This window comes from Kerstersia similis (assembly GCF_965139615.1).
Lineage (GTDB): Bacteria > Pseudomonadota > Gammaproteobacteria > Burkholderiales > Burkholderiaceae_B > Kerstersia > Kerstersia similis.
On record NZ_CBCSIQ010000004.1, the window covers coordinates 114833 to 221522 of the forward strand.

Consider the following 106690-nt stretch of genomic DNA (forward strand, 5'->3'; position numbering starts at 1 on the left):
TCCCCGGGCAGCATCAGGCCATCGTGACGCAGGCGCAGTGGGATGCCGTGCACGCACTGATCGCCACCGATGGCATCGAACGGCGGCGCGAAACCAACGACCGCCAGCGTGAGCCAGTGTTGTTACGTGGCCTGCTGTTCACGCCTGATGGTGAACGGCTGGTGCCGAGCTACACGGTCAAGAAGGGCAAGACCTACCGCTACTACAGCCCGATCAAACACCGGCGCTTTGGTGCGTGGGCCAGCAGCCACGGGCCGTTACCGGCGGCCCCCATCGAGGAATTGGTGACCCAGCAGATCGTGGCGTCGCTATCGGCCCCGCAAATTGTTCAGTCGGTGTGGGATCGGATTCGGACAACCCGTCCAGACCTGTCGGAGCCTGAGGTCGTGCTTCCGATGCGAAATCTGGCGGGCCTGTGGCAACAGCTGTTCCCCGTTGAACAGTGTCGACTGGCGCAGCTACTGATCGACCGTGTAGTGATTGCCGACAGCGGGCTGGAAATCATCTGGCGCGATCAGGGCTGGCAGGAACTGGCCGGGGAACTGCTGCCCGGCACCATTGGCGCGGAATTGCAGGAATGGGAACAGCAGGAGGTGGAGGCATGAAGCCCAAAGTGCAGCCCTTGGGCGCAGCCATCGCCCGCGAACGCCGGGATGGCGGCGAGGTCAAGCTGTCCACCTTCATCCCGCTGAAGATCAGGAAGCGCGGCGCCAGCAAGGTGGTGGTGCGGCCGGATGGGGCGGTCGAGTCGCCGGGCAAGGTCGCCACTCAGATCGACCAGCCCTTGCTCGTGGCACTGACGCGGGCCTTTTACTGGCAGAAACTGCTCGACGACGGTGTGGTCGGCAGTGGCAGCGAGATCGCCCAGCGCGAAGGCCTGCACCACTCGACGGTCAACGAGCTGCTGCGTCTGACGCTGCTGGAGCCGGCCATCATCCAGAGCATCCTGGCCGGGCAGCAGCCCAAGTGCATGAGCCTGCTGTGGTTCCAGCGCAATCCGCTGCCGACCGACTGGGTGGCGCAGCGGGAGGTGGTGGCGGGGTTCGACGCCTGACCGAGTTACGAGCCCTCGAGGACCCGTGCCACATCACTGCGGCATTCGGCGCATTGGCCCACCAGCAGCAAGTCGCCACCCTTAATGGTGCCGCTGAAATGGGTGATCGTGGTTTCGTGACGGCACTGGCCGCACCAGACGTTGGACAGCAGCCGCTAGCGAATGTCGGCAGGGATGGACTCCCAGCGCTGGCGGGCCGGCTTGGTAAAAGTGGGCAGTGATTCGATGGTCATGGTTCAGCGGACCCAGCGACGGGCGTCCTTCAAGAGCAGTAGCAATTGCTGATCGCGCAGCGGTGACGCGATGAACCCGAACCGGGTGTAGAACCTCGCCGCTTCGTCATCGAGGGGATGGGTCAGCATGGCGCGGATGCCGGCCTGCTCGGCAATCAGCATCGTGCGGCGAATCGCATCCTGCAGCAAACCGAAGCCGATGCCTCGCCCCTGATCCGCTACCGAGACAGCGAGCCGCGCCAGAATCACCACTGGCAACGGATACTGCCCCATCCCCTTGCGGATGCGCTCTGGCGCTTCCAGCGTGTCGACTTGTCCCACGGTCAGACTGAAGTAGCCCGCCACGCGGCCATCGTCCTCGGCAACGACAAAGGTCTTGGCCGAGCCGCTGCCCTGCGCCTGGAGGGCGTGGCGCAACAGCCAGTCATTCAACGCGGGCTTGCCGCAATCAAAACCTTCCAGCCGATGCTGCGCGGCCAGCGGCTCCGGTGCGCGCAACGTCACTTCGTGTCCCAGGGCGCCTTACGGGCAAACAGGTCGCGCAAACCCTCGTTGGCCTGTTCGGGGCGATCCAGCAGATCCATCAGGGCCTGGTACTGGCTACCCGAGACCATGAACAATCGTTGGTCCAGCAGGGTCTGCTCGGCGGCCAGGCACGCGCTGTCGAGGATGAAGTCGGTCAGCGACTTGTGGGCCACCTCGGCGGCACGGCGCAGCACCACCTCCTGTTCGGGGGTGGCGCGCAGCCCAAGTCGGGAAGAACGGGCGGAAGGCGACGATGCAACGGCAGTCATGGCAGCACCTCTTTTGTTAGATCAACTGCCGCAATGTTAGTACAAGTGACGCACGCTGTCTAGTTGCGGTGGTGACCGGCGGCCTTGGTTGACGATGAACCGACGCGCGTAAGTTGTTGATTTTGCTAGGCCACCATCTGCGCCTACCCGCAGGCCAAACGGAGAACAGAGACAGCTCCGGCCGAGAAAGTGGCCGATTTCGGGCGTTTCGGCAGCAGGCCACCCGCAGCACAGACGGCCGGAACCCCGCGTGGTGCGGGGATTTCGGGCAAGAAAAAGGGCCCGGAGACTATCCGAGCCCTTGTGTATGGTGGAGCCGGCGGGAATTGAACCCGCAGACAGCAATTGCTGGATTCCCGCGTCCCCGTGCAAAATCAACCACCTGCGGACGCAGAGATGTTCGCATCATGGCCTCCGTGTGAATTCGGTGTGAAACCGTTCTGGCGCTTGAAATTTGCGTCGATCCACTTACCGTAAACCCGGAAAACCATCTCGCCGTCCTCGTGCCCAAGTTGTCCGGCAATCCAGAACGGGTTCGCGCCTGCCGTCAGCAAAGTGCTGGCGAACGTGTGGCGCATCTGGTAGGCGTTTCGGTAGCGCACGCCAGCTCGTTTGCACAGCGGCGCCCACAGCGTTTTGCGGATCTGCGATTCGGTAGTCCAGGGTTCGCCCGTTCTCGGATTAATCCAGACGCGGCCATCCGCCAAAAAGCTTACGGCTTTCTGCTGGCGCAACGCCTGCATTGCTTCATCTGTCAGCACCACGTCGCGGATGCCGGCTGCGGTTTTTGGCGGCTTCTCGATCTGAGCTTGCTTGCCGTCAACAATGCCGGTGACGATATTGGTGTCGATGCGAACAGCGCCATTGATCCAGTCCACGTTGCGCCAGGGCAGAGCAAGGATTTCGCCTGTTCTCAGCCCGGTAGCCAGCCAGAACTGGATGAATGGTCGTTCGTCAGCGCGTGCGTGGCGCAGCAGCGCTGCAGTCTCGTTTGCGTCGAATGGGTCAACTTCGTACTCTGACTTCTTCGATGTCTGGCGCAAGATCTTCGAGAGCGCGATGCGGTCAAGGGGGTTAAACATGATGATCTCGTCATTGACCGCATCGTCAAATACCGAGCGAAGCGGCGACAGGATGTTTCGTGCTGTCTTGGCGGTGACGCCGAGGCCAGCAATCCATTGCCTCAAATCTGACGGCGTAATGTCGGTCACAACGAAACCACCCCAGTGCGGCATAAGCCTGCCCTCGATCAGCTTCTTGTAGCCGAGCAGGGTTGAGGGCGAGATTGTTCCGTTCTCAGCCTGTTGGGCATAGTGGCGCAGTTGGCTATCGAGCAAAGTGGACATGGTCAGCCGTGCTGCTGCCGGCTCGAACTGAGCTACGCGTGGCGACTCAGGGAAATAGTCAGCATAAACGAACGTGCCATCGGCAATCTTCCGCCTGATCTCAAGCCGCAGTCCGTTCGCATAGTCGATGAAAGTCTTGTTGATCTTGCGCTCTGGCAGCAGCTCGCGGCACTGCTGGCCGCGATAGCTGAATGCAATCTGCAGGCGGTCCCCTGACTTCAACGAGCGTATGCTGATGCCTGGCGGGAGTTTTGGGGTTGCGACAGGTGCACCCATTTTTCTACCTCTTCAGTGTTGACCCAGATTCGATTCTGCGGGTCGAGTTTGCTGTGTATGCCTTCCTTCCATATGCCAGTTTTTCGTCGGAAATAGACAGCGTGTTTGGTGTCGCCGGACAGCTCACAGTACTTATCCAAGCGGACCCAATTCATTTTCTCTTGCATGGCTTCTCCCTGCCAAGAAAACCCCGGCTCAGGGCCGGGGCAGTTTCCATTGCTGGCGCGTTGTTTCGATAACGTGCGGCTGCCGTGCGGCAGGGCAGTGTGGGTTATCCGGCGCGCGTTTCTGCCGCTGCTGCGCAGCGAAGCGCAGCAGCTTGTATTGCATTGCTCTCAATCGTGTTTCTCGTTTTGGGGGCGCGTGACGCCGAAAATTGCCCCGGCGACGAACCCGAATAGCCCGGCCGTCACGGCGCCAAGGGAGAAGAAAATCCAGTCCATCATTGCTCCTTTGCTGCAGCGCGGGCGGCGTCGATGTTGTCCTTATCCAGCCCACTGGCCCGTAGCTGAGATTCGGGTATCTGGCGTTTATCTGAATTGCAGATACCGGCGCTGGCCTGCTGCGCGAGTGCGGCGAGTGTTTGCACCTTCTCGTACACCTCGTCCCATGCTGCGCGAACGTCTGACAGGTCAGGTTCCGTGCGGCCCTTGGCCTCGGCGTACTTCCAGCTGCCATAGTTCCGGATCGCCGCCAGCAACCCGCCAAGTTGATCGTCGGTCTTGCCCCCCTCCGGCATTCCCGGATGCTTGGACGCGATCCAGAGCCTTGCTGGCCGTGGCGGCGTGTGCATTCGGGCAACCCGGCGCGTGCTGCGCAACAGCGCCATTAAATTTGCAGTTTCCCACCGCGCATCGCAGCGCGTCATGCCCTATATCGGTATTGCCGGATGGTTGGGGCTGGGCCTTCCCCACGACCTTCCCTGTACCATCGCAATCAGGGCACACGGTGACGGCTTCGTCGCCTACATCGCCAGGGCGCGGGTGTTTGTACCACTCCCAGTCAGTGACGATTTCGCCGTTCCCCTGGCATTCCTGGCATGTTTCCTCTTCGGGCAACCCATCAGCGCCGCTTACAGGTTTCTGCCGCTGAACGGCCATCAGGTCCATGACAGCGGCGCGAACCTCGCACCACGTCACGTCATCAGGCCCGAACCCTCGCTTGCTCCATTCCTTGAATTTTCGGTATAGACCGCTAACGATTTCATCTGCCGCCCGCGAATCGGGCTGCGCCTGCGCTGCAACAGTGTCCGCACGAGCAACAACAAAGCCAGCCGCATGAAGGTTGGTCAAGATCAGTTTGTCGTCGTCCAGTCGCCCAATCTTGATAGCCTGAATGGCTTCCCAAAGGGCGAGGCGCTGCTCGTCTCGGGTTAGGTCATTGTTCTGCGTCATGCTTCTTCCCTTGGTGTTGGGCCAGGGCGGCAACAGGGGCGTACCGGTTCAGCAGCGACCGCGCAAACGCGATGATGTCGGACCGCTCATCCGTATCCATGTATTTCCACCCACGGGACACCATATCCGCGACCAGCTCGTCGTCGGTTGGGTGCGCTGCAACAGGGGCCGCAGCACATATTGCACGCCACACGGTGGCAATTTCCACGGCGCTCAGTTGCGGGGCGGCTGCCTGGCCCGCACGGATCATTTCTGTTGTCAGTGTCATTATTCATGCTCCTGAAGGGCACGCAATGCGGCCAGCAGAGCAGTCACACGCGTGTCAGCAATTCGGTAATAAAGCGTCTGCGCCTGGCGTCGGTAGGTCACCAGGCCGTGTTTGCGCAATAGGGCAAGATGTTGCGACAGCGCCGATTGGCTCAAATTGAGGTGCTGCAGTAACTGGCCCACCGACAGCTCGTCGTTATCTGAAAGGATGGCGAGGGCCATCAAGCGGTTGGTGTTGCCGACAGCGCGCAAGAAGGCGGACGCGCCGATTACGTTGAGTAGCGGCGCAGCGTGAGCTGCGGCTTGTTCGCCACGGTCTTCGTTTTTCTGTGTCATTGGAAAAGCTCCATTTGCCCGGCATCGTCATGGGGGACCAGGCGGTAATATGTTTCGACCAGCTGGCGCGATGGCTGGCACCAGCGTGAGCCTTCGTCACCACGACGATGGCCCAGCCAGGCCGGCGCTTCTCCGGTATGCACGGCCGGTCGCCAGACGCCCGCAACCATGGCCGGCAGCAGGTCGATAAAGCTGCCGCGTCGAACATTTCCGTCATCAAACGGCTGGCCACCGCGAATGCCCCAGCGTTCGTATTCGATCGCAGGGAAATCCAGGTTTTTGTCCTCTGCGGGATCGAACAGCTGCATCACTCATTCGTATCGGAGAAGGCCTACCGGTCGCAGGAATGCACCCAGCGGTGGCAGGAGCTCATTCATAGGAGTCTCGCTTCCAATCCTTGACATTTTGCTTATGTTGGATCGCATACGCTTAGTTCCTCACCTTGGGGAAAACATGAAAAATGACACCTTTCACCTATCATCTGGCAGTCTTTCTGCTACCGTCAGCATCGTCGGCGACATCCTCGATAGTTCCGTATGGCACGGATCATTTATTGAAATAAAGACGGAGTCCGGGAAAGAGATCGCCCTTGACGATGGTTTTAATAATGTCGTCGCGAATGGCACGAAAGAAGATGCTCGCCGTGCTTTGCACAAAATCTTGGATGACCTTGCCGCTAAGCGCGATAGTTAAACCTCCACATCTGCGTGCCTGGTGCTCTTCATAAACGTCATCCAGTGCGTCTTGTTCTACCTGCCCATGCGCTGCCCAAAAAGAGGCCTCTCGGGTGTGCATGCCAGGATTTCCGCCAGCGGCACCTGCGTTTCGTTCCATTTGAAAATCAGGACGCCGTGGGGCTTGAGGACTCGAAAGCACTCCAAGAAGGCTTGGCGCATATCCTCGCGCCAGTCATTGCCCAGCTTGCCGTACTTTGCTGCCATCCAGCTTCTTGGCCCGGCGCGTACAAGGTGCGGCGGATCGAACGCCACCAGGTAGAACGATTCATCTGCAAATGGCATGGCACGGAAATCGAAGCGCACGTCAGGATGGATATGGACACTGCGGGTTCCGTCCTGCCGGTGCGTGCGGTCGGTTACTGTCAGCGACTCGTCGCGCAGGTCACCGAACAGGCAGCGCTGATCTGCCGGGTCGAACCACATCATTCGGCTTCCGCAGCAGGGATCTAGGACGGCTGGCCTACTCATGGCTGGCGTCCTGGGTGCGCACTACGTCCCCGCAAAACAGTCGTTGCATGTGATCCATTGCGGCCCGAGCCGCACGCTCTGACGCAAGGCCGCTGACAATAAGAGCAGCCCTCCATGTGCCGTCTTCGGACTGCTCGTAGCTGAGCGAGCAGATGGGTGCCGTGGCCTTATCCATGCTCCTCTCCTTGGTGTTGGGCCAGGGCGGCACGGGCCTGAATCATGGCCGGTTCATTCTCTGCATAGCAGCCGTCGAAGTCATCGACCATTGCCTGAAGAGCGTCGCGCAGCGCATCACGCTCCTTGCGCAGATCGTCTCGCTGCTGGGCGTATCTGCGCAACGTAGCGCTGTCCCGTTCATGTTGAGCAAGGAGCCCCGCCTCTCGCTCTGAAAGCAGGTCATTGGCCCGAGCTTGATCATTGGCCGTGTCAACCAGGGCGTCCCGCTCTGCCAGCAGTGCGCTGATGGTTTCGGGGTCGCAGGCGGCGATGTGGGCGGCGTTGGCTTTTCGAGACTCCGCGGGCCTCCATTCCGCCTCGTACATCAACCTACCTTCGGCATCTTCGATGCGCATTCCTGTTTGGGAGGCTTTCCACGGCCCCGGTGTCGGCCCTGCTGCCAGCGCCGCCCGCAGTGCTTCGTACTTGTCAGCCATTGGATTCTCCCGATAGGGCGGCAGGCGGCGCTGGCAGCGGCATCCAGTGTGTCGGCTCACATATGCGCCAGCAGTTCGGCGGGTCATCGGCTTCAACGGAAGTTTCAAACCAGCCGGGCTCTACGCCATCCGGATCGTCCCAGTATTCGGCGATGTACTCCTCGCTCATCCACTGTCCGCGCAGCGTGCGCCAATTTCCTAGAGAGTTGAAATATCCGATCAGGATCGTTTTGCCGTCCTTCGGTGCTGTTTCAATCCGCTTCCACGGCTGGCGCAGCGCCGCTATCTCAGCCGCCTGGACGTCGATGTGATCTGCCGCAGCGGCAATCTCCCGCCCATATTCCGGCTTGAGAAAGGCCCGGACGGACGCGGCCGCCTGGCGCAGATTCTTGGTGTCGATGCTCATATCCGTACTTCTCCGTTCAGGGTTCTGTCGTGCACAACCGCAGCGCGTGCGCGGCACATAAGGGACCGCCGTCTGTCCACGGTTCGTCTTGATGTTCGTAGGTTTTCTCCGGTAGCATTCCATCCTTCGGAGACGTAGAGCGCAGCAAGCACCCTGAACTGAATTGGCCAATCTTTCAGCCTTGAAATATCAATCACGGTAGCCTCTCCCAATTTCAGCGGCGGCACGGGTGATTGCGCGACGAGTAGCGGCCCCGGCATCTTCCCCTGCAGCCATGGCGACGCACTGGCAGCTCCCAAGGTCGGCATCGTGGGAATGGTGCACTTCGACGATTTCCACGTCCTGCCTATCGAATCGCTGTGTTTCGTAGTGGATTGACATACGCAGCTTCACAGCCAGCCGCAGAGCGTCACCGTCGTCGCTGAGCGGGTCCCAGGGATCTTCGCCGCCCGTTCCTGCAACAAACGGCCCACTCCAAGCGGTGACCTCGAATTTCTTCAGACTCGATCCCTTGTTCTTGGTGGCCGCAGGAAGGAACTCAATTTCCACGCCAGCCGCCTTTGCGGCCAGCTCCAACAATTCACGGTCAGTCATGATTTCTCCCACGGAGCCGGGTAGTCCCGGCCCGGCTTCTGGCGTTTTTCCTTGCTGCGCTTACTCATAATTTCCTCGCTTGCCGGCGCATCTTTAGTTCCTGCGCGGCGATGATCCTGCCGGTTTCGTTCGCGGCGCGCATTGCGTGCGAATTGTTGGCCAGCCTCAAAATATCGGTTGTCAGATAGAGCGCCTGGCGCAGCGCGGCCAATTCATCGGCGCGGGCGACAAAGTTGCCGGTATCTGTCCAGCGCTGGCCGATGGCAGTGAGTGCTTCGGATGCGATATGCATGTCCGCCTCTGCTGCTGCGATCTGGCCGGCTGCGTCGAAGCGGCTCAACTGGTTGATCAGGCAGGCGCCATAAATTGGCAGGCGGATCAGATTGAGGTAGTCCTGTTCTTCCATCTGGCCGAACTGCAGGGCATTTATGCCGCGCTCGATAAATGTGTTGAAGTCGTTCACCTGCTCGATCGTTACGGGATCGTGCTGGTTTGCCGACATGGTGTAGCGAAGCTTGCCCCATGCCCTGGCAGCGTTAATCCGTTGTGGCGGGGCGCTTCGTGGGCTGCGGGCTGCGGCTCGTCGCTGCTGTCGATTCATCGCGGTCCTCAAATTCCGCAAGCCGGTGCTTAATAGCGTCGGCGATCTGTTCGGGCGTGGCGGCTTTGTCGGCTACCACATCGACGGTGTAGAAGCGGCCGGCTGGATGCCGGCGTGCGATTTCCCAGGGAGGCACCTTCAGCCACAGGGAAACGCCAACTTGAATGTCAGGCATTGGTTTTCTCCCCGCCCAGCGCCGCGATCAGGTCAGCGATCAGCCGGGACATTTCGCCGCCGAAGAGAGCAAAGTCACTGTCTGCGCGCTCGTCGTCGCTGAAAACGTCGTTGTTTGCTGTCGTGTTCTCGGCCAGCACATCCAGCGGCTTGATTCGGCGGATGCCGAAATCGTCGGTGAGCACGAACGACACGTGGTCCTGCCACGTCAGAGTCAGGCGCGAGCACTGCCTGCCCTGCGCGATGTGCCGGCGCAGTTCCTCGGGCTCGGGCGCCAACTGCTGGTAGCTGACCTTCGCGCGGCCATCGCCCGCTGACTCCAGGCGCGTGTCCTGGTCAATCGTGAATCCGGACGGCGCTTCGTCTTCGGCCAGCCAGGACGTCATCGCGGCGCCGGGCGATTGCTCGACATACAGCGGCTCAACCGGGAGCGGGCTCAAGGACTTGGCCAGCAGGCCCAGCACTTCATCCGCCCGGGCGCTGCTCGACGCGTCGATGCCCAGCCAGCGGCCAGCACGGTCGATCCATACGAACGTGTCGCGCTGCACGGCGAAAGCGCGTGGCAGCAGCTCGTCGTAAATCCGCTCCTTCAATTCCTTCATCTGCTTGCGGCCTGGCTTGTAGCCTTGCTGGGCTTCGAAGTCGGCGGCGCGTTCTTTCGCCACCTGAGCGACAACCTTGCTCGGCAACAGCTTGGATTCGGAGCGTAGGCGCAGCAGGATGTGATCGCCCACGGCATGGGCATACGCGCCGTTCTCGCGCACCGGGTGCCAGCCCAGCGTCTGCGCGCCGGTCGTGCCGGGATGGAATGCATGCTGAGCCAGCGCGTCACTCAGCGCCGCTGCCGTCAGGTCGAAGTTGCGATTCAGGCGATACAGTTTCAGGTTCTTGAGCCACATGGCGGTTTCCTTTTCGGTAAGCCTTGGATGCGTCCCAGGCAATGGAATGGCCTCGCATCCTGGCGGCGCGGGCAATGGTTGATCTGTCGTGATAGCCGTCTGCGTGCCGGAGCAAGCCCAGATAGCTGTTGATGGTCAGGGGGTATGCGACCAGTAGCGGCGACTGACGATGTTCCAGATTGTTTTGGCCGTCACTCCGAAGTCACGCGCAAGGCCCGTTGTGCCGTTGCGTGGGCAGCCCTTTACGTAGCGCGACCTTATGGCCAATACGTCGTCTTCGGTTAGCCTGCTCATCGGGTGGCGCTCACCCTTGAGGGCGGTGCCGTGCCGGTTCTTGTCCGACTCGTTTTCCGCATAAGTCCCGACGACCAGGTTTTCTGCGCGGTTGTCGGTATTAATTCCATTGCAGTGACGAACAACCATTCCATCGGGAATCTGCCCATTGAAGGCGGCGTGAACCAGACGGTGTACCTTGAGATTCTTCGGCCTCCCGTGACTCCAGAGCTTTACCCGGAGATAGCCTTTTCGATCGCTGTCAGCGGACTTGATGCGCCCACTCCCTGAGCGAACGCGACCCATATTGCTGACGAGATAGCCGGGAAATAAATCAATGGGGCGCCATTCTTCAATCAACCTTGATGCTCCTGAAGGGGCGGACGCGGAACTCGTTGTTACGGCTGCCGTTGCCCACGTCGCCGTTCTCGAAAACGACCGCCCAGGGCCAGTCGTGATGCTCAGAGCGCGACCAGTAGATGCTTTCCCAGCCCTTGCGCACGAACAGATCCGGTGCGATCACATAGGCCAGCATCAGGTCTTCTTGCTCCGGCGCGCGCCAGTCACTGTGGCCGTTGATTTCGCCGGCATCAGCGACGGCCTGGTTGACGTTGGCGAATGCCACGCCCTTGATATCGTTCTCGATGCTGGGCGACACGATGATGTGATGCGGTACGCCGCCGATCAGGCGCTGCCCCAAATAGACGCCGCCCTGCTCGGGCCAGGCTTGGCCGATGGCCGGAATGGTGTTGGTGGTCATTGCGTGGCTCCTATGCCGTTGTGATGCTGCAGAATGGGTGAATGGTTAAATGGGCAATCTGCGGAAGGGGCGGACGCGGAACTCGTAGAAACGGTTGGTGGCGTCCACGCCGCCGCTCTCGAAACCGACCGCCCAGGCGTAGTCTTCGCTGTGTGGGGTGCTGGTCCAGTACCAGCTGTCTTTGCCGAACAGGTGCGGCACGTTCGCCAGCGCGACCATCATTTCGCGGCGCGACGGCAGGTAGAAATCGGCATGGCCATCAGCCTCGTAGTCGCTGGCCAGCTTCGCCGCGGGGCATTCGTTGCGCAGGCGGCTGGTGTTCGTCAGGCCGTCCCACTCGCTCAGATCGCGTTCGCCGTCCGGCGCCCAGCGGGCTTTGCCAACATCCTGCGGCTCAGCGATTACCAGGCCATAGGTCGTGCCGTCGTCGCCAAGGATCTCGCCGGCGTAGATGCCGCCCTGGCCTTCAAGGTATTCGCCAAGGCGCGGGCGCTTGGCTGCGGGCTGCGGCGCCGTGCCGGCGCGGATGTTTTCAATCAGGCGCTGGGCCACGATATCGGCAGGCAGGGCAATAGAAGCCCCGCCGCCTAGGTCAAACTGGATGGTGCTCATGGTTTTCCTTGTCGGGAGATTTGCCCGGAATCGGGCTAGAGGCGCTTAGGTCCTGCTAGGCAGGGAGTTGAAGAATTGCGCCAGTTCTTCGGCGCCGACTTCATAGTCATGCCACTTCGTGCCGCCTCGAACGGACACGGAAATGCTCTGGTAGTGCCGGATTATTTCGCCGGGGATCAGCAAGCACTTGTTCAGCGTGCGGTCTTTGTTCATGCACAGGCAGGCCACGAAGTCGGCAGTCATTTCTTGCTTCTTCATGGAGAACGCCCAACGCTCAACCGACTGCCCTTTATGCCCAATCCGTGGCGTCGAGGTTTTCACATCGACGCCATAGCCGCGGACAAGAAAGTCGATCTTGCTTTGGAATTTCTTGGCATTCTGGTTTTCAGAAAACGGCACCATGAGAGCGAAAAGACTTTCTCCGGCGGCCGCCAGTTTGTCCTTGTCCGACCCATACACTGCCTTGTTCCCGGTAACTGGCTCACCGGCGCTGCGAAGGTGCGCATAGACGGTCTGCCAAGGGATTCCGACATGCTGGGCGGCCACCTTGAGGTTTTGGTGCTGTCGATACGCTTCGACGCACCGTTGCTGTATCTGCTGCATGAATCCTCCTTGTCAGAATGGGATCGAGTCGTCATCCATATCTGCCAGACTCGCCGCCGGCGCGCGTGTGGTGCCGCCGCTCTGCTTCGCGTAATCACTGTCCTGAGCCGCGGGGCGCTGCTGACGCGCCTGTGTAGCGGGTCGATCTGCCTGGTCGCCGCCTTCATTGCGCCCGCCTAGCATCTGCATCTGGTCGGCCACGATTTCCGTGGTGAATCGCTCGATGTTTTCTTTGTCGGTCCACTTGCGCGTTTTCAAGCGGCCTTCCAGGTAGATCGAGCGGCCCTTTTTCAGATACTCACCGGCGATTTCAGCCAGGCGGCCGTAGAAAACCACGCGGTGCCATTCGGTTTCTTCCTTGCTTTCGCCGCTGGTCTTGTCCTTCCATTGTGAGGTCGTGGCCACGGATACATTGCAAATGGCCACGCCGTCGGCGCTATAGCGGACTTCGGGATCGCGGCTGAGATTGCCGACGATGATGACTTTGTTGACTGATGCCATGCGGTATGTGGTCCTGCGTCAAAGAGTTTTGCGTGCCATATCCCGCGCAACTGGTGCGGGGTAGGTGCGTCGATAGAGGCGGTAGTTGCTGATGAACCGGCGAAGTCTGGCGATCATCTGGCGCTGACCCGTATTTTGCTATCGCCACCGAACTGATCGAACGCTGCAATGGCTGCACTGACCGTGCTGCTGTGTAGGGCGGTGTAGCGATAGTGTTTCCCATCGGCTGTCTTGACTGACACGCGGCAGGAAAGAGGGGGGCGGGGGCTGTGTTGTGCTTGCATGAGTATTGCTCCAGTAATAGATGCCCCCAGGGCGCAGCACTCCGGCCCGGAATATCCGGGCATGGCATGCGAGGGGGATATAGGGGAGTGCTGCGGCCTGGCGGCCCGGAAAGTGAAGGCCTGTGACGTGGGCAAGTCGGCTAGGTCACGCTCCGAGGAAATGAAATCGGAACCTAGGTAGGACAAACGAGGCGCCCTAGCTGCCGGTGATGGGTAGTCGCTGCGCTCTACCGGCCTACGCATCCTGGTTCTCTCCACGGGGAGCCGCCCAGGCAACGGGTCTTTATTTGGTGCCGGGTTACTCTCGTCCCGGCAGCTGCGCTACGGCAGCAGGTGTCTGCAGTTAGGCAGCGAGGGGGTATTGCGCGGCATCAGCAGCATTGGGTGATATCCAGAGCACTTCTGTTCGCAGCCGCTTGCTTCCTGCGGCATGGTGGGGGCGCTCGACGCGTTGCCAGCCCCGTAGGGTGCTGTCGTACAGTTCGGAGGGGTAGCCAGCGATAACCACCATGCCCTGGACGTTCAACAACTGTTCCAGCAATGCCCGATGATCGGCTTCTGACATTTCGTGCCGATATCCAACTGCCGTCCGTGTGGATGGCAGGTAAGGCGGGTCCACGAAAAACAGGGTGTCGGGTTCATCCTGAGCGCTGATGACCTTTGCCGCTGGCTGGCATTCGATGATGACGCCGTGCAGGCGCCGAGAAATCGAAACCAGGCTACGTGGGTAGTTGGCCCAGCTGCTGGCAGGAGACGATGGTTTGCCGCGATGCTTGGCATTGGCAAAGGTCCGTTTCTTCGGATCAAACATTGAGCCATGATGGAAGCCTTGGTAGGCTCGCACAATCGCCCGCTGGGCGCGGACAATCGGATCATTGCTGTGCGTGAAAGCCAGTTCAAATTCTCGACGCGAGTACGGGGTTCGGTTCAAGACGCGCATGAGTTGCTGGCAAAGCTGCGGGTTCTGTACCACGCGGAACATGCTGACGATTTCTTCATCCAGGTCGTTGTAAACCTCGATGCGGCTGCGTTGCTTGCGCAGTAGTACGCCGGCACCGCCGCCAAAGGGTTCGACATAGACGCGATGTGGAGGCAGGTGGGCGATCACCCAGGGCGCTATGGCCCATTTTCCGCCGAGGTATTTCAAGAAGGCGCGCTTAGGCGGCGCATCCTCGTTCAGATTGCGCATTCAGGTTCCTGGTGACTGTTGAGGGAAGCCCGTTTCGTGGGCCAGCCGTCTATCGCGTTCTGGTCGTTGCTACCCAGCCTCCGCGATAAAACCTCGGCACTGCCAGCGGGATTGCTGGGTTTCGGCCTCTCTCTCACGGTGTATAGGTGCTGGTTACGGTTCCAGCTCCGGCGCTCGGCCCGGACGATTTGCCACGACATGACGTCTGATTTCCCTATGCCTGAACTCCGGCGCGGGCAATCGGTTCTCCGTGGCTGATGGCACCGGATGCGACCCCGGCATGGACTGGACTCAAACCAGCCTAAGTTTTACGACCGCCCGTAAACGGGTTGGGGGTGTCGATTCACCAGCATCAAACGGGTCTGACCGTTCCGCCGTCACCAGCAGATTCGGCTTTCGCCTACGATCCCTGAAATCGCATCAGGGGCTTTTCCCGCACTTGAGCGCCTCGCCTGCGCTTACTGCTGCCATCAAGAGTGGCGGATAGCCTAGATGGCAAGCCATCTTCAGATCACCCCAGGACGTGTTGGCCTGGACTATCCGCCACTCTTGATGCCCCTCGTCTGGCCGAAGGGTGTAGCAGCCCCGACTGCTGGCCGCCCGATCAATATCGTTTTCCGTCTCGTTCTGTTCCCAGGTTCGGCCAGCCGACAGCCGGAAATCCACCACCTGTATTCCCCCAGGCGGCCCGGCCTGGGCCGGGTGTGTCGGGGTCTATTCTTTGGGGATCAGGGAACGAACGGCGCCAGCGCAAAGCCGAGCCTCTTCGTCGCAATCTTCGACATCCTCTGGCGTCATGCCTGGAGCATGAGTGCCGATGCGTGCCTCGCATGCCTGGGCCGCCTCTTCCAGCGCCTCGCGCACCTTGGCGGTGGCGTATGCTTCGGCTTGATCGGTGGTAATCAGCAGACTGCCAACCCTCACGCCATTTCGCTCTATCAGCGGTGCAACAGGCCCAGTTACAGCCCAGAAGATGGCAAAATCAGACACGACAACCGCTACTGGCTCTGGCATCGTTACCTTGCTCATTCCTTCTCCCCCATTGCCGCCTTAATTGCGGCATCCAAGCTGTCAGCATCAACATGCCATCCGTTCTCGGCGTCGATCTCGACCTTGAGCACAAGCCCGGAGTTTTCGAGGTAAATATCCGATATCCGGCCCCAGTTCGAGCGCACCCAGCGATACATTGCTGCTTCTTCCCGCATCCGCTGAACTTCAGGGGATTGCAGTACGGCGCGCTCGATGGCGCGGCCCACTGGATAAAGTTCGTCGGCATCAAAATTGATCACCATTTCCGCGCACTCTCGGTCGAAGCAATCGAATATTTGAGCGTCGGTCAGCACTGTCTCAGTGGTCATTGCGCAGCTCCTGTTGCTGCCTGCTCAGCCATTCCTGCATGTCATCCAATGAGTAGAACCGCAAGCATGCGTCGCTCTTGGATACCTGTAGCGCTCGCATGACCACAAAGAATAGAAACATGCAGCCCGTCACCAGCGTCCACCAGGCGCTACCTTGACTGACCCATATACACAGCAGAATCAGGCCGAAGGTAGCGAGGTCTGAAATGAGGCTTTGAGCCAGGGACTCCTTGTAGATGATGATCTGTGGCTTCTTTTCAGTCATTGATGTTTTCCTGTTGCCTTAGCGATAGCGGTGCGTGACAGCTCATCCGGCCGGCACGGAAACCAGTAAGCGCCGGGGTGGACGGGGCCAACGAAGTGAATAAATCGGCCATGGAATGAATCATCATCAGCAAACCCGATGATCTTCATCCCTTCAAACGAAAGCCCAGCCTCGTTGGTGAACGTGACCGTGTCGCCAACAGAGAGGCTGCAAGGCACTGGCGGCGTCTGGCGCAGCCTTTTTGCGTACTCCTTAACATCACGCATGCTTGATCTCCTTTATCCAGCGCCGCACTCGATTGAATGCGGCGCTGGATAAATGCCGGTCTATTCCCGGCTGTCACCTTCCGTGCTAAGTTGGAAATTCCGTTTACAACTTGGCAAGGAAAGAAAATGGCACTAGGAAAAGATGCGGCTGAACACGTCGCGCAGAGCCTTTTGTATAAGCTGGCCGACAGTGGATCTTTGAAAACTGTAGGTCCGCTAATCACGACTGGATCGTCAGAGGAGACGAATTCAAGACGTGGGCAGATGGATGCAGCATATGTCGCTACGTTCTATCGGCACCTGGTGTCTGAGTTGCAGAAGTAAGTTCAGAGCCACTTCTGATGCAGCGGTCAGCGCGGATCAGTGCGTTGACCGTTGCTTCGATGATTGACTTCGGATCAGCCGCTATTCCTTGAGCTTGTATGGCGGCAACGATTACAGAACGGTAGGTTTCGTCAGTCAGAAACATGTTTCCTCGCATGAAAATCCCAGCGCTCAACATGAGCGGAGATTTAGATACGGCCTGCGCCAGCCGGTGTAACGATGGCTTGGCGCAGGCTTTGCCAGGATTCCAACTGGCATAACCGTTTCTTGTCTTGGCCGTCTTCGCCTCACCCTGTTTGCCGTGTACCGCGCTTTGGCGGACTGGATACGGACGGGACATCCGCGCAGAGCTGCGGCCATGCCCGCAGGTGCGATTGAGCCGGACGAACACCCCACAGGCGGGGCGAGCAACATCGGCAAATCGGATTTTTAAAGAGCAGGTCGGCAAAGGCCTGGCGCTTCAGCGTTGCTGCCCGTTGGGCTAGGCGGGGTGTGATGCGTTGGGTTAAGTATAGAAATTCTGTACCTTTAATGTCAAGAAAAACTGTACTTGTATTTTGGGGAGGGCTTTTCAGGTATGCGGGCATGCCAAAACTGCTTATGAAGGACTGGGCCGGAAGGAGAGGGCCAGACAGATGCAGACTGAACCGTTCAGTGCTTTAGCGGTTGCGAAACAGCCTAGACTGACTTATCTGTCTCTATGGAAACGAAACGATATGCCCGGTAATATTCAGACAATCAAGGCGTCAGTAGAATCTGAGATGAAGAAGGCAACGCTTGCTTCTGTTGTGTCTTGCGGTGGCTTTGTTAGGGGGCGGGGAAAACTGCCCGAAAAATTGTAATTAGTAGCATGCACAACATGCAGGTTTGTATGAATATTGAGCAAAAACAGCGGCTCAGGCCGATCGCAAGAGAGAAAGCAGAGTGGTTTTCAAACCAAGTACGGCTTGCTGCCAGGGCGGGAGGGAATACACACCGGGCTGGAATTGATGCCCAGGATGTGGTTGACGAATTTATTTCGACTTTGCCGGAAGCAGACCGAGAATCGTTTTCTGTGTTGTACACAGAGGAGATCCAGGCTCTGGCGTCAGCGACCATGGAGGAAACTGAACGTGCGTTGGCCGCTGTTGCGGAGCAAGAGCGAGAGAATGCGGCCTGGGGACAAATTGGTGCGGTTGTTGCTGTCGTGGTGTTATTCGTGGCGGTTTGGGTGGCTGTTAGGTAGGAGGAAGGGGATTGGGGCACCCTTGGTGGCCGCCTGTACGCTAGTGTGACAACAAAAAAGCCCCGTGAGGGGCTGTTTTTTTACTGCTTGGGAATGGGCATCCAAAAGCAAATCAAGCTTCCTCTGCTGTTGTTTTGCGGAAAATCATTATTGGAGTGATCGCAGACGACACCTCATCCCGACCGACAAGCCGCCTTACCAGCTTTAGAACTTCTTTCATCGTTTCGCCCAGCTCACCTGTGTTTATGGATTGCATACTGTCTGTGTCATGCAGGCTTGGTCGTGCATCCAGCACAGCTAGTGCGTACCAAGTGCCGGCCAAAAATGGCCCGTGAGCAAGCGCGAGGGTTGTTGCGTTTACGATCATGTGCTCGGGGCGAAGGGATGCCCAGTAGGCATTTCCATCGGCATCCCTGAGATGCACTTGTGGCTCTGGCGGCATGGCTCGGATTGCGTCACCAAAACCGGCGAATTGACTTTTCAGCGCAGCCAAAGACGCTTTATTTTGGTGCGTTACCTTTTGTTCCTGCAGCATGATTTTTATGGAAGGATCCCATATCCGCTGTAGCATCCCAACGTCTGTTAGTTGCATGTCGCCGCTAACCAGTACCAACGAACCGACTGAAGCCCGTTGGGCATCTCTATGTATGAAGCCTCTCTCATCAAGCGCGTCCAGCAGCGTCAGCGGAAGGCTCCACTCGGTGTTGTAGGAATGCTCCTGCTGCTCTGTCAGAGCGCCATTAATGGACGCGCCGGCCTTGGCGACCGCTGGAATCCCCCCTTCAACGCGAGCCACTGTACTTTCGGTGGTGCTTGTTGAGTTTTTCAGGCTTGTGAGCACGCCATCATTGAACAGCTGAGCAAACCACGACGAGACCCTAATCTTGTCAACGTACAGAAAGTCAAATAGAAAATCTGTGGTTTGTGAGCCTGGCTCCGCGTTTTGCATCTTTTTTGGCCTTTTTGATTTTTTCGTCGATAGCCTGATGCCTGGACTCTATGTTTTCAACCGCTTTTTTAATGGCGTCACGCGACTGCTCAACGGAGGATGACTCCTTGAGAATGGCATTAAAAAGCGCGCGATAGATAGTGCTCATGCAGTCATTCTACCAATATCGTCTTGAATAACAATGGGTTGTTACAAACAGCTCCTCCTTACGAGGCACCTCTTACTCGGAGGGACTGCACCCTCTGATGGCGTCGGGAACCAAGCCGTTTTCAGCAGCTGCTAGTCGAACGTCCGAGGCCTTGTGCCACGCAGCGCATACGCTCGCCTGTTCTGCACCTGGAACCAAGGATGCCGCACCGACAGCAGCGACAACTCCGAACATGAGGTAGGCGACATAAAGCGGACGAATCATACGTCTTCCTTATCAGATTTTGTTTGAAACCATACTCACCATACGGCCCACGATGAACGTATTTTCATCTGCCATGACTGGTGTGAACTCGGGGTTGTCAGAGTCAAGGTACCAGCGTTTCAAACGATATGCCAACCGTTTTACTACGAACTCCCCTGAATGATTGAACCCATAGACCTCGCCCTTTATCTGGCGAGTGTCGGCAGTATTCATCAATAGCACGTCAGTCTCTTTGATGCGAGGCTCCATGCTGCGCCCTCCAACGCTAGTCGCCACAAGTGCAGCCACTGAGTAGCGGTTCTTTTCGATCACAGCCCGAGGCAGGTAGATCGACCCGTTGAACTCGCTGCCGACAATATCAGTAGTGAACCCACGAACGCCAGCAGACACACGCACGGCTGTACGTCGGATTTCGACGAAGCCAGGGTCATTTGCCGCGTATTCATCGCCAGCTTGAATGGAAGCCAGTACTGCGCGCGCAGCATCTATTCTCGACGTCCTGGCTGGTGCCTCATGCTCAAGGTTCGGTAGGCCTGGCGGGGGAAGCTGCCAGTCCACAAGCGCTGCAATGGCAAGAACATGAGCGTAGCTCGGCTCGTGGGCGTCGTTCTCCCAAGCCGAGATGTTTGCTTTGGTGCGCCCAAGCCTGTCACCCAACTCAGTTTGAGTGATGCCAGCTGCGGCGCGGACCTTTTTTATCCAGTTTCCTATGCTCATAGCTTTGAGTGTAAAGAATATCTAAACCCGAGAGGTCTAGAAAACCTTGACTTTAAGGTACAGAAAATCTAGACTTTTGGGCATGGAACATCCTATTGATACTGCTTCCCGCTTGATTGGCTCAGCGGCAAAACTGGCTCAGCGGCTTGAGGTCACCAAGGCTGCGGTCTGGCAATGGAAGTTGCCGGGCAGAAAGGTGCCTATCGAGCATTGTTTGCCTATCGAGCGGATGACTCTTGGAAAGGTCGGGCGCCAAGCGTTGCGTCCCAACGACTACTGGCTCATCTGGCCTGACCTTAACGCCCCAACCATCCACCAGGAGAACCCCCATGCGTAGCCTCTACTCCCGTTTTGTGCTGTTCCTGATTCGTCCTGCGTTGGAGCGGTGGGCGGCGGAGAAAGAAGCCGCCCAATCCATGAAGCTCAGGGCATTTATGGATTTTCAGGAAGAGATGACCAAGCGAATTGCTGATTTGCCGGTCCGGTCAAGCTTGAAGCCATCTGCTTCAAACAGTTTGGCAGAAGCAAAAGCGCAGCTTGGGCCGGATCACCCGGTCATTCTTCAGGCTGAAGCTGCTCAGGAAGCAGCCGCCGAAGCCCTTCGCGTATCGCAGGAATCATGTTTTGGTTCTCTGGGAAGGCCGCTTGGTAGGCAATCCGGGTTTGTAGCTTAGCGTTGATTTGGGCGCGCAGCAGATTTGATATCTCAGGGCCGAGTCCGTTAATCGTTTCAACGAGAGCGGGGACAAGTATTTCAAGGGTCTCGATGTCTTCGGCGCTTTGCTGGACTTGGGTTTTCTTTTCAGTCACGGCTGGTTCCTTTTAGAAAAAGGTTTTTGAGCGGAATCTAAATCTTATCCGATTGGAGCCAGCCACCCACATACACAAGGAGAGGCAAATGCCCACAAAGGAAAAGCAGGAAGAAGACCACCGCATTCCCATCGGCCCGACAGACGTCTAGATCAGTGCAGCGTGTGTTCGGTGGTGCAGGGGGTGGATTCCTGGGCCAGTTCTTCGCGGTCTTCAGCTTCGCAGCACAGCCGATGGAACACGCTGAGGACCGCTTCTTCGGAGGGGTTAGGAATCACGGTAGCGGCGATAGCTGCAGCTTCACGCAGTAGCTGTTCGGTTTTGGTCATGTAGTCCTCGCAGTAGTAGCGGCAATGAGTATGGCCGCATTAGTCGGCCCCTGGAATGGGTAGTTGCCGACCAATGTAGAGATTGTGCAGTGCTGGGGGAGCCAGCGATACGCTGAAATTTGATGGAAAAAAACGTAATGACATGCCACTACACGAACACGCACTGGCGCGATGCTTTGTACAACGCTGTCCGCGCTACGGATGGTGGGGTTAACGCAGCAGCTACGTTCCTGGCCACGCGCCGAGATCGGGCTATGCATCCTCAATCGTTGGCAAGAAAGCTTCGTGGTGAAGACACACTGGACATCGAGTTGGCGCTGCTGCTGGCTGAGTATGTGCGCATTGATGCGGATGCTCGGCCGCAGGCAAACACGTGGCTTTTATCACTGTGCGCACAAGAGGGTTTGCATGTTGACGATGTGCCGCCCGCGCCCGCAGGTGGCTGGGTTTGCGAAGCCAAGGCTCTCCAAGAGAAGTTCTTGGAGCTTGCCGCGGTGATGGGTGAAGTCGCTGCGGCAACGGCGCTGACAACGGCAGATAGCAAAATCGAGCAACACGAGGCGGACATTCTTGTGCCCAAGTTGCGCGAAGTCCGTGTCATGAGTCATCGCATGGAACGCAATGTCATGCGTGCCGTTGCAAAGGGCAGCGACAAATGACGCGTTTTGTCCCTGCGCACGGCCGGCGGATAGGTGGAGACTTGGCCAGGCTGTCCGGTATGTTCTGCCAGCAGGAAAGCTTTCTGCGCTTCTCCGGCACACACACGCCGGAACAGGCCGCTCAGTGGGTCCGAGATCAATGCGGCGTTTCCAGCCGCGCTGAGCTGGACCACAACCCTGTAGCGGCCAAGAAATTCCACGACCGCGTGCGCCGACCGTATGCGGCATACATGGGGGCGGATCAATGATGCGCCGTACTCCCATGCCCCGCCAGAAGACGCCGATGAAGCGTAGCGCCTGGAATGCCAAGCCGGCAGCACAGAAAGCGCCTGGGCTGGCACAGCGTATTGCCAAGGCACTTGGGGTGGATCTGCAACATCGTCGTAAGCCTGAGCCTGTTTTCCGCAGCCTCAAGCACCGGCAGAACGTCGCACGCTTGCCATGCATCTGTTGCGGCCGCTGGGGGTGCTCTCAGGCCGCGCACTTGAATCTGCTGGCGTTGGGCAAGGGCAAAGGGCTGAAGGTCTCGGACGCCTTGCTGGTGCCGTTGTGCGCCGATGACGTAGGGATTCGCGGTTGCCACCACAAGCTAGACCAGGGCGCTGCCTACGACAAGGCCACATCTGCTGCGATGCAGATCAAGTGGTTGCAAGAGACGCGCACGCTCTTGATGAAGCTGGGTGACTGGCCAGAAGCGGCCGAGAAAGACATCGAGAAGTTTTTGAACACGTACCTGGCGCGGCAATAGCGGCAGGCAAAAAACAACCCGGAGCGGTAGGAGCCGATCCGGGTCAATCACTGTACATGGGAACTGAACAATGAATGAGCAGATTTTACCCCCAACCATAGCGGAAAACCAGACCGCAAACCAACAGAACAAGGGGGCGCAATGAGCAAGATGCCTTGGTTCCGTATGTACACGGACTTCCTGAACGATCCCAAGATGATTGCACTGGCCTTTGAGGACCAGCGGCACTTTATTGGCCTGCTGGCGCTTAAGGGTGATGGTGCGCTTGATACGGGCTGCCAGCCGGAGCTGCTGGACCGCATTGTGGCCCAACGCCTGTGGATCGACCATGCCGTCATTCGTGAGGTCAAGAAGCGCCTGGTGGCGGCTGGCTTGATTTCCGACGATTGGCAGCCGTTGGCTTGGGAAAAGCGCCAGATGCGTAGCGACAGCAGTGCTGATCGTGTGGCGAAGCACAGGGCCAAAAAGAAGGCTGAAGCGGGTGGTTCCGGTAACGAATCGGGTAACGGTCACGGTAACGCACCAAGTAACGAACCCGGTAACGCCGATGAAACGTTACAGCAACGGTCGAGTAACGGCCTAGAAGAAGATATAGATAAAGAAAAAGAAAATACCCATCCCTTACCCTTCCCTGCGGTAAGGGAAATCTTGGAATCGTGTTCAAAAATTGCCAAAGGCGAAACCGCCAGGGAGTTTCAGGAGAGCTTTGCCGAGGCATTGCGTGATGCTGGGTGCGAGCTGACGCTTGAGTACTCGGTTGACGACCGAGGTGATGGGCGTGATGGGAAGGTTGACATCCTGGTGACGTCACCTGCTGTCATCGGCATCGAGCTTGACCGAGTATCGGTGCGTGCGAAGTCCATCTTCAAGCTGGGACAGGTGGACGGCTATCGCGTGGCAGTGCTGCGTTCTGTTGCCCACGCAGAAACTCCTGAGGGGCTGGATGCGGTCATATGCTGCGGCGTGGGCTCTGCTGAGGCAGGGAAAGGCAGGGTTCGGGCTGCAAGGATGACCCTGAAAACGTTCTTCGAGCGTTGCCGCGAGAACGGGGAAAAGGCGATCAGCGGCTATGCGCCTATCCAGCAGTACGTTGATGACACCGGGCTCCCGATGGAGTTCATCCAGCTCGCCTGGGACCGTTTCAAGCTGGAGTTTGGGCAGAACGGGCCGAGGGGCACACGCATGCAGGCTGACTGGCGCCGTCATTTCCTGAACTTCGTGCGCAACAACTATTTCCGTCTGTGGTATGTCCGTGAGGAGGCAGGGGGGCGTGAATACCGTCTAACGTCTGTGGGCGAACAGGCCAAGGCTGAGATTCAGGCCCGGAATGCCCGTGAATGCCGGGAGGCAGCATGATGTCCGCAGACGTGACCGTGATTGCCAGCGTCGATGCTGAGCAGGCCGTCCTGGGGGCGCTGCTGCTGAGCAATGACGCCATTGACCAGATTTCAGACCTGCGTGCCGAGCATTTTTACCGTGCCGATCACCAGGAGATTTTCCGGCAAATGGTCAGCATGATTCTGGACGGCGTGGGGGCGGACGTTCTGACGCTGCGCGAACGCCTGGGCCGCACATTTCCGGATCTTGTGACGCTGCAGTATCTGAACAGTCTGTATCAAAACACGCCCAGCGCTGCGAATATCGCCCGGTATGCGCAGATTGTGCGTGACCGCGCACAACGTCGGGGCCTGGCTGAGCTGACGGCAGAGATCCATGATTCGGCACGTTTGCCGGTCGATGACACCGATGTGTTGATCGGGCGCTGCCAGGCCGGCCTGGAATTGCTGACGGAGCAACGGGAGGGGGCGGAGCCGGTACGGGTCAGTGATGACCTGGTGGAGTACTTGGAAGATTTGTCGCAGCGTGCAGAAGGTAAAGGGCCGCAGGCAATCTCCACCGGGCATAAGGATCTGGACAAGCGGATGGGGGGCGGCTTGCATGAAGGGGCGCTCATCATCGTGGCGGCACGGCCAAAAATGGGCAAGACAGCCTTCGCAATGGATATCGCACGTAACGTGGCCCGCCAGGGGCATGCTGCTGCGTTTCTCTCCCAGGAAATGCCGCGCCGTCAGTTGCACGACCGTAACGTCGCCGCCGTGGGCAAGATCCAGTTGGATCACATCCTGGATCCTCGCGGCTTGACGTCTGAAGAGTGGCCCAAGCTGACCTATGCCATCCAGACGTTGGAAACGTTGCCTTTGTGGATTGATGACCAGGGCGGCTTGCGATTGATGGATGTGCGTGCCAAGGCCCGGCTCTTGAAACGCCGCTACGGTCTGAAGGTGCTGGTCATCGACTACCTGCAACTGATGGAAGGCGAGGGCAACACGCGTAACGATCAGATCGAGCAGATCACGCGTGGCCTGAAAGCGTTGGCAAAAGAGCTGGGCATCACCATCGTGTTGCTGTCGCAGTTGAACCGCAGCCTGGAGCAGCGTCCGAACAAGCGCCCGATGCCGTCAGATTTGCGTGACTCGGGGGCGATTGAGCAGGATTGCGATGCGGCCCTTTTTCTGTACCGCGATGAAGTCTATAACCCGGACTCGCCGGACAAGGGCATCTGCGAAGTCAACGTGGGCTTGTTGCGACAAGGTCAGCCAGGGACTGTTGCATTGCGCTTTGCGGGGGAATACATGCGGTTTGATGATCTGGCTGCCGGAACTGAGTTTGGCAGAGCGCCGGCAGCAGGTCGGAAGCCTGTGTACAGCGGTTTGAAGGATTGAGCATGGCCAGCAAGTATCTGAACGAGAAAACCGTCGTTGATGGCATTACGTTCGCCTCCAAGAAAGAGGCTCGTCGGTATCGGCACTTGAAACTGTTGGAGAAGGCAGGAAAGGTTTTGGATCTGCGTTTGCAGGTGCCGTATGAACTGCTCCCGAAGCAAAAGCGCGCTGACGGCAAGACGGAGGTGTGCGTGCGCTATGTCGCGGACTTCGTTTACACGGAAGGTGGACGGCAGGTTGTTGAGGATGTGAAAAGCGAAGCCACGCGCCGCCTGCAGCTGTATGTGCTGAAACGAAAGCTGATGCTGTGGGTGCATGGCATCACGCTCAGGGAGGTCTGATGGGGGCGTCAGAACCGCGCTGGCCAGCATATGTGCGAGAAGAGATCGAAAACTGGATTGTTGCGTGCTGGGACGGCCAAGAGCCCGGCCCGAGGGAGCGGACGCAGTGCGGGTCATTCGAGGGCGGGTATAGCGCACACGCTTGGTTTCCAGACGATCTGCCACCGCCACGCAGGTGCTTCAACCGGGAGGCTGCTGATCGGGTTCAGCGCATCTTCGAGAGGATGCCGCAGGTGACGCGTCAGGTTCTTCGCTTCGAGTACACAAATCGAAGCCAATATGACCAATGGGAGGAAGGGCTGGAAATTGGCGCTGATGGTGTGGAGCGACGAGCGTGGCATCGAACGGGGAACAACAAGCGTGAAAGGGCGCAGCGAGCGTTGGATATCAGTAGGGCCAGCTATGACGAATGTGTCCGACTGTTCAAAGATTCAGTAGCAAGGGAGTTCGCATGAAGTACGCCGGGCAGATAGTCACTCTTATGTCTCAATATCCCGAAAGAGGATTTCGGGTTGTGGAGCTGGTGCGCCATGTCACTTATGGGCGTGTGCTTTCGGCAAGAGAACGTGAAGCAGTCCGAAAGGCTGTGCGCAGGGTCTTGGAAGCAATGGTAGCCAGCGGCAGCGCCCATATTTCTAAGCCGGCAGCGGTGTCTGGCGCCTATGCTGAATACTCCGTGTCCCGCTACCGGGACACGGAGTCAACAAAAGCGGTACAGGATGCGGGACAATATCGCCAGCACAGTTGCGTCCATTGAAAATGCAGCAGTAAAACAGCCCGCCGATCATCGCTGATCGGCGGGCTTTTCGTTGGATCGTTCGCGTGGAAATCCGGGGGCCCCTGGCGGATTTATTCCGGTAAGGGGAGTTCGGACCCTGAACGGTCGCTGTTTACGAGAATTTTGCTAGGGGGGGTAATAATAATTTTCCCCAAGAATCTAGGTTTCATGCGGGTTTCAGCAATCTGCGCTGTGAATTTGACCCCCCTTATAACCCTGGGGGGGTTATATCTTTGAGGCGACCATGCTCACGTACAAATCGACCGTGCGGCAGGGCGCTGCCTTTCTTCAACGGGCAGAGCGTCAGGTGCCGTATGCCACCTCTGTTGCACTGAACAAGACGGCTTGGTCGATTAGGCTCAAGCTGGAGCAAGAGATTCTGCGGGTGTTTGACCGCCCGACGCCGTATACGCAACGGTCGCTGCGTGTGACGAGGGCAACGAAAGCGCGATTACAGGCGGCAGTTGGATTTGCTCAGTACGCAGGCAAAGGGATCAGGGCAGATCAGTACCTGTGGGCACAGGTGTACGGCGGCAATCGTGCGCAGAAACGGTCGGAGCGTGCGCTGGAACGGGTCGGTTTGCCTGGTGGTTATACGGTGCCAGGCGCTGGGGCCGAAATGGATGCCTACGGCAATATGTCTCGCGGCCAATTGGTGCGTCTAATGTCATACCTCGAGGCTTTTGGTGAACAGGGGTATCGAGCAAACTCCACTGCAAAGTCTCGTGCACGGTTGGCAAAGGCAAAAACAGTAGGAGGGTACAAGCGCATCAATGGTGTTGTGTACTTCGTCAGTCGCGGTAAAGGTTCCATGTCGGGCAACCGCGAGCAGAACCTTGCGGCTGGTGTTTGGCGGAAAACGGGCACCCACGGTGCAGATGTGAAGCCTGTTCTGTTGGCGACGCGTCGGGTGCCTTCGTACCGGGAGCGACTGCCATTTTTCGAAACTGCCGACCAGATCCATGGTGAGCGGTTTGATATTGAGTTTTCGACCGCTCTTGAACAGGCCTTGGCTACCGCAAAATGATTGATCTATCGAAGAAGACCACGCAAGCGCGGTTTGCGGCAGCGGTGGGCGTGACGCAGCCGGTGATCAGCGGCTTGCTGTTGCGCGGGATCTTGACCTCGGGCGACACGGCGGGGAACTGGCTGCTCGCTTATTGCGACAATCTGCGGGAGCAGGCCGCTGGTCGCGTGAAGGGGAAGCCCGCTGATGGCGATGGCTTGGACTTGGAGGCGGAGAAAGCGCGTTTGGCGGCTGCTCAGGCTGACAAGATCGAAATGGAAAACGAAGTGCGGCGTGGAGAGGTGGCGCTGGTCTCTGTGTTGGAGACTGTGCTCTCACAAACTGGCAGCACTGTCAGCGCGATATTGGATTCGATTCCTTCAACGCTTAAGCGGAGGATCAGCACGCTGTCAGCCAGTGACGTGCTGATTGTGGAAACCGAGATTGCACGGGCACGAAATGCAATTGCAGCGTTGTCCCTGGAGGACATAGAAGCGAGTGGCGATGAGGATAACTAATGCAGCTGGTCCAGTCGAATCGCGGCGTCATCGCACGCGCGCTCCGTCGAGGACTGGCTTCATTCAGTGCCCCCGAACCGCTGACGCTGCGCAAATGGGCTGAGCAGCATTTCTATCTGTCGGCAGAGTCGTCTTACGTTGAGCAGCGGTGGCAGGCCTGGCCGTTTCAGCGCGCCATTCTGTCGTGTGTCGGTAGTGATGAAGTTGAGGAAGTGGATGTCATCAAGTCGGCACGGGTTGGCTACACGAAGATCTTGCTCGCGGCCATCGGCTACTTTGCTGAGCACAAGCGCCGTAACCAGGCTCTGTGGCAGCCTACGGATTCCGACAGGGACGAGTTTGTAAAAACCGAGCTGGACCCGATGTTGCGTGACGTGTCGGTCATGCATCCGATTTTCCCCAAGCGGGAGGCGAGGCATAAAGACAATACGCTGCTGATGAAGAAATTCCTCGGCGCGGTACTGCATCTGCGGGGCGGGAAGTCTGCTGGCAACTATCGTCGGATATCGGTTGGGGTGGCCTACCTCGATGAATTCAGTTCGTTTGATGCTGACATCGACGGTGAGGGTGATCCCGGCACACTGGCGGGCAAGCGCCTGGAAGGGGCCACGTTTCCGAAGCTGGTTGTCGGCTCCACGCCGAAGGAGAAAGGCACGTGTCTGATGGAGAAGCGCGCTGAAAGCGCTGACGCCAGATACGAGTATCAGATCGCCTGCCCGCATTGCGGCGAGCGTCACGCCCTGACGTGGGGCGGAAAGGACGAGCTGAACGGCTTTAAATGGCTGGATGGCGAACCAGAAACGGTCAAGCACCTGTGCCAGCATTGCGGCGTGCTGATCACCCAGGCAGAGTACCTGGCTGTCGCAGACGACGGTATATGGGTCGGCACTGACGGCTCTACGATTGATCACGACGGTGTGTTTCGGGATCGCCGCGGGCATGTTATTCCGGCCCATCGGCATGTGGCATTCCACGTGTGGACCGCATACAGCCCAGCTGTGCGCTGGGCGGACATTGTGTCGGCGTTCATGGACGCATATGACAAGGCTCAGAAGGGCGATGGCGCCGAACTGAAAACGTTCTGGAACACCACGCTTGGCCGGGCCTGGGAAGGCGAAGTCGAGAAGATCGACGTTGACGAGTTGCAGCGGCGTGCGGAGATCGAGGGGTTCGAGCTGCCAGGGCACGGCGAGGCCGTGGTGCCTGAGCGTTGTTTGTTGCTGTTGGCGGGGGTAGATACGCAGGACAACCGCATCGAGGCCGGCGTTTGGGGCTTTGGGCCTGGCGGGGAAATGTGGACGGTCGATCACCAGATCTTTTTCGGGAATCCTGAAGAGGAAAAAGTGTGGAAGGATTTGTCTGAGTTTCTGTTTGAGACCCGGTATGCACATGAGGCGGGGCAGCAGATGTCGATTTATGCCTCGGCAATCGACTCAGGAGGCCACCACACCGACGCGGTCTATGAGTACGCACGTAAAAACAAGGCCCGGCGAGTATTTGCGATCCGTGGGCGACCGTTCGGTGAAAAAAGCATTGATGACGGTGGCGTGCTGGTTGATATCGACTGGAAGGGGAAGCGCTCAAAAAAGGGTGTGGTGCTCTGGTATGTCGGTACGAATCTGGCAAAGGATCTGCTGCACTCGCGGTTGCAGGTAGAGAAAGAGGGGGCGGGGTACGTTCACCTTGCCCACGACCTCACACCAGAATGGTTCAGGCAGTTCTCTGGCGAGGTGCGTGCTGTTCGCAAGACGGCGCACGGCACGCGCACGCTGTGGACCGCTATGCGTAAGCGGGTTGAGGCGCTTGATTGTGCGGTGTATGCCCTTTGGCTTGAGGCGCGTTTGAAGCTTGCGCGAAAGACTGAAGCCTGGTGGCAGGCTCTTGCCGACAAGTTGGGGGCACAAGCGTATCCACCCGATCAAGAGGACGACGGAAGTGAGCAGCCAGCGCTACCGACAAAAGAAAATAAGGCGCCCGCGAAAGCGGGCGTTTCTGCATCTGTAGCAGCGCCTCGGTCGAGGCGGCGAGGTGCGCAGTCATCCTATTTAAGAGGCAGGCGTTGAGATGGCGTACACACAGCAGGACTTGATCGCCACTGAACGGGCTATTGCTGCAAGCGAGTTGGAAGTTCAGTACGGCGACAAACGCGTCCGGTATCGCTCGATGGACGAGTTGCTGGCAGCCAAGCGCGTGATCGAAGCGGATCTACGTCGCCAGGCTGGCATGCCGTCTAGGCGTATCACGAAGTTGCGTCACGGTGGGAAGGGGGTTTGATGCGATATCGCAACTTAGCAAATCGCGGTTTCGTATTGCCTACGAGGCTGCAAGGCTCAGCATCGAGCAGCTATGAGGCCGGTAGCGCCACGGGAAGCCGATCACGCAGCTGGATGCCCTCTGCATCCGGTCCGAACACGGCCGCGACGCGAAACCTGGGTTTGATTCGTCGGCGTGCCAGGGATGCCGTTGCTAACGATCCCTGGGCGAAAACGTCAGTCGCTCGCTGGGTGTCGAATGTCGTCGGTACCGGTATTCAGCCATATCCGAAGCATCCAGATCCCAAGGTGCGGTGCCGACTGAAAGCCGCCTGGGCTGATTGGGTGGGCGAAAGTGACGCGGATGAGCGTCTGGATTTCTACGGGCAGCAGGCGCTGGCTGCACGCGCCATGTTTGTCGATGGGGAAACGCTGGCGATTCTTCGTCCCCGTCTGCCATCGGATGGACTGACCGTGCCGTTGCAGATTCAGCAATTGGAAGGTGATCACCTTCCGGTGGATATGTCCTATTCCCTCGCCAACGGGCACGAGATCGTCAACGGCGTGGAGTTTGACCGCCTCAATCGGCGTGCCGCGTATCACTTGTACACACAGCATCCAGGCGAGTACGGACGCGTGATTCAGGGCGGCTGGGAGACGAAGCGGTTTGATGCTCGTCGCGTGGTTCATGCCTATCAAGTGCTGCGCCCAGGTCAAGTGCGTGGCGTGTCAGATCTGGCGACGATCCTGTTGCGGCTGAAAACCTTGGATAACTTCGATGATGCGGTTGCCTTTCGGCAAGAGGTCAGCAACCTGTTCGCGGGGTTTATCAAGAAGGCGCCCGGTGATGGTGGCGTGGACCCGGTGCATACCGCTGGCGAGTATTACGACCGCGACGGTTCTGAAATCCTCACACTGGAGCCTGGCTCGCTGCAGGAGCTGGGAGAGGGTGAAGAAGTTCAGTTTTCAGCACCACCGGGGGCGCCAGATAACTACATGGAGTTCATGCGCCAGCAGCTGATGGCGGCGTTTGCTAGTGTCGGCTTGCCCTATGAAATTGCCTCGGGGGATCTGCGGGGAATTAGCGATCGCACTTTGCGCGTCGTCGTGAACGAGTTCCACCGCTTGGTGCAGCAGTACCAGTGGTCCACCTTCATTCATCAGTGGTGCAGGCCGATCTGGCGAAGTTGGATTGAGGCGCAAGTCCTCGCGGGCACGATCTCGGCCCAGGATTTTCAGTCTGCCAAACGCGATTGGATGCGAGTGCTTTGGGTTCCCGAAGGCTGGGCTTACTTCAACCCCGTGCAGGATGTGAAGGCGAAGACCGACGAAATCCGGGCGGGGCTGATCAGCCGTTCAGCGGTAATTTTGGCCCAGGGCGAGGACCCGGAAACTGTCTTGGACGAAATCGCGGCAGACAACAAGGCAGCTGACGAAGCGGGGCTGACGCTGGATAGTGATTCGCGCCATGGAAAGAGGGGGGCGACTACACCTCAGATCGACGCCGATCCCGCAGATACGACGCAACAGTAATAGACGCATATAGGAATCGAGATGGCAAAGAAGAACTGGTACGCCCTGGCGGCGAAGGATGTAGAAGGCGAGAAGGTCGCCGAACTGCGCATTTACGACGAAATCGGATTTTGGGGCGTGACGGCAAAGCAGTTCATGGACGAACTGGACGCGGTCACCGCAGGGGCCGCGCGCATTCTGCTTTCGATCAACAGCCCCGGTGGAAGCGTGTTTGATGCATTCGCCATTTACAACGGCTTGCGTCGCCTGCAACTCCACGTCGTCGGCCGTGTGGATGGCATGGCTGCGTCCGCTGCATCTCTGATCCTGATGGCTGCAGATGAGATCATCATGCCCGAGAACGCGATGCTGATGATCCACGATGCATGGACCATTGCGGGCGGGACTGCTGAAGAATTGCGCAAGATGGCGGACATGATGGACAAAGCTGGTGACGGAATCGTCGCTGCTTACACCAGTCGAAGCGGTCAGCCGGAGGACAAAGTCCGAGAAATGATGGCGGAGACCACTTGGCTGAGCGCATTGGAAGCGCAGGCATTGGGCTTTTGCGATGCCATCGAATCCCCGGTCAAGATCGTCGCTTCGCTTCGGGCGGTTGGGCTGCTGAAAGGCTACAAGGGGGCACCGGAAGATTGGCTCAAGGCGCTTGGCGATTCTGAACCTGACGATTCTCTGGAACCTCTTGAACAGCAGCCAGCACCGCAAGTGAATGATTTCGCTCGCCAGGTCATCACGATGTGCCAGGAGAAGGGAATCCCTCAGTTGAGCAACAGCATCATCCTTGCAGGTGGATTGGATAGTGAGCAGGCGGTGTCTGCGCGTATTGATACGGCGTTGGAAATTAGCGGGTTGTGCGCGGCTGCGCAACTGCCTGACTTGGCAGGTGACTACATTGTTGCCGGCTTGGACGTCGAAAAGGTACGCGCTCGCCTATTTGATCGGGTTGTTCAAGACTCGGTCGGCAAAATCAGCAATCTGCAGCGTCCACAAGATTCCACGCCGGCCGCGAAGCCGCGTGCCCTGAACGCGTCGGCAATTTATGCCGCTCGCAAGTCCACAACCTAGGAGGAAACAATGGGTTTCATTCACCAGCAGGCCCGTGCGGCCGATTTCATTCTGTCCGAGGCCAATGGCCAGCGTTCCCGCGAGAACGCTGTGCTGGAAGCCGTCGATACCGATCAAGTAGCGGGGACGCTGCTGACCAAAAAGGCATCGGGCAGTTACGCGCCCTATACCGGCCCCGGCGCTGACGAGGAGAACCCGATTTCGGCTGATGCCGTGCTGTACGCCGGGGTGCCGGCGTCGGGCGAGTCGCAGCAAATCGTGATCGTTGCGCGGGCATCGGAAGTCGCCAGCGCGTTGCTGGTTGGCCTCGATGCATCAGCTCGTGCCACGCTCGAAAAACAGGGCGTGATCGTCCGCGACTGAGCGCAACCGCGCCAGCAAACAACTGGGCCGCATACGCGGCCCTTTTCTATTTCAGGAGCCTGAAGATGGCTGATATCAATATTTTCGAGGACGAAGCGTTCTCGGTTACCACCCTCACGGCAGCCATCAACGAGCTGCCGTATGTTCCCGGCCGTATCGGTGCCCTGGGCCTCTTTTCCGAAGAGGGCATTGCGACCACCGTGGCTCAGATTGAGTACGATGGTTCGGTCCTGGGCCTGGTGAAGGCTGCGCAGCGTGGTGGCGTGGGGCAGGTTGCGACGTTGACCGGGCGACGCCTGATTCCTTTCAACACAGTTCATTTGCCGCAACGTTCGACCATGTTGGCGGATGAAATCCAGGGTATCCGCGCATTCGGCAGCCAAACGGAAGTGGAAGTCGCAGCGGCGCGTGTGGCCAAGTACCAAGCGAAGCATCGCACGCAGCTGGACCTCACTCACGAGTACCAGCGTCTGGGCGCCATGAAAGGCAAAGTGTTGGACGCGGATGGCGTGAGTGTGCTGCTGGATGTGTATGCCACTTTTGGCATTACGCAGCTCGAGTTCAACATGGAGTTGAATGCTGCGACTACCGTGGTTCGTACGAAGTCCAGCGACGTGCTGGATCTCATCGAAGATGTCCTGGGCGCAGTGCCGATGACTGGTGCTCGCGCATTCTGCGGCAAGAATTTCTGGAAAGACCTGATCGACCACAAGTCGGTACGTGAGACCTACCTCAATACGGCCCAGGCGGCCGAACTGCGGGGGAAGGCCGCGGATTCGTTCGAGCTGGGCGGCGTGACCTACGAGCGCTACCGTGGCCGCATTCTCGGCAATCCGTATGTGCCCGATGATGAAGCGCTTGCGTTCCCGGAGGGCGTGCCTGATTTCTTCATCACGCGATATGCGCCTGGCGACTACCTCGAAACGGTCAACACCGACGGCCTGCCGTACTACACCAAGGTTGAGCCTCTCCCGTTCAACAAGGGACTGCAGATTGAAAGCCAGTCGAACCCGCTGCACTTGCCGACGCGGCCCAAGGCCATCATTCGACTCAAGCGTTCGGCCTGATTATGGAATGGGACAACAGCCGATTCGACCGGGCATTTGAACGGATTGGTGTCCGGCAGGAAATCTGGCTTGTCCGCAGCGGGCAGCCAGATTTCCCGTTCAAGGCCCGGTTTGATCGTCCGGACCAGGTTGTGATGGACGGAGAAATTCACACCACCGACTACTCCATCGAATACACGACGGCTGAGGTGCAGGGCATCAAGCGCCGCAGCGTGATCCGAATCGGGGATGAAACCTACCGCGTCAAAGAAGAGCCGTTGGTTCGAGGTGACGGGTACTGGAGCATTGCGCAACTGGAGCAAGTGCCATGACGTTCCTGGCTCGTCTTGTGCTGGGCATGAGGGACGCGCTGGAGGCGTCCCCTGACTTTCCTGCTGCTGTGGAACCATCGCCAGTGCGCGCCATGACCCGGCAAGACCGGAAAACGGTCTGTGTGCTGCCTGGAGCCGAGGCTGTCGATGCCATGCCTATTGGCATGGCAACACGGGCCAGGCAGATCCATGTGGTTGTTCACACGGCTGGGGACGATCACTTAGAACTGTCAGAAGAGGTTTTTTCTGCCGTACATCCAGTGATGATGTCTTTCGAGATGGACGGCTTGGTTTCGGTCGAGGAGGTGGGTACCGATGAGCCGAAGTATGCCAATGGCGACCTCACACGGCAGGTTGTCACCCGCAGGTACCGGGTTGTGTACCAAACCGATGAGCACTCTTTGGGATAGAGCATGAGCAAGAACGAAGAAACAAAGGATGCGCCTGCGGTGGCGGCGGCGCCAGCCGCAGCGCAACCTGATCCGCATTGGGGCTGCGGCGGCAGCTATACACGAGATCCAGTGACTGGGCAGCGCACACTGGTGCAACGCACCGCAGGCTGCCAGGACTGCCAGGGTAAGAAGGGGTAATCATGGCAAAAACCGTGAAAAAGACGCTGCTACTCGCAAAGCTGCAGACCGTGGCCGGGACCGATGCGGCGCCTACGGCCGCTGCAAACGCGATCTTGCTGCGGAACGTGACCGCAACACCCATCAGCGCCGAGTACGCCGAGCGTGCGCTGCTGCGGCCCTACATGGGGAATTCGGGTGAAATCGTCACGACCCAGTATGCGCAGATCGAGGGTGAAGTTGAACTGGCTGGTTCAGGTGAGGCCGGCAAGGTTCCCGCCTGGGGGCCGCTGATGCGTGCATGCGGCTTCGCAGAAACTGTTACGGCCGGTGATAGCGTGGTTTATACGCCAGTCTCTAGCGATTTTGAACTCATCACGCTGCATTATTACCTCGATGGGCTCTTTCACAAGATCGTTGACGCGCGCGGTACGGTGTCGTTTGAAATCAGTGCCAAAGGCATCCCGTTTATGCGGTATCGCTTCCTGGGCGCTTACAGCCCGATCAAAGACCAGGCAATGCCGACCGGAGTCGACTACAAAGCGTTTCAGACGCCGGTCAGTGCCGATAAGCGCAACACGCCGGAATGGTCCTTGGCTGGATATTCGGGTTGCGTGCAGTCGCTGTCTTTTGATATCGCCAATCAACTTGAATGGCGAGCCCTGATCAACTGCGAAGGCGCGGAGATTACAGACCGGCAACCCATTGGCAAGGCCGTTTTGGAGCTGCCGCGCATCGCCGATCTGGACTGGCCGGCGATGGTGCTGAGCGCTACACAGCACCATATCAGCATCACGCATGGGGCCAAGCCGGGCAATATCGTCACGATCAGCGCGCCGTCAGCTCAGCTGAAGAATCCGACGTACTCGGACGATAACAACATCGCCATGTTGAATTTGGATTTCAATGTGAATCCGGGCGTTGGCAACGACGAACTGGAAATCAAGGTCGCTTAAAGGGAGGGTGAAATGGGATTTGTGGTGAAAGACCGGCCTTTGGTGGCATATCCGATATCGGTTGCTGTGTACGACGAAAATGGGGAACAGACCGCTATCGAGTTTGTTGCTCAATACCGGCGTGCGCCGCAGCAAGAGCTTGTCGATCTGAATGATCAGATTAGCAACCATAGTCGGGTATTGATCGGTTTGGACCCGATCACCGGGGGCAATGGGCGAGTAATTGAACCGTGGCCGTATGCAACGGACGTCGATTTCATCGCTGACAAGATGGTCGGCTGGCGTGGCGTAGACGACGAGAGTGGCACTGCTAAGCCATTTACAGCCGACACGCTGCAAGAAGTGCTCTCGGCCTACCCAGAGCTGGTGCCTGCGTTGTTTCGTGGCTTCTTCCTCGCACACAAGGGCGCACGCGAAAAAAACTGATTGAGGCCGCCAGGCATTGGGCAGGAGCGACGGCAACCGTCTCCGACGATTTCGCCATAGACGGCACTGTGCTTGCCGCGCTCAAGGCGGCGGGCGCTCCACAGGAGGTGCTTGATGCTTGTCGGCCTGCGGCATCCTTCTCTGGCGAGGACATAGAAATATGGCCGGAGAACGTGGAAAGCGTAGAAGCGTTTCTTGATTTAGCAACTTGCTGGTCCTGGCTGTGTGCGGGATTTGCACAGCCGACCCGCGTTGGTATTCCCGCTTCTGAAATTCACGCCACCTTGAGCCTGCGTGGGGTGAGGCGAAAAGCACGCAAGGCAATCGCCTCTGACATCAGGTTGATGGAGAACGCAGCGCTGGCGCAGCTTTCGGGACAATAGGGACAAGGAATGGATAAACGGATCAGCGTCACGCTCGCTGCGAACACCGCCGGCGTTGTGCGCAGCTTTTCTGCGAGCCAAGCTGCTGTTATGCAGTTCGCCCGTGAGTCTGAGAGCGCAATGGCGCGAGCGACGTCAGCATCGCAGCGGTACGAGAGCAGCATGACGGCCACGGAAACGCGGGTGTCTTCTGCATTGACGGCTTTGAAGCGAACTGCGGGGGCGGCCCTCGGTGGTTTCTCGCTGATGGCCGGCATTAACATGGCTGACGATTGGGGACAGTACGCCAGTCGTATTCGGCAGGTCACACAGAGCGTCGAAGAGTACGAGCATGTGCAAGCTCGTCTGGTGGAGTCGGCACGCGACACCTTCCGGTCGCTCGCGGAAACGCGGGAAGGGTTCATTCAGATGACCCCTGTTCTGCGTGACATGGGTTTGAACCTTGACCAGAGTATTGACGCAATTGACACGTTCTCTGGATTGCTGGTGGTTAATTCGGCGACGTCGGACCAGGGCAAGCGAGCAATGGAGGCGTACTCGAAGTCTTTGATTGCGGGAAAGATTGACGCAGATTCGTGGAAGTCTGTTGTGAATGCCATGCCGAGCGTGATCGACCTGCTTTCCGTAAGCCTGGGCAGAAGTGCAGATGAGGTAAGGCGCTTGGGCAAAGACGGGGAAATTTCCGTGAGGGATTTTTCCCGGACTCTTGTGTCATCAAATCAGTCAGTAAAAAAAGCGGTCGAAGATATGCCGACGACCGTAAAAGACGCGTTGGGGAGGATGGGGGATGCCTTTGGTGAGTACCTTGGCCGTCAGAACGAGGCGCGGGGTGTCACGGCAGCATTGGCCAGTAGCATCAACCATGTGACGGACAACTTTGGTTTGTTGGCCGATGTAGCGATTCCTGCAGCAGGTGGCCTCATGCTTGCCTATGCTGTAAAGACCATGCGGGCTGCGGCCGAAACTCGGGCACTTGGTTTCGCCAAGATTGAAGAAGTTGCAGCATCGCGTAGTTCTGCTGCGGCAGCCCATTCATTAGCAGTAGCAAGGGTGGCTGAGGCCAAAGCCACACTGGCAGCAGCGGCTAGTGAGCGGGAAAAATTGTTCGCAACTTCGGTGTTGGCTAATGCCGAGCGGCAATTGGCTGCGTCGTCAACGGCGCTTAGCATCGCGAACCGAACCCTCTACTCTTCGCTGTTGGGTTTGGTCGGTGGGCCTATGGGGGCGCTTACCTTGGGGCTAGGCGTTGCGGGCGCGGCCTGGGGGTTGTTTTCGAATCGGACGTCTGAAGCGCGGAAAAGCCTGTTGGATACAGAGGAGCCGCTGGAGAGCATCACACAAAAATTCGAGCGTATGGGCGAGGTGACCCAGCGTGATGAGCTGGCAAAAGCACTAAAGCAGCGACAGGAGGCGGCTGAAGAGGCGGATAAGGCATTCGAGAATTTGGAAGCCTCAATGCGTGTAGGGATGTTTGCCAATTATTCGGATTGGCAGAAATATCGGGATATGCTGGATGAGGCTCGCAAGGCGGGCACCAGCCTCGCGCCAGTTCTTGACCAAGCAGCCCAGGCAGCGGGTGTGCCTAAAGATGCGGTTGCTCGGTGGATGGATTATGCAAAAGTAGTAGAAGCCGCAGATGGCAGAACCAAAGGATTTACTGTGGTTGTTGAGGCGCTGACAGGAGTTGTGGAGCGTCTTAGGGGAGCAGCAACGGGAGCTGGGGATGCGCTGGCGAGCCTAACTCCGGAGCAATATGAAGCCAAGCGCACCGAATGGCTGGGGAAGTACGCAACAGACGCGGAAAAGCTTTCTGCGAAGCTGGCTGAGGCCAAGAAGGAGTTTGGCGGCTTGATTCCAGCAGATGTTGAAAAACGGATTCGAGCATCGTTTGCGCCAAAAGGTAGTGCCGCTTCAAAGCAAATTAACGAAGGGCAGCGCTACATCAAACAGATCAACGAGCGCATTTCCCTGATCGGCAAGGAAACGGAGTTTGAGAAGCTGCAGGCGCAGATCAGCGTCGGTGCAATCAAGTTCAAGACCGATGCAAAGCGGAAAGAAGCTGAGGCGGCCGCCAGGGCGCTGGACAAGGCCAACGCATCGCTCCGGCTGACGGAAATGCAGCGCGAGATCGACATGATCGGCCTTGTCACTGAAGCCGACAAGATGCGCTACGAGGTGACGAAGGGGCTTTATGCCGGGTTTGAGTCTGACATAAAGAAGCACTTGGTTCTGTTGGCGGCAGAAAGTGACGAAAAATCCAGGCAGATCGACTTCAACAAGACGCTGCTGAGCTTGCAGGGTGAGCGGGCAGACGCTGAGCGTCAGTTCTTCCGCGAGATTGAAGCTTTTGGGCGCGGCGATCAGTACCGGGGGCTGCTGGATTCGCTGGCCCAGGTCGAGGACAAATACCGCCAGATCATGCGCGAGCGGCGCAATTCGCCTGCGGGCCTGAGCGCCGGCGAACAGGCAGCAATCGAGCAAGCGCGCGATGCCGAGCTGGAACGCGAGCGAGAACGCTACGCCGTGCGCCTGGCTCTTCAAGCGGATTGGGTGTCGGGCGCCACGCGAGGGCTGGAAAACTACTTCGATTCCGCTCGGAACGTATCCAGCGGTATTGAGGGACTGTTTGGTAATGCGTTTTCCAAAATGGAAGACTTTTTTGCTAAATCAGCGAGAGGCATTAAGGTCAGTGCATCGGATCTGATTGACAGCCTTATCGAAGACTCCATGCGCCTGGCGGCACGGCAGTCCATTACTGGGCCGCTTGCTTCAGCGCTGGGCGGGGCAATCAGTAGCGCCTTTGGGTCTATGTCGTCCAATTGGTCGTCAACAAACACCAGCAATCCATGGAGCCTGTCGTCACTGGGCGTTTATGACGTTGGTGGCTACACCGGCGATGGTGGACGTCTTGAGCCAGCGGGTCTCGTTCACAAGGGCGAGGGGGTTCTCAATCAAGATGAGATTCGCGCCCTTGGGGGAGAAGAAGGTTTCAACGCCTTGCGTCGGGCGATTCGCGGCCCGGGGCACGCAGTGGGTGGCATGGCAGGATATCCGCGGCTGCCGATGTCGGCATCATCCTCGCAGCCAAATATCAACGTCAATCTTCATGGCGTTCAAAGCCAGCCAGAATCCGTGACTGCTACCAGAAATCAAAGCGGCGGATTCGATATCGACATCATGTTCAAACAGGTCGAAAAGCGCATGGCCAGCAACGTTGCTTCCGGGCAGGGGAGCATGAGCAAGGCGCTTGAACGCCGCTACGCGTTGACGCCGCAATTGGGGTGATAAATGGCAATACCAGAATGGCCCGCAGATCTGCCGGCCCCGGTTCGTTATGGGTTTAACCGGAAACCGAAGAGACCGTTTTCTGGCACAGACATGGATGATGGCACGGAGTTTCGCCGTCGTCGGTGGAGAGTGTTCCCAATCACTATCTCCGTATCGTTCATTCTGACGCGCGCTCAATACGAGAAATACTACGCGTTCTGTCTGAATGACATCGACGGATATAAAGATTGGTTCATGGTGACGGTGGATGGTCCTGACGGCATTGTTCGCAAGCGCTGCAAATGGGCTGAGCCGCCGGATGAAGATGGAAGCACCGGAGGCGGGTATTGGAAAATATCCGGCCAACTGATTACGCACAGCAATTTTTGAAACAAGGGGATTTGAAATGCCGGAGTGGGCAGGCGCCGTCATTGGCGCGGTGATTGGTTTTTTTGCGGTTTTTCTGTCTGCCTGGCTTGGCGCTTGGCTTTCAGTTAGGAGGGATGAGCAAGTGAGAAAGGCAGAAGCGGAGTCAGTTAAGGCGGCCATTGCTGCTGAGCTGGCGGGCTATATCGCCACGATATTTGACAGGTTTGCTTATGCGATGCAGGCCGCTGATGTCGATGATCCAGGCCAGTTTCCAGCAGAGAGGGCGTCCGTCCCCAGGCCTACAGTCTGGCCTGCGCTGGCTGGAAGAATTGGCATGCTGGACGCCAGTGAAGCGCAGGATATTGTTTCTGCCTGGCAGCAAATTGAGCTTTTGATGGGCATGGCTGCTGAATATCAATCTTCCAGGCCCAGCGCCAGCTTGGCGGCCAGTCGAATGACCTACGCGTCCAATGTGATCCAGCAAATTCAGGATTGCGTGCAGGCTCTGACTGGAATAAGGCCGCCATCGCCGACATCCGTTTAACCCCTTTCACTCAACCGCCCGCGAGGCGGTTTTTATTTATTCAGCCCCGGCAAATGCCGGGGCTTTTTCTTTGGAGCTTCAAAAATGAGCATTATCAATCTGAACCAATCCATCGGCGTTCGCCAGAAAAGCCTGACCCTGACTGCGCAAGATGACGGTGGCCAACAATTGCTTGTTGTTTTCGATGTCGGCGCCCTGAGCGAAGACGGCACTTTCCGCGCCATTGGTACCAAAAACTATCTGTTGCCGCCCGACCAAGCCGCGACGGTTCTGGCTGCCATGACGAATGGCGGCAGCGTGGGTGAAGAGATGCAGGCCGCCCTGCTGGCAGAACTGGAAAAGCGCTCCGACTGGGTGGTTGCCTGATATGTCCCTCGATCAGGCATTGAAAGAGGCCTACGCGTCCGGTCACATGCCTGATCGGGGCGTAATTTTCGACACCCTAGAGATCCGGCACCCGTCATTTCGTGATGATGCTGGCCATCCGACCGCCATCCGTGTAGTGATTGGCTATGAGGACATCACGGCCAGGCTGGAAGGTGATGCCGCGCTGAATCCTGGTGAGTACGTTGATTTTCAGGCCGGCGCATTCCGCTTCAAGCTGCCTGGCTTTGAAGAGGGCCAGGTTCCAGCTCTGCAGATCACGGTTGATGGTGTGACGCGGGAGATTGTTGGGCATATCGAATCCGCCATTAATGGCAGCGATCCGATCTATGTGACCTACAGGCCGTTTCTGTCGTCCGATCTCAGCGGGCCGGCCATGGATCCCCCAATCACGATGGAACTGACAAAGGTTAGCGTCGGCGGCGCATCCATTACAGGCACGGCGTCATTGTCCGATGTCCATAACTGGGCCTTCCCATTCGTCAAGTACCTCGCCAGCCGCTTCCCCGGCCTTGTGAGGTAGCCATGACTGCTGACGATGTGAACCGCTATATCGGCCTGGGCTGGCGGCTGGGTGCGCGCGGTCCAGACCAGTATGACTGCTGGGGTTTGATACTGCACTGCCGGGCGGCCTATTTCACTGGCGGCATTCCGGAAGTTGAGTTTGGCGACGCTGCCCGAGACCTTCATTTGCACAAGTTGCGCTCCGGTGAATGGGAAATCGTGAAGGTGCCCCAGCACGGCGATGGCGTCCTGCTGCGTGACGGAAATGATCCTCACGTTGGCATTTACCTCGACCTAGATGGCGGCGGTGTTCTGCACGCCGCCGAAGGGAAGGGCGTCGTTTTCTCCGCCATGCGCGACCTGAATTACCTGGGCTATGCCCGTCCTACGTTTTATCGAATCCATGCCTAATATCACCATCTGCCGCAATCCTTTCCGCCCGCAGCTGGACAGGGAAGTTGCGCCCATTCGTACTGGCACGCGCCTGGACACCGTTCTGCGCCAGCATGGTTTGGTATCTGGTCGCGGCCGCAAAATGACGCGCACCCATGTGTTTGTCGTCAATGTGAACGGCGAATGGCTGACGCAGGACAAGTGGGCGCGCCGGGTAGAACGTGATGATGTTGTGCTGGCCGCCATTCTGCCTGCAGGCGGTGGTGGCTCGAATCCGTTGCAGATTGTGGCGATGGTGGCGCTTGCGGCCGCAACGGCGGGTATCGGCTCGGTTGCGATGGGCGCGGCAGCTGGGCTGGGAACATTTGGAGCGGCGGCTGTTGGTGGGCTGGCAGCGGCCGCCGTTGCGATCGGCGGCGGGATGCTGTTGTCCGCGATTTTCCCTCCTGCTAAGACGCCGTCCACCATGGCCCGCGAGCAGGCGAGCCCGACATACACCATTGGCGCCCAGGGCAACATGGCGCGCCTGATGGAGTCGATCCCGGTCCAGTACGGACGTTATCGCGCCTACCCTGACTTTGCGTCCCAGCCGTACACCGAGCTGGAGGGCAACCAGACCTATCTGTATCAGCTTTTCTGCCTGGGCCAGGGCGAGTATGACATCGAGGAAATTCGGATCGAAGATACGCCTATCGGCAACTTCGAGGAAGTCCAGTACGAGGTCATCCAGCCTGGCGGGACGGTCACGCTGTTCCCTGACAATGTGGTGTCGTCGGAAACCGTCTCCAGCATTGAGCTCAAGGGGCCGAACGAGGATAACTACGCGGTTGTTGGGCCGTTTGTGGCCAACCCTGCTGGCACGCAGGCTAATCAGATTGCCATCGACATTGTTTTCCCTGCGGGGCTGTATTACGCCAATGATCGTGGCGGAATGGATAGGCGCAGCGTGTCCTGGTCGGTGGCTGCCGAGGAAATCGACGATCAAGGCAACGTGATCGGCGGGGAAATTTCGCTCGGCTCCGAAACCTACGAAAACAACACGAACCAGGCGCAAATGATGACCTACCGGTATTCCGTGCCGGCAGGTCGCTACCGCGTGAAGGTCTGGCGAACGTCGAACAAAGACACTGATAGCCGCTGCGCGAACCTGATTCAATGGGGGGGCATGCGCGCGTATCTTCCCGACCATCGTGAGTACGGGAACGTCACGCTGATCGCAATGATCATCCGTGCCACCAACAACCTGAATCAAAGCACAGCCCGGCGCGTGAACGTGATCGGAACGCGCAAACTGAAGACCTGGGATCCGATCAATGGCTGGTCTGCTGGCACGGTTGCGACTAAAAATCCGGCGTGGGCTCTGGCTGATGCTTGCAAAAACCAGGAGTACGGTCGCGGGCTGCCGGATAGTCGCATCAATTTGGCTGGGCTGTATCGCTTGGCGCAAATCTGGGAGGCCCGTGGCGACTATTACAACGGTGTATTTGATACAGCTACCACCCTGTGGGATGCGCTGACCCGTATCGCCCGCGTGGGCCGTGCCATGCCCATGTATTACGCCGGCGTCATTGACTTCATTCGCAATGAGCCGAAGACAGTCAAGACGCAGATGTTCACGCCTGCCAGCATCGTGAGCAACACGTTCAACATTGATTATGCGTTCCCCGAGCATGACAGCCCGGACCACGTCATCGTTGAGTTCACGAATGAAGAAACGTGGCAGCCTGACGAAGTGATTTGCGCGCTACCGGGTAGCGCCAGGTTGCGTCCGTATCGCCTGCAAATTCCCGGCATTACCAAGCACGAACACGCCTGGCGAGAAGGCATTGCCCTGGCTGCGCAGCACCGCGACCAGCGCCGGTTTGTGTCGTTCCAGACGGAAATGGCGGGGCTGATTCCGCGTTATAGCGATCTTGTCGAAATCAGTCACGATGTGCCTGCTTGGGGCTTGACCGGTTACATTGAGGAATACGATCCCGAAACCAAAACGTTCGTCACATCCGAGCCCCTTCAATGGTGGGAAGGCCAGAATCACTATGTGAACCTGCGCCGCCGTGATGGTTCGCCTGATGGCCCGTACCGGGTCGTGAAGGGCAGCCATGGCCGGGAAATGCGCATTGCCGATACCGTCGATGGGCACGAGATTTTCGTGTCGGACGGCCAGGGAGAGGCATTCACGCATTACCAGTTCGGTCCAGGGGAGCGCCGTTCGCTGCTGGCTCAGGTAATGAGCGCGACGCCGGACGAGAATCAGCGCGTCAGCCTGGATTTCGTGAATTATGCCCCCTCGGTTCATTCCGCCGAAAATGGCGAGGCGCCGCCGCCGAACCCGGTTTCGCTGCTGCCGGCCAATCCGAACGCGCCCATTGTGGACAATGTGACGTTGTATGCGTCGCCGGTGATTGGACAGCAGGTAGTTTCGGCCACGCCGGCACGCGGTGCTGAGCGGTATGAGTTCCGGGCCAGCAATGATGATGGCGCGACCTGGGTGGACCTTGGCGCGCACCTGTCCTCGTCTATCACGACCACGCTTCAGTCGGGGCAGTGGCGTGTCCAGGCGCGTGGCATTGGAACGCTGCAGGGGCCGTGGGCGACGTGGAATGGGATGGTTTCGGCAACGCTGACGCCTCCGCCGGAATTGCTCGCATTGCAGGCCACTAGCCAGATAATGGCAATCCAGCTGGATTGGACGCTACCGTCGGCGCCATGGATTCGGTCCGTCGAAATCTGGTATTCCTCGACCAATAATTTCCTCGATGCCAGGCTGCTGGGGGAGTTTCGTTCGTCGCAGCTTTCTCATACGCTGACGGGCTTGTCGCTCAGCGCCGAATTCTGGTTCTGGGCGCGCATTCGGGACGATGCTGACCAAGCAGGGCCATGGTATCCGTCGAGCGACGAGGCCGGTGTGCGTGGCGCGACGAGCGCTGACCCCGGGCCGATTTTGGAGGTTATTGGCGACCAAGTGCTGTCCTCGACATGGGGCCAGCAGATGACTGAGCGCGTCGAGGACATCGACTACCGCATGCTGGACATACGCGCCGAAGTTGGCGCCACTGATGAGCTGATCGAGAAGACACGCAGCCAGGTCCGGGATCAGGGCCGTGTGCTGGATCACCAGTCTCGCGATCTGCAACAGCAGGCCGACCAGCTTGTTGAGAATATTCAGGCTATTGAGGCAGAGGCCCAGGCGCGGGAAACGGGGCTGCAGCAGCAGGCGGATGCATTGGCGGCAGAGAGCCGTGATCGCATCCAGAAGCAGCAACAGCAAGCGGCTGACATTGCGGTGAATACTGCCGCGATTTCAGCTGAGATTGCCAACCGTGTCGATGCGGTGGACACGCTTCGGCAGGAGACGGACGGCCGCATTTCGGCGATGCAGGCCGAAATGTCGGAAATCCTGGGTACGGAGGATTATCAGCCTGGGCAGGCGTATTTGGCCGGCGCTTTGGTCAAATACCTGGGTAAGCTGTATCGCGCCCGGCAGGACATCCCGGCTGGCGTGGCGCCGCCCGATGCCCGCTGGGAGCTGATCGGCGACTACGAGAGCATGGGCGCCGCCGTCGCTGATCTATCGAGCCGTATGGTTTCTGTTGAAGTTTTGACGGAAACGCAAACGCTGCGGATAGATTCTGTTGAGACGCGTACCGGGCAGAACACCAGCAAAATCGACGGCCTCCGCGAAACTGTGGACGGGCAATCTACGGTGTTGCAGGGCCTGCGTACCGATGTGGATGGCAACACATCGGAAGTGCGTTCGTTGCAGCAGACAACGGGCAATATGGCCCTGGTACAGAACCAGCTGCGCACTGATGTTGATGGCGTGCGGTCGGATCTGTCGTCCGCGCAGCAGGTGCAAGACGGGCTGGTGCAGGATGTGTCAGCCCTGGGAGTGAAAGCAGGCGATCTGGAAGCTCGCGCTGACGCGTTGACCGAAGTCGCGGCTGACCACGCTCTGGAGTTGATTCGCCTGCGTGCCAGCGAAGGCGATGCCGAGGGCATGTACACGCATTTTGCGCGTGCTGATGCGAGGCAGGTGCAGCGGATGGAACGGCTGCAGTTGCAGGCTGACGGCCAGCAGTCGCAGATCGAGGACATTGCGACAGTTCAGGTGGGCCACGCCGAGCGCATTGGCACGGTCGAGACCCAGACAGCATCGGCCTTGTCTCGCGTTCAGATTGTCGAAACGGCGACGCAAACGCAAGCATCGCGGCTGGAAACCGTTGAGCAGCAAAGCGGCGACAATGCCAGCCGCGTGGCTCAGCTGCAGTCTGCGCAGGAAGGCCAGGCATCACTGCTTGCTGATCTCCGTACCGATGTTGACGGCAATACGAACACAGCGGCGCAGTTGCTGCAAACAACTGACGAGCTTGCAACCCAGCAGACCCTGCTTGCAACCCGAGTTGGTAATGCCGAGTCCGGGCTTCAGTCGGTGCAGCAGACAGCGGCCGGCACGGCGCAGGATCTGACGGTGCTGACTGTGCGAACGGAGGCGGCCGAGTCCGACATCACTGTGTTGCGCCAGGGGCAAGCCGACCAGGCCAGCAGCCTTGTTGCGCTGAAAACGCAGACGGACAACAACACGGCCACGGCAAGCCAGCTGTTGCAGACGACAGGCGAACTGTCGGCGGCACAGACGCTGCTCCGGAATGATGTGGACGGTGTGCAATCCGGCCTGTCTGCTGTCCAGACCGTGCAAGCGGGTCTGGTGCAGGATGTGTCGGCCCTGGGCGTAAAAACGGGCAACCTTGAAGCCCGAGCCGACGCGTTGACCGAAGTCGCGGCTGACCACGCTCTGGAGTTGATTCGCCTGCGTGCCAGCGAAGGCGATGCGGAAGGCATGTACACCGGCCTGATTCGTGCTGATGCCCGTCAGGTGCAGAGCATAGAGCGGTTGGATCTGCGCGTTGACGGCGTGGTATCCAGTTATGAGGAGGTGATAACACTTACAGAGGAACTGTCTGGGCGTCAGGAGACTCTGGCGTTTGAACTTAATGGTCTGTCCGGCCAGGTTCAGACGCTGGACGTTGCGCAGCAGGGACTGGCGGGCCAGATCTCGACAGTCAGCGCTCGCACGGATGTCGCGCAGCAAACAGCAGACGGCGCACAGGCCACGGCCAATACTGCTGTTGCCGACGCTGCTGCAGCGCGCGCAGCAGCCGGCACTGCACAGTCAGCTGCCGATCGGGCCGCGCAGGATGCTGCTGCGGCGGCGGGCCTTGCTGGCGGAAAATCGGATGTACTGATCCAGTCGGCCACGCCGGCCGCGTCGTATCGAAACAGCAAAACGCTGTGGATCGACACGACGGGCAATGTCAATACGCCTAAGCGGTGGAGCGGCAGCGCCTGGGTGGCTGTTACGGATAAAGCGGCGACCGATGCTGCTGCAGCGGCAGTTGCAGCTCAGCAGAGGGCTGATGCAGCGCAGGCGGCAGCAGACCAGGCAAACGCAGCGGCAGCGCAAAATGCGGCAGATATCGTCGCGGAACGAACGGCACGCACGACCGCGGAGTCTGCTCAGGCGCAGACAAATCAGCAGCTGACGGCGAGTTTCCAGCAAGCCAAAACTGCTGCTGCGCAGGCTGACGCCCGAGTAGCAGAGGAAGAACTGGCTCGCGCAAGCGCTGATGCTGCGCTCGCACAGCGTTCAACTGCGCTGGAGGCGAAAACCGAAGCCCAGGGTACGCAGATTCAAACGCTTGACCAGGCGACGCAGGAGCAGGCGCTGCGGCAGCTGGAAATGCGAGCGATGGCTGGTGATAGCGAGGGCTGGATGCTCACGCAGCAACGCCTGACGGCGCGCACTGCACGCACCGTGGAGCAGCAGGCGGTGCGGATGGAAGGACTGTCAGCCGGCATTGAGGATGTGCGAGAAACGGTTGTGGAGGAAACCGGAGCACTGGCTCAGCAGATAAATACTGTTTCAGCCACGGCCACGGCTGCCGGTACTGCTGCGGCTGGCGCCCAGGCTGATGCCGATGCGGCGCAAGCGACGGCTGATCTTGCTGTAGCGAATGCAGCTGCGGCACAGTCTGCTGCTGCTACTGCAGATCAAAAGGCAGCCGCTGCAGCTGGCATTGCCGATGGCAAGGCTGTGGTTCTCTATCAGACTGCCACGCCAGCAGCGTCATATCGAAACGACAAGACGCTGTGGATCGACATTACGGGCAACGCCAATACGCCAAAACGGTGGAATGGTAGCGCCTGGGCCGCCGTGACTGATAAAGCGGCGACAGACGCAGCTTCGGCAGCTGCTGCTGCGCGTGCGGATGCGGCAGCTGCACAAGCAACGGCGAACGAAGCTGTTGCATCGGCAGCGACGAATGCCGCAGCAATTCAGCTTTTGCAAACGACAACGGCCAATCAGTTTCAGGCCCAAGCACAGCAGCTTGAGACCCTGCAGGCTTCTGTAGAGAATGCGTCCGCAACCGTTCAAGAGACAAGCACTGCGCTGGCTACGCTCGATGGTCGCATCGAGGCGTGGCGAAACGTCAAAGTGCAGACGAACGTCAATGGGGTGGATTACATCGCGGGCACGAGCCTGGGCATTGATGGCGAGGGGAACTCGTCATTCAATGTACTAGCGGGATCAATGAATCTGCTGACAAGCGTGAACGGAACCCTGGTGCCGGTTTTCTCGGTCTCTGCTGACGGCGCAGTGATGAACACGGCGCTGATCGGCAATGCAAGCATCGGTAGTGCGAAATTAGCAGACTGGATGGAGTCCGATGCAAGCGTTGGCGGACAGCCAATCATGCGTCAAAACTGGAGAACTGGAAAATTGGAAATACGAGCTGCAGATGGCAGTGCCACATCCACTTTCACCGGATCGGAGTGGGTTATTCAGGCCGCCAACGGCGTCAGAGTGGTTGAAATAGGACTCTAAATGCCAAAGTTCATTATCCGAAACCAGGATGGCACGATTAAGTACGACTTGTCTCGCTCGATGCCCAAGCGGCTGGGGCAGGTACTTATGAACAAAGACGGGGGGAGCGTGACGATCTCTGCTGCGCCGGAAGACGGTGAGCCTTGGTTTTATATCTACGGGGCTGTTGGGGGCTTCATGATCTCGTTTTCTGGGGCTGAACTGAATGGGAACGTGATTTCTTGGGGACCGATAAAGCACTTGAATGGGCAATATATAACCGGTGATTTCTATCTGATATATGGGATTTTTTGATGGCGAGGATACGGGTTAGGAGGCCTTCCGGTGGAAGCATCCTCGTTGACGATACGTACCAGAATATGGTTGTTAGGCAGAGAGGAAGTGTCCATATCCCCCAATATGCATTTCATGAATTTGAGATCCCCATGGGGGATATGGGGTTTCCTGTTGTCGCAACCCGCTGTACGTCGGGCTTGGCATGCGTTGACGGTGTTTCAGTCACCGCCCAAGGAACATTGAAGGTCAGGCTGGTTGGGGATTACGCAAACAATGGCGTCGATGTTGACTTCTTCGTTTTCGGTGATCCCCAGCCGACCACGGACGGAACTGGACATGTCATCTTGCGTCGTGCATCCGATGGGATTGTCACATTCGATAGCGGAAGGGATTATCTGCGCATCCTGTCTCATCACGAAGTCCCTTATGGATTTACTGGAATGTTGCAGGCCCCAATTGATCGCAGTGCCGGTGTCGTAGTGTTGAGCCCGGCCCGATCGGACGGCTATCGGTACACCCCAACGTCCGGAAATGGCGGTGTTCTGGATCAGGCCTGGGGGGTTCAGAGCTACCAGACTGTTCCAGGCGGAATTCGTGTCGGGGAGACATCTTGGTTGGATTCGTTCCCTTGGTGGGGGGCGTGGCCGGGAATGCCGCCGGAGCAAGGTCAGGTCGTGGGCCCGAGCAAGATATGGATCGTTGACCTGTCTGGATACTAGTGCCCGCTCATAGTCATTTCTGCCTCGGCATTTTGTCGAGGCTTTTTTATGGAAAACGATATGGAAAAAATTCAGCAGGCTATCGTGGCAAATATCGGCAACCGACTGACGCAGCAGCTGGCCAACGGCCTCTTTCACGACATAGTGGGGGCTGTTTCCGAAATCGAGCGCGGCTACAAAGAGCAGATAGCCGCGTTGCAGACCAAGCTGGCAGCTCAGGACGGCGCGGGAGTGGTCAATGGCGACTGATATCCCGTACAGGGTCACAACGTCGGGCGGCGACTGGACGGTAGTGGCGTCTGGTGTGGCCTCGGCAACGGTGGTGCTGTTCAATCTGGCGGCAACCAATGCGGCGGCAGCCGGCGCCACCATCGGGCTGCGTCTGCGTAAATCAGCGGGCACGGCATTGATCGTGCCAGCTGATTTGCTGCCCGCAGACGCGGGCGACAACGCAACCCGGCTTCGCATACCGTTGCTGCCGCTTGAGCCGGGGGACGTTCTTGAAGCGTACTCCGATCAGTCAGTCACATGGGCTGGCCTGGGGCAGCAGTTGGCTACGTTGAAGCCGTATAGCCGCGTAGCCAGCGTATCGGGCGACACATGGACGACTGTCACGAACCTAGCAGGTTCTGTCGGTGCGCTCTGGATCGCAAATACGGCGATGGGCTCTGCTTTTGTGTCGGCCAGGATTGTTGCCGGCAGCACGCTGATACGAACGCTGTTCGATGGGGAGGAAGCCGAGGAGGGGGCCAGCATGCGCATGCTGTCGCCCGATGCGCTGGCGGCCGGGCAATCGCTGCAGGTGAAATCAGTGGGCGGTATTGATGTGATTGCAACGGGGGTGCGAGTATGAGCGTGTTGGGACCGATTTCGACGATGCAGGCGGCCCGGCCTGCAACTTATCTTGATCTTGATTTCAGTAACGGCGATACGCCGGGGAATCTTGTTTATTCCCGAGCATCGGGCCATGGCGTCTGGGACAAGGATGGCAAGTACTCTGTCGTCGGGCCGAATGTTCCGCCGATCACATGGGTGCCGGAGCTCAACAGTTACGCATTGGCACTTGAGCCAGGCGATCGGCTCAGAAATGTCCTCAATCCCAATGATTCTGGATGGCTTCGGCGAACGTTGGGGTACGACATAGCCCCGGCGACAGATATTCCAGCGATTCAGGAAAGTGCTGTTTTTGTTGATGCCCCAGACGGATCTATGACTGCTCTGCGGGTAAATGGGAAACGGACGGCTGGACAGGGGCCGGTTATCTCTTTCCAAACATCGACAACCTACGCCCGTGCGAAGTTTTTTATTCGGAAAGGACTTGGGCTGGGGGAGAGAGTGGTTCCTATTTTTTTCAGGAACAGTACTACTGCTACGAATTTTCCGATTGTCACGCTTGATCTGGGTTCCGGTGAACTTGGGACCATTCCTGACACTAGCAATCAATATTTTAGAGTCACTCGTCGGTGCCGAGATTGGCTCGAAGTGGATGCTGTGAGGGGTGGCTTTAGTCCCGGAGATGTAGTCGCTTTCTATATACACGGATCAAGTGCTAGGGATATCCGTGCTGATTATTGGCGCTTAAATTTATCAAGCAATCCGGTTATTTCGTCGTTCATCCAGCCGGGAATTTCGTACACAGAACGTGCTGCCTATAGTGGCATTACTCCAATCGTAATGCCCACGGAAGCCGGCGCTCAGTTCGACTGGTTTGTTGAGGGTGTGATTGATGCACATCCATGGGCAATTCCAAATGGTGTAATTCCGTGGGGAATCAGGAATGTAGGCGGAGGAAATCGGGTGGATGTAATTTGGTCAACTTCAGCTAGCCATTCCATTCGTCATGCTGATGCTCAGGGCTTATCTCGAACCTTCGTTTCTGCGAACGATGTGGCCTTGTCGAAAGGAGGGCGGAGATTTGTCAGATGCACGGCGAGGAGTGCAAATAATCGAGCTTACGGCTCGCCGAGTGGAGCAAATGTTCTGTCTCTTGAGACTTACGCCGACATGGCGAACGCGCCGGCATTGGCAGGGCATGCTATCGGGGCTTATGGAAAGGAAAACGGTGCTGCATATTTGAAGCGATCCGCGATTTTTCCGGCTGGGACATTGGACGATTTGAAAACAGCGAGTATGCGATGATTTCCTGCTATCTCCTGATAATTCACCCGCTTTGGCGGGTTCTTTTTTTTGGAGTAAGAGTGAAAAAATTTCTTCAATTTTCATATAGTGAAAAGAAGGGGGGGGGGTAACACCTGCTAAACCGCCCGTCAAGAGCTTCAGGGGGGCTGTATGAGCGTTCTTGGCCCTATCTCAACCCTGCAACCAGCACGGCCAGCAGCGTATCTTGATCTGGATTTCTCTCGCGGTGACGTCCCTCCCGCGCTCGTATATTCCCGTCCTGGTAATAGCGGCGTATGGAACAAAGACGGCCAATATTCGGTCGTCAGGGCTAACGTACCGCCTGTGACCTGGGTGGATGAGCTTGGGTCTTATGCCCTGGCGCTTGAACCCTCCAGAACAAACCTGCTCACAGTTAGTGGAAACAGGCCAGTAGGCCTTGGGCCGTTTTCGATATTCGAACAGAGCCATTTCCCAATGAATGCTAACGGCACAATTGCCGAAAATGTTGACTCCCCTGATGGAGGAAATTCTGCGGTTAGGATTGTTGGAAACAGTACAAGCCTAACTCAATCCTCTCTCGTTCCCATGCCGGCCAGCCAGAAATTGGTGTACACCATTTACGCAAGGAAAGCTGGAGATACCCAGGAATTCCTAGCTGGAGTACGGGCGGTTAACTCCGATGGAGGAGTGTTTTCTGCCGGAGTGAATAGGTCGAGAGTTAAACTGGACACGTTGGAGGTGCCGAGCGATCCCGCTCCAGGCATCAGGTATTCCATACGTAGGGTTAGTCTGGGCTATGTTGAAATTCAGGTGGCTATTGATGGGACAAAAACCACCCCGGCAATTACTGAAAATGCAGCAGTAGGGTTGTACTTGGGGTACACGGGCAACAGGGCTGCGGCGTTGCCTGGCCGACCCTACTTCGACCTTTGGTACGGCCAGGCGGAGGAAGGCACGGTGGCAACCTCCCTGATTATCCCGGCAGCGACTCGCCAGGTGCGGTCGTCATACTCTACGAGAACACCCATCAACGTCCCGCAGGAGGCAGGGGGGCAATTCGACGTATTCTTCGACGGGTATCTTGACTCTGGGCCATACGAGATACCGAACGGCGTGATAGCGTGGGGCATTCATGACGGTGCTGCCACAAGCCACCGCATGGATGTGGTGTTCAGCGCGAACAATGACTACAGCGTCTTTTTTCGCGACTCGGGTGGGTCAAGGTCTAGATCGTCGCGAGGGAATGGAGTCGGGCAAGGCATACCCTCAGGCCGCAGACCGTGCCGTGCGGCGGCGACGCTTGCGAATGGGGTATCCAAGGGTAGTGCTGGCGGAGCCATTGCTAATAATGTTTCCGTAAACCCTGACTGGTCAGGGGAGCAATATTCGCCCGCAGTAGTTGCCGGCGGATACCAACCGCACATGGCAGTGATGTATCTCAGGCGTGCTGTAGTGTTGCCGCTGGGCAGCATTGCAGACCTGAGTCGCGCAGCAAATATTTGACCCGCTCCGGCGGGTTTTCTTTTTTCCAGCCTCGGCATTCGCCGGGGCTTTTCTTTTGGGGAGTAGGGAATGGCTGATCCCGCAACGAGCGTTGCAACAGCAGGGGCAGTAGCAGCAACAGTAGGTGCGACCGCATGGCTGACTGGGCTGGATGCCGGCGCCGTATTCGGGGCTTTTGCAGGAGCGACGACGTTTGCTCTGACGGCTAGGGATACCAGCCTGCTGCCCCGTCTTATTTACGCCTTGATCAGCCTGGTGGTTGGCTATTCGGCCGTGCCGGATGTAGCGGCCCTATCGCCGATCAAGTCGCCTCTGGTGATCGCATTTCTTGTGTCTGCCGTGGTTGTGCATGCGACGGTCACCGTGATCGACCGGATCAAGCATCTTGATGTGCGGGCTGTCTGGGACGCGCTCACAAGCGCCTGGCGCGGGAGGGGCTGACATGTTGGCCGGAATCGTTATTGCTGCAAACGTGTATTCGCTGGCGTGGTTGCTGTCGTATCGCCGAGGGCGAGCGAACTTTAAACGATGCGTGTCTCTGCTGGCCTATGCCCTGGTCCTGGCGCTGGGCGGGCAGGTGGTCGAGGTTGGGCTTAATCACGCAATGGCCACGCCGGCCGATGCTGCGCTCGCGGCTTTGATCGCCGTGTTTGTTCATCGTGCACGGGGCAATGTCGCGTGCCTTATATATCGGAGAGAAGAATGGGTACTGAAGTGAAGAAATTTGCGTTGTCACAGCGCAGCATTGATCGCCTGCAGGGCGTGCATCCGGATCTCGTTGCCGTGGTCAAGCGCGCAATCGAACTGGCCAGCCAGGATTTCATGGTCGTCGAGGGATTGCGGACTGTCGAGCGCCAGCGCGAGCTTGTTGCCAAGGGCGCGAGCAAGACCCTGAACAGCTATCACCTGCCGCAGGCAACCGGCTATGGCCACGCAGTGGATCTGGCGCCGCTCGTCGGCAAAGAGATCCCCTGGAACGATTGGGCTGCATTCGCCCGCATGGCCGACACCGTGAAGTCAGCGGCACGCGATCTGGGCGTGCCGGTGGAGTGGGGCGGTGACTGGAAGACGTTCAAAGACGGCCCGCACTTCCAGATTCCGCGGAATTGGAGCGTCTGAACATGATTGCCGGCTGGAGGGGCTATTTGGTTTCCGGCGTGGGAGGCGTGTTGCTGGCGCTGGCCGCATGGGCAGGCCTGAAGATGTACGGCAAAGCGCAGTATGAGCGCGGAGCCGCAGCCGAGCGCACAGCACAGGCGCTCATTGCCGGCCAGGTCGAAGCTGACTACCGTCGCCAGGAGCAGGCCTGGCGAGACAAATTTGAGGAACAGGAAAATGCAACTCAGGAAAAATTGGCCGGCGTGGTTGCTGATGAGCGCCGTGCTGCTGATGTCCGCGTGCGGGACACGGCAAAATCAGTCGCCGCCCGCTATCGTGAAGCCGCCGAGCGTGCCACCGCTGCCGCAGAGCGCCAGGCAGCCTCCGCTGCCATCACAATGTTTGCCGAGCTGCTTAGCCAATTTGACGAGTTGGCGGGAATCTACGCAGCGCAGGCTGATCGAGCTAGAGTAGCGGGGCTGGCGTGTGAAGCTGCGTATGACGAGATTCGGGAGTAGCCCGCTATGCTTTCGGCATCTTCCGTGGATCATAGAAAATCCGCTGGCGGTCTTCCGGCGTGAGTCCGGAATACCACGCACGCGCCTTGAATTTATAGACTTCCCAGCCCATGGGGTCGGAAAGCACACGCTCGCGCCATTGCTGGCGCTCTTCGCGCTTCAAGCGCAGCAACTCGTTCAGACGGTCAGGCGTCTGAGCAAGGCCCGCATACCATTTCCGTGTTTGCTCGCGGCCGTAGGCCCGGAATTGCTCTGCAAATCCGGGGTCGGCCTGCATCGTTTCTCGCAGCCGAGCAAGATAGCTTGCTCGAACGGCTTTCCAGCGCGGCGTGTCTTTGACGCGCAAATATCTGTCGCGCTCCCGCCTGCGCTTGCGCTCAGCGGCATGCTCTGCACCGCAGGTTTTTGCCTGCTGGCCCGGCTTGTGCGGTATCTCTGCACCACATATTTCGCAGCGAGTAAGCGGGCGGGGTGGCGATTTTCTGCGCGGCATTCACTGATTACCGGCGCTTCAGCTCAGCCTCGCGGCCCAGCATGTCAATCATGTAGGCTGTGCCTTGTTCGTCGTCAACTGCAACGCCACGAAAACCGAGCAGAGTAGCGGCGCGTGCGGCATACAGTTGACTGTCCCACGATGCTTCTGCTGCTTCATCGGCATCATCAATGATGTCGTGAGCGGCTGACCTGCCCTCGATCAGGCTTTCAGCCTCTTCTGCGTCGATGTTGTAGCGGCTGGCCATGTCTTCAACCAGGGCTTGCAGCTTTTCTGCGTCATCGCGATAGAACAGTCGGCTTGCTTCGATGACTTGATTTTCGTCTATCTCGATGCTGTAAGTCACATGCTGGCCGACACTCATCGAGTATTCGCGGGCAGAAAAGAACAGGAACGAATCAAAGCGTCCGTGTGCGCGGATTTCCTTGATTTCGCTGGGGCTGGTATGAATCAGTTCCATGTCTTTTCTCTGCCCCTGTATCACCGGGGCGCGTGGCTGGTTTCGATCACCATGACTACATTATAGTACCGTTTAAGTGGTACTGTCAAGCGATGTTGTATGCCTGCTTTATCTTGTCGTGAGCATCGTTGATTTGCGCCACGGCCCTGGCGAGGTGATTTGGTCGGCACCCGGCTTCCCTTGCCGCGTCTGCCTGCCGCTCCCCGGCAACGAGCACAAGTCTGGCAGCGGCGAGTATCGGCCCGCTGGTCATGCGCAGCAAGCCGGTGATGAGATCGAATTGTTGGTCTGTCATGACTGAATTCTATATTTTTGGGCAAAAAAAGGCCCGTCACTAGGACGGGCCGTGTGAATTCGGTGTGAATTCAGTGTGAAACGTGGCACCTCACTACACTAAACAGCACCTTTTGCGGTGTTGGTACTGCTTAGTGTGACGTAGTGTGGCGCCATGTAATCTGGTGGAGCCGGCGGGAATTGAACCCGCGTCCGCAAGCCCTCCGCAGGCAGTTCTACATGTGTAGTCGATAAATTTTAAGTTTTAACCTTGGATCATGCCTACCGACAGGCCCTTCCTTGGCGATTCACTGGATTTAAGATCTGGCTTCGTGACCCAGACAGACCCGATTCTTTGTAGATGACGCTGCTCCAGGTTTTACCCTGGCTGACCCAAAGACAAATCAGTGCAGCGGCTCACCGCTTAAGCGGCCAGAGCGAAACGCTCGTCGTTGGCGTTTGTAGTTTTCCAGTGGATTTACGAGCGAACTGGTGCTCGACATGCCCTGCTCTGTTTCATGACCCACGTCGAATCCGGATCGGCCCCAGATTTTTCATTTTACGCCCGCTAGTCATGTAAGGCCAGCATTTTGTGAAACAAGGGCATCAGAGTCCTCTGAAGCGGGCATGTGTCGCGCCGCTTACCCTCTCAGGTCCAGCGGATCGAGCAGACCGGCGGCGATGGCCTGGCCGACGATGTCGGGCAGGCACTCGGCTTGCATGCGCCGCATGACGCGGGCGCGATACAGGTTGACGGTTTTGATGCTGATGTTCAGCTGCTGCGCGATTTCGCCGTTGCTGTAGCCGCGCGCCAGCGGCAGGAAAACGTCGCGCTCGCGCGGGGTCAGGCTGTCCAGGCGGGTACGCAATGTTTTCTGGGCCTCGGCCTGCGCAGGAAGGGTGTCCGGGCGTGTCTGGTGGTTGAGGGCTTGCTGCACGCTGTCGAGCAGGAGTTGTTCGTTGTATGGCTTTTCAATGAAGTCGAAAGCGCCGGCGCGGAATGCACGCACGACGATGGGCACATCGGCATGGCCGCTGACAAATATGATGGGCAGCTCGAGACCGCGCCTGCGCATTTCTTCCTGGACACCCAGGCCGCCCATGCCCGGCATGCGCACATCCAGAAGGACGCAGGCATTTGCCGCATCCGGGGCGCTCTGACAGGCTTGCAGGAAGTCCTGGCCAGAGGTGAAGGGTAGCGCCTTCAGGCCGACCGATTCCAGCAGCCAGACGGTAGAGTCCAGCATGCCCTGGTCGTCATCCACGACATAGACCTGCTGCATGCTTGCTTCCGGCATCCGGCCATTCTCCTTATCGTTGTTGTCCTGGTGGTTCCTGGCGCAATCTCAGGCTGCATTCCATGACCAGGCCCGCAGGGCCATTTTCCACGATATCCATCTCCCCGCCAAAGCCTTCGATGATGTTGCGGCTCATGGAAAGCCCGAGCCCCAGGCCTGCCGGTTTGCTGGTGTAAAACGGGGTGAAGACTTTTTCCCTGGCGGTGGCGCTCAGGCCGGGGCCCTGGTCGCATACCTGGACGCGCAGGTATCCGTCCTGGCCGGCACAGGCCCGGATGGTGACGCCCGATGCCTGGCCGCGCTGCTGTTCACGGTTGGCATCTATGGCGTTGCGCAGCAGGTTCAGCAGTACTTGCTGCAAGAGTACGCGGTCGGCATAGACGGGTGGCAGGTCGTCTGGCAGCGATGCGTGAATGGTGACTTGGTGCTGGCTGGCTTCCCAGGCGCAGAGGTGCATGGCTTCATGGGCCACCTCGGCCAGGTCTATCGCCTGCATGCGGCGCTGATCCTTGCGCAGGAAGGCGCGCAGGCGTTTGATGACGGCTGAGGCATGCGTGGCATGTTCGGCGATGCGTTCCAGGCCCTGGGCCACGCGAGCAGGTGCCTGGGGGTTGCGATCCGCGTCGCGCAGGTAGCGCTGGCAGGCACCGGCGTAGTTCATGACGGCAGCCAGGGGCTGGTTGATTTCATGTGCAATGCCCGAGGCCAGCTCGCCCAGGGTGATCAGGCGGCTGGTGTGGGCCAGTTCATCTTCCAGGCGACGCTTGTTCGCTTCGGCCTGCACGCGTGCCGTGATGTCGCGCAGGACGCTGATGGTTTCGACGACGGCGCCCGTATAGGTGTCGCGGATCGCCCGGCTGGCGGTTTCGAACCAGAGGTAGTGCCCCATTTGGTGCCGCAAGCGATAGGTCATGGTGTGGTAGCCGTCATCCACCAGCGCGGTTTGCCCCTGGTCGAAAGGCAGACCGGCATCCTGCGGGTGCAGCAGTTCCCGCAGGTCGCGTCCGCGCAGTTCCTCGGGCCAGTAGCCCAGCAGCGTCCAGGATGCCGGTGAGGCATCAAGGAAACAGCCATTCGGATCGTGGCGCGCGATAAGGTCTGTCGTGTTTTCCGTAATGAGGCGGTAAAGCCGCCGCGCTTGTGCCGCTTCGCGCGCTTCCCGCAGCGCCGAAGTGGCGTCGCGGCAGCGTGCCAGCACGTTGCCGCTGCTCGGGTCGGGGATGAAGCTCCAGAGCAGCAGGCGGCTCTCTACCGCGGCTTCCATGTGTTCAATGGCACGGCGCTGCACCAGGCAGGTGCGTACGATTTGAGCGTAGTTGACAGGCAGGAAGCGGGTGGCCTGCGCCAGTGTCGCACCGCCCAGCAGGGCGAGGAAGGCAGGGTTGGCGGCGCAAATGCTGGCGTGCGCATCGAACAGCAAGGAGGGGCGCGGGTCGGCCGCCAGCAATGGCAGGGCCGTGTGCGCCGGGGGATCGGCGGCCAGCGCCACCAGCGCATCATGCATCCAGGCCAGCCAGTCGCTGCGTTCGCCGTCTTCCAGTTCCGCCAGCAGGATGCCGGGTGTGCCGCATTCCAGTTCCAGGCGCAAGGCCAGACCACGATTGATGCCGGCGCGCCGCAGGCGTCCCGCCAGCCAGCAGGGCAGGTTGCGCAGTTCCGTGAGCGCGATACGCGGCGTGTCGCTCATGCGCGCATGGAGGGCCTCGTCGCTGGCGTTCAGCGGATCCCCCTGGCCTGGCGGCAGGTGGTGCTCGCCGATGTGACGGTAGGTTTGGGTACCGCTGTGCCAAGTCAGGTAGAACGCACGCAGGATACCGCTGCAATGCTCCAGTGAGCGCAGCAGGGCATCTACCTTGGCTTCCAGGGGGGCGGCTTGCTTCTGAAGCCGTATCCAGCTGCCCAGGTCGGCGGCCGCCGGAATGGCAGCTGCCTGCATGGTTCCATCCGGGTTTTTGGCTGCGCTATATGGTAGTTCTTCCATATGCTGAATTTTATAATGTATTTATATGGTTGTTATTCTATATGGTGTTGGTACTAATATTATATTTTCTCCTGCGGATATATAAACCTTTCCATAAATAGCGGTCTCTGAATGCGAGGGTAGGAGACGGCAACAATATCCAGGAGGCGTGCAGCATGTCGATTTTTGAAGATGGCCTTGCCCTGAGCCCGGTCAATCACATTGCGCTCAGTCCGCTGAGTTTCATCGAACGTACGGCCAGTATCTATCCTGGCTATCCCGCCGTGGTGCATGGGGCGATCCGTCGCAATTGGTCCGACACCTACACGCGTTGCCGACGCCTCGCCTCGGCGCTGGCGGGGCGGGGAGTCGGGCAAGGGGATACGGTAGCCGTCATGCTGCCGAACATTCCAGCGATGCTGGAGGCCCATTTCGGCGTGCCGATGGTAGGCGCAGTGCTCAATACCTTGAACGTGCGCCTCGACGCGGAAAGCATTGCCTTCATGCTGCAGCATGGCGAAGCCAAGGTGCTGATTGCAGACCGGGAATATCATCAGGTGGTGCACGCCGCGCTGGGCATGCTGCCGCCGGCGCAGCGCCCCTTGGTGGTTGATGTCGATGACCCTGAGTATGGCGAGGGCCAGCCCGTCAGCAATCTGGACTACGAGGCATTGCTGGCCGAAGGGGATCCGCTGTACGACTGGCAATGGCCGGCGGACGAGTGGCATGCGATTTCGCTCAACTATACCTCGGGTACGACGGGCAATCCCAAAGGGGTGGTCTATCATCATCGCGGTGCTTTCCTGAATTCGCTGGGCAACCAGATGACGTGGAACCTGGGCAATCATCCGGTTTATCTGTGGACCTTGCCCATGTTCCACTGCAATGGCTGGTGCTACCCCTGGACCATTACCGCGCTGGCAGGTACGCATGTGTTCCTGAGGCGCGTCGATCCACAGAAGATCCTGACCCTGATCCGCGACGAGCAGGTCACCCACCTCTGCGGCGCGCCCATCGTGCTCAATGCGCTGGTCAACATGCCCGATTCGGCCAAGGCCGCCATCGACCATCCCGTCAAGGCCATGGTGGCGGGTGCGGCACCCCCCGCCAAGGTGATTGGCGCCGTGGAGGAAATGGGGATCAGCGTTACCCACGTTTATGGCTTGACCGAAGTTTATGGGCCGGTAGTGGTGTGTGCCTGGCACGAGGCATGGGATGCCTTGCCGCTGGAGCAGCGTGCCGTGCTCAAGGCGCGCCAGGGCATGCGCTATCCCACCATGGAAGGGGTAATGGTGGCGGATCCCAAGACGCTGGAGCCGACGCCGCGTGACGGCCAGACTATGGGCGAGATTTTCATGCGCGGCAATACGGTGATGAAAGGCTATCTGAAGAACTCCAGGGCAACGGCAGAGGCCTTTACGGGGGGCTGGTTCCACACTGGCGACCTGGCCGTATGGCATCCGGATGGCTATGTCGAGATTCGCGACCGGCTCAAGGACATCATTATTTCTGGTGGTGAGAATATTTCCACGATCGAAGTCGAGGGCGTGCTCTACCGTCATCCTGCCGTGCTGGAAGCGGCCGTGGTGGCCAGGCCGGATGAGAAGTGGGGAGAGACACCGTGCGCGTTCATCACACTCAAGCCCAACCATGACGGCGTGACGGAAGGCGAGTTGATCGCGTTCTGTCGGGAGCTCCTGGCTGGCTTCAAGGTACCGCGCACCGTGGTGTTCGCGGAGTTGCCCAAGACATCGACAGGCAAGATCCAGAAGTTCGTGCTTAGCGATCATGCCCGGTCCCTGTGAGCGGTGAGGCAGGGACGCCGCGGCCTTTGTGCCGGGTGTGTCCATTGCTTCTCCGGCTTCGTCGGGATGCCAGCGACAGCTGCTAGGGCTGTCCTTCATTTTCTTTGTTTTTTTCATGCTGCTGCGTTCCGCTGGCGCAGCAGCCGGATGGCGCACGCCTGGGCCCGCTCAACGCGTCTCTGGGCCAAGAGGGGCTCCATCTGTTTTTTCCAAGTGCTTCATGCTGCATGCCACACAACAACAACGGAGATACGCATGACCCAGAATGTCACCCAGGATGACGGAATCTACGCCCGCATCCGCCGTAATCCCAAGTTCCTGCGGCTTGCCCGCAGCCGCTCTCACCTGGCATGGTCGCTGACCGCCATTGTGCTTGGTGCCTACTATGTCTATATGCTGGTAGTCGCTTTTGCGCCGCAATGGCTGCATACGCCTCTCAGTCTTCACGGCGCCATCACCTGGGGCATACCTGTTGGCGCTGCCATCATCATCGTTTCCTGGATATTGACCGGTTGGTACGTGTATCGCGCCAATACCCGCTTTGACCGCCTCAGCGCGGAAGTAATCGAGGAGGGCAAGCAATGAGCGCACGCCTGATTGCTTCACTGGCCACCGCATTGCTGCCTGCCGCGGCGCTGGCGGATACGCCGGCCAAGTCGCCGATCAACTATGCCGCCATCGGCATGTTTTTCGTCTTTGTTGCCGCGACGCTTGCCATTACCTGGTGGGCGGCCCGCCAAACACGTTCCACCTCGGATTTCTATACGGCAGGTGGCGGCATCAGCGGTTTCCAGAACGGCCTGGCCATCGCTGGCGATTACATGTCGGCTGCAACCTTGCTGGGCCTGTCCAGTCTGGTGTTTGCCAGCGGCTATGACGGTTTTGTCTATACCATCGGCTTCTTCGTCGGCTGGCCCATCATTACCTTCCTGATGGCGGAACGGTTGCGCAACCTGGGGCGCTATACCTTCGCCGATATTGTGTCCTACCGCCTGGACCAGAGCCGCGTCAGGACGTTCGCAGCCTTTGGGTCACTGACTGTCGTTTGCTGCTACCTCATCGTGCAGATGGTGGGAGCAGGCCAGCTTATCAAGCTGCTATTTGGTCTGGACTATCCCGTGGCGGTCGTGGTGGTGGGAGTGCTGATGCTGGTCTATGTGATCTTCGGCGGCATGATTGCGACCACCTGGGTGCAGATCATCAAGGCCGTGCTACTGTTGGCTGGCGGTGTGAGCCTGGCGTGGATGGCGTTGGCCGAGTTCGATTTCAGTTTGAATACCCTGGCGCAACGGGCCGTGGATGCGCATGCTCAGGGTTGGAGCATCATGGGGCCTGCCAGCCTGATGTCCAATCCTGTCAATGCGGTGTCCATGTCGCTGGGCCTGGTGTTCGGCATCGCCGGCTTGCCGCACATCCTGATGCGTTTCTTTACCGTGCCCAACGCCAAGGAAGCGCGCAAGTCGGTGTTCTATGCCACCGGTTTTATCGGCTTTTTCTTCCTGGTGGTATGCGTGCTGGGTTTCGCGGCGATCGTGATCGTGGGCACCAATCCTGCCTACTTCGTCGATGGCAAGATAGGCGGAGTGCTGGTCGGTGGCGGCAATATGGTGGCCATGCACCTGGCCCAGGCCGTGGGTGGCAATCTGTTCCTGGGCTTTCTGTCGGCCGTAGCGTTTGCAACGATTCTGGCCGTGGTGGCGGGGCTGGCGCTGGCTGGTGCGTCGGCGATCTCCCACGACTTGTATGCGACGGTGATCAAGCGCGGCCAGGCATCGGAAAAACAGGAGTTGCGAGTATCGCGAATCGCCACCGTGGGGCTGGGGATCATTGCGATTTTGCTCGGTATCCTGTTTGAGAAAATGAATGTGGCGTTCCTGGTGGGCCTGACATTCGGCGTGGCGGCGTCAGCCAATTTCCCTGTGCTGATCATGGCCATGTACTGGAAAGGGCTGACCACGCGCGGCGCCTTGTATGGCGGTACGGTCGGTTTGGTCACGGCGCTGGGAATGATCATTCTTTCCCCCGCTGTCTGGGTGACAGTGCTGGGGCATGACAAGGCCATTTTCCCGTATGACCATCCGGCGCTGTTCTCCATGCCGCTGGCCTTCCTGACCATGATAGTCGTCTCACGCCTGGATACCAGCGCCCGCGCGCGTGCCGAGCGTCAGGCCTTTGATGATCAGTTTGTCCGTGCGCAAACGGGGCTGGGCGCGGCCAGCGCTTCCAGCCACTAAGGCCCGGGTCAGCTTGCGTGTGCGGCCTTGCGCTTTTTGGCGCCGGGCCGCCATTCGCTGACCAGGACGCCTAGTACAACCAGGACGCCGCCCGCCAAGGCGAGTGCAGGCAGGCGTTCTCCGGCAATTCGGCCGATCAGTCCGGCCCAGACCGGTTCACCGGCATAGATGATGGCGGCCCGGGAGGGTTCGACCGAGCGCTGTGCCCAGTTCATCGTGAGCTGGATCAGCGCGCTGGCCAGGCCCATGCCGCCTGCCAGCAACAGCAGCGTCCATGAAAAAGGCGGAATGGCGGTCTCGCCGCCCAAGGGCATCATGGCGAAGGCGATCAGCGAGGCCGCCGCCAGCTGTACGACGGTGACGCGGCGGACATCGACACTGCGGGCGAAGTGGCCGATCAGGACGATTTCCACGGCAATCGCGATGGCGCACAGGATGGTGATGAGTTGCCCCGCATTCAGGGAAATGGCGCCAACGCCGTTGCCCGTCAGCAAAACCAGTCCCAGGAAGGCAAGCGCAACGCCTAGCCAGGTCATCAGGTGTGGTGTTTTGCGGAAGACCAGCCATTGCAGCAAGGGCACGATGGGGACATAGAGCGCAGTCAGGAACGCTGACTCACTGCTGGTGATGCTTTGCAGGCCGATCGTCTGTGCGCCATAGCCGACGGCAATCGACGCCCCGATGGCTGTTCCGGCAAATACATCTCGCCAGGTCAAGCCGCGCAGGATGCGCAGCGAAAAAATGCCCACCGCCAGCGCGGCGGCGGCGAAACGGCAGCCGACGAAGAACAGCGGCGTACTGGCGCTGAGCGCATGTTGCACGGCGAGGAACGTGCCGCCCCAGACCATGGTGATAAGAACCAGGGCGATTTGAGGCGCGAGCGGCGTGCTGGAACCAGGATTAGTCTTGTGCATAATATTGCACAATATAGGGTGCGGATCTATTTTGTGCAATATATTGCGTTTTACTGTCATTCTTCCTGGGAGCCTGCGATATGACGAAGAGGAGCGAGTCTCAAGGCGTGCTGAGCCATGTGGGCGCCAATGTCAGGCATTTCCGGGATGTCTGCGGCTTGAGCCAGCAGGCCCTGGCCGACGCGTCAGGCGTGAGCCGCCGTACCATTGCTGCGCTGGAAGCGGGAGAAGCCAACATCAGTCTGGCGAAACTGGCTTTGCTGGCCGAGGTGCTGAAAATTGACTTCGGAACGCTGGTCAGCCCGCCTGAGCGTCGCGGCAGCCGCCAACTTGATGTGGAAACCTGGCGCGGCAAGCTGCCTGGCAGCCTGGCGATGCTACATTGTTCGGCGCTGGCCAAACGGGAGGCGGAGCTGTGGTCCTGGACCCTGGCGCCGGGTGAGCGCTATGACGCAGAGCCAGACCCTGAGGGTTGGAGCGAACTGTTGTACATCATCGAAGGCACGTTGACGCTGGAGATCAATGGCAGCGCGATGATTCTGCCGGCGGGGGCTTCCATTGCCTATGCCAGTTCGGTGCAGTACGCCTATGTGAATGCGCACGGCGACATGGTGCGCTTTATACGCAATGTCGTAGTGTGATACGGCTTGGGCGAATGGGACGCCGCTGGCGCGCCGTGATGCACCGTGAATGTGCGGTTTGCGGCCAGCCGCGAGCCGCTGGCCGCGGTGTTTCAGGTGCGTGATGGCAGCAGTGCCAGGATGGTATCCCACAACGCTTCGGGATGTTCGACGTAGGCATCGGCACCCCAGCGTTTGGCCTGCGAGGGTTCGCAATAGCCAAAGCCGACCGCAATGGTACGGGTACCCGCATCGCGTCCGGCAATGATGTCTCGTTCGTCGTCGCCCACATAGATCGTATCTTCGGGGCGGTAGCCAGCCAGGCGGATGGCATGGGCAACCGGCTCGGGATGGGGCTTGGCGTGCGCGCACGTGTCGCCGCAGACGGTCGCTGCACTGCGCCGGCTCAGGTCCAGGAAGTCGATGATGGGCAAGGCCAGGCGCTCGACCTTATTGGTGACGATGCCCCAACCCAGGCCGTGGCTTTCCAGGTTTTCCAGCAGGGCGGGAATGCCGGGGAAGAGGTCGGTGCGTTCGGTCATGCAGGCGGCGTAATCTGCCAGGAACTGCTGTCGGGTGGCTTCGAAATCGGGATGCTCGCGTTCCAGGCCGAGCGCGACGCGCAGCAGCCCAGGGGCACCTTGGGAGGCGACGGGGCGCAGGGCTTCGTAAGGCAAGTCCGCCAGGCCGCGGTAACGGCGTTGCTGGTTGGCGGCTTCGGCCAGATCGGGCGCCGAGTCGGCCAGTGTGCCGTCGAAGTCGAATAACACCAGGCCCTGATAAGTCTCGCTACTCATTTTTTCGTTGCCATCATGTAGTTGACCGAGGTGTCGCCGGACAGGCGATAGCGCTGGGTCAGCGGGTTGTATTCCATGCCGCGCATGCCCAGCGCCGTCAGCCCGGCGCGGCGTACATAAGCGGCCAGTTCGCTGGGCTTGATGAATTTGTCATGCTGGTGCGTACCGCGCGGCAGTAGCTTGAGCACATATTCGGCGCCGATGATCGCAAACAGGAAAGACTTGGCATTGCGATTCAAGGTGGAGAATGTCGCTAATCCACCGGGCTTGAGCAGGGTGGCGCAAGCCTGCACGACAGAGGCAGGATCCGGCACGTGTTCCAGCATTTCCATGCAGGTAACGACGTCGTAGCTGCCGGGCTCGCGTTCAGCCAGGGCTTCGACGGCGATGGATTCATATTCGACCTTGATGCCGCTTTCCAGGCTGTGCAGCCGCGCGACCTGCAGCGAGGCATCGGCCAGGTCTATGCCTTTGACTTCAGCCCCCTGGGCCGCCATGCTTTCGGCCAGGATCCCGCCACCACAGCCGACGTCCAGAATTCGCAGGCCATTGAGGGAACCTCCTGCCTGTTCGCGTATCCAACCCAGACGTAAGGGGTTGATGACATGCAAGGGCTTGAATTCACTTTCGGGATCCCACCAGCGGGAGGCGAGGGCGCTGAACTTGTCCAGTTCGGCCTGGCTGACGTTGTGATGCTCGGTGGCAGGCTTGGATGTGGTGGTCATGGCACGAGGAATGTCAGTGAAGAGGGCCCTGGCCCTGCAACGTTAACTGGTCTGCCCAGGCTGGGCCCTGAAGGTCGGGCGGCGCATGGGCAAAAAAAAGGGTTCCGAAACCGGAACCCTTTCATTGTAAGCCGTCAGCCAGAAAACTGGCTGCCTGGCTTATTAACGGCTGTAACGCGTACCGACGATTTCGATTTCCACGCGACGGTTCTTGGCGCGGCCTTCGGCAGTGCGGTTGTTGGCGATCGGGTCAGCCTTGCCCTTGCCTTCCGTGTAGATACGGTTGGGGTCAATGCCTTGCTCAACCAGGTAGTTCTTCACGGTCTGGGCGCGACGCTCGGACAGCTTCAGGTTGTAGGCGTCCGTGCCGATCCAGTCGGTGTAACCAACAGCGATGATGGTTTCCAGGTCGATGGCCTTGGCTTGAGCAGCGACTTGATCCAGCAGCTGACGGCCTTCCGGCTTCAGGTTGTATTTGTCGAAGTCAAAGAAGGTGTCGGCATTGAAGACGACCTTGGTCGCGACAACGGCGGGGGCGGGCTTGGGAGCCGGAGCCGGAGCCGGAGCAGCTTCAGCAACGGGTACACCGTCGCAGCCAGGAACGCCAGTAGCGGGCGTCCAGAAAGCATCGCGCCAGCACAGTTCGCCGTTGACGTTGCGCCAGACTTCGCCGGAGCTGTTGCGCCAGTTGTCCACATTCTGAGCGGAAGCGGCGCCAGCGGCCGTGACGGCGGCGAACGCAAGCGCCAGAGCGAATTTGGAGGGCTTGTTCATATTTCTCCTCGTTAAGCTTGAAGCTGAATAAGTGACTTGCAGCGAATCCCCCGCCACAATCAGGAAGCGGGGCCAGTATAGCAATGCAAGGCTTGTTTGGCGCATTCATTGCTGGGGGCTTCCTGCGTGCCTGAAGTTAATCTTACGGTGATTTCGTCGCTTTCGGCTTGCAGCGTGGGGCGATTGACCTTTCCTTTGTGGATTTCTGGCGCTTGGGCCATTTTTCTTGTTGGTTTTTGGCAACAATGACCTGGGAAGGGGGAGCGGGCATGCATTTGCTTCGGATGACAACCCGCACCAGGCGGGAAACCATGGTTTTTGGCCGCCAATGCTAGAATGACTCGTTTAGTCCGCCATGTTTACGTGCGTATGCACGAGGCCTGTCTGCCTGCGCTGCTGCGTGGGCGCAGGCGGGCGCGGCATCAGGCCCTTTCCGGGGCGGGCGTCGCGTGACATGCCGGTGGGCAGTAACTGATTTTGGATAGCCGCCACAACTATGGATTCCTTCGCCAAGGAAACACTTCCCGTATCGCTGGAAGACGAAATGCGCCGCAGCTACCTCGATTACGCCATGAGCGTGATCGTCGGACGGGCACTGCCTGATGTGCGAGACGGCCTCAAGCCCGTGCATCGGCGTGTGCTGTTTGCGATGCATGAGCTGAACAATGACTGGAACCGCGCCTATAAGAAGTCGGCGCGTATCGTCGGGGACGTCATCGGTAAATATCACCCTCACGGTGATCAGGCGGTCTATGACACCATCGTCCGGATGGCACAGGATTTCTCGCTGCGCTACATGCTGGTGGATGGCCAGGGCAACTTCGGTTCCATTGACGGTGACGGCGCAGCCGCCATGCGTTACACCGAAATCCGTCTGGCGAAGATCGCGCACGAGCTGCTGGCCGACATCGACCAGGAAACCGTGGATTTCGGGCCCAACTATGATGGCAGCGAACAAGAGCCGCTGCTGTTGCCGTCGCGTTTGCCCAATCTGCTGGTGAATGGCAGTTCCGGCATTGCCGTGGGCATGGCCACCAACATTCCGCCGCACAACCTGTCCGAAGTGGTTGAGGGCTGCCTGTATTGCCTGGCGAACCCGGAGTGCTCGGTTGATGAGCTGATGGAGCGCATCCCGGCGCCGGATTTCCCCACCGGGGGCATTATTTACGGCATGTCCGGCGTGCGTGAGGGCTATCGTACCGGTCGTGGCCGCGTCATCATGCGTGCCAAGACGCACTTCGAAGACATGGAGCGCGGCAACCGCCAGGCCATCGTGGTCGATGAGCTGCCCTATCAGGTCAACAAGAAGACCCTGCAGGAGCGCATTGCCGAACTGGTCAACGAAAAGAAGATTGAAGGCATTTCCGATATCCGCGATGAGTCCGACAAGGACGGCATGCGTCTGGTGATCGAGCTCAAGCGTGGGGAAGTGCCGGAGGTCGTGCTGAACAACCTCTATAAGAATACGCAGCTGCAGGACACCTTCGGCATGAACTTCGTGGCGCTGGTCGATGGCCAGCCCCGTCTGCTGAACTTGAAGCAGCTGGTGCAATACTTCCTGCTGCATCGCCGTGAAGTGGTGACGCGTCGCACCGTGTTCCAGCTGCGCAAAGCACGCGAACGCGGTCACGTGCTGGAAGGCCTTGCCGTGGCGCTGGCCAATATCGACGACTTCATCGCCATCATCAAGGCGGCGCCGACGCCGCCGGTGGCTCGCCAGGAGTTGATGGCGCGTACCTGGGATTCCTCGGTGGTGCGTGAGATGCTCGCGCGCGCCGATGGCGAAACGCCGGGTGGGCGCGAAGCCTATCGCCCCGAAGGGCTGGATGTGGAGTTCGGCATGCAGGCCGATGGCCTGTACCGCCTGAGCGAAGTGCAGGCTCAGGAAATCCTGAACATGCGCCTGCAACGCCTGACCGGGCTGGAGCAGGACAAGATCGTCAGCGAGTACCGCGACGTCATGCTGCTGGTGGCAGACTTGCTTGATATCCTTTCGCGCCCCGAGCGCGTCAACCAGATCATCGGCGACGAGCTGCAGGCCATCAAGGCAGAGTTCGGTGCCAAGGACGAGCGCCGTTCCACCATTGAGCACAATGCGACGGAACTGGATACCGAAGACCTGATCACGCCTATGGATATGGTGGTGACGCTTTCCGCGTCCGGCTATATCAAGAGCCAGCCCTTGTCCGAGTACCGTTCGCAGCGTCGCGGCGGGCGTGGCAAGCAGGCATCGGCCACCAAGGAAGACGATTGGATCGACCAGCTCTTTATCGCCAATACCCATGATTTCCTGCTGTGCTTCTCGGATCGTGGGCGTGTCTATTGGTTGAAGGTATGGGAAGTGCCGCAGGGTTCGCGCAATTCGCGCGGCCGTCCCATCGTCAATATGTTCCCGCTGGTCGATGGGGAACGTATCACCGTGGTGCTGCCGGTCAAGGCATTCAGCGAAGATCACTATGTCTTCATGGCAACGTCGCGCGGCACGGTCAAGAAGACGCCGTTGTCGGACTTCTCCAATCCGCGCAAGGCAGGCATCATCGCGGTCGATCTGGACGAAGGCGACTACCTGATTGGCGCCGACCTGACCGATGGCAAGCATGATGTGATGCTGTTCTCGGATGCCGGCAAGGCAGTGCGCTTCGACGAAAACGATGTACGTCCGATGGGCCGCAATGCCCGCGGGGTGCGCGGCATGATGCTGGAGGAAGGGCAGGGCGTGATTGCGCTGCTGGTGGCAGAAGTCCTGCCTGAAGAAGGCAGTGAAGCGGCGGCGGAAGTCGATGGCCGCTTGCAGCCCAGCGTCTTGACGGCCACGGAAAACGGCTACGGCAAGCGTACTTCCATCGTTGAGTACACCCGTCATGGCCGTGGCACCAAGGGCATGATCGCGATCCAGACCACGGCCCGCAATGGCAAGGTGGTGGGCGCGGTGCTGGTGCAGCCCGAAGATGAAATCATGCTGATCACCACTGGCGGCGTGCTGGTGCGTACCCGTGTCGCGGAAATCCGTGAAATGGGCCGCGCCACGCAGGGCGTGACGCTCATCAGCGTGGATGATGGCAGCGTATTGTCCGGCGTGCGTCGGGTCGCGGAAAGCGATGCGGACGAGTCGGAAGAATTGGAATCGTTGGAAAACGGCGCGACTGAGGGCCAGAATCCGGCCGGGCAGGCGCCTTCATCAGACCCGCAGACGGGCGAAGAGGCAAAGGAGTAAGGCGAAATGGCCAGACCATGGAATTTCTCGGCAGGACCTTCGGTATTGCCTGAAGCGGTGCTCAAGCGCGCTGCCGAGGAAATGCTTGATTGGCATGGCAGTGGCATGTCCGTCATGGAAATGAGCCACCGCGGCAAGGAATTCATCCAGATTTGCGATGAAGCGGAAGCCGATCTGCGCACGTTGCTGTCCATTCCCGATGAATACGGTGTGGTGTTCATGCAGGGCGGCGCAACGGCGGAAAATGCCATCGTGCCGATGAACCTGATCAATCTGCGCGGCACCATGTCGGCAGACTACGTGCTGACCGGCCAGTGGTCGCGCAAGTCCTTCAAGGAAGCGCAGCGCTATGGCGATGTGCAGATTGCCGCGGCCAGTGACAGCGCCACCGTACTGAACGGTGTGGAGCAGGCCGCCTGGACCTGGGTGCCGCAGGCGCAGGATTGGCATGTGCGGCCGGAAGCGGCCTATGTGCATCTGTGCAGCAACGAAACCATAGGCGGCGTGGAGTATGCGAACTGGCCCGAGCTGGCCAGCCTGGGCGCGCCGGACACCGAGCTGGTGGTCGATGCTTCCTCGCATTTCCTCTCGCGTCCCATGGATGTGACCCGCGCAGGGTTGATCTATGCCGGCGCGCAGAAAAATGCCGGCCCTGCCGGCGTGACGGTGGTGATTGTCCGCAAGGATCTGCTGGGCCATGCATTGCCTGTCTGCCCGACGGCATTTGATTATGCCAACGTCGTCGAGGCCCGCTCCTGCTTCAATACGCCTCCGACCTACGGTATCTACATGCTGGGGCTGGTGTGCAAGTGGCTGCTGGAACTGGGTGGGGTGGCAGCCATTGAAAAGGCCAATATCGCCAAGGCCGAGCTGCTGTATTCCTACCTGGACGGCACCTCGTTCTACCGTAATCCGGTGGAAAAATCGGTGCGTTCGCGGATGAATGTTCCCTTTGTATTGAGCGATGCCTCTCTGGATGCAGCCTTCCTGGCGGGGGCCAAGGAAGCGGGCTTGATGCAGCTCAAGGGCCACAAGAGTGTGGGCGGCATGCGCGCTTCCATCTACAACGCATTGCCCATCGAGGGCGTGCGGGCATTGATCAGCTACATGCAGGAGTTCGAGCGTCGCCATGGCTGAGTCGCTTGCTGCAAAACTGCTGCCCCTGCGTGAAGGCATTGATGCGGTGGATCGAGAGATCCTCAGCTTGATTGCGCGCCGGGCGCAGCTGGCCCAGGAAGTGGGCAAGGTCAAAGAGGCGGCAGGCGCCAAGGGCGATGACGGGCATGTCCTGCGCCCGGAACGTGAAGCCCAGATCGTGCGGGCCTTGCAGCAAGCCAATGAAGGGCCATTGCCGGATGAGGCCGTGTCTGCGATCTGGACGGAAATCATTTCTGCCTGTCGCGGGTTGGAGCGGACGCTGACGGTGGCCTATCTCGGGCCGCAAGGATCGTTTTCCGAGCAGGCGGCCTTTACGCATTTCGGCCATTCTGCCCAGGGTGTGCCTTGCCCCAACTTCGATGAAGTGTTCCGTTGTGTGGAAGCGGGGCAGGCGGATGTCGGGATGGTGGCGGTCGAAAACTCGACCGAAGGCGCCGTGAACCGGACGCTTGATTTGTTGCTGCATTCGCCACTGAAAATCCTGGGCGAGCACTCCTTGCAGATACGCCACTGTTTGATGGCACGTGAGGGCATGGCCAAGGTTACGCGTATCCTGGCGCATCCGCAGGCCCTGGCGCAATGCCAGGAATGGCTGAACCGGGAGTATCCCGGCCTGCCGCGTGATGCGGTGTCCAGCAATGCGGAAGCGGCGCGCCTGGCGGCAAGCGATCCGGGTATCGCTGCGATAGCCGGTGAAGGTGCTGCTGAGGTCTGGAAGCTGGGGGTGGTGGCAGCAGGAATCCAGGATGATGCGCAGAACCGGACCCGGTTCCTCGCGATTGGCAAGCGCGATGCCGCCCGTAGTGGCAGTGACAAGACCAGCCTGGTATTTGCGGTGCCGAATCGCGCTGGTGCCGTCTATGACATGATTTCTCCGCTGGCGCAGTTCGGTGTTTCCATGACGCGTTTCGAGTCGCGTCCGGCCCGTACCGGCCAGTGGGAATATTATTTTTATGTCGATGTGCAGGGGCATCGCGAAGATGAGAATGTTGCTGGCGCACTGGCGGCATTGCAGGCACGGGCTGCCTTCTTCAAGATTCTCGGTTCCTATCCTGCGCAGCCATTGCTCTGATGCCAGGCGTGCCGGCCAGGTCGGCACGGAGATATGCAAGGCCCGTGTCAGCGGCTGGTCAGGCCGATTGTTTGGGGCTGGGCGCGCTTATTGCCGGAAGGGCAGGCGCGCCCGCTGCCGTTCTGTCTGCCGGTTCGCGGCGCGGGCTTCCTTGACGCCTTGATGGAAGTATTGCAACGATGAATGCACCGCATGCTGCGGATGGAAATGGGGCGGGCGTTTGCGCGACGCTGGCTGTCGTCGGCGTCGGCCTGATCGGTGGGTCGTTCGCGGCCGGGCTGCGCGCAGCGGGCCGGGTCGGGCGGGTGCTCGGCGTGGGCCGGCAGCGCAAGTCGCTGGATGAGGCCCTGGATCTTGGTTTGATCGACGCGGTGGCCACCCCTGCGGAAGCGGCCCGGGAAGCAGACATTATCCTGCTGGCGACGCCAGTCAGCGCCATGGGCGCGGTGCTGGGCAGCATGCGTGATGACTTGTCGCCCAGGGCGGTGCTGACCGATGCCGGCAGTACCAAGGCCGATGTGATCGAGCAGGCGCGCCAGGCCCTGGGGGCCAAAGTCGCGCAGTTCATTCCTGGGCATCCCATTGCCGGTTCACATGCCACGGGGCCGCAGGCGGCGGATGCCGACCTGTTTCGTGGCCGCAATGTCATTTTGACGCCGTTGCCGGAGAATGATCCGCAGGCGGTGGCGCAAGTGGCCAGTTTGTGGCGGGCTTGCGGCGCGCGTACCCGGCTGATGACGCCCGACCGTCATGATGGCGTATTTGCTGCGGTCAGCCACTTGCCGCACTGGCTGGCGGCGGCGTATGTGCATTACCTGGAAGCCGGCGAGGATGCCGACCTGCGCTTTGAGCTGGCAGGCAGCGGTTTTCGGGATTTCACCCGCATCGCGGCGGGCTCGCCGGAAATGTGGCGGGACGTATTTATTTCGAACAAAACAGCCATGCAGAGCGAATTGCGGGCACTGCGCCGTACGCTGGATCGCCTGGAGGCGGCGCTGGAGCACGCCGATGGCGAGGCCTTGCAACAGTGGCTGGATGAGGCGGCGCAGGCGCGGCGCGCATGGCAACCAGGGGGCAAACGCAGTGACTGAACATTTTCTTGATTTGCCTGCGGTCAGCCAGGCGCGCGGCAGCTTGGCGCTGCCAGGATCCAAAAGCATTTCCAACCGCGCTTTGCTGCTGGCGGCCCTGTCGCCCGGACGCACCGAGTTGCGCGGCGTGCTGGCGTCCGACGATACGCGTGTCATGCTGGATGCCTTGGCTGGCCTGGGCGTGGGGGTGCAGGAGCAGGGCGCAGGCGAGGTCATTGTGGATGGCGTGGCTGCTTTCGCTGCGTCGCAGGCTGAATTTTTCCTGGGCAATGCCGGCACGGCTTTCCGTTCACTGACGGCAGCCTTGGCTTTGCATGGCGGTGACTATCGCCTGGATGGTGTACCGCGCATGCGTGAGCGGCCCATCGGCGATCTGGTCGATGCCTTGCGGGTGCTGGGCGCCAATGTGAGTTATCTGGGCCAGGACGGCTATCCGCCCTTGCAGATCGGGGTGCGCGTTGCAGGCGAGGACAGAGACCGGGTGAGTGTGCAGGGCAATGTCTCCAGCCAGTTCCTGACGGCGCTGTTGCTGGCCGCGCCGCTGCACGTGCAGCGTACCCGCCGGGATTTGCGGATTGACGTTGCGGGCGAGTTGATTTCCAAGCCATATATCGGCATCACGCTGGCCATGATGGCTGATTTTGGCGTGCAGGTGGCGCAGGACGGATGGTCCAGTTTCGTTGTCCCGGCCGATAGCCGCTATGTGTCTCCTGGCCGTTATCTGGTCGAGGGCGATGCTTCCAGCGCTTCCTATTTCCTGGCGCTGGGCGCCATCGGGGGTGGTCCGGTGCGGGTCGAAGGCGTGGGCGCGCGCAGTGTGCAGGGCGATATCGGGTTTGCCGATACGCTGGCACAGATCGGCGCGACGATCCGGCGTGGCGATGACTGGATGGAGGCCTCGGGCGTGAATGTGGCGCGGGGCGAGCGCCTGCGCGCTTTTGATATGGACTTCAACCTGATTCCCGATGCGGCGATGACGACAGCGGTATTGGCCTTGTTTGCTGACGGGCCGTGTCGCCTGCGCAACATCGGTAGCTGGCGCGTCAAGGAAACGGATCGCATTCATGCGATGGAAACCGAGTTGCGCAAACTGGGCGCGCAGGCCAGCTCAGGGCCGGACTGGCTGGAAGTCGTGCCGCCTGCGGCTGGCCAGTGGCAGCCCGCCGCCATCGGCACCTGGGATGATCACCGCATGGCCATGTGCTTTTCGCTGGCGGCATTCGGGCCGGTACCGGTGCGCATTATGGATCCGGGTTGCGTCAGCAAGACCTTCCCGGATTATTTCGATGTCTATGCTCGCCTGGTGGCGTAGCAGGAGTGTTGTTTTATGACGATTTCCCGAGCCAAGCCGGCGGAGGCTGAAAGCTTGTCCGCGTCTGCGATTGAACCCGTGATGGCGCCTGTCATCGCCATTGATGGGCCGACTGCGTCCGGCAAGGGGACGGTGGCCCAGGCTGTCGCCGATGCGCTGGGCTGGCAGGTGCTCGACAGCGGCGCGTTGTACCGGCTGACGGCGCTGGCAGCCAACCAGGCTGGCATCGCAGATGAAGACCTGGACGGGCTGGCGCAGGCCGCGCGGAATCTGGATGTGCGCTTCGAGCAAGGCGCAATCTGGCTCGCGGGGCAGCGGGTAGAGGAAATCATCCGCCAGGAAGCGGTGGGGAATCGGGCCTCCCGCATTGCTGCGCTGCCGGCCGTGCGTGAGGCGTTGCTGGCGCGCCAGCGTGCTTTTCGCACCGCGCCCGGCCTGGTCGCCGATGGTCGCGATATGGGCACGATCGTGTTTCCCGACGCGCCCTTGAAGATATTCCTGGTGGCCGGCGCCGAGGCACGTGCAAGACGCAGGGCTAAGCAGTTGAGTGACAAAGGGATTTCTGCTAATCTAGAGGATATTTTGCGCGACATGCGCGAGCGCGACGCGCGCGATACCCATCGCAGCGTGGCGCCGCTAGTGGCTGCGCAGGATGCTATTACCCTCGATTCGTCCGATTGGACGGCCGAGGAAACCACCCGGGCCATATTGCAGCTTTGGTCCGAAATCGTTGCCTAGGGGCCGCAAGGGTCGCCTGGGCTTTTCGTGAACTCCGCCTGGCCGGCTGATCCCCTGCCGGGCGTGTAACAAACGGCCTTCGGGCCGCTGTGGATTCTCAATGTCTGCCAATTCTTCCATTATTCAAGCCGGCGGTAGCTTCGCCGATCTGTTTGCCGAAAGCGTCCAGAACCAGGACATGCGTTCCGGCGAGGTCATCAGCGCTGAAGTCGTGCGCATCGACCACAATTTCGTCGTTGTCAACGCCGGTCTGAAGTCCGAAGCGCTGATCCCCCTGGAAGAGTTCCTGAACGATCAGGGCGAAGTCGAAGTCCAACCGGGCGACTTCGTTTCCGTCGCGATCGACTCCCTCGAAAACGGCTACGGCGACACCATCCTGTCGCGTGACCGCGCCAAGCGCCTGTCGGCCTGGCTGCAACTGGAGCAGGCGCTCGAAAACAATGAACTGGTCACCGGCACCATCACCGGCAAGGTGAAGGGCGGCCTGACGGTCATGACCAACGGCATCCGCGCCTTCCTGCCGGGTTCGCTGGTTGACCTGCGTCCCGTCAAGGACACGACGCCGTACGAAGGCAAGACCATGGAGTTCAAGGTCATCAAGCTCGACCGCAAGCGCAACAACGTCGTGTTGTCGCGTCGCGCCGTGCTCGAAGCCACCATGGGCGAAGACCGTCAGAAGCTGCTCGAAACCCTGCACGAAGGTGCTGTGGTCAAGGGCATCGTCAAGAACATCACCGACTACGGTGCGTTCGTTGACCTGGGCGGTATCGACGGCCTGCTGCACATCACCGACATGGCATGGCGCCGTGTCCGTCACCCCTCCGAAGTCCTGCAAGTGGGTCAGGAAGTCGAAGCCAAGGTGCTCAAGTTCGACCAGGAAAAGAGCCGCGTCTCCCTGGGCGTCAAGCAACTGGGCGAAGATCCCTGGATCGGTCTGGCCCGCCGCTACCCGCAAGGCACCCGTCTGTTCGGCAAGGTCACGAACCTGACCGACTACGGTGCGTTCGTGGAAGTGGAAGCCGGCATCGAAGGCCTGGTGCACGTTTCCGAAATGGACTGGACCAACAAGAACGTCGATCCGCGCAAGGTTGTCACCCTGGGCGAAGAAGTCGAAGTCATGGTCCTGGAAATCGACGAAGACCGTCGCCGTATCTCGTTGGGCATGAAGCAGTGCCGTGCCAACCCGTGGGAAGAGTTCTCCTCGAACTTCAAGCGTGGTGACAAGGTTCGCGGCGCCATCAAGTCGATCACCGACTTCGGCGTGTTCGTCGGCCTGCAAGGCGGCATCGACGGCCTGGTTCACCTGTCCGACCTGTCCTGGACGGAATCGGGCGAAGAAGCCGTGCGCAACTACAAGAAGGGCGACGAAGTTGACGCCGTGGTTCTGGGCATCGACGTCGAGAAGGAACGCATCTCGCTGGGTATCAAGCAGCTGGAAGGCGATCCGTTCAACAACTACGTTGCTACCTATGAAAAGGGTGCCGTGGTTCAAGGTACCGTCAAGTCGGTTGAAGCCAAGGGCGCTGTCGTGACCCTGTCGGTGGACGTCGAAGGCTACCTGCGCGCTTCCGAAATCTCGCAAGGCCGTGTCGAAGATGCAACCACCGCCCTGAAGGCTGGTGACAACATCGACGCCATGATCATCAACATCGACCGCAAGACGCGTTCGATCCAGCTGTCGATCAAGGCTCGCGACAACGCTGAAACCGCTGAAACCATCCAGCGCATGTCCGAAGCCAGTGCTTCGTCGGGTACGACGAACCTGGGCGCGCTGCTGAAGGCCAAGCTGGATCTCCAGCGCGACAACGGTTAAGACGCGGTGACGAAGTCGGAATTGATCGCCATTCTGGCGGCACGCTATCCCCAGCTTGCCGCCAGGGATGCAGACTATGCGGTCAAGACCGTCCTTGATGCCATGACCCAGGCTTTGGCCTCGGGTCAGCGCATCGAGATACGGGGCTTCGGGAGCTTTTCCCTGTCCCTGCGTGCGGCCCGTGTGGGCCGCAACCCCAAGTCCGGCGAGCCCGTGATGGTTCCCGGCAAAAAGGTTCCGCATTTCAAGGCGGGCAAGGAACTTCGGGAAAAAGTCGATGAATCCGAGCCCGGCGAGAGTGCTGCGCAAGCAGTCGGAGAAGTACCGTTCGAATAAGGCGGCGGCTCATGCCGGCCAAGTGCCGGTCTGGGCCATCCAGCAATTCTCTGTTGGCGCGTCTGCTGGCCTGATGGCAAGCGGCTGATGCCAGGCAGAGGTCAAGAAGCCGGCTCCTGTTTTTACAGGCGCCGGCTTTTCCATTTGGATGTGGTTTCGTTTGGGCAGGTCTGGCCGGCACACATACGCTACGCGCCATTCATCATCCGGGGTAGAGACAAATGGTTCAGCTGTTCATGTTCTATATCGGCGGCAATGCCGGTCGTTCCAATATCGAGGTTCACGATATCCAGTTCGCTGCCGTGGCGCAGCCCGAAGCGGCCTGGCCGCTATTGCGTGCCGCGTGGTTCGGGGATCCGGACAAGATCCATGTGGATGGCTACAGCGTGATCGAATGGGCGGATGGCTACGATATCTGCCTCCGTCCCGAGCCGCCGGCTGCAGCGCAGCCCAGGCTTTTCTTCGTGAATGTGGGCGGCTATCGACCTGATACCCTGGCCGAACAGCATGAGTACGGGCTGTTCGTGGCAGCGGATGCCGCCGCCGCCAAACGGAGGGCGATGGCCTGTTTGCTGACTGGCATGGGGCACCAGCACCGCGACAATCTCAAGGATGTGGACGATTGCCTGATGCTGGGTGAACTGAACGGCTGGCATATCCATGTGAGCGAGAACCCCGATGGCCGGCCGGCGATGCCAGCCTGGCAAGGCTATCAGCCGATCGGGATAGCCGTTTAGCGTTGACGCCGCACATGCTCTACGCGGCGCCGGAACCGCTCATCCCCGACGTTCAGTGGGCGATGCTTTTGGAAAAGACGTTGATCACCAGGACGCCGGCAATGATGAGTGCAAGACCGAGCACCGCGGGCAGATCTAGCGATTGTTTGAAGAACAGCCAGCTGACGAGCGAAATCAGCACGATGCCGAGCCCGGACCAGATGGCATAGGCAATGCCTGTCGGCATGGTGCGCAGTGTCAGTGACAGGCAATAGAAGGCGATGCCGTAGCCCAGTATGGTAACGAGACTGGGCCAGGGCCGGGTAAAACTCTGGGAGAGCTTGAGCGTGGAGGTTGCAATGACTTCAGCGACGATGGCGATCAGCAGATAGCAGTAGCTGGCGACGGTGGGTGACATGATGCCGTGGTTCCAGGGTGGCGGGCCGGCCCGCCGGTGCCGGCAGTGAGTGGCGGAGTGTTGCATCGTAACGCAGTGACAGTTTCTTGGGCGCCAGGGGCTTGCATACGGCGGAAACATCGGGGCAGGCAGAATCAGTCTGTGTCGCCATGGCCGGCATCAGGCGGCTGTGGCTTACGTCTGCGGCGATATCTCCGTATCATGGTCATGTGTATAGGGGCGCCAGCCGAGAGGCTGGCGCCTGTCGTTTCAATCAGGAAAAAAATCAATGGCTGAGCCAATAAACAGGCAAAAACAAGCGGTATCTTCCGGCGGCATCATCGTGATTCTGGCCATGCTGACGGCATTCGCGCCGCTGGCGACGGATATGTATTTGCCAGCCTTTCATTTGCTGGAAAAATATTTTTCGGTGCCCGAAGGTGGCATCGAGGGCTCGTTGTCGGTCTTCTTTCTTGGGCTGGCCTGCGGGCAGGCAGTGTATGGGCCGATGATAGATCGCTATGGCCGTTTACGGCCCTTGATGATCGGAATCAGCCTGTATGTGCTGGCTACCCTGCTGTGCCTGGTGGTGACGGATATCCGTGTGTTCATGCTGTTGCGTTTTCTGCAGGCAGCGGGCGGTGCGGCGGGAATGGTGATCGGGCGTGCCATCATCCGTGATCTGTATGATGACCGGGAAAGCGCACGCGCCTTGTCGCTCATGATGGCCATCGTGACCCTGGCGCCGATTCTCGGCCCTATCATTGGCGGCTTTGTGGTGACGCATTCTGGCTGGCGTGCCGTTTTCATCATCATGCTGTTGTTCGGCATGACCTGCTGGATGCTGACCTGGCGCTATCTGCCGGAAACGCTGCCGCCTGCGGCCCGCCGCCGCGTCAGCCTGGGGGGCGTGTTCCTGACCTGGGGGCGCTTGCTGACAATGCGAGGCTTTGTGGTGCCAGCGATACTGGGCGGCATGGCGCAAGCCTGCATGTTTGCCTTCATTACCGGCTCGCCCTTTGTCTTCATGCAATTGCACGGCGCAGACGAGCAGACCTATGGCTTGCTGTTTGCGGCCATCGCCTGCGCCTTGATTGTTGGTGCATCCATCAATCGCCGCTTGTTGCGCCGCCACCCGCCGGCTCATTTGCTGGCCTGGGCGCTGCGGGTCAATGCCCTTGCCGGTATCTGCACGGTACTGGCAGTCAGCCTGCATAGCCTGCCTTTGCTGTTCGTGCCCTTGTGGTTGACGATCAGCACCCTGGGTTTCATCGGCGCCAACGCGGCGGCAGTGGCCTTGAGTGCCAGCATGCAGCATGTCGGCAGCGGTTCGGCGCTGATCGGCGTATTGCAATTCACGTTTGCCTTTGTCGTGAGCAGCCTGGTGGCCGCCACGCAGAATGGCACGGCCTATCCCATGACGCTGGCGATGGCTATTTGTGGTGTGACGGCAGCCGTATTGTGGAAGTGCTTTTATCGCGCCAGAGCGTAAACACTGACGGCATTGCGAACCGGCCTTGAGACGTTAAGGCCGGTTTTTTTATGGGCGGCTTTATTTAATTTTTTGCATAAATAAATATTGTATTTGTTTTTTGATTTGAATATCCCGATTTGTTATTTGTCCATTTTTTAATGTTGGTTAATCGGATGAATTGATATATAGACATAATTCAAAATTCGTTTTGTTCATAAATGGCGACTGCTATTGTTAATCCCGGCTTCATTCCATTTTCTAATTGAAATGGAATGGATTTAATTCCATTGGTTATGAAACACCGGGTGTATGGCAGAGTTATTGGAGCTTTACCGGACGATGGTCCGGATTCGTGCCTTTGAGGATGCGGCCGAGGTCGCCAGCCAGGGCGGGGTGCAGGCCTGGGGCTTGTCCGAGTCGAGCAAACCTGCGCTGGTGCGCGGCCCCCTGCACCTGTCCACGGGCCAGGAGGCGGTGGCAGCAGGCGTATGCGCCCATTTGCGGCCGCAGGATCTGCTGACTTCCACGCACCGGGGCCATGGGCACACGCTGGCCAAAGGGGCGGACAGCAAACGCATGATGGCCGAATTGTTCGGCCGGTCCACGGGCTACAACAAAGGCAAGGGCGGCTCCATGCATATTGCGGATTTCTCCGTCGGTATGCTGGGCGCCAATGGCGTCGTGGCGGCGGGGTTGCCGATTGCCGTGGGTGCTGCGCAGGCCTTGAAGCTGCGCGGCGTGGATGCCATTGCGGTGGCCTTCTTTGGCGATGGCGCAATCAATCGCGGCCCATTTCTGGAATCCCTGAACTGGGCGGTGGTGTATCAATTGCCTGTTCTGTTTGTTTGCGAAGACAACCGCATTTCTGCGACGACGGCGAGTGCGCCCATGACGGGCGGCGAAGGCGCCAGCGTCCGGGCGCAGTCCTTGGGCGTGCCGGCACGGAAAGTGGATGGCAATGATGTCGAGGCGGTGGCGCAGGCGGCGGCGGAATGGATTGAAGAGATCCGTGCCGGCAAGGGTCCGCGTCTGCTGCATGCGCTGACAGATAGGCACAAGGGGCATGTTTCCGTGGATCCGGGAACCTATCGCGACCCGGCAGATGTGGCGGCTGCTTTGGCCCGGGATCCTCTGCTGCGTGCGCGCCAGCGCCTGGAGGCCCGCGGCCTGCTGCGGGAAGCGGAGCGTATCGAGGCCGAAGCGCATGCGGAGATCGACGCCGCACTGGCAGCGGCACAGAACGATCCTTTCCCCGGCGTCGCAGACGCCTATACGGATATCACGACGACAGGTGAAGGAGTGTGGCGATGAGCGCACGGAATCTGAGCTATGCGCAAGCGGCTGCGCTGGCCTTGAGCGAAGCGATGGACGCCGATCCGAATATCGTCGCCTTGGGCGAGGACCTGGGGCGCGGCGGCGTGTTCGGGCAGTATCGGGATACGGACAACCAGCCGCTGGCCAAGCGCTTTGGCGAACACCGCATTGTCGATACCCCGATTTCCGAAGCGGCTATTGTTGGCGCCTCGGTTGGTATGGCGCTGGCGGGGGTGACGCCGGTCGTGGAGTTGCGGGTGGTGGACTTCGCGCTTTGTGCGATTGATGAAATCGTCAATCAGGCCGCCAAGAATCGGTTCATGTTCGGCGGGCAGGGCCGGGTTGGCCTGGTGGCGCGCATGCCTATCGGGCTGTGGAGCGCTTCGGCAGCGCAGCATTCCCAGTCGCTGGAAGCCTGGTTTGCACATATTCCCGGCTTGACGGTGGTCACGCCAGCCACACCGGCAGACAACTACGGCCTGCTGCACGCCTCGCTCGCCTCTGGCGACCCGGTGATCTATATGGAGCACAAGGAGTTGTGGGGCAGTACCGGAACGGTCGTGCCGGGGGAAATTGTGCCGCTGGGCAAGGCACGCGTGGTGCGGGAAGGCAACGATGTGACGCTGGTGTCATGGTCGCGGCAGGTGCTGGCCTGCGCCGAGGCCGCCGCGCAACTGGAGGCCGAAGGCATCAGCGCCGAGGTGCTGGACCTGCGCACCATCTGGCCCTGGGACCGCGAGGCCGTCCTGGCGTCTGCCGCGCGTACCGGGCATGTGCTGGTCGTGCATGAATCAGTGCAGGTGGCTGGGTTTGGCGCTGAAGTGGCGGCGACGGTCGCTGAACATACCGGCGCCAGGGTGCGCCGCCTGGGCGCGCCGCGCATTCCCGTGGGCTATGCCCCGGTACTGGAAAACGAATCACGCATCGACGCCGGCAAGATCCGTGCGGCGGTGACTGCATTGCTCAATCATTCCCGCGTGGAGATCTCATCATGACGTCGCTGTTTCGTCTCGCGGCCCTGCCGGCCGTTGTTTTGCCCCTGTTCTTTGGTGCCGCCGGCGCTGCCGTGGCGGCGGATTACAAACCGGAATACCGCCTTTCCACCAATGTCAATGAAGCCTTCCCGTTAGGGCGTGGCGCACAGGAGTGGGCACGCCTGGTGAATGAGCGCACCGATGGCCGCATCAACGTGAAGTGGTATCCGGGGTCTTCGCTGGTCGGTGGGGAAACCACGCGTGAGTTCACGGCGTTGCGTCAAGGCGGGATTGATTTCAATGTGTCGTCCGTGATCAATTGGTCGCCGCATGTCAAGGAACTGAACCTGTTCCTGTTGCCATTCCTGGTGCCGGATGACAAGGCTTTCGACGCCTTGACCAGTGGCGAAGTCGCTGACGAACTGTTCGAGATCGTACGCAAGCGCGGAGTGGTGCCCCTGGCCTGGGGCGAGAACGGCGCTCGCGAGATCAGCAACTCCAAACATGAAATCCGCAAGCCGGATGATCTTAAGGGTTTGAAGTTCCGGGTGGTGGGATCGCCGATTTTCAATGATATCTATACCGCGCTGGGCGCCAATCCGACGCAGATGACGTTTGCCGATGCACAGCCGGCGCTGCAAAGCGGCGTGGTGGATGGCCAGGAGAATCCGATTTCCCTGTTCGTCGGGGCCAAGATGCATACCTTGGGCCAGACCTACCTGACCAAGTGGAATTATGTGAACGATCCGCTGGTCTTCGCTGTGTCGGCCAAGGCCTGGGAAAGCTGGTCGCCGGAAGATCGGGAGATCGTGCGCCAGGCCGCCCTGGACGCGGCACGCAATGAAATCGCCGATACCCGCAAAGGCGTGAGCCCTGGCGACGACGCCTTGATTCAGCAGGCGATTGCGCAGGGCGTACAGGTGACGATTCTCAGCGATGAGGAGAAAGCGGCGTTTGCACAGGCCACCCAGCCGGTCGTCGAAAAGTGGTCCAAGACCATCGGCGAGGATCTGGTGCGCAAGGCCCAGCAGGAAGTGGCAGCCAGCCGCTGATGAACCGCTGCCCGCCGGGCAGCGGCGTCGGTCGGGGATGTTCCGCAAGACAACCAGCCGCTGCTGCGGCTGGTTTTGTTTGGATTGGAGTTATGTCAGTTGAACCATCGAAGGATGCGCCGGACTCGGCCGAGCCGCATCGCGGTTTCCATGTGGAAGAGGCGCTGGCGGCCGGCATCATGGCCGTGTTGTGCGTCATTACCTTGCTGAATGTGTTGACGCGCTATCTGACCAATGCGTCTTTTGCTTTCACGGAAGAGATTTCCGTGTTTCTGGTCGTGCTGATGACCTTCATCGGGACGGCTACGGCATTCTCGCGCGGCCTGCATCTGGCCATGCTAGCGCTGGTCGAGCGCATGCCCTGGCGCGTGCAGTATTGGCAGCGGATTTACGCACTGTTGTGCGGCATTGTGATGTTCGCCATCCTGGCCTGGTATGGGGCGCTGGCGTGGCTGGATGATTACGACAGTGGCCTGGTCTCGCCAGGGCTGGGGGTGCCGCAATGGTGGTACACCTCGGTTGTGCCGATATTTTCCTGCCTGATCATCCTGCGGCAGTTGCAGGCGCTGCGGGCGGCATTGAGGCTGGGGCGGCCATGAGCTACGACACTCTGGGCTTTATTCTGTTTGGGCTGTTCCTGTTGTTTCTGGCGACGGGAGTACCGTTGGCGGTGGCCTTGGGATTGTCCGGGACGGCGGTGGTGGCTTTTGCCGACCTGGGCATGCTGTCGGTGCCGATGAATGTGTATAACAGCGTCTCCAAGTATCCGCTGCTGGCCATTCCCATGTTCATTCTGGCCGGTGTGCTGTTCGAGCGCGCCGGGATTGCCGCGTCCATGGTGCGCTTCGCGGCTTCCATCGTGGGCCCGCGGCGTGGCGGGCTGGCCGCGACGGCGATTATCGTGGCGATGATACTGGGTGGGATTTCCGGTTCTGGCCCGGCGGCATCGTCAGCGGTCGGGGCCGTGATGATTCCGCAGATGATACGTGCCGCCTATCCGCGGGGCTTTGCCGCCGCCGTCGTGGGGGCGGGCGCATCGACCGATATCTTGATTCCGCCTTCGATCGCGCTCGTGATCTACAGCATGCTGGTGCCCCAGGCCAGCGTGCCTGCCCTGTTTGCCGCAGGCATGATACCGGGGGTGCTGGCCGGCCTGTTTTTGATCGGCGGTTCGGTCTGGCTGGCGCGGCACCATGAGATCGGTACCGAGCAGGACGATGTGCGGCCGCCGTTCTGGGCCAGCCTGCGTGAAGCCATCTGGGCCTTGATGGCGCCTGTGGTGATTTTGGGCAGCATGCGCACGGGGCTGGTGACACCGACGGAAGCTGCAGTGCTGGCGGTATTCTATGGCCTGATCGTCGGTGTCCTGGTCTATCGCTCGTTGACGCCGCGTGTGCTGTATCGGGTACTGGTTGAAGCCTGCGAACTGTCAGCCATCATTCTCATCATCCTGGCGCTGGCGTCGGTCTTTTCGCTGGCCAGCAATGCGCTGGGCACCTTCGATCATCTGGCGCGGGCGCTGGTGTCGTCGGTCAGTTCAGAGATCGGTTTGCTGTTGATGATCAACCTGGTGCTGCTGATCGCCGGCATGTTCATCGACGGCATTTCGATCTTCTTCATTTTCCTGCCCTTGTTCATTCCCATCATGAATTATTTCCAATGGGATCCGGTGTGGTTCGGTATCCTGATCGTCATCAACATTGCGATCGGGCAGTTCACGCCGCCGGTAGGCCTGAACCTGGTGGTCACCGCCAGGATCGCCCGGACGTCCCTGGAGTCCACGACGTATTGGGCCGTCATGCTGAGCCTGTTCATGGTGTTGCTGCTCTTGCTGTGTACGTTTGTGCCGCAGCTGGTGCTATGGCTGCCCCGGATGCTGGGCTATTAGGCGGGCAGGAAGGACGCAGACGGCAGCCATAGGGTCTGGCTGCCGTCTGCGTGGGGGCTCCGCGCCGGGCAAGCGCCAGGTGCGGACAGGTGTGGCCCGGAAGGGGCATCAGGCGGGGGAGGTCGCTGCCATGTGCTCCAGGACGGTATTCATGTCTTTGTCGCCCCGCCCGGAGAGGTTGACCAGGATGGCCTGATCCGGGCGCATTTCACGCGCCAGCTTCAGCGCGTAGGCCACCGCATGGCTGGACTCCAGGGCCGGGATGATGCCTTCGGCCCGGCAAAGGTAGTGAAAGGCGTGCAAGGCCTCCTCATCGGTGATGCCGACGTATTCCACTCTGCCGATATCATGGAGCAGAGCGTGTTCCGGGCCAACGCCTGGGTAATCCAGCCCGGCACTGATGCTGTGTGTTTCCATGACCTGACCGTCATCATTCTGGATGATATAGGTGCGGTTGCCGTGCAGCACGCCAGGGCTGCCGCGTTGCAAAGACGCGGCATGCCGGCCGCTGTCCAGGCCCAGGCCAGCCGCTTCCACGCCAATGAGCCGGACATGGTCTTCGCTGATATAGGGGTGGAAGATGCCGATGGCATTGCTGCCGCCGCCCACGCAGGCAACGACGGCGTCCGGCTGGCGCCGGCCCAGGCCCAGGCTGCCCATGATGTCGGGCATCTGCACGCGGCACTCCTTGCCGATCACGCTCTGGAAGTCGCGCACCATCATGGGGTAGGGATGCATGCCCGCCACGGTGCCGATCAGGTAGAACGTGCGGTCAACGTTGGCGACCCAATCGCGGATAGCCTCGTTCATGGCGTCCTTGAGTGTCCGGCTGCCGGATTCGACGCTGGCTACAGTCGCGCCCAGCAGTTTCATGCGCTGGACATTGGGCATCTGCCGGCGGATATCTTCGCTGCCCATATAGACCACGCACTCCAGGCCATAGCGGGCGCAGATGGTAGCGGTAGCGACGCCGTGCTGGCCCGCGCCGGTTTCAGCGATGATGCGCGGCTTGCCCATGCGCCGGGCCAGCAGAGCCTGGCCGATGACGTTGTTGATCTTGTGCGCACCGGTGTGGTTCAGGTCTTCACGCTTGAGGAAGATCTGCGCGCCGCCGGATTCCTCGCTCAGCCGCCGGGCGTGATAAACCGGGGACGGGCGCCCGACGTAGTGTGCCAATTCGTTGCGGAATTCAGAGATGAATGCCGGGCTGCGGCCGTAGTGCTGATAGGCATCGCGCAGTTCCGCGACAGCCTGGGCCAGGGTTTCACTGACGAAACTGCCGCCATAGGGGCCGAAGTGGCCGCTGGCATCGGGTTGCTGGTATTGCGAGCAATCAACCGAAACTTCCGGTTGCGGGGCATCACTAGCAGGGGCGGGTTGTGGTTTGAGCGAAAGCACGGGACGGGAGGTATTCATGGTCAGACTCCATTGCTCCGCCAACACCGGGCCTGTGCAGGGATTAGGCGGCCGGGCGGCAGAAAATTCCAAGAATCCATTCACGCATGCGGCATGCATCCCCCGATGTGATCAATGTCGGATCCCGCAAACCATGGGGATACCGGCACCGAGGCCAGGGGCGATGTCTGTCAGTAAGCAGCGGAAATGGAAAACAAACGCCGGAAAGGCGGTCTCAGCGGCGTGAGCAGGCCCACGCGGAAACGGCGGCGTGAGGCCATCGTTCGCGTTTGCAGATATGCACCCACCACGCGAGGCGCGGCGAGAGCTGGCGTTTGTTGGACGAAGTAACCAAGTCGATTCCTGTCGTAGGGTGGCGCAGCAGGCGGTATTGGCAAGCAGGAACTGCAGGCCCTGACGCTCTGGCGCACCTCTTTATTCTACTGCCAGATGAAAAGTAAGCAAGCCGGATGTTGGTCGGATTTGACATCTGCCGACAGACTGTGCGGATTTGCATCATGAGTGCGTACCTGTTTTTTGCGATGTTCGTGGGCGGCATCAGCATGGCGCGGAATGGCTGGTCATTTCCTGCCTCTGATGGGGGTTTTTCCGACAGGCCTGTCAAGTCGTGTTGATTTTTCCTGTGCGGCACAAAAAAATAGGGCCGCAAACAGGGCATGGCCTGGAGATTTTCCGGCTCAGCGTGTTACGATAAATTTCGATCCCTCAAGTTTGTCCGCTGACCGCATCGGCGTGCTGGGCTATATCAGACTGATTTTTTTGCCTGCCGTATTGCGGCTGCGCGATTTCCTGGTTGCGCATGGGGTGCCTCGTCTGGCGCTTCTGTGACCTCGTCAGTCCGTTTCCCCCACTCTCCGGCGTTGTGCAGCGTGCTTGAAGCCATGTTGCCGTTTCAGCTGCGAGAGATCGAAGAACCCGTTTCCGGGGGCGTTTCACATTTGTGGTTTTTCTATCACCAGCCTGGCCAGGCGGGACGGGTCTCGTCCGTATCGAGTCGTTGCTTTTGTCTGTTTCCCAAAAGGATGCGCGGACAGACGCAATGGCTTTGACGGCAGTGCCCAGGAGGCGCTGCGTCTCCCGTGTGGCTGACTGAGCGGCCAGGATGAAGCCGTTCAGGCCGGAATCGGAAGTGGGAAGGGGGGATGAGGATCCGCCGTTCCCGTGTTTATCTGCAATCATTAAAGACGAGATGGAAACACGCCTTGAACATGATCTGCTTGGCGACCTGGAAGTGCCAGCAGACATCTATTACGGTATCCAGACCTACCGTGCCGTGCAAAACTTCAATTTGTCCGGTACCAAGCTGTCCGACTATCCCTCCTTCGTCCGGGCCTTGGCGATGGTCAAGCATGCCTGCGCGGATGCCAACCATGCCCTGGGCCAGATGGCGGACGACCGTCACGAAGCCATCGTGCATGCCTGCCAGCGTGTGGTGAACGGTGAATTCAGCGATCAATTCCCGGTCGATATGATTCAAGGCGGGGCCGGTACCTCGACCAATATGAACATGAACGAAGTCGTGGCCAATATCGGCCTCGAGTTCATGGGGCGCAAGAAAGGCGAGTATGCCCATCTGCACCCGAATAACGACGTCAATATGTCGCAGTCCACCAATGACGTTTACCCGACGGCCATCCGTCTGGGCCTGTTGTTGGAGCAGCAGTCGGTGGTGGCCAGCCTGGATCGCCTGATTGATTCGCTGGAAAGCAAGGCGGGCGAACTGGCTGATGTGCTCAAGATGGGCCGCACGCAATTGCAGGATGCCGTGCCCATGACCATGGGGCAGGAATTCCACGCATTCGCCAGCACGCTGGCCGATGATGCGGATTATCTGCGCCAGGATGCCAAGCGCCTGTTGTATGACGTGAACCTGGGCGGCACCGCCATTGGCACCGGCATCAACACGCACCCGGATTACGCAGGCCTGGCCGTGGCACGCTTGGCTGCCGTCAGTGGCGAAGCCATGCGCCCGGCGCGTGACCTGATTGCGGCGACCTACGATATGGGTGCGTTCGTGATGCTGTCGTCGGCGCTCAAGCGCCTGGCGATGCGCCTGTCCAAGATGTGCAATGACTTGCGCCTGCTGGGCAGCGGCCCGCGTACTGGCCTGCAAGAACTGAATCTGCCGCCGCGCCAGCCGGGCAGTTCCATCATGCCGGGCAAGGTCAATCCCGTGATTCCCGAAGCGGTGAATCAGGTAGCCTTTGCTGTCATCGGTAATGATGTGGCCATTACCATGGCCGCCGAAGCCGGCCAGCTGCAGCTGAACGTCATGGAGCCGCTGGTGGCGTACAAGTTGTTCGAGTCGCAACGTCTGCTGGCCCGTTCCATGGATATGCTGCGCGAGCTGTGCATTGTCGGTATCACTGCCAATGCCACCCATAGCCGTCAATTGATGGAAAACTCCATTGGCCTGGTCACGGCGCTGAATCCGTTCATCGGTTACGAAAATTCCACGCGCATTGCGGCCAAGGCCCTGGAAACTGGCCGTGGCGTGCTGGAGCTGGTGCGCGAAGAAAAGCTGCTGGCCGACGATGTGCTGGAAGAAGTGCTCAAGCCTGAAAACATGATGCGTCCGCGCGTTGCCGCGCATAGCTGATTCCAGCTTGCTGGCCGGTGATGTTGCGCCGGCCTGAATAACCGGGAGCCGCCCTATCTGGGCGGCTCCCGGTTTTTTTATGCTCGCCCGCCAACGAATGGCTTTGCCGGCATCCGATGCTGCGGGCCGTGTCTGGCTGTTACCTTGCGAATACCGGTTGTTCATTGATTTTTTCGCGGTTCCTGCGGGGGCAAGCTGCCATGCTGAAAAATTGGCCGCGCAGTATGTCCTGTGATTTCTATTTGTACTAAGTCAATTTATAATTTGTCATGGGTCAAATTTAGCAGATCAGGAAACGCCTTGTCCATGAATGCGGGCCTATCCTTGTGTCTGGGCTGGATAGCGAAGGTAGCCATGCAGGCGATCGGCGCCGGATTTCACTCTTAACTGGAGCAGGTGACATGAAGACAGTAGTGGCGCTACGCCATGTTCATTTTGAAGACCTGGGCACGCTGGAAGCCTTGTTGCATGAGCGCGGCTTTCATCTGCACTACCTCGACCCTGCCGTGGATGATCTGTCGCAGGTGCCTGCGGACGCCTGCGATCTTGTCGTTGTCCTCGGCGGCCCGCTGGGTGCATTTGATGAAGAGCGTTATCCCTTTCTGGTCGATGAGCTGTATTGGCTGGCGCAACGTATCCGCAGTGGCCGGCCTGTGCTGGGGATCTGCCTGGGGGCGCAGCTGATCGCCCGTTTACTGGGTGCTGCGGTTGCTCCCATGGAGAGCAAGGAAATCGGCTTCGGCCCGCTGACACTGACGGCTGCGGGGCAGGGTTCGGTATTGGCCCTTTTGCAGGGGGTGCCGGTATTGCATTGGCACGGTGACCGTTTTGATGTGCCCCCTGGCGCGTCCCTGCTGGCAGGGACGGCGCTTTGCGCGCACCAGGCGTACACGGTGGGCGATGCGGTGTTGGGGCTGCAGTTCCACCTGGAAGCCGATGCCAGCCAGATCGAGCGCTGGCTTGTCGGCCATTGCAGTGAGCTGGCGCAGGCAGGGGTGGATCCTTGTGTATTGCGGGCTGAAGCGCAGCGTTATGGCGCCGATTTGAAAGAGGCTGCGCGCCGCGTGATCGGCATGTGGCTAGACCGGCTGGCCGATGAGGCGCTTGTCCAGCACCGGTAAGAGGAGGAGGGCGGCGCGCTTATGCTGCGCGTCCCCGATTGGCAGCCAGGCGTCCGCGCGGCATTCAAGCGGCGAGGGGACTGCCGCGTCTGTGTCGGCGTCTGCGGCCTGTATGGCCGATTGCCTGGGTCTATGCCTATTGCCGTACTGCCTGCCAAGGCAATGCCGGGTCAGGCAGCCAGGCGAGGAAAGCTGGTCAGGTTTCCTGATAATTTGATATGTTATATCATTTTATATTTGACGGATTGCACAGCGGAATGACGCTGGCATCCGTCGGCCATGTCTCCGTGTCTTCATGAATTCATGTCTATGACCGAGGCATTTTTCAAGGAAATTGCATCATGCCGGAATTGCAGAAACGCTTGCCAGTCACCGTGTTGTCCGGTTTTCTGGGGGCGGGAAAAACGACATTGCTGAACCATATTCTGAATAATCGCGAGGGTCGCCGTGTGGCGGTGATTGTCAATGACATGTCCGAGGTCAACATCGACGCCGATCTGGTGCGCCAGGGTGGCGCGGCCTTGTCCCGGACGGATGAAAAACTGGTGGAAATGAGCAATGGCTGTATCTGCTGTACCTTGCGCGAGGACTTGCTGCTGGAAGTGCAGCGTCTGGCGGGCGAGGGGCGTTTCGATCAACTGGTGATAGAGTCCACGGGGATTTCCGAGCCCTTGCCGGTAGCGGAAACTTTCACCTTCGAGGGCGAAGATGGACGCAGCCTGGCGGAAATTGCGCGTCTCGATACCATGGTGACTGTCGTGGATGCCTGCAATTTCCTGCGTGACTATGAATCTCGTGACAGCCTGCATTCACGCGGCGAGTCGCTGGGCGAGGAGGATGGCCGGACGGTGGTGGACCTGCTGGTGGAGCAGGTGGAATTCTGTGATGTCATCGTACTGAACAAAATAGACCTGGTCAGCGCGACTGAGCGTGAGCGCCTGTTGGGGGTGCTGCGTAGCCTGAATCCTCGGGCCAGGATAGAGCTGGCCAGTTTCGGGCAAGTGCCTCTGAGCAGCGTGCTGGAAACTGGGCTGTTCGATTTTGAGCAGGCCGCCCAGGCGCCAGGCTGGTTGAGGGAGTTGCGCGGGGAGCATGTACCGGAAACCGAGGAGTACGGCATCGGCAGCTTCGTTTATCGTGCCCGCCGCCCTTTTCATCCCCAGCGTTTTCATGTCTGGACGCGGCAGCGCTGGCCGGGCGTGGTGCGGGCCAAGGGCTTTTTCTGGCTGGCCAGCCATCCCGCGCTGGCAGGTTCCTGGTCACAGGCCGGGGCTGTGGCGCGGCAGCAGGTGGCTGGCTATTGGTGGGCCGCCATGCCGCCCGAACAGTGGCCGCAGGACCCGGAAGCTCTGGCCCTGATACAGCGTCACTGGATGGATGGGGTAGGGGATGCCCGCCAGGAATTGGTCTTGATCGGTGTCGGGATGGACGAAGCGGCGCTGCGCGCGGGATTTGCGCAGTGCTTGCTGACAGACGAAGAAATGGCGCAGGGCCCCGGTGTCTGGGTGGGCTGGAGCAATCCGTTCGACGACTGGCCGGCGTAGGCGCCAGGCCGAAAACCGGGCTCAGTCCGTGATGCCGGCAGATGTCACGGAGAGGTGGCAGGCAGCAGGATTGCCAGCAGCGCGCCTGCTGTCGCCACGCCGCACGTTGCCGCCAGCCAGGGGATGGCGCGGGAAACCACGGAGCGGCCGGGCATGGACGCCAGGCCGCCGCGTAATAGCAGATGATGGCGGCGATGCGCCAGTAGCAGCGTGACGGCAGACAAAACCATGACCAGCGCGCCCAGCGTCAGAATGAGATGGCTTTGCCGCAGCAGCCCGGATCTCAGGATCAGCAGGGCATTGCCCATCAGTGCCAGGCAGGTCCGGTTCCAGGCAAGGACGGTACGTTGGGGTTGCAGGCCGGGATCGTTGAGGTTCATGGCGCCCATAGGGGTTGCAGGCATCCGCGGCCTTAGAGCATGATGGCCATGATGATGGCGATGCCGCCCAATGCCGCTGCCAGCAGCGGGATTGCGGGCGTGTGCGGCAAGCCCTGGGACAGGCGCATGGCGCGTTCGTTCTGGCGCCAGCGCAGATAGGCCAGCAGACATAGCAGCGCAGCCAGCAAGGCCAGGCAAAGCGCCAGGATACGCACGGTGCCGGGTGGCCCCAGCTGGCTGGCGAACTGATCCAGCGCGACACCACCGGCCAGCAGCGCCAGGGCCGTGCGTATCCAGGCCAGAAACGTACGTTCGTTGGCCAGGGTGAAACGGTAGTCAGGGTCCTGGCCTTCCTGTTGCCAGCGGGGGCGGTTCAGCACGGGCTCTCCGGTGTGGGCGTATGGGGATATCTGAACATGATGCTGTGAAAACGACAACGCCTCCCTGGTGGGGAGGCGTTGTCTGTCTGGCGGCAGCCGGGAGGCATGCCTCTGCCTGCTGCCGTCCAGGCCGGGAGATTAGGTCAGCGAAGCCTGGTAAATGGATTCGATCGAAGCATCCAGGGCTTGATTGAATTCGGCGTCGCTTTGCTGCGCGCTCAGGCCTTCGGTCAGGGCGCGGCTGAAGCTGGCGATGATGCCAGGGTTGCGTGCCAGGATGACATTGGCGTCGGCGCGGGAATAGCCGCCGGACAGCGCCACCACGCGGACGACGCGCGGGTGCTTGACCAGTTCTTCGTAGAAGCCGTCAACGCTGGGCAGCGTCAACTTGAGCATGACGCGGTTGTCACCGGTCAGGGCATCCAGGCGCTTGATGAAACCTTCCTTCAGGCGGGTTTCAATGGCAGCCTTTTCCGGTGCGTTGATCAGCACTTCCGGTTCCAGGATCGGGCACAGGCCGGCCTTGAGGATGCGCAGGCCGTATTCGAACTGCTGGTCCAGCGCCTGCTCGATGCCGGCGGCGTTGTCTTCTGCCACGACGGAACGCATCTTGGTGCCGAAGATGCCCTTGGCCACGGCGCGTTCCAGCAGCGCTTCCAGGTCATTCATGGGCTTCATCAGTTGCACGCCGTCGGCTTGGGCGGCCAGGCCCTTGTCCACTTTCAGGAAGGGGACGACTTGCTTCTTTTCCCAGAGGTAGGCGGCAGAGTCCTGGCCTTCGATCTGGCGATCCATGGTGGCTTCGAACAGAATCGCGCCCAGGATACGGCGGCCGTCAAAGGCCGGGCTGGTCACGATGCGGGAACGCATGGCGTGCACGAGGTCGAACATCTCCGCTTCGTTGCTGTAGGCGGATTCCTCGACGCCGTACAGGCGCAATGCCTTGGGGGTGCTGCCGCCGCTCTGGTCGAGCGCCGCAATAAAACCGTTGCCTTGCGAGACTTTGGCCAGTTGTTCCTGGTTCACGTTGCAATCCTTATGTAATAGTGGTGAATCTGGTAATAATCGGCTGGCCCGGCCACAGCATGCCGGGACCAGGCAGAATGGATCGTGCGGCTGCCAGACGCGAGCCATGACACAGGGCATGGCGCTGGGCGCAATGCCGCAAGTTTATCGCACAACCTCTCTGGATATCGAGCCTCAGGTCGTTTCGCCGCGACCTGGTGCCGGCAATTGCGAACGGGTGGCCGCATAGGACAAATGCGTGCGGAAGCAGGACGAGAAGGCAGGCTGTGCCGCTGGCTGTGCGGTGGCGGGTTCGGGGGGCTTCAATACACGGGTTTTTTTTCTTTTGCACTGGTGTTATCCCTAGGTTTGATAGGTGGCATGGAGATAGCTGTTAGAACGACAATTTGCTGTCTTGATCATGGCCGGTCTGGCAAACTGGCGCCAGATGGCGGTTATCGTCGCCTATTGTTTTTCTAATCACTGTGGGCACACGAATGCCCACGGGTATCGTTGGAGAGAGATATGATCAAACGCAATGCGTTGGCAGGGCTGGCTGCGGTCGTGGCAATGGCCGCAGGTGGGGCCGTACAGGCTGCACCGGTGATTCTGAAGGTGGCCCACTTTTTGCCGCCGGTCTCTCCCGGGCATACCAAGTTCATCGCGCCCTGGTGTGAAAAAATCGAAGCCGAATCCAATGGCGAACTGAAATGCCAGATCTATCCGGCCATGCAGCTGGGCGGGACGCCGGCACAGCTGTTCAACCAGGCGCGTGATGGTGTGGCGGATATCGTCTGGACCTTGCCGGGCTACACCGCAGGCCGCTTCCCCCTGTCCGAGGTGTTTGAACTGCCCTTCCTGACCACCAAGCACGAACCTTCTTCGCGCGCTATCTGGGACTTCGTCCAGAAGCATGCGATGAATGAGTTCCGCGGCGTGAAGCCGCTGGCGGTCTGGGTCAATGGTGCCAATCAGCTGCACCTGCGTGACAAACAGGTGGAAAACCTGGAGGAACTGCGCGGCCTGAAGATCCGTGCACCGTCCCGCCTGGGCAACAAGATTCTGGCAGCGCTGGGCGCGACGCCCGTCGGTATGCCTGTGCCCCAAATGGCGGAAAGCCTCTCCAAGGGGGTGATCGACGGTGCCCTGGTGCCCTGGGAAGTGCTGCCTGCGACCAAAGCGCATGAACTGACCAAGTACCACATGGAAACGGCTGGCGATACGGCCATGACCACCGCTACCATGGTTTTCGTCATGAACCAGCGCAAGTACGATAGCCTGACGCCGGAGCAGAAGAAGGTCATCGACAACAATAGCGGTGGCGATACGTCCGCCTGGGTCGCTGCCCAGTTTGAGGCGGCGGATGCCGCTGGCCGCGAAGCCGCCATCGCACGCGGCAATGTGGTCTATTCGCTGAGCCCCGAACAGACGGCGCTGTGGGAGCAAACCACGCAGCCTGTCATTGCCGACTGGATCAAGGAAGTTTCCAGCAAGGGGGTGGATGGCGCTGCGCTGGTGCAAGAAGCCCGCGACCTCGTGAAGCAGTATTCCTCGGCCCAACAGTAAAGCAGTGATGGCAGGCCTGGCGCACACCAGGCGGCCCTCCTGGGTGAAAAGGGCCGCATAACGGCCCTTTTCACATTCTCGGCACATCCGTTGCCGTTTTTCCCCGGCAATACCTATTGCCGTGTTTCCGCTACGCCGCCGCGAGGCGAAATCGTCCTCCTGCACGGTATGCCGCCTGTCGGCTGCCAGCGCCTGGCGTATCGTTTTTGTCATCTGGAGTATCAAAATGTCCGAACCATTGCCGCGGCCCGATGCTGTGGCATCCAGCGCGTGGGGCAAGGCCCTGGAACAGGCATGCGCATGTCTCGCCGTGTTGGGCGGGGTGTTGTTCCTGTGTGAAGCGCTGATGTCGGTGGCCAGTGTGCTGGGCCGCATCTTTTTTTCGACGCCCATATCCGGCGACTATGAACTGGTTCAGCTGATGTCGGCGATGGGAATCGCGATGTGCCTGCCCTATTGCCAGATCAAGCGCGGCCACGTTTTTGTTGATTTCTTCACGCTGTGGGCCCCGGCCGGACTGAAGCGCTACCTGGATGCGCTGGCCTCGCTGATCCTGGCCGCATGTGCGTTCCTGCTGGCCTGGCGCTGCTGGGAAGGCATGGTGGAAATGCATGAGTATGGCGAGACCACCATGGTGATTTCCATGCCGGTCTGGTGGGGCTATGTGCCCTTGATGCCTTCTTTTGTCCTGTTTGGCCTGGCGGCCCTGATGGCAGTGGTGCAGGACTTGAGGCCTGCGGAAAATGAACGTGAGGTGCAGGCATGAGCGGTACTACCATAGGGATCATCATCGGCTTGTTGATGATGTTGTTCCTGGCGATGCGCATGCACATCGGTATCGCCATGTTCGTGGCCGGTGGCCTGGGCTATTGGTGGATTTCCGGCTGGGATCCGCTGATGGCGCATCTCAAGCATGCGCCGTTCGGGCGTTTTTCCGTCTATGACCTGTCGGTCGTGCCGCTGTTCCTGCTGATGGGCCAGTTTGCGACGCAGGGCGGCCTGTCACAGGCACTGTTCCGTGCCGGCAGCTCGTTTCTGGGGCACAGGCGTGGCGGCATGGCCATGGCAGGCATTGCCTCCTGCGCGGGTTTCGGCGCGATCTGCGGTTCTTCGCTGGCAACGGCGGCAACGATGTCGCACGTCGTGCTGCCCGAGCTGCGCCGCTATCAGTACAAGCCCAGTCTGGCCAGCGCCTCGCTGGCTGTCGGTGGCACCCTGGGGATGCTGATTCCGCCGTCGGTGCCCATGGTGATTTATGCGATTCTGTCGGAACAGAATATCGCCAAGGTGTTCATGGCCGCTTTTGTGCCGTCGGTGCTGGCCGTGTTGGGATATATGCTGGTCGTCGCGCTGATCTGCTGGCGTGACCCGGATGCCAGCGGTCCTCCGCTGCCGCGCCAGGGCTGGGGCATGCGCCTGCGCACGCTGGGCGCTACCTGGCCGGTGATGGCCATCTTCATCGTGGTGCTTGGCGGGATTTACGGGGGGCTGTTCACGCCCACCGAAGCCGCCGCCATCGGTGCGGTGGCGGCCGGTATCGCCGCCTGGATGGCGGGCGGGCTGGCCAATGGAGCCTTGCTGCGCTGCCTGCTGGGTACGGCTCAGGGAACGGGCATGATGTTCCTGATCCTGCTGGGCGCTGACATGCTCAATGCCTTCCTGGCCGTCAGCCAGGTGCCGGTTGAATTCGCGACCTGGGTGCAGGGTTTGGGGCTGGATCCGTTCACGGTGCTGGCGGCCATCATCATCATCTACATCCTGCTGGGATGCGTGATGGATAGCCTGTCGATGATTCTGCTGACGATTCCCATCTTCCTGCCCATCATCACCGGCCTGGATTTCTGGGGGCTGACGCCGGATGAAAAAGCCATCTGGTTCGGCGTGTTGGCGCTGGTCGTCATGGAGATAGGCTTGATTACGCCGCCAGTGGGCATGAACGTATTCATTATTCACAGCATGGCCAAGGATATTTCACCGGGAACGATCTTCCGGGGCGTGGTGCCGTTCCTGGCGTCGGATATGGTGCGTATCGTCTTGCTGGTGCTGTTCCCCGTCCTGTCCCTGGGCATGCTGCGCTGGCTGGGTTAGGCCGGGCAGGCGAGTGTCAGGCTGCGGCATGCCCTCACGGAGATGCCGCAGCAGGGTCAGGCCGGTTCAGGCTGATGCTACAAGGGGCCAAGGAGCAGGTCTTGGCCTGGAAAATAGAAATGGTCACCGCCGGGGCGGTGACCATTTTTTTGGATGAGTGATGGGCGCAGGCCGAGGCGTGCCGGCCCGGCGGAATCAGTCGTTCAGTTCGTCGTCTTCATCCAGGTCATCTTCTTCATCCTGTTCCAGGGCATCGTAGCCTTTCCAGGTGATGCGCCAGGCATCGTCCTCGGGAATGCCGGTTTCATCGACCTTGCGGGCCAGGCCTGCATCTTCGAGCAGATCCAGATGCAAGAGGATGCGCTCCAGGTCTTCACCGCCGTCCTCCTGGAGAAGCGCGGTGAGGTCATTGGCGGTGAGCGTGGCGGAGTCCGCGTCGCGGAATGCGCCCAGGAGAGTAACGATCAAATCGAAATCGCGTTGCATGGCTGGCCTCGTTGGCTGGTAGTGAATGCTCACGATAGCAGAGTCAGCCTGTCAATGGCATGACCGGGCGCCAAAGTAGGTTGACCGGCGGGGAAGGTGCGGCGGGCCGATAGCGGTTAAGCTGTCGTTTTTTGCCTAGCGTACGGAAAATCGGTCATGACAGCCATGAGTAAACGGGACTATCAAATGTTGGAAGGCACGGTGGTGGCCAGTGTGGGCGACAGCGTGACCTTGTCCAATGGGGCACAGTCGCATACGTTCACGGTGGCCCTGGCTGTGGCGGAACAGATGGAGCTGGGGCATGTCGTCAGGCTCCTGAGCGACGCCCGGCACGATATCGTGCGGATCTACGACGTGACCGGTGGGTGCATGCTGTATGAAAAAGGCGGCCAGACGACGCGCGCCGCCGCCGGCGCTCTGGCCATCCAGACAGGGGTCATGTGCGCCATTCCGTTCCTGGGGCAAGTCATTGCCATATTGCTTATCCTGCCCATGCTGATCGGCAGGGCCCTGGGATATGACGCGGACAACGCACGTTTCATCATTCGTACCGCTGCCATCACCTTTGCCGTCTATTTTTCCTTGTCGCTGGCTGCGCTGATTCTGGGCAGCTGGTGGCTGGCCTTGCTCGGGCCCTTTGTCGTGGTGATCGCGGGCATGCGGCTGATCCTGTTGCGCGAGCATACCTTGATGCAGTCGTTGAACGAAAGGATCAGCCGGCCCGCATCGGCGTGATGCCTGGCGTGTCCGGGATGGGGCGTAGGCAGGAAAAGTAGAAATTGCTTTTTTTGACAGCGGTTGACCATCGGATCGCATCATATGTCGATAAGATACCTGAACGATTGATTTCCGTTGGTCAACCCGAGAGGAGTCCATTCATGGGCCTGCTGAGTTTTATCAAAGATGTGGGTGAGAAGATTTTCGGCGGCAGCGCAGCCCAGGCCGCACAGCCCGAGGAACTGAAGAAAGAGCTGGATAAGCTGGGCCTGGGGGCAGAGGGCCTGGATATTGCTGTGGAGGGCGATAAAGTCACCGTGCACGGCAAGGCGTCCTCGACCGAAGAAGCCGAGAAAATCGCCTTGGCGCTGGGCAATACCTTGGGCGTGGCTGCCGTGGACAACCAGCTGAAGGTGGATGCGCCAGCCGTGGAAGCGGTGTTCTATACCGTCCAGAAGGGCGATACGCTCTGGAAAATTGCCGAAACCCAGTATGGCAAAGGCAAGGGCGCGAAATATACGGTTATCTTCGAAGCCAATAAGCCGATGCTGACGCACCCGGACAAGATTTATCCCGGTCAGGTGCTGCGCATTCCCGCGCTGGAAGCCTGAAAACAGGTGTGACGCACGGGCGCGTCGCGCTCCCAGAGGGCCGGATGCTCACGAGAGGGGTGTCCGGCCCTGGTTTTTTCATCGACAGCCAGTGTCATTGGGCGGAGCGTGGCGCCAGCATGTCATGGGGGCGCAGGAAGCGGCTTCTTGGGCGGCGCTTTACCGGCTTTTGCGTTGCCAGGCGTTTTTTATTTCAGTCCGGGGCTAAAATGGAAGATTCCCGCCGCGCTTTGGCCCGGCAATCGTTTCTGACTTTTTCGCTACGGCGTTCCTGGCTATGAAAAAAATCTCTGCTGTTCTCCTGGTGTCCGCTGCAGTTCTGGCCGCTTGCGGCAAGAAAGACGATCCCGCACCTGTGGCGGCTGCGCCCACGCCGGCCATTCCGGCCAAGATCGTTGTGGGCCTGGATGACAACTTCCCGCCCATGGGTTTTCGCGACGACAAGAACGAACTGGTCGGCTTTGATATCGACATGGCCCGCGAAGCCGCCAAGCGCCTGGGAACGGAAGTCGAATTCAAGTCCATCGACTGGGGTTCCAAAGAGGCAGAGCTCAATGGCAAGCGCGTGGATGTGCTCTGGAATGGCCTGACCATTACCGACGAGCGCCGCAAGAATATCGGTTTCACAGATCCCTACATGGAAAACCACCAGATCATCATCGTGGCGCAGGCATCGCCGGTGCAGTCCAAGGCAGACCTGGCCGGCCGCGTGGTCGGTGCACAGGAAGGCAGCAGCGCGGTTGACGCCATCAAGAAGGAAGCCGAAGTTGCCGCCAGCTTCAAGGATCTGAAGACCTTTGGCGACAACATTACTGCCTTGATGGATCTGGGCACGGGCCGTCTGGATGCCGTGGTGGTCGATGAAGTCGTGGGCCGTTACTACGTCAGCAAGCGTCCGGAAGAATTCCGCGTGCTGGAAGACCACTTCGGTACGGAAGAGTACGGCGTGGGCGTGCGCAAGGATGATACCGAACTGCTCAAGCAGCTCGATGAGTCGCTCAATGCAATGAAGAAGGACGGTTCGGCCGCGACCATCTCCAATAAGTGGTTCGGCGCCGACATCATCAAATAAAATACGGCCCTTCTGATCAAAAGACCAAGGCCCTAGCCGGCCATCCGCCAGGGGCCGGCCCCCGTTCGCGCGGTGGCCGGCCTGTGCGGCTGGAAAACTTGCATGGATTATGTTTTTTCCCTGCTTGGGCCCATGGCGCAAGGCGCCCAGGTAACGCTCAAGCTTTTCTTCATTACGCTGATACTGGCAGTGCCTTTGGGTCTGGCACTGGCGCTGGCGCGCATCTCCCGGTTTCAGGCGCTCAACTGGCTGGTCAATGGCTTTATCTGGCTGATGCGGGGGACCCCGCTGATGCTGCAATTGCTGTTCATCTATTTCGCCTTGCCCTATGTCCCGGTCATCGGGATCCGGCTGGATGATTTCCCGGCCGCCGTCGTCGCCTTCACCCTGAACTATGCGGCCTATTTTGCCGAAATTTTCCGGGCCGGCATTCAATCCATCGACCGAGGGCAGTACGAAGGCGCGAAGGTCCTGGGCATGAACTACGTGCAGACCATGCGGCGCATCGTGTTGCCACAGATGGTGCAGCGCATTCTGCCGCCCATGAGCAACGAAACGATCACGCTGATCAAGGATACGGCGCTGATCTATGTCCTGGCGCTGAACGAAGTGCTGCGCGTGGCCAGAGGGTTTGTGCAGCGGGATTTCACCAGTACGCCCTTTATTGTCGCGGCAGTGTTCTACCTGACCATGACGTTGTTGCTGACCTGGATTTTCCAGCGCCTGGAGAAGCATTATGCCAAGTACGACAACTGAGGCGCCGGTGGCAGCCGAGGCTAGCCATGTCATGATCGAAGCCCGTGGCGTGGGGAAATCCTTCGGGGCGACGCGCGTGTTGCGTGATGTGTCGCTGACCCTGGGCAAGGGGGAAGTGGTCGCCGTCATCGGGCCGTCGGGGTCGGGCAAGAGCACCTTCCTGCGCTGTCTCAACCATCTGGAAACCATAGACGAAGGCAGTATCAGCGTCGAGGGCGAGACGCTGGCCGCTGCCGGCAGCGATGGCCGCAGCCGCTACGCGCCGGATGCGGATGTGCGGCGCCTGTGCCGCAAGATGGGGATGGTGTTCCAGTCGTTCAACCTGTTTCCGCACATGACGGTGCTGCAGAACATCATTGAAGCGCCGGTGACGGTCAAGGGCATGAAGGCAGAGGAGGCCATTCCCCGGGCCGAGGAGCTGCTGCGCAAGGTCGGCTTGCTGAACAAGCGTGACAACTATCCTTCACGCCTGTCGGGCGGGCAGAAGCAGCGCGTGGCCATTGCCAGGGCGCTGGCCATGGAGCCGGAAATCATGCTGTTTGACGAACCGACTTCCGCGCTGGATCCCGAGTTGACGGTCGAGGTGCTGCGCACCATGCGTCAGCTGGCCGAAGAGCATATGACCATGCTGGTGGTCACGCACGAAATGGGTTTTGCCCGTGAAGTGGCGCAACGCGTGGTGTTCATGGATCAGGGGCAGATTGTTGAAGAAGCGCCATCGGCCCAGTTTTTCGATGCGCCACGCCACGAACGGGCACGTGCCTTCCTGGGGCGCATGCTGTAAACGCACCGGCGGGCAGGCAGGTCGAGCCTGTCGCATGATCAAGCGGCACAGGGCCTTGGCGCAGATCGCGCCAAGGCCCTGGTCATATTTGCGGCGAGCTTTCGCGGTGATGGAGCGCAGGCATACAATCAGCGGGTTACCCGCTGCCGTTCCTGGCAGCGGGCTGCTGAACAAGGCGAGACATGCGTACCCTGTATCCGGAAATCGAACCTTTTGACCATGGCCGCCTGCGTGTGGACGACCGGCACGAACTGTATTACGAGCAGTGCGGCAACCCGCAAGGCCTGCCGGTCGTGATCTTGCATGGCGGGCCTGGCGGTGGCTGCAATGCCGATATGCGTCGTTTCCATGACCCGGCGCGTTACCGCATTGTGCTGTTCGATCAGCGTGGCTGCGGCCGTTCCACCCCACATGCCGATCTGACGGATAACACCACCTGGCATCTGGTCGAGGATATCGAAACCTTGCGCCGGCATCTTGGTATTGATCGCTGGCAGGTCTTTGGCGGCAGCTGGGGCTCCACCCTGGCGCTGGCCTATGCCGAGCGCTATCCCGAGCGGGTACTACATCTGGTGTTGCGTGGGATTTTCCTGGTGCGCCGCTGGGAACTGGAATGGTTCTATCAGGAGGGAGCTTCTCGTATGTTCCCGGATACCTGGGAAGGGTTCCGGGATGCCATTGCACCGGAAGAGCGCGGCGATATGATTGCGGCCTATCATCGTCGCCTGAACGGTAGTGACGAACAGGCGCGTCTGGCGGCTGCACGCGCCTGGAGCGCCTGGGAGGGTTCTACCAGCCGCCTCGAGATAGATCCCAAGGCCATTGCGGGGCACGAGGAAGAAATCTTTGCCCTGGCATTTGCCTCCATCGAGAACCATTATTTCTTCAATGGCGGGTTTTTCGAGGAAGAGGGGCAACTGCTGCGCGACGCCCATCGTCTGGCCAATATCCCGGGGGTCATTGTGCATGGCCGCTATGACATGATCTGCCCCTTGGCCAACGCCTGGGATCTGCATCGCGCATGGCCGCAGTCACGCCTGCATATTTCGCCGCTGGCTGGCCACGCCGCATCGGAAGCGCAGAACGTGGATGCCCTGGTGCGGGCTACTGACGAATTCGCGGGCTGATCGCCGCCCTGGCGCAGTGTGGTGCCGCTTGCCCCCTGCTGGCCCCTTGTGGGGCATCCCGCAGGGGGCAGTTCATATGCAGTCCTTGGAAATGTGTTTATGTGCTCGCCGGGATTTACAGCCGGCAGCAGGCTTTTACAATGATCCGTTCCGTTCTGGTTCCTGAACCCGGCAACAGGCCCGGTTTTTCTGCCAGTCGGGCGCACAGGTGCCGGCAGAACGGCTGCATGTCAGCGGGCCGTCCGGCCGTCTGGGGCCATAGGCGATGTCCGTGGCCAAGCCAGAGCAGGTGATGGTGGCCGGTGCCGGACGAGAGGGGTAAAACCGATAACCGCTTTTCTGGAGAGGTTCATGACTGCATCGAAAGGATATTCGGGCAAGCGCCCGCTGGGGCGTACCGGCCTGGAAATTGCGCCGCTGGTGTTTGGCGGTAACGTGTTTGGCTGGACCGTCGATGAAAAGCGTTCCTTTGAATTACTGGATCGTTTTTTTGATGCCGGTTTCAATGCCGTCGATACGGCAGATGTCTATTCTTCCTGGGTGCCTGGCAACCAGGGGGGCGAATCGGAAACCATCATCGGCAATTGGTTCAAGGCCGCTCCCTCGCGCCGCAGCCAGGCCGTGCTGATCACCAAGGTCGGCTGGCCGGCCGGCCCCGGTGCTGGCGGCTTGAAGGCAGACTACATTCTGCGTGCGGTGGAAGATTCATTGCGACGTTTGCAGACAGACTACATTGATCTGTATTTCAGCCATCATCCGGATGCCCAGACGCCGGTTGAGGAAACCTTGCGCGCCCATGAAAAACTGTTGCAGCAAGGCAAGGTGCGTGCGATCGGAGCTTCCAATTACGACGCGGCCCAGCTGCGGGAAGCACTGGCGGTATCAGCGCGTGAAAACCTGCCCCGCTATGATGTGCTCCAGCCGGAGTACAACCTGTACGACCGGGCCGGATTTGAAGGGGCATTGCGGGCCTTGGCCAGGGATGAGGGGCTGGGCGTCATTACCTATTTCAGCCTGGCTTCGGGGTTCCTGTCGGGTAAGTACCGCAGTGCTGAGGATTTGGGGCAGAGCGCTCGTGGCAGCCGGGTGGAAAAATATCTGAATCCGCGTGGCTTGCGTATTCTGGATGCCTTGGACCTGGTGGCGAAACGGCATCAGGCGCGGCCGGCGGAAGTCGCGCTGGCGTGGCTGATCGGCAGCGAAGGCGTGACCGCACCGATTGCCAGCGCGACGCGTATTGATCAACTGGAAAGTTTGCTCAAGTCCACGACCTTGCGTCTGTCCGCGGAAGATTATGCGGTGCTCGACCAGGCCAGCGCGGCCTCGGTGCCCTGAGTGCCGAGCAGATGCGCAGCCAGTTGGCTGGCATGCCGTGACAGCGGCTCGCCAGCCCTGGCGCAAAGCACCAGCGTGCGCTCCGCCCAAGGGTCACGCAGGCGGATATGGCGAATGCCGGAAGAGCGCGCGCAACGCAGGGCGGTGACTCTGGGTACGACGGCAATGCCGGCGCCGCAGCCAACCATGCGGCAGACAGCCTCGAAACTGCGCGCGCGAATGCGGTAGGCAGGCAGGCCGCCATGCTGGCGGCGCGCATGATGGGCAATATGCTGTTGCAGGGCGCTGTCATTGTCCAGGCCGACGAAATCGGCGCCGGCAACGGCATCAAAGCCGATCTGGCGCTGTGAGGCCAGCGCATGATCGGGCGGGACGATCAAGACCAGCGTATCGTGGCGAAAGCCGATGTGGCGCAGGCCGCTCAGATCCGCAGTGTCAGAGGCAATGCCCAGCTCGCAGGCACCGCGGCGCAGCCCATCGACCACTTCGTGGCTGGCGCGTTCCTCGATATCAATGGAAACGCCGGGATACTGGTGCAGAAAGCTGCCCAGCAAGGAGGGCAGGTATTCGCTGAACGCCGCGCCATTGCTGCTCATGCGAACCAAGCCCTTGAGGCCCTGGCCGTACTGCCGCATCTCTCCTTGCATCAATGTCATTTGCTGCGTCACGGCACGGGCGTGGTGCAGCAGCGTCTGTCCGGCCGGCGTAGGCGTGACGCCCCGGCGGCCGCGTCGCAGCAGGGCGACGCCCAGCGAGGCTTCCATGCCGCGCACACGTTCGCTCGCGGAGGCCAGAGTCAGGTGCGCTTGCGCGGCTCCTGCGGTGATGGTGCCGCTGTCGCAGATGCACTGGAACAGGCGGAGGTCGGTCAGATCGAAGCGCATGAACAGGTGGCTCTCCGAGGAAACAGGCTATGGGACAGGCACAGCGTCCATGTTTGCCATAAGGATGCAAAATATTCTTGCAGTCTAGACATTGTCTCATTACGTGCTCATGAGTGCTTGATTGTTCGCTGCTTCAGGCTATGGCTTGGCCTTAGGCTGATTCAAGAATATCCCGATCCTGCCGGTGGTGGACAGGGAGGCACAATACGCGGCATGAGCGTGTCGCCGATCAGGCGGAAGAGGTGTGCCGTGTCCTGGTTCTTGCATGAAGTGTCGTTGACAGCCATGTTGGCGATCATCGCGATTTTCCTGTTGGCTGGCGTCGTCAAGGGGGTGGTTGGCCTGGGGCTGCCGACGATTTCCATGGCTTTGCTGGCACTGTTGATTGCGCCGGCCCAGGCCGCTGCCTTGCTGGTCGTGCCGTCCCTGCTGACCAATCTGTGGCAGGCAGGTTCCTGGGGGCAGGCGCGCGCCTCTCTGGGCCGTTTGGGCGGGTTGCTGGCCGGGTGCGCGGCGGGCACGCTGGTGGGG

At 59.6% G+C, this 106690-nt stretch carries 118 protein-coding genes, 1 other RNA gene and 1 pseudogene (1 of these 120 only partly in view); 75 read left to right on the forward strand and 45 right to left on the reverse strand.

Annotation, left to right across the window (positions count from 1 at the left end):
• A protein-coding gene (locus ACNA1V_RS04120; protein ID WP_415832307.1) for a recombinase family protein crosses the window boundary here: on the forward strand, nt 1–605 show its 3' portion. 745 nt of this gene lie to the left of the window's left edge; 605 of the gene's 1350 nt are visible here — the last part of the coding sequence; the start codon falls outside the window, past its left edge; its stop codon occupies nt 603–605.
• Nucleotides 602–1054, forward strand: coding sequence for a hypothetical protein (locus tag ACNA1V_RS04125; protein WP_047349152.1), 453 nt, complete (start codon nt 602–604; stop codon nt 1052–1054). Before ACNA1V_RS04120 ends, ACNA1V_RS04125 begins: the two co-directional genes overlap by 4 nt.
• A 236-nt stretch (nt 1055–1290) precedes the next feature.
• Here ACNA1V_RS04125 and ACNA1V_RS04130 read toward each other — a convergent pair whose 3' ends face one another.
• The 4 genes from ACNA1V_RS04130 to ACNA1V_RS04145 all read right to left on the reverse strand — a co-directional run bounded on the left by ACNA1V_RS04130 (nt 1291) and on the right by ACNA1V_RS04145 (nt 4532).
• Entirely contained in the window at nt 1291–1791 is a 501-nt protein-coding gene (locus tag ACNA1V_RS04130; RefSeq protein WP_415832308.1) for a GNAT family N-acetyltransferase, read from the reverse strand.
• Nucleotides 1788–2081 (reverse strand): type II toxin-antitoxin system TacA family antitoxin, encoded by a 294-nt coding sequence (locus ACNA1V_RS04135; protein ID WP_284466361.1) that lies wholly within the window; start codon nt 2079–2081, stop codon nt 1788–1790. The genes ACNA1V_RS04130 and ACNA1V_RS04135 overlap by 4 nt, the downstream gene beginning before the upstream one ends.
• Nucleotides 2082–2455: 374 nt before the next feature.
• Nucleotides 2456–3703 carry an Arm DNA-binding domain-containing protein gene (locus tag ACNA1V_RS04140; RefSeq protein ID WP_415832309.1) on the reverse strand — a complete coding sequence of 416 codons (1248 nt, stop codon included), beginning with the start codon at nt 3701–3703 and terminating at the stop codon, nt 2456–2458.
• Between the two features lie 442 nt (nt 3704–4145).
• Nucleotides 4146–4532 (reverse strand): hypothetical protein, encoded by a 387-nt coding sequence (locus ACNA1V_RS04145; protein ID WP_415832310.1) that lies wholly within the window; start codon nt 4530–4532, stop codon nt 4146–4148.
• Between ACNA1V_RS04145 and ACNA1V_RS04150 the strand changes: the two genes are divergently transcribed.
• Nucleotides 4513–4893, forward strand: coding sequence for a hypothetical protein (locus tag ACNA1V_RS04150; RefSeq protein WP_415832311.1), 381 nt, complete (start codon nt 4513–4515; stop codon nt 4891–4893). The two genes, ACNA1V_RS04145 and ACNA1V_RS04150, sit on opposite strands and share 20 nt — an antisense overlap.
• Nucleotides 4894–5080: 187 nt before the next feature.
• Here ACNA1V_RS04150 and ACNA1V_RS04155 read toward each other — a convergent pair whose 3' ends face one another.
• Genes ACNA1V_RS04155 through ACNA1V_RS04165 form a run of 3 tightly spaced genes read right to left on the reverse strand, consistent with a single transcriptional unit; the run spans nt 5081 to nt 6008 of the window.
• On the reverse strand, nt 5081–5365 hold the full coding sequence (locus ACNA1V_RS04155; protein WP_415832312.1) for a hypothetical protein: 285 nt from the start codon (nt 5363–5365) through the stop codon (nt 5081–5083).
• Nucleotides 5365–5700, reverse strand: coding sequence for an ArsR/SmtB family transcription factor (locus ACNA1V_RS04160; RefSeq protein ID WP_415832313.1), 336 nt, complete (start codon nt 5698–5700; stop codon nt 5365–5367). The genes ACNA1V_RS04155 and ACNA1V_RS04160 overlap by 1 nt, the downstream gene beginning before the upstream one ends.
• Nucleotides 5697–6008 (reverse strand): hypothetical protein, encoded by a 312-nt coding sequence (locus tag ACNA1V_RS04165; protein ID WP_415832314.1) that lies wholly within the window; start codon nt 6006–6008, stop codon nt 5697–5699. Before ACNA1V_RS04165 ends, ACNA1V_RS04160 begins: the two co-directional genes overlap by 4 nt.
• Nucleotides 6009–6153: 145 nt before the next feature.
• On the opposite strand from ACNA1V_RS04165, the gene ACNA1V_RS04170 reads away from it, so the two are divergent.
• Nucleotides 6154–6393 carry a hypothetical protein gene (locus ACNA1V_RS04170; protein WP_415832315.1) on the forward strand — a complete coding sequence of 80 codons (240 nt, stop codon included), beginning with the start codon at nt 6154–6156 and terminating at the stop codon, nt 6391–6393.
• A gap of 56 nt (nt 6394–6449) precedes the next feature.
• Here the strand turns inward: ACNA1V_RS04170 and ACNA1V_RS04175 are convergent, their stop codons facing one another.
• The 17 genes from ACNA1V_RS04175 to ACNA1V_RS04255 form a co-directional block, all read right to left on the reverse strand.
• On the reverse strand, nt 6450–6860 hold the full coding sequence (locus ACNA1V_RS04175) for a class I SAM-dependent methyltransferase (protein ID WP_415832421.1): 411 nt from the start codon (nt 6858–6860) through the stop codon (nt 6450–6452).
• A 212-nt stretch (nt 6861–7072) separates the two neighbouring features.
• On the reverse strand, nt 7073–7558 hold the full coding sequence (locus ACNA1V_RS04180) for a hypothetical protein (RefSeq protein WP_415832316.1): 486 nt from the start codon (nt 7556–7558) through the stop codon (nt 7073–7075).
• On the reverse strand, nt 7551–7964 hold the full coding sequence (locus ACNA1V_RS04185; protein WP_415832317.1) for a DUF551 domain-containing protein: 414 nt from the start codon (nt 7962–7964) through the stop codon (nt 7551–7553). The genes ACNA1V_RS04180 and ACNA1V_RS04185 overlap by 8 nt, the downstream gene beginning before the upstream one ends.
• 189 nt (nt 7965–8153) lie before the next feature.
• On the reverse strand, nt 8154–8558 hold the full coding sequence (locus ACNA1V_RS04190) for a hypothetical protein (RefSeq protein ID WP_415832318.1): 405 nt from the start codon (nt 8556–8558) through the stop codon (nt 8154–8156).
• 64 nt (nt 8559–8622) lie between these two features.
• Complete coding sequence (locus tag ACNA1V_RS04195; RefSeq protein WP_415832319.1) at nt 8623–9060, reverse strand: hypothetical protein; 438 nt, start codon at nt 9058–9060, stop codon at nt 8623–8625.
• 34 nt (nt 9061–9094) lie between these two features.
• Nucleotides 9095–9334, reverse strand: coding sequence for a hypothetical protein (locus tag ACNA1V_RS04200; protein ID WP_415832320.1), 240 nt, complete (start codon nt 9332–9334; stop codon nt 9095–9097).
• Nucleotides 9327–10232, reverse strand: coding sequence for a recombination-associated protein RdgC (locus ACNA1V_RS04205; RefSeq protein WP_415832321.1), 906 nt, complete (start codon nt 10230–10232; stop codon nt 9327–9329). Before ACNA1V_RS04205 ends, ACNA1V_RS04200 begins: the two co-directional genes overlap by 8 nt.
• Nucleotides 10233–10367: 135 nt before the next feature.
• Nucleotides 10368–10865, reverse strand: a complete 498-nt coding sequence (locus tag ACNA1V_RS04210; protein WP_415832322.1) for an NUMOD4 motif-containing HNH endonuclease — start codon at nt 10863–10865, stop codon at nt 10368–10370.
• Entirely contained in the window at nt 10858–11265 is a 408-nt protein-coding gene (locus tag ACNA1V_RS04215; protein WP_415832323.1) for an Lcl domain-containing protein, read from the reverse strand. Before ACNA1V_RS04215 ends, ACNA1V_RS04210 begins: the two co-directional genes overlap by 8 nt.
• Before the next feature lie 45 nt (nt 11266–11310).
• The gene (locus ACNA1V_RS04220; protein ID WP_415832324.1) at nt 11311–11877 is read right to left on the reverse strand and encodes an Lcl C-terminal domain-containing protein; all 567 of its coding nucleotides are present in this window, start codon (nt 11875–11877) and stop codon (nt 11311–11313) included.
• A gap of 45 nt (nt 11878–11922) precedes the next feature.
• Entirely contained in the window at nt 11923–12480 is a 558-nt protein-coding gene (locus ACNA1V_RS04225; RefSeq protein ID WP_415832325.1) for a hypothetical protein, read from the reverse strand.
• A gap of 12 nt (nt 12481–12492) precedes the next feature.
• Entirely contained in the window at nt 12493–12981 is a 489-nt protein-coding gene (ssb, locus tag ACNA1V_RS04230; protein ID WP_415832326.1) for a single-stranded DNA-binding protein, read from the reverse strand.
• A 627-nt stretch (nt 12982–13608) separates the two neighbouring features.
• Nucleotides 13609–14454 (reverse strand): DNA adenine methylase, encoded by an 846-nt coding sequence (locus tag ACNA1V_RS04235; protein WP_415832327.1) that lies wholly within the window; start codon nt 14452–14454, stop codon nt 13609–13611.
• A 714-nt stretch (nt 14455–15168) separates the two neighbouring features.
• Nucleotides 15169–15483, reverse strand: coding sequence for a hypothetical protein (locus tag ACNA1V_RS04240; protein WP_415832328.1), 315 nt, complete (start codon nt 15481–15483; stop codon nt 15169–15171).
• Complete coding sequence (locus ACNA1V_RS04245) at nt 15480–15812, reverse strand: hypothetical protein (RefSeq protein WP_415832329.1); 333 nt, start codon at nt 15810–15812, stop codon at nt 15480–15482. The genes ACNA1V_RS04240 and ACNA1V_RS04245 overlap by 4 nt, the downstream gene beginning before the upstream one ends.
• On the reverse strand, nt 15802–16077 hold the full coding sequence (locus ACNA1V_RS04250) for a hypothetical protein (RefSeq protein WP_415832330.1): 276 nt from the start codon (nt 16075–16077) through the stop codon (nt 15802–15804). The genes ACNA1V_RS04245 and ACNA1V_RS04250 overlap by 11 nt, the downstream gene beginning before the upstream one ends.
• Entirely contained in the window at nt 16074–16343 is a 270-nt protein-coding gene (locus ACNA1V_RS04255) for a hypothetical protein (protein WP_415832331.1), read from the reverse strand. Before ACNA1V_RS04255 ends, ACNA1V_RS04250 begins: the two co-directional genes overlap by 4 nt.
• A 1195-nt stretch (nt 16344–17538) precedes the next feature.
• On the opposite strand from ACNA1V_RS04255, the gene ACNA1V_RS04260 reads away from it, so the two are divergent.
• Entirely contained in the window at nt 17539–17892 is a 354-nt protein-coding gene (locus ACNA1V_RS04260; RefSeq protein WP_415832332.1) for a hypothetical protein, read from the forward strand.
• Between the two features lie 112 nt (nt 17893–18004).
• On the opposite strand, the gene ACNA1V_RS04265 is transcribed toward ACNA1V_RS04260, so the two are convergent.
• The 3 genes from ACNA1V_RS04265 to ACNA1V_RS04275 all read right to left on the reverse strand — a co-directional run bounded on the left by ACNA1V_RS04265 (nt 18005) and on the right by ACNA1V_RS04275 (nt 19970).
• Entirely contained in the window at nt 18005–18841 is an 837-nt protein-coding gene (locus ACNA1V_RS04265) for a DUF6414 family protein (RefSeq protein WP_415832333.1), read from the reverse strand.
• Nucleotides 18795–18989: a hypothetical protein gene (locus ACNA1V_RS04270; protein ID WP_415832334.1), complete on the reverse strand. Its 195-nt coding sequence runs from the start codon at nt 18987–18989 to the stop codon at nt 18795–18797. Before ACNA1V_RS04270 ends, ACNA1V_RS04265 begins: the two co-directional genes overlap by 47 nt.
• Nucleotides 18990–19265: 276 nt before the next feature.
• Nucleotides 19266–19970: a S24 family peptidase gene (locus tag ACNA1V_RS04275; RefSeq protein WP_415832335.1), complete on the reverse strand. Its 705-nt coding sequence runs from the start codon at nt 19968–19970 to the stop codon at nt 19266–19268.
• A gap of 82 nt (nt 19971–20052) precedes the next feature.
• On the opposite strand from ACNA1V_RS04275, the gene ACNA1V_RS04280 reads away from it, so the two are divergent.
• Both ACNA1V_RS04280 and ACNA1V_RS04285 read left to right on the forward strand, forming a co-directional pair.
• Nucleotides 20053–20307, forward strand: a complete 255-nt coding sequence (locus tag ACNA1V_RS04280) for a transcriptional regulator (RefSeq protein ID WP_415832336.1) — start codon at nt 20053–20055, stop codon at nt 20305–20307.
• Entirely contained in the window at nt 20300–20644 is a 345-nt protein-coding gene (locus tag ACNA1V_RS04285) for a hypothetical protein (RefSeq protein WP_415832337.1), read from the forward strand. The genes ACNA1V_RS04280 and ACNA1V_RS04285 overlap by 8 nt, the downstream gene beginning before the upstream one ends.
• Before the next feature lie 288 nt (nt 20645–20932).
• Here the strand turns inward: ACNA1V_RS04285 and ACNA1V_RS04290 are convergent, their stop codons facing one another.
• A complete protein-coding gene (locus ACNA1V_RS04290) occupies nt 20933–21109 on the reverse strand; it encodes a hypothetical protein (protein WP_415832338.1) in 177 nt (58 codons plus the stop codon).
• A 122-nt stretch (nt 21110–21231) separates the two neighbouring features.
• On the opposite strand from ACNA1V_RS04290, the gene ACNA1V_RS04295 reads away from it, so the two are divergent.
• From ACNA1V_RS04295 to ACNA1V_RS04460, 34 genes are all read left to right on the forward strand, one after another.
• Nucleotides 21232–21768: a hypothetical protein gene (locus ACNA1V_RS04295; RefSeq protein WP_415832339.1), complete on the forward strand. Its 537-nt coding sequence runs from the start codon at nt 21232–21234 to the stop codon at nt 21766–21768.
• Between the two features lie 244 nt (nt 21769–22012).
• Nucleotides 22013–22516 carry a hypothetical protein gene (locus ACNA1V_RS04300; RefSeq protein WP_415832340.1) on the forward strand — a complete coding sequence of 168 codons (504 nt, stop codon included), beginning with the start codon at nt 22013–22015 and terminating at the stop codon, nt 22514–22516.
• A gap of 141 nt (nt 22517–22657) precedes the next feature.
• Complete coding sequence (locus ACNA1V_RS04305) at nt 22658–23872, forward strand: hypothetical protein (RefSeq protein ID WP_134838545.1); 1215 nt, start codon at nt 22658–22660, stop codon at nt 23870–23872.
• Entirely contained in the window at nt 23869–25239 is a 1371-nt protein-coding gene (gene dnaB, locus ACNA1V_RS04310; protein WP_415832341.1) for a replicative DNA helicase, read from the forward strand. The genes ACNA1V_RS04305 and dnaB overlap by 4 nt, the downstream gene beginning before the upstream one ends.
• A 2-nt stretch (nt 25240–25241) precedes the next feature.
• A complete protein-coding gene (locus ACNA1V_RS04315) occupies nt 25242–25580 on the forward strand; it encodes a DUF1064 domain-containing protein (RefSeq protein ID WP_415832342.1) in 339 nt (112 codons plus the stop codon).
• Nucleotides 25581–26602: 1022 nt separating this feature from the next.
• Nucleotides 26603–27385 carry a hypothetical protein gene (locus ACNA1V_RS04320; protein ID WP_415832343.1) on the forward strand — a complete coding sequence of 261 codons (783 nt, stop codon included), beginning with the start codon at nt 26603–26605 and terminating at the stop codon, nt 27383–27385.
• Nucleotides 27382–27882 carry a terminase small subunit gene (locus tag ACNA1V_RS04325; RefSeq protein WP_253104985.1) on the forward strand — a complete coding sequence of 167 codons (501 nt, stop codon included), beginning with the start codon at nt 27382–27384 and terminating at the stop codon, nt 27880–27882. The genes ACNA1V_RS04320 and ACNA1V_RS04325 overlap by 4 nt, the downstream gene beginning before the upstream one ends.
• Nucleotides 27882–29945 carry a phage terminase large subunit family protein gene (locus ACNA1V_RS04330; RefSeq protein WP_415832344.1) on the forward strand — a complete coding sequence of 688 codons (2064 nt, stop codon included), beginning with the start codon at nt 27882–27884 and terminating at the stop codon, nt 29943–29945. Before ACNA1V_RS04325 ends, ACNA1V_RS04330 begins: the two co-directional genes overlap by 1 nt.
• A 1-nt stretch (nt 29946) precedes the next feature.
• Entirely contained in the window at nt 29947–30156 is a 210-nt protein-coding gene (locus ACNA1V_RS04335) for a phage head-tail joining protein (RefSeq protein ID WP_415832345.1), read from the forward strand.
• Entirely contained in the window at nt 30156–31667 is a 1512-nt protein-coding gene (locus ACNA1V_RS04340) for a phage portal protein (RefSeq protein ID WP_415832346.1), read from the forward strand. Before ACNA1V_RS04335 ends, ACNA1V_RS04340 begins: the two co-directional genes overlap by 1 nt.
• Before the next feature lie 21 nt (nt 31668–31688).
• The gene (locus ACNA1V_RS04345; RefSeq protein ID WP_415832347.1) at nt 31689–32732 is read left to right on the forward strand and encodes a head maturation protease, ClpP-related; all 1044 of its coding nucleotides are present in this window, start codon (nt 31689–31691) and stop codon (nt 32730–32732) included.
• Between the two features lie 9 nt (nt 32733–32741).
• Nucleotides 32742–33095, forward strand: a complete 354-nt coding sequence (locus tag ACNA1V_RS04350) for a head decoration protein (protein WP_253104997.1) — start codon at nt 32742–32744, stop codon at nt 33093–33095.
• Nucleotides 33096–33160: 65 nt separating this feature from the next.
• On the forward strand, nt 33161–34162 hold the full coding sequence (locus tag ACNA1V_RS04355; RefSeq protein WP_415832348.1) for a major capsid protein: 1002 nt from the start codon (nt 33161–33163) through the stop codon (nt 34160–34162).
• Nucleotides 34163–34164: 2 nt separating this feature from the next.
• Nucleotides 34165–34473 (forward strand): head-tail joining protein, encoded by a 309-nt coding sequence (locus ACNA1V_RS04360; protein ID WP_415832349.1) that lies wholly within the window; start codon nt 34165–34167, stop codon nt 34471–34473.
• A complete protein-coding gene (locus tag ACNA1V_RS04365) occupies nt 34470–34883 on the forward strand; it encodes a hypothetical protein (RefSeq protein ID WP_415832350.1) in 414 nt (137 codons plus the stop codon). The genes ACNA1V_RS04360 and ACNA1V_RS04365 overlap by 4 nt, the downstream gene beginning before the upstream one ends.
• Nucleotides 34884–35065: 182 nt before the next feature.
• Nucleotides 35066–35998, forward strand: a complete 933-nt coding sequence (locus tag ACNA1V_RS04370) for a phage tail tube protein (RefSeq protein WP_415832351.1) — start codon at nt 35066–35068, stop codon at nt 35996–35998.
• A 12-nt stretch (nt 35999–36010) separates the two neighbouring features.
• A complete protein-coding gene (locus ACNA1V_RS04375; RefSeq protein ID WP_415832352.1) occupies nt 36011–36424 on the forward strand; it encodes a phage tail assembly chaperone in 414 nt (137 codons plus the stop codon).
• Nucleotides 36425–36531: 107 nt separating this feature from the next.
• On the forward strand, nt 36532–36807 hold the full coding sequence (locus ACNA1V_RS04380) for a DUF1799 domain-containing protein (RefSeq protein WP_415832422.1): 276 nt from the start codon (nt 36532–36534) through the stop codon (nt 36805–36807).
• Between the two features lie 9 nt (nt 36808–36816).
• Complete coding sequence (locus ACNA1V_RS04385; RefSeq protein ID WP_415832353.1) at nt 36817–40092, forward strand: phage tail tape measure protein; 3276 nt, start codon at nt 36817–36819, stop codon at nt 40090–40092.
• A 93-nt stretch (nt 40093–40185) separates the two neighbouring features.
• A complete protein-coding gene (locus ACNA1V_RS04390; protein WP_415832354.1) occupies nt 40186–40464 on the forward strand; it encodes a hypothetical protein in 279 nt (92 codons plus the stop codon).
• 16 nt (nt 40465–40480) lie between these two features.
• Nucleotides 40481–40987, forward strand: a complete 507-nt coding sequence (locus ACNA1V_RS04395) for a hypothetical protein (RefSeq protein ID WP_415832355.1) — start codon at nt 40481–40483, stop codon at nt 40985–40987.
• An 84-nt stretch (nt 40988–41071) separates the two neighbouring features.
• Nucleotides 41072–41353, forward strand: coding sequence for a hypothetical protein (locus ACNA1V_RS04400; protein WP_415832356.1), 282 nt, complete (start codon nt 41072–41074; stop codon nt 41351–41353).
• Between the two features lies 1 nt (nt 41354).
• Nucleotides 41355–41894 carry a DUF1833 family protein gene (locus ACNA1V_RS04405; RefSeq protein WP_415832357.1) on the forward strand — a complete coding sequence of 180 codons (540 nt, stop codon included), beginning with the start codon at nt 41355–41357 and terminating at the stop codon, nt 41892–41894.
• Nucleotides 41895–41896: 2 nt separating this feature from the next.
• On the forward strand, nt 41897–42286 hold the full coding sequence (locus ACNA1V_RS04410; RefSeq protein ID WP_415832358.1) for an NlpC/P60 family protein: 390 nt from the start codon (nt 41897–41899) through the stop codon (nt 42284–42286).
• The gene (locus tag ACNA1V_RS04415) at nt 42252–49151 is read left to right on the forward strand and encodes a host specificity factor TipJ family phage tail protein (RefSeq protein WP_415832359.1); all 6900 of its coding nucleotides are present in this window, start codon (nt 42252–42254) and stop codon (nt 49149–49151) included. The genes ACNA1V_RS04410 and ACNA1V_RS04415 overlap by 35 nt, the downstream gene beginning before the upstream one ends.
• On the forward strand, nt 49152–49445 hold the full coding sequence (locus ACNA1V_RS04420; RefSeq protein WP_415832360.1) for a hypothetical protein: 294 nt from the start codon (nt 49152–49154) through the stop codon (nt 49443–49445). It abuts the gene before it with no gap.
• A 749-nt stretch (nt 49446–50194) separates the two neighbouring features.
• Entirely contained in the window at nt 50195–50395 is a 201-nt protein-coding gene (locus tag ACNA1V_RS04425) for a hypothetical protein (RefSeq protein ID WP_415832361.1), read from the forward strand.
• Entirely contained in the window at nt 50385–50999 is a 615-nt protein-coding gene (locus tag ACNA1V_RS04430; protein WP_415832362.1) for a hypothetical protein, read from the forward strand. The genes ACNA1V_RS04425 and ACNA1V_RS04430 overlap by 11 nt, the downstream gene beginning before the upstream one ends.
• Nucleotides 50996–52285: a hypothetical protein gene (locus ACNA1V_RS04435; RefSeq protein WP_415832363.1), complete on the forward strand. Its 1290-nt coding sequence runs from the start codon at nt 50996–50998 to the stop codon at nt 52283–52285. The genes ACNA1V_RS04430 and ACNA1V_RS04435 overlap by 4 nt, the downstream gene beginning before the upstream one ends.
• Before the next feature lie 150 nt (nt 52286–52435).
• The gene (locus ACNA1V_RS04440; RefSeq protein WP_415832364.1) at nt 52436–53770 is read left to right on the forward strand and encodes a phage head spike fiber domain-containing protein; all 1335 of its coding nucleotides are present in this window, start codon (nt 52436–52438) and stop codon (nt 53768–53770) included.
• A 69-nt stretch (nt 53771–53839) separates the two neighbouring features.
• Entirely contained in the window at nt 53840–54211 is a 372-nt protein-coding gene (locus ACNA1V_RS04445; protein WP_415832365.1) for a putative holin, read from the forward strand.
• Nucleotide 54212: 1 nt separating this feature from the next.
• Complete coding sequence (locus tag ACNA1V_RS04450) at nt 54213–54488, forward strand: phage holin family protein (RefSeq protein WP_253105373.1); 276 nt, start codon at nt 54213–54215, stop codon at nt 54486–54488.
• Nucleotides 54473–54889: a M15 family metallopeptidase gene (locus ACNA1V_RS04455; protein WP_415832366.1), complete on the forward strand. Its 417-nt coding sequence runs from the start codon at nt 54473–54475 to the stop codon at nt 54887–54889. The genes ACNA1V_RS04450 and ACNA1V_RS04455 overlap by 16 nt, the downstream gene beginning before the upstream one ends.
• A 2-nt stretch (nt 54890–54891) precedes the next feature.
• Entirely contained in the window at nt 54892–55386 is a 495-nt protein-coding gene (locus ACNA1V_RS04460; protein WP_415832367.1) for a DUF2514 family protein, read from the forward strand.
• 4 nt (nt 55387–55390) lie between these two features.
• Here the strand turns inward: ACNA1V_RS04460 and ACNA1V_RS04465 are convergent, their stop codons facing one another.
• From ACNA1V_RS04465 to ACNA1V_RS04490, 6 genes are all read right to left on the reverse strand, one after another.
• Nucleotides 55391–55879: a hypothetical protein gene (locus ACNA1V_RS04465; RefSeq protein WP_415832368.1), complete on the reverse strand. Its 489-nt coding sequence runs from the start codon at nt 55877–55879 to the stop codon at nt 55391–55393.
• 7 nt (nt 55880–55886) lie between these two features.
• Nucleotides 55887–56339 carry an AcrIF11 family anti-CRISPR ADP-ribosyltransferase gene (locus ACNA1V_RS04470; RefSeq protein WP_415832369.1) on the reverse strand — a complete coding sequence of 151 codons (453 nt, stop codon included), beginning with the start codon at nt 56337–56339 and terminating at the stop codon, nt 55887–55889.
• Between the two features lie 85 nt (nt 56340–56424).
• A complete protein-coding gene (locus ACNA1V_RS04475) occupies nt 56425–56634 on the reverse strand; it encodes a TrfB-related DNA-binding protein (protein ID WP_415832370.1) in 210 nt (69 codons plus the stop codon).
• Between the two features lie 161 nt (nt 56635–56795).
• Nucleotides 56796–57159: a transfer-messenger RNA gene (gene ssrA / locus ACNA1V_RS04480) on the reverse strand.
• A 94-nt stretch (nt 57160–57253) separates the two neighbouring features.
• Nucleotides 57254–57910: a response regulator transcription factor gene (locus ACNA1V_RS04485; RefSeq protein WP_415832371.1), complete on the reverse strand. Its 657-nt coding sequence runs from the start codon at nt 57908–57910 to the stop codon at nt 57254–57256.
• A gap of 13 nt (nt 57911–57923) precedes the next feature.
• Nucleotides 57924–59891, reverse strand: a complete 1968-nt coding sequence (locus ACNA1V_RS04490; RefSeq protein ID WP_415832372.1) for a sensor histidine kinase — start codon at nt 59889–59891, stop codon at nt 57924–57926.
• 155 nt (nt 59892–60046) lie between these two features.
• Between ACNA1V_RS04490 and ACNA1V_RS04495 the strand changes: the two genes are divergently transcribed.
• From ACNA1V_RS04495 to ACNA1V_RS04505, 3 genes are all read left to right on the forward strand, one after another.
• Nucleotides 60047–61675 (forward strand): acyl-CoA synthetase, encoded by a 1629-nt coding sequence (locus ACNA1V_RS04495; protein WP_415832373.1) that lies wholly within the window; start codon nt 60047–60049, stop codon nt 61673–61675.
• Between the two features lie 255 nt (nt 61676–61930).
• Entirely contained in the window at nt 61931–62260 is a 330-nt protein-coding gene (locus ACNA1V_RS04500) for a DUF485 domain-containing protein (RefSeq protein ID WP_415832374.1), read from the forward strand.
• Entirely contained in the window at nt 62257–63909 is a 1653-nt protein-coding gene (locus ACNA1V_RS04505) for a cation acetate symporter (RefSeq protein WP_415832375.1), read from the forward strand. Before ACNA1V_RS04500 ends, ACNA1V_RS04505 begins: the two co-directional genes overlap by 4 nt.
• 8 nt (nt 63910–63917) lie before the next feature.
• Here the strand turns inward: ACNA1V_RS04505 and ACNA1V_RS04510 are convergent, their stop codons facing one another.
• A complete protein-coding gene (locus tag ACNA1V_RS04510; protein WP_415832376.1) occupies nt 63918–64823 on the reverse strand; it encodes a DMT family transporter in 906 nt (301 codons plus the stop codon).
• 80 nt (nt 64824–64903) lie between these two features.
• On the opposite strand from ACNA1V_RS04510, the gene ACNA1V_RS04515 reads away from it, so the two are divergent.
• Entirely contained in the window at nt 64904–65464 is a 561-nt protein-coding gene (locus ACNA1V_RS04515; protein WP_415832377.1) for a helix-turn-helix domain-containing protein, read from the forward strand.
• A 92-nt stretch (nt 65465–65556) separates the two neighbouring features.
• Here ACNA1V_RS04515 and ACNA1V_RS04520 read toward each other — a convergent pair whose 3' ends face one another.
• The 3 genes from ACNA1V_RS04520 to ompA form a co-directional block, all read right to left on the reverse strand.
• On the reverse strand, nt 65557–66240 hold the full coding sequence (locus ACNA1V_RS04520; protein WP_415832378.1) for an HAD family hydrolase: 684 nt from the start codon (nt 66238–66240) through the stop codon (nt 65557–65559).
• Nucleotides 66237–66965 (reverse strand): bifunctional 2-polyprenyl-6-hydroxyphenol methylase/3-demethylubiquinol 3-O-methyltransferase UbiG, encoded by a 729-nt coding sequence (ubiG, locus tag ACNA1V_RS04525; RefSeq protein ID WP_415832379.1) that lies wholly within the window; start codon nt 66963–66965, stop codon nt 66237–66239. Before ubiG ends, ACNA1V_RS04520 begins: the two co-directional genes overlap by 4 nt.
• 162 nt (nt 66966–67127) lie before the next feature.
• Nucleotides 67128–67739: an outer membrane protein OmpA gene (gene ompA, locus ACNA1V_RS04530; protein WP_415832380.1), complete on the reverse strand. Its 612-nt coding sequence runs from the start codon at nt 67737–67739 to the stop codon at nt 67128–67130.
• A gap of 496 nt (nt 67740–68235) precedes the next feature.
• On the opposite strand from ompA, the gene gyrA reads away from it, so the two are divergent.
• The 9 genes from gyrA (at nt 68236) to ACNA1V_RS04575 (ending at nt 79210) form a co-directional block, all read left to right on the forward strand.
• Nucleotides 68236–70953, forward strand: a complete 2718-nt coding sequence (gene gyrA / locus ACNA1V_RS04535; protein ID WP_415832381.1) for a DNA gyrase subunit A — start codon at nt 68236–68238, stop codon at nt 70951–70953.
• A 6-nt stretch (nt 70954–70959) separates the two neighbouring features.
• Nucleotides 70960–72090: a 3-phosphoserine/phosphohydroxythreonine transaminase gene (gene serC, locus ACNA1V_RS04540; RefSeq protein ID WP_415832382.1), complete on the forward strand. Its 1131-nt coding sequence runs from the start codon at nt 70960–70962 to the stop codon at nt 72088–72090.
• The gene (gene pheA, locus ACNA1V_RS04545; protein WP_415832383.1) at nt 72083–73183 is read left to right on the forward strand and encodes a prephenate dehydratase; all 1101 of its coding nucleotides are present in this window, start codon (nt 72083–72085) and stop codon (nt 73181–73183) included. The genes serC and pheA overlap by 8 nt, the downstream gene beginning before the upstream one ends.
• Nucleotides 73184–73362: 179 nt before the next feature.
• Nucleotides 73363–74274: a prephenate dehydrogenase gene (locus ACNA1V_RS04550; RefSeq protein WP_415832384.1), complete on the forward strand. Its 912-nt coding sequence runs from the start codon at nt 73363–73365 to the stop codon at nt 74272–74274.
• Nucleotides 74267–75586: a 3-phosphoshikimate 1-carboxyvinyltransferase gene (gene aroA / locus ACNA1V_RS04555; RefSeq protein WP_415832385.1), complete on the forward strand. Its 1320-nt coding sequence runs from the start codon at nt 74267–74269 to the stop codon at nt 75584–75586. Before ACNA1V_RS04550 ends, aroA begins: the two co-directional genes overlap by 8 nt.
• Before the next feature lie 81 nt (nt 75587–75667).
• Nucleotides 75668–76324 carry a (d)CMP kinase gene (gene cmk, locus ACNA1V_RS04560; RefSeq protein WP_415832423.1) on the forward strand — a complete coding sequence of 219 codons (657 nt, stop codon included), beginning with the start codon at nt 75668–75670 and terminating at the stop codon, nt 76322–76324.
• A 100-nt stretch (nt 76325–76424) separates the two neighbouring features.
• A complete protein-coding gene (gene rpsA, locus ACNA1V_RS04565) occupies nt 76425–78137 on the forward strand; it encodes a 30S ribosomal protein S1 (protein ID WP_068366260.1) in 1713 nt (570 codons plus the stop codon).
• Between the two features lie 6 nt (nt 78138–78143).
• On the forward strand, nt 78144–78473 hold the full coding sequence (locus ACNA1V_RS04570; RefSeq protein ID WP_415832386.1) for an integration host factor subunit beta: 330 nt from the start codon (nt 78144–78146) through the stop codon (nt 78471–78473).
• Nucleotides 78474–78694: 221 nt separating this feature from the next.
• Nucleotides 78695–79210 (forward strand): DUF1543 domain-containing protein, encoded by a 516-nt coding sequence (locus tag ACNA1V_RS04575; protein WP_415832387.1) that lies wholly within the window; start codon nt 78695–78697, stop codon nt 79208–79210.
• Nucleotides 79211–79262: 52 nt separating this feature from the next.
• Here ACNA1V_RS04575 and ACNA1V_RS04580 read toward each other — a convergent pair whose 3' ends face one another.
• On the reverse strand, nt 79263–79607 hold the full coding sequence (locus ACNA1V_RS04580) for a DMT family transporter (protein ID WP_415832388.1): 345 nt from the start codon (nt 79605–79607) through the stop codon (nt 79263–79265).
• A 268-nt stretch (nt 79608–79875) separates the two neighbouring features.
• Here ACNA1V_RS04580 and ACNA1V_RS04585 point away from each other — a divergent pair, with 268 nt between their 5' ends.
• The 6 genes from ACNA1V_RS04585 (at nt 79876) to ACNA1V_RS04610 (ending at nt 86288) form a co-directional block, all read left to right on the forward strand.
• Nucleotides 79876–81078: a multidrug effflux MFS transporter gene (locus tag ACNA1V_RS04585; protein WP_415832389.1), complete on the forward strand. Its 1203-nt coding sequence runs from the start codon at nt 79876–79878 to the stop codon at nt 81076–81078.
• Between the two features lie 291 nt (nt 81079–81369).
• Entirely contained in the window at nt 81370–82371 is a 1002-nt protein-coding gene (locus tag ACNA1V_RS04590) for a thiamine pyrophosphate-dependent dehydrogenase E1 component subunit alpha (protein ID WP_415832390.1), read from the forward strand.
• The gene (locus ACNA1V_RS04595) at nt 82368–83369 is read left to right on the forward strand and encodes an alpha-ketoacid dehydrogenase subunit beta (RefSeq protein WP_415832391.1); all 1002 of its coding nucleotides are present in this window, start codon (nt 82368–82370) and stop codon (nt 83367–83369) included. Before ACNA1V_RS04590 ends, ACNA1V_RS04595 begins: the two co-directional genes overlap by 4 nt.
• Complete coding sequence (locus ACNA1V_RS04600) at nt 83366–84400, forward strand: DctP family TRAP transporter solute-binding subunit (protein ID WP_415832392.1); 1035 nt, start codon at nt 83366–83368, stop codon at nt 84398–84400. Before ACNA1V_RS04595 ends, ACNA1V_RS04600 begins: the two co-directional genes overlap by 4 nt.
• 92 nt (nt 84401–84492) lie before the next feature.
• Nucleotides 84493–84999 carry a TRAP transporter small permease gene (locus ACNA1V_RS04605; RefSeq protein WP_415832393.1) on the forward strand — a complete coding sequence of 169 codons (507 nt, stop codon included), beginning with the start codon at nt 84493–84495 and terminating at the stop codon, nt 84997–84999.
• Complete coding sequence (locus tag ACNA1V_RS04610) at nt 84996–86288, forward strand: TRAP transporter large permease (RefSeq protein ID WP_415832394.1); 1293 nt, start codon at nt 84996–84998, stop codon at nt 86286–86288. Before ACNA1V_RS04605 ends, ACNA1V_RS04610 begins: the two co-directional genes overlap by 4 nt.
• A gap of 108 nt (nt 86289–86396) precedes the next feature.
• Here the strand turns inward: ACNA1V_RS04610 and trpB are convergent, their stop codons facing one another.
• Entirely contained in the window at nt 86397–87704 is a 1308-nt protein-coding gene (gene trpB, locus ACNA1V_RS04615; RefSeq protein ID WP_415832395.1) for a tryptophan synthase subunit beta, read from the reverse strand.
• Nucleotides 87705–88256: 552 nt separating this feature from the next.
• On the opposite strand from trpB, the gene ACNA1V_RS04620 reads away from it, so the two are divergent.
• The 4 genes from ACNA1V_RS04620 to zigA all read left to right on the forward strand — a co-directional run bounded on the left by ACNA1V_RS04620 (nt 88257) and on the right by zigA (nt 92968).
• A complete protein-coding gene (locus ACNA1V_RS04620; protein ID WP_415832396.1) occupies nt 88257–88532 on the forward strand; it encodes a hypothetical protein in 276 nt (91 codons plus the stop codon).
• Nucleotides 88533–88893: 361 nt separating this feature from the next.
• Nucleotides 88894–90303, forward strand: coding sequence for an aspartate ammonia-lyase (locus ACNA1V_RS04625; RefSeq protein ID WP_415832397.1), 1410 nt, complete (start codon nt 88894–88896; stop codon nt 90301–90303).
• A gap of 401 nt (nt 90304–90704) precedes the next feature.
• Nucleotides 90705–91424, forward strand: a complete 720-nt coding sequence (locus ACNA1V_RS04630) for a glutamine amidotransferase (RefSeq protein WP_415832398.1) — start codon at nt 90705–90707, stop codon at nt 91422–91424.
• A gap of 341 nt (nt 91425–91765) precedes the next feature.
• Nucleotides 91766–92968 (forward strand): zinc metallochaperone GTPase ZigA, encoded by a 1203-nt coding sequence (gene zigA / locus ACNA1V_RS04635; RefSeq protein WP_415832399.1) that lies wholly within the window; start codon nt 91766–91768, stop codon nt 92966–92968.
• A gap of 44 nt (nt 92969–93012) precedes the next feature.
• On the opposite strand, the gene ACNA1V_RS04640 is transcribed toward zigA, so the two are convergent.
• The 3 genes from ACNA1V_RS04640 to ACNA1V_RS04650 all read right to left on the reverse strand — a co-directional run bounded on the left by ACNA1V_RS04640 (nt 93013) and on the right by ACNA1V_RS04650 (nt 94754).
• The gene (locus tag ACNA1V_RS04640; RefSeq protein ID WP_415832400.1) at nt 93013–93372 is read right to left on the reverse strand and encodes a DUF202 domain-containing protein; all 360 of its coding nucleotides are present in this window, start codon (nt 93370–93372) and stop codon (nt 93013–93015) included.
• Between the two features lie 8 nt (nt 93373–93380).
• Nucleotides 93381–93728 carry a YidH family protein gene (locus ACNA1V_RS04645; protein WP_415832401.1) on the reverse strand — a complete coding sequence of 116 codons (348 nt, stop codon included), beginning with the start codon at nt 93726–93728 and terminating at the stop codon, nt 93381–93383.
• 138 nt (nt 93729–93866) lie between these two features.
• A complete protein-coding gene (locus ACNA1V_RS04650; protein ID WP_415832402.1) occupies nt 93867–94754 on the reverse strand; it encodes a fructose bisphosphate aldolase in 888 nt (295 codons plus the stop codon).
• Nucleotides 94755–95258: 504 nt separating this feature from the next.
• Here ACNA1V_RS04650 and ACNA1V_RS04655 point away from each other — a divergent pair.
• The 3 genes from ACNA1V_RS04655 to ACNA1V_RS04665 all read left to right on the forward strand — a co-directional run bounded on the left by ACNA1V_RS04655 (nt 95259) and on the right by ACNA1V_RS04665 (nt 98387).
• On the forward strand, nt 95259–96299 hold the full coding sequence (locus ACNA1V_RS04655; RefSeq protein ID WP_415832403.1) for a TRAP transporter substrate-binding protein: 1041 nt from the start codon (nt 95259–95261) through the stop codon (nt 96297–96299).
• A 226-nt stretch (nt 96300–96525) separates the two neighbouring features.
• A complete protein-coding gene (locus tag ACNA1V_RS04660) occupies nt 96526–97065 on the forward strand; it encodes a TRAP transporter small permease (RefSeq protein WP_415832404.1) in 540 nt (179 codons plus the stop codon).
• On the forward strand, nt 97062–98387 hold the full coding sequence (locus ACNA1V_RS04665; RefSeq protein ID WP_415832405.1) for a TRAP transporter large permease: 1326 nt from the start codon (nt 97062–97064) through the stop codon (nt 98385–98387). Before ACNA1V_RS04660 ends, ACNA1V_RS04665 begins: the two co-directional genes overlap by 4 nt.
• A gap of 195 nt (nt 98388–98582) precedes the next feature.
• On the opposite strand, the gene ACNA1V_RS04670 is transcribed toward ACNA1V_RS04665, so the two are convergent.
• On the reverse strand, nt 98583–98873 hold the full coding sequence (locus ACNA1V_RS04670) for a DUF2513 domain-containing protein (protein WP_415832406.1): 291 nt from the start codon (nt 98871–98873) through the stop codon (nt 98583–98585).
• A 156-nt stretch (nt 98874–99029) separates the two neighbouring features.
• Between ACNA1V_RS04670 and ACNA1V_RS04675 the strand changes: the two genes are divergently transcribed.
• From ACNA1V_RS04675 to ACNA1V_RS04705, 7 genes are all read left to right on the forward strand, one after another.
• Nucleotides 99030–99608: a hypothetical protein gene (locus tag ACNA1V_RS04675; RefSeq protein WP_415832407.1), complete on the forward strand. Its 579-nt coding sequence runs from the start codon at nt 99030–99032 to the stop codon at nt 99606–99608.
• A 143-nt stretch (nt 99609–99751) separates the two neighbouring features.
• Nucleotides 99752–100201: a peptidoglycan-binding protein LysM gene (lysM, locus tag ACNA1V_RS04680; protein WP_415832408.1), complete on the forward strand. Its 450-nt coding sequence runs from the start codon at nt 99752–99754 to the stop codon at nt 100199–100201.
• A 277-nt stretch (nt 100202–100478) separates the two neighbouring features.
• Nucleotides 100479–101273 carry an amino acid ABC transporter substrate-binding protein gene (locus ACNA1V_RS04685; RefSeq protein WP_415832409.1) on the forward strand — a complete coding sequence of 265 codons (795 nt, stop codon included), beginning with the start codon at nt 100479–100481 and terminating at the stop codon, nt 101271–101273.
• Between the two features lie 102 nt (nt 101274–101375).
• Nucleotides 101376–102029 carry an amino acid ABC transporter permease gene (locus ACNA1V_RS04690; RefSeq protein WP_415832410.1) on the forward strand — a complete coding sequence of 218 codons (654 nt, stop codon included), beginning with the start codon at nt 101376–101378 and terminating at the stop codon, nt 102027–102029.
• 31 nt (nt 102030–102060) lie between these two features.
• Nucleotides 102061–102813: an amino acid ABC transporter ATP-binding protein gene (locus ACNA1V_RS04695; RefSeq protein WP_415832424.1), complete on the forward strand. Its 753-nt coding sequence runs from the start codon at nt 102061–102063 to the stop codon at nt 102811–102813.
• Between the two features lie 182 nt (nt 102814–102995).
• The gene (gene pip, locus ACNA1V_RS04700; RefSeq protein WP_415832411.1) at nt 102996–103940 is read left to right on the forward strand and encodes a prolyl aminopeptidase; all 945 of its coding nucleotides are present in this window, start codon (nt 102996–102998) and stop codon (nt 103938–103940) included.
• A 351-nt stretch (nt 103941–104291) separates the two neighbouring features.
• Entirely contained in the window at nt 104292–105275 is a 984-nt protein-coding gene (locus ACNA1V_RS04705) for an aldo/keto reductase (RefSeq protein ID WP_415832412.1), read from the forward strand.
• Here the strand turns inward: ACNA1V_RS04705 and ACNA1V_RS04710 are convergent.
• Nucleotides 105233–106159, reverse strand: a complete 927-nt coding sequence (locus ACNA1V_RS04710; protein ID WP_415832413.1) for a LysR substrate-binding domain-containing protein — start codon at nt 106157–106159, stop codon at nt 105233–105235. The two genes, ACNA1V_RS04705 and ACNA1V_RS04710, sit on opposite strands and share 43 nt — an antisense overlap.
• A gap of 285 nt (nt 106160–106444) precedes the next feature.
• Here ACNA1V_RS04710 and ACNA1V_RS04715 point away from each other — a divergent pair.
• A pseudogene (locus tag ACNA1V_RS04715) lies at nt 106445–106690 on the forward strand (sulfite exporter TauE/SafE family protein); the annotation flags it as partial.

Coding starts and splice junctions, on each gene's coding strand:
- ACNA1V_RS04370 (WP_415832351.1), top strand. CDS start 35,066: ATGGCAAAAACCGTGAAAAAGACGCTGCTACTCGCAAAGCTGCAGACC.
- cmk (WP_415832423.1), top strand. CDS start 75,668: ATGGCGCCTGTCATCGCCATTGATGGGCCGACTGCGTCCGGCAAGGGG.
- ACNA1V_RS04265 (WP_415832333.1), bottom strand. CDS start 18,841: ATGCAAAACGCGGAGCCAGGCTCACAAACCACAGATTTTCTATTTGAC.
- ACNA1V_RS04500 (WP_415832374.1), top strand. CDS start 61,931: ATGACCCAGAATGTCACCCAGGATGACGGAATCTACGCCCGCATCCGC.
- ACNA1V_RS04405 (WP_415832357.1), top strand. CDS start 41,355: ATGTCCCTCGATCAGGCATTGAAAGAGGCCTACGCGTCCGGTCACATG.
- ompA (WP_415832380.1), bottom strand. CDS start 67,739: ATGAACAAGCCCTCCAAATTCGCTCTGGCGCTTGCGTTCGCCGCCGTC.
- ACNA1V_RS04245 (WP_415832329.1), bottom strand. CDS start 15,812: ATGACCACTGAGACAGTGCTGACCGACGCTCAAATATTCGATTGCTTC.
- ACNA1V_RS04595 (WP_415832391.1), top strand. CDS start 82,368: ATGAGCGCACGGAATCTGAGCTATGCGCAAGCGGCTGCGCTGGCCTTG.
- gyrA (WP_415832381.1), top strand. CDS start 68,236: ATGGATTCCTTCGCCAAGGAAACACTTCCCGTATCGCTGGAAGACGAA.
- ACNA1V_RS04675 (WP_415832407.1), top strand. CDS start 99,030: ATGACAGCCATGAGTAAACGGGACTATCAAATGTTGGAAGGCACGGTG.
- zigA (WP_415832399.1), top strand. CDS start 91,766: ATGCCGGAATTGCAGAAACGCTTGCCAGTCACCGTGTTGTCCGGTTTT.
- ACNA1V_RS04295 (WP_415832339.1), top strand. CDS start 21,232: ATGGAAAAAAACGTAATGACATGCCACTACACGAACACGCACTGGCGC.
- ACNA1V_RS04320 (WP_415832343.1), top strand. CDS start 26,603: ATGCTCACGTACAAATCGACCGTGCGGCAGGGCGCTGCCTTTCTTCAA.
- ACNA1V_RS04355 (WP_415832348.1), top strand. CDS start 33,161: ATGGCTGATATCAATATTTTCGAGGACGAAGCGTTCTCGGTTACCACC.
- ACNA1V_RS04330 (WP_415832344.1), top strand. CDS start 27,882: ATGCAGCTGGTCCAGTCGAATCGCGGCGTCATCGCACGCGCGCTCCGT.
- ACNA1V_RS04390 (WP_415832354.1), top strand. CDS start 40,186: ATGGATGATGGCACGGAGTTTCGCCGTCGTCGGTGGAGAGTGTTCCCA.
- ACNA1V_RS04215 (WP_415832323.1), bottom strand. CDS start 11,265: ATGACCACCAACACCATTCCGGCCATCGGCCAAGCCTGGCCCGAGCAG.
- ACNA1V_RS04470 (WP_415832369.1), bottom strand. CDS start 56,339: ATGGAACTGATTCATACCAGCCCCAGCGAAATCAAGGAAATCCGCGCA.
- ssb (WP_415832326.1), bottom strand. CDS start 12,981: ATGGCATCAGTCAACAAAGTCATCATCGTCGGCAATCTCAGCCGCGAT.
- rpsA (WP_068366260.1), top strand. CDS start 76,425: ATGTCTGCCAATTCTTCCATTATTCAAGCCGGCGGTAGCTTCGCCGAT.
- ACNA1V_RS04710 (WP_415832413.1), bottom strand. CDS start 106,159: ATGCGCTTCGATCTGACCGACCTCCGCCTGTTCCAGTGCATCTGCGAC.
- ACNA1V_RS04495 (WP_415832373.1), top strand. CDS start 60,047: ATGTCGATTTTTGAAGATGGCCTTGCCCTGAGCCCGGTCAATCACATT.
- ACNA1V_RS04305 (WP_134838545.1), top strand. CDS start 22,658: ATGAGCAAGATGCCTTGGTTCCGTATGTACACGGACTTCCTGAACGAT.
- ACNA1V_RS04505 (WP_415832375.1), top strand. CDS start 62,257: ATGAGCGCACGCCTGATTGCTTCACTGGCCACCGCATTGCTGCCTGCC.
- pip (WP_415832411.1), top strand. CDS start 102,996: ATGCGTACCCTGTATCCGGAAATCGAACCTTTTGACCATGGCCGCCTG.
- ACNA1V_RS04375 (WP_415832352.1), top strand. CDS start 36,011: ATGGGATTTGTGGTGAAAGACCGGCCTTTGGTGGCATATCCGATATCG.
- ACNA1V_RS04175 (WP_415832421.1), bottom strand. CDS start 6,860: ATGTGGTTCGACCCGGCAGATCAGCGCTGCCTGTTCGGTGACCTGCGC.
- ACNA1V_RS04630 (WP_415832398.1), top strand. CDS start 90,705: ATGAAGACAGTAGTGGCGCTACGCCATGTTCATTTTGAAGACCTGGGC.
- ACNA1V_RS04695 (WP_415832424.1), top strand. CDS start 102,061: ATGATCGAAGCCCGTGGCGTGGGGAAATCCTTCGGGGCGACGCGCGTG.
- ACNA1V_RS04335 (WP_415832345.1), top strand. CDS start 29,947: ATGGCGTACACACAGCAGGACTTGATCGCCACTGAACGGGCTATTGCT.
- pheA (WP_415832383.1), top strand. CDS start 72,083: ATGGCTGAGTCGCTTGCTGCAAAACTGCTGCCCCTGCGTGAAGGCATT.
- ACNA1V_RS04685 (WP_415832409.1), top strand. CDS start 100,479: ATGAAAAAAATCTCTGCTGTTCTCCTGGTGTCCGCTGCAGTTCTGGCC.
- ACNA1V_RS04185 (WP_415832317.1), bottom strand. CDS start 7,964: ATGAGCATCGACACCAAGAATCTGCGCCAGGCGGCCGCGTCCGTCCGG.
- ACNA1V_RS04360 (WP_415832349.1), top strand. CDS start 34,165: ATGGAATGGGACAACAGCCGATTCGACCGGGCATTTGAACGGATTGGT.
- ACNA1V_RS04275 (WP_415832335.1), bottom strand. CDS start 19,970: ATGAGCATAGGAAACTGGATAAAAAAGGTCCGCGCCGCAGCTGGCATC.
- ACNA1V_RS04140 (WP_415832309.1), bottom strand. CDS start 3,703: ATGGGTGCACCTGTCGCAACCCCAAAACTCCCGCCAGGCATCAGCATA.
- ACNA1V_RS04260 (WP_415832332.1), top strand. CDS start 17,539: ATGAATATTGAGCAAAAACAGCGGCTCAGGCCGATCGCAAGAGAGAAA.
- ACNA1V_RS04425 (WP_415832361.1), top strand. CDS start 50,195: ATGGAAAACGATATGGAAAAAATTCAGCAGGCTATCGTGGCAAATATC.
- ACNA1V_RS04280 (WP_415832336.1), top strand. CDS start 20,053: ATGGAACATCCTATTGATACTGCTTCCCGCTTGATTGGCTCAGCGGCA.
- ACNA1V_RS04165 (WP_415832314.1), bottom strand. CDS start 6,008: ATGCAGCTGTTCGATCCCGCAGAGGACAAAAACCTGGATTTCCCTGCG.
- ACNA1V_RS04655 (WP_415832403.1), top strand. CDS start 95,259: ATGATCAAACGCAATGCGTTGGCAGGGCTGGCTGCGGTCGTGGCAATG.
- ACNA1V_RS04665 (WP_415832405.1), top strand. CDS start 97,062: ATGAGCGGTACTACCATAGGGATCATCATCGGCTTGTTGATGATGTTG.
- lysM (WP_415832408.1), top strand. CDS start 99,752: ATGGGCCTGCTGAGTTTTATCAAAGATGTGGGTGAGAAGATTTTCGGC.
- ACNA1V_RS04510 (WP_415832376.1), bottom strand. CDS start 64,823: ATGCACAAGACTAATCCTGGTTCCAGCACGCCGCTCGCGCCTCAAATC.
- ACNA1V_RS04580 (WP_415832388.1), bottom strand. CDS start 79,607: ATGTCACCCACCGTCGCCAGCTACTGCTATCTGCTGATCGCCATCGTC.
- ACNA1V_RS04605 (WP_415832393.1), top strand. CDS start 84,493: ATGTCAGTTGAACCATCGAAGGATGCGCCGGACTCGGCCGAGCCGCAT.
- ACNA1V_RS04590 (WP_415832390.1), top strand. CDS start 81,370: ATGGCAGAGTTATTGGAGCTTTACCGGACGATGGTCCGGATTCGTGCC.
- ACNA1V_RS04135 (WP_284466361.1), bottom strand. CDS start 2,081: ATGACTGCCGTTGCATCGTCGCCTTCCGCCCGTTCTTCCCGACTTGGG.
- ACNA1V_RS04575 (WP_415832387.1), top strand. CDS start 78,695: ATGGTTCAGCTGTTCATGTTCTATATCGGCGGCAATGCCGGTCGTTCC.
- ACNA1V_RS04220 (WP_415832324.1), bottom strand. CDS start 11,877: ATGAGCACCATCCAGTTTGACCTAGGCGGCGGGGCTTCTATTGCCCTG.
- ACNA1V_RS04585 (WP_415832389.1), top strand. CDS start 79,876: ATGGCTGAGCCAATAAACAGGCAAAAACAAGCGGTATCTTCCGGCGGC.
- ACNA1V_RS04235 (WP_415832327.1), bottom strand. CDS start 14,454: ATGCGCAATCTGAACGAGGATGCGCCGCCTAAGCGCGCCTTCTTGAAA.
- ACNA1V_RS04240 (WP_415832328.1), bottom strand. CDS start 15,483: ATGAGCAAGGTAACGATGCCAGAGCCAGTAGCGGTTGTCGTGTCTGAT.
- ACNA1V_RS04195 (WP_415832319.1), bottom strand. CDS start 9,060: ATGTCGGCAAACCAGCACGATCCCGTAACGATCGAGCAGGTGAACGAC.
- ACNA1V_RS04415 (WP_415832359.1), top strand. CDS start 42,252: ATGCCCGTCCTACGTTTTATCGAATCCATGCCTAATATCACCATCTGC.
- ACNA1V_RS04550 (WP_415832384.1), top strand. CDS start 73,363: ATGAATGCACCGCATGCTGCGGATGGAAATGGGGCGGGCGTTTGCGCG.
- ACNA1V_RS04445 (WP_415832365.1), top strand. CDS start 53,840: ATGGCTGATCCCGCAACGAGCGTTGCAACAGCAGGGGCAGTAGCAGCA.
- ACNA1V_RS04325 (WP_253104985.1), top strand. CDS start 27,382: ATGATTGATCTATCGAAGAAGACCACGCAAGCGCGGTTTGCGGCAGCG.
- ACNA1V_RS04270 (WP_415832334.1), bottom strand. CDS start 18,989: ATGAGCACTATCTATCGCGCGCTTTTTAATGCCATTCTCAAGGAGTCA.
- ACNA1V_RS04430 (WP_415832362.1), top strand. CDS start 50,385: ATGGCGACTGATATCCCGTACAGGGTCACAACGTCGGGCGGCGACTGG.
- ACNA1V_RS04660 (WP_415832404.1), top strand. CDS start 96,526: ATGTCCGAACCATTGCCGCGGCCCGATGCTGTGGCATCCAGCGCGTGG.
- ACNA1V_RS04225 (WP_415832325.1), bottom strand. CDS start 12,480: ATGCAGCAGATACAGCAACGGTGCGTCGAAGCGTATCGACAGCACCAA.
- dnaB (WP_415832341.1), top strand. CDS start 23,869: ATGATGTCCGCAGACGTGACCGTGATTGCCAGCGTCGATGCTGAGCAG.
- ACNA1V_RS04690 (WP_415832410.1), top strand. CDS start 101,376: ATGGATTATGTTTTTTCCCTGCTTGGGCCCATGGCGCAAGGCGCCCAG.
- ACNA1V_RS04475 (WP_415832370.1), bottom strand. CDS start 56,634: ATGACAGACCAACAATTCGATCTCATCACCGGCTTGCTGCGCATGACC.
- ACNA1V_RS04155 (WP_415832312.1), bottom strand. CDS start 5,365: ATGACACTGACAACAGAAATGATCCGTGCGGGCCAGGCAGCCGCCCCG.
- ACNA1V_RS04705 (WP_415832412.1), top strand. CDS start 104,292: ATGACTGCATCGAAAGGATATTCGGGCAAGCGCCCGCTGGGGCGTACC.
- ACNA1V_RS04190 (WP_415832318.1), bottom strand. CDS start 8,558: ATGACTGACCGTGAATTGTTGGAGCTGGCCGCAAAGGCGGCTGGCGTG.
- ACNA1V_RS04515 (WP_415832377.1), top strand. CDS start 64,904: ATGACGAAGAGGAGCGAGTCTCAAGGCGTGCTGAGCCATGTGGGCGCC.
- ACNA1V_RS04250 (WP_415832330.1), bottom strand. CDS start 16,077: ATGACTGAAAAGAAGCCACAGATCATCATCTACAAGGAGTCCCTGGCT.
- ACNA1V_RS04125 (WP_047349152.1), top strand. CDS start 602: ATGAAGCCCAAAGTGCAGCCCTTGGGCGCAGCCATCGCCCGCGAACGC.
- ACNA1V_RS04460 (WP_415832367.1), top strand. CDS start 54,892: ATGATTGCCGGCTGGAGGGGCTATTTGGTTTCCGGCGTGGGAGGCGTG.
- ACNA1V_RS04625 (WP_415832397.1), top strand. CDS start 88,894: ATGGAAACACGCCTTGAACATGATCTGCTTGGCGACCTGGAAGTGCCA.
- ACNA1V_RS04350 (WP_253104997.1), top strand. CDS start 32,742: ATGGGTTTCATTCACCAGCAGGCCCGTGCGGCCGATTTCATTCTGTCC.
- ACNA1V_RS04395 (WP_415832355.1), top strand. CDS start 40,481: ATGCCGGAGTGGGCAGGCGCCGTCATTGGCGCGGTGATTGGTTTTTTT.
- ACNA1V_RS04160 (WP_415832313.1), bottom strand. CDS start 5,700: ATGACACAGAAAAACGAAGACCGTGGCGAACAAGCCGCAGCTCACGCT.
- ACNA1V_RS04255 (WP_415832331.1), bottom strand. CDS start 16,343: ATGCGTGATGTTAAGGAGTACGCAAAAAGGCTGCGCCAGACGCCGCCA.
- ACNA1V_RS04385 (WP_415832353.1), top strand. CDS start 36,817: ATGGATAAACGGATCAGCGTCACGCTCGCTGCGAACACCGCCGGCGTT.
- ACNA1V_RS04200 (WP_415832320.1), bottom strand. CDS start 9,334: ATGCCTGACATTCAAGTTGGCGTTTCCCTGTGGCTGAAGGTGCCTCCC.
- ACNA1V_RS04600 (WP_415832392.1), top strand. CDS start 83,366: ATGACGTCGCTGTTTCGTCTCGCGGCCCTGCCGGCCGTTGTTTTGCCC.
- ACNA1V_RS04340 (WP_415832346.1), top strand. CDS start 30,156: ATGCGATATCGCAACTTAGCAAATCGCGGTTTCGTATTGCCTACGAGG.
- ACNA1V_RS04180 (WP_415832316.1), bottom strand. CDS start 7,558: ATGGCTGACAAGTACGAAGCACTGCGGGCGGCGCTGGCAGCAGGGCCG.
- ACNA1V_RS04450 (WP_253105373.1), top strand. CDS start 54,213: ATGTTGGCCGGAATCGTTATTGCTGCAAACGTGTATTCGCTGGCGTGG.
- ACNA1V_RS04455 (WP_415832366.1), top strand. CDS start 54,473: ATGGGTACTGAAGTGAAGAAATTTGCGTTGTCACAGCGCAGCATTGAT.
- ACNA1V_RS04365 (WP_415832350.1), top strand. CDS start 34,470: ATGACGTTCCTGGCTCGTCTTGTGCTGGGCATGAGGGACGCGCTGGAG.
- ACNA1V_RS04610 (WP_415832394.1), top strand. CDS start 84,996: ATGAGCTACGACACTCTGGGCTTTATTCTGTTTGGGCTGTTCCTGTTG.
- ACNA1V_RS04290 (WP_415832338.1), bottom strand. CDS start 21,109: ATGACCAAAACCGAACAGCTACTGCGTGAAGCTGCAGCTATCGCCGCT.
- ACNA1V_RS04420 (WP_415832360.1), top strand. CDS start 49,152: ATGCCAAAGTTCATTATCCGAAACCAGGATGGCACGATTAAGTACGAC.
- trpB (WP_415832395.1), bottom strand. CDS start 87,704: ATGAATACCTCCCGTCCCGTGCTTTCGCTCAAACCACAACCCGCCCCT.
- ACNA1V_RS04170 (WP_415832315.1), top strand. CDS start 6,154: ATGAAAAATGACACCTTTCACCTATCATCTGGCAGTCTTTCTGCTACC.
- ACNA1V_RS04620 (WP_415832396.1), top strand. CDS start 88,257: ATGGCTGGTCATTTCCTGCCTCTGATGGGGGTTTTTCCGACAGGCCTG.
- ACNA1V_RS04435 (WP_415832363.1), top strand. CDS start 50,996: ATGAGCGTGTTGGGACCGATTTCGACGATGCAGGCGGCCCGGCCTGCA.
- ACNA1V_RS04465 (WP_415832368.1), bottom strand. CDS start 55,879: ATGCCGCGCAGAAAATCGCCACCCCGCCCGCTTACTCGCTGCGAAATA.
- ACNA1V_RS04285 (WP_415832337.1), top strand. CDS start 20,300: ATGCGTAGCCTCTACTCCCGTTTTGTGCTGTTCCTGATTCGTCCTGCG.
- ACNA1V_RS04490 (WP_415832372.1), bottom strand. CDS start 59,891: ATGGAAGAACTACCATATAGCGCAGCCAAAAACCCGGATGGAACCATG.
- ACNA1V_RS04315 (WP_415832342.1), top strand. CDS start 25,242: ATGGCCAGCAAGTATCTGAACGAGAAAACCGTCGTTGATGGCATTACG.
- ACNA1V_RS04345 (WP_415832347.1), top strand. CDS start 31,689: ATGGCAAAGAAGAACTGGTACGCCCTGGCGGCGAAGGATGTAGAAGGC.
- ACNA1V_RS04400 (WP_415832356.1), top strand. CDS start 41,072: ATGAGCATTATCAATCTGAACCAATCCATCGGCGTTCGCCAGAAAAGC.
- ACNA1V_RS04410 (WP_415832358.1), top strand. CDS start 41,897: ATGACTGCTGACGATGTGAACCGCTATATCGGCCTGGGCTGGCGGCTG.
- ubiG (WP_415832379.1), bottom strand. CDS start 66,965: ATGACCACCACATCCAAGCCTGCCACCGAGCATCACAACGTCAGCCAG.
- ACNA1V_RS04205 (WP_415832321.1), bottom strand. CDS start 10,232: ATGTGGCTCAAGAACCTGAAACTGTATCGCCTGAATCGCAACTTCGAC.
- ACNA1V_RS04520 (WP_415832378.1), bottom strand. CDS start 66,240: ATGAGTAGCGAGACTTATCAGGGCCTGGTGTTATTCGACTTCGACGGC.
- ACNA1V_RS04440 (WP_415832364.1), top strand. CDS start 52,436: ATGAGCGTTCTTGGCCCTATCTCAACCCTGCAACCAGCACGGCCAGCA.
- ACNA1V_RS04145 (WP_415832310.1), bottom strand. CDS start 4,532: ATGGCGCTGTTGCGCAGCACGCGCCGGGTTGCCCGAATGCACACGCCG.
- ACNA1V_RS04640 (WP_415832400.1), bottom strand. CDS start 93,372: ATGCCTGCAACCCCTATGGGCGCCATGAACCTCAACGATCCCGGCCTG.
- serC (WP_415832382.1), top strand. CDS start 70,960: ATGGCCAGACCATGGAATTTCTCGGCAGGACCTTCGGTATTGCCTGAA.
- ACNA1V_RS04485 (WP_415832371.1), bottom strand. CDS start 57,910: ATGCCGGAAGCAAGCATGCAGCAGGTCTATGTCGTGGATGACGACCAG.
- ACNA1V_RS04670 (WP_415832406.1), bottom strand. CDS start 98,873: ATGCAACGCGATTTCGATTTGATCGTTACTCTCCTGGGCGCATTCCGC.
- ACNA1V_RS04300 (WP_415832340.1), top strand. CDS start 22,013: ATGATGCGCCGTACTCCCATGCCCCGCCAGAAGACGCCGATGAAGCGT.